This is a genomic window from Vibrio sp. YT-19(2023) (assembly GCF_033337395.1).
Window position 1 is genome coordinate 115,344 of the sequence record NZ_JAWOQN010000003.1, and the last position, 115,343, is coordinate 230,686.

The window sequence follows — 115,343 nt, forward strand, 5'->3', positions numbered from 1 at the left end:
TAACGAATGGCCACATTAGGTAACCGGTATAAAGCATACCAATGACATTGTCGTATTGGTCTTTGATTGGTTGATACGCCGTAATATACCAAGCGTCATACACATAAGCGCGATCAACCCACTGTTCACCCTTCGAAAGTACTTGGTTATACACTTCTGCGCTCACGCGAGTGCCTATGGCGCGCCCTAGCCTATGATCGCTGTCTAAAGGAACGTTGGTGCTCACACGCAAATCATCGAGAAATACCGTCAACGTACCCACAGGGCGAAGGCGGTCATTATCACTTAAGTAAATGAGATCGCGGATTTGATCCACCAGCACTGTGCTGTTGTTAAGGAGCAAACCACCATCAAGAAAGCCGATCAAATCGTTCGCTTGGCTGTATACCGGAATCACGGTTCGACTGACTAACCCACGCGCCTCCCTGTCACCATCAGCAAGAATAGGCACTTCTGCTCGTTTGGCGAGTTCAGGATCGAGGCGTTCGAGTTCTTCTTTATTAAGTACATCAAAAAACGATTCGCGCTTGGTGAGATCCATAAAGCGGAATTTGTTTTCCATGGAATTAACGCGTTGGAAAGAGAGAAAATCTAAAGCATATCTTTTCTTCTGCTCTGTGACCCACTTTTGCAGGTCACCTTGTGGCGTTCCTTGATTAATGCGAATACGGAAATCGTACGAATCGGCAAACGCCCGCACGTAATTGGCTTGCTTTTGCTGTAACAACGTTACACTGTTATTTGCAACACCAAGACGTTCCGAGACATCAAGCAGCGCATTTTGCCACGTGTAATGAATAGACCAATAAATGGTAATGCCGATAAGAGCTAACAATGTGAGGAAAATCGGCGCAGAGGTTAAGAATAACAAGCGATAACGCACCATGGTTTTAAAACGGTGCGTCCATTTTGACAATCCTTTGTGCTGTGGGCCGTTAGTCGGCATATTCCTCACCCTCAGAATCCCATTCTTTGTACTTACGTTCTAAGGTCTTGCGAGCTACGCCCAAGTCACGAGCAGCAGCAGACTTATTGCCTTCATGCAAGTTAACGACTTGTTTAATATGTGCTTTCTCGACTTCTTTTAACGTCCAGCTGTTTGGATAGCCTTCGCCAGTAAATTCTTTGCCTTCTCTAAAGGTTGGTAACTCAGCAGAGTGAGAAACAGTAATCGATACATTAGGCAGTGAATGCCCGCCATTCAGCTCTCGCCAATAGTGTGCAGGTGGTTTGCCAAGCAAGATACAACGCTCAATCAAGTTTTTCAGCTCACGAATGTTTCCCGGCCAATCGTACTCACTCATGGCTTCCATATCCTCGTGAGCCCATTTGGGCGCAGGCATACCGAGCTCGCGCGTCAGCATATTGCTGAAAAATGGCACCAACTCAAATAAGTCGGTTTTGCGCTCTCGCAGCGGACACACTTCAATTTTCAGAACGTTTAAACGGTAATAGAGGTCACTGCGGAAATTACCTTGATTGACCTCTTCTTGCAGGTTTCGGTTGGTTGCCGCTACGATACGGACATCAATACTGATCTCTCTTTCTGAACCGACAGGGCGAATCGTACGCTGCTCTAACACACGTAATAATGATGCCTGCATTGCAAGTGGCATCTCCCCGATTTCGTCAAGAAATAAGGTGCCACCGTTAGCAACACGGAACAAACCTTCACGCGATTTTTTTGCACCGGTAAACGCGCCCGATGTATGACCAAACAACTCACTCTCTAAAAGCTCAGGTGCAATCGCGCCGCAGTTGATTGGCACAAACGGGCCCGTTCGCCCACTCGCCTGGTGGATACCTCGTGCAACTAGTTCTTTACCCGTACCCGACTCACCTTCCACCAAAACAGAAGCGCGTGATGGTGCAAATTGGTTAATAAGTTGCTTAAGCAGACGCGTTTTTTCTGAGCCGCCGATGATCTCTGAGGTATTGTGACGTTGGTAATCGCGTGTCATCGCGTACTGCATGCGTTCGTTCAAACGGCGATCCATACAGCGACTGACCGCTTTTAACATCTGCTCAAGGTTGAATGGTTTGAGGATAAAGTCGGAAGCACCGAGCTGTAGCGCTCGAATGGCAATTTCTAAATCCGCATAACCCGTCATAAAAATCACATCGGCACGTTTGTCATCATCTTCAAACGCTTCTTCCCACTCAATTCCAGAACGCCCTGGCAGATTAATATCCAGTAAGATCAGATCATAATGTCGAGAATTACGCAGTTGTTCTGCTTCTTCGATGCTACCAGCTGTATCGACATGTGAAAAAAGCTTACCCAATGCCTTTTTCAAGATGGCTTGCATGCCTAATTCATCATCGACGACCAGTACGGAAAAGGCGCTATATTGTTGGTTTGTACTAAGATGGGATTGAGTAGACATATTTACCCCAGATGGATTTCGATGGGACAGAGTGTACCAAGTTTAAACAGAGATACCCTACAAAAAGTGCGACATTTTGTACCAACGCAAACTTTTATGCAAATAACCCCATGATTTAGTGCATAAACCAAGCACTTTAAGCTTGTAAAAGGTTGGCATCTTGTTTGCTATAAGGTGGATATGGAGCGCATTTAAGTGATCTCAGGATGTTGATGTTTGCTTATTCCAACACCCTAAGACAACTTGTGTATTACGCTAATCGCTCTCGTCCAAAAAGGCTTCTCCCTAAAACCTGGAGAGATTCCAAAGAATCATTGGAAAGGAACACATAAAAATGAAAAAAATTGCGCTAACTCTGGCTGCAACGTCAATCACGCTTGTAAGTTACTCTGCGTTTTCTGCTCAAGACGGAGAACACGTTCGCCTTGCAACCACAACCAGTACTTACCATTCAGGTTTACTTGATTACCTACTTCCACAATTTGAAAAAGACACGGGCTACAAAGTCGATGTTATTGCTGCAGGTACGGGTAAAGCCTTAAAAATGGGCGAAAACGGTGACGTAGATTTGGTGATGACACATGCACCAAAAGCTGAAGGCGCATTTGTTGAGAAAGGCTACGGCGTTTTACCTCGCAAGCTAATGTACAACGACTTTGTGATTGTAGGCCCGAAAGCTGACCCAGCAACAATCAAAAATGACGAAGGCGTGTTAGATGTATTCAAAGAGATCGCAAACAAAAACGCAACGTTCATCTCTCGCGGCGATGATTCTGGTACGCACAAAAAAGAAATGGGCTTCTGGGCTCAAACTAAAATCGAACCGAACTTTGGTGGCTACCGTAGCGTAGGTCAAGGTATGGGCCCAACTCTAAACATGGCGTCTGAAATGCAAGGCTACACCATGACGGACCGCGGCACATGGCTGGCTTACCAAAACAAATTGGATCTAGAAATTCTGTTCCAAGGCGATGAAAAACTGTTTAACCCGTACCAAGTTATTCTTGTTAACCCTGAGCGTTACCCAACGATCAACTATCAAGGTGCGAAGGCATTCAGTGATTGGTTGGTAAACCCTCGCGGACAGGAACTTATCAATGGTTTCCGCCTAAACGGTAAACAACTGTTTGTTGCGAATGCTGAGAGCAAATAACGCAATATGAATCTTGCTGATACAACACTGGAAGCGCTTCGCTTACTGGTGAATTTTGATGCAGACCTATGGGAGATCGTTGCGGTCTCCTTTAGTGTTTCTATCACGGCAATATCCCTAATGGTATTGCCGGCTATTTTGATGTCCTTTGTACTGGCGTATACCGACTTTCGCGGTAAATGGTTTTTGTTGTCGATCGTAAATACGCTGCAAGCGGTCCCTACCGTGGTGATTGGCCTGTTGCTGTACATGTTGCTGTCGCGTGCTGGCCCTTGGGGAGACTGGCAAATGCTGTTCACTCAGAAGGCAATGATCTTCGGCCAAATGGTGATCTGCTTCCCTGTTTTGGTATCGATGATGCATGGTGCATTACAATCTAGCGACCGTCGTGCAGTGGAAACTGCCATCACGCTGGGCGTCTCCATTCCGCGCTTGGCAGCTACGATGATTTGGGAAACCCGCTTTCCTCTACTTGCGGCTATCATTGCAGGGTTTTCACGTATCGTGACCGAGGTGGGCTGCTCAATGATGGTTGGTGGGAACATTATGGGCGTGACGCGAAATATTCCCACGGCTATCGCAATGGAAAGCAGTAAAGGTGCTTTTGCGCAAGGAGTTGCATTAGGAATTGTATTACTATCTTTAGCGTTGGCTCTAAACTTCTTCTTATCAAGCATGAGAGGCAAAGGCTACCTCAGAACATAGAACATGAAGCAAACAAACGACTCACCATTAACCCCATGTCGAGGCGAATTATGACTATAAAAATCACCGCCGAACAGTTATCCATGCGCTTTAAAGAGCGTGTGCTTTTCCACATCCCTGAGTTAGCCATCGGCCCAAATGATGCCATTTATCTCAAGGGTGACAATGGTGTGGGCAAAACTACCCTACTCAAAATCCTTGCTGGCTTGCTCAAACCCTCTACTGGTGATGTTGTTGCGCCAAAAGATACGTGGCTGAAAAGACTGACGTGTCGCAATGGTCGTGTCGATGTGATTTATCTCCATCAATCCCCTTACCTTTTTGACGGCACTGTATATGAAAACGTAGTCTATGGAGTGAAATATCAACAAGACACGCAAAAAGATAAGCGAGCTCAAGTTATTCACGCGCTGCGCATGGTAGGTTTAGAAACCTTAGCGGACGAACATATTTCCGTGTTGTCCGGCGGTGAAAAACAGCGCGTTGCCATGGCAAGGGCTTGGATCTTAAAGCCGTCGATTTTATTGATGGATGAGCCAAGTGCGTCTTTAGACCAAGAATCCATTGAACGATTGGTGGTGATGGCGAAAGATCTTTTGGATCGTGGTTCCAGTATCGTGGTGACAAGCCATCAGGCCAACGCACTGACCGACTTATGTAAGAAACAGTGGTGGATTAAAGACAAGACTTTGATAGAGTCTCCTCTGTTGTATGTCATACCAAAAGAAACATCCCAAGAGAATGCATATGCTTCAACCAACACAAACTAGTTGGGTCATTTTGGCTGGTGGCCAAGCCAGCCGTATGGGTGGAAAAGATAAAGGTCTGATTGAATTAAATCAGAAGCCACTCATCGAACACGTTATTGAACGTTTATCTCCACAAACTCCACGCATTTTAATTAATGCCAACCGAAACCAAGATACGTACAGCAAATTTGGTTTCGTATTTAGTGATCAATTCAAAGATTTCCCTGGGCCTATGGGCGGTATTCACGCGGGTTTGATGCATGCTGAAACTGACTGGGTCGGATTTGTACCTTGCGATAGCCCACAAATTAACACCGACCTTGTCGAGCGTTTCTGCCAGTTCGTCAAAGAAGACAGCGATATTTTGGTCGCGCATGATGGTGACCATCAGCAACCTGTTTTTACGCTCTACCACAAGCGCGTACTGCCAAAACTCACCGCATTTTTAGAACGTGGCGATCGCAAAATCATTCTGCTCTACAAAGAGTGCAACACCAGTTACGTTGACTTTAGCGACTCACCAAACTGTTTCGTCAACTTGAACACTCCGGAAGAACTGGCGCAATTTGGACAATTAGAATCATGAAACACACGCTAAACATTCCTATTCTTGGTTTTGCGGCTTATTCAGGCACAGGCAAAACCACACTGCTTGAAGCCCTATTGCCAAAGCTAACTGAAGCGGGCCTGCGCATTGGCATGCTAAAACATGCTCATCACAACTTCGATGTCGATAAGCCGGGTAAAGACAGCTACCGTTTACGCAAAGCTGGCGCATCTCAAATGCTGATTGCTTCTCGCAACCGTTTTGCGTTAATGACAGAAACGCCAGAAGCCGAAGCGGAGTTTGAATACCTATTAACACGTTTTGATGAAGACATGCTTGATGTGGTATTGGTCGAAGGCTGCAAAAACATCGCGTTTCCTAAAATCGAATTGCACCGTGAAGAAGTCGGCAAGCCTTGGCTTTATCCAAACGATGAAAACATCATCGCTATCGCTTCAGACGGCGGCGAGTTGGACTCTGAACTGCCACAAATGAACATCAATGATCTTGAAGCGATTGCTCAGTTCGTTATTCAGTATGTTCAAGAAGCGAAAGCACCAAAAAACAAAGAGAAAGAAGCCGCATGTTGCGATACCCTTTCTCCAGCTTTCCTTTCTGTGGTTCAAGGTCAAGAGAAAATCCTTTCTTTGGTGAACACGGTTTCGGAAATAGAAGCATGCAAGATTGAAAATGCTTACGGGCGCGTTCTTGCGGAACATATCGTTTCACCAGTAAATGTGCCGCAATACACCAACTCCGCGATGGACGGTTATGCCATCCGCAGTGATGATGTTAAGCGCGATAGCTACCAAGTGGTTGCTGAAGTGATGGCGGGCCATGCTTACGATAAACCTCTGGACGTTGGTCAAGCGGTGAAGATCATGACTGGCGCACCAACACCACGTAACGGCGACACAGTGGTCATGCGTGAGCAAGCCTCTCAAGAAGGTGACAAGGTCACCTTTAACGGTGCGAATATCAAAGCAGGCCAAAACGTTCGTCAAGCAGGTGAAGATCTCGCTATCGGCAGTGACGTCTTTACCGCAGGCACTCGCCTAGCCTCTCCAGAAATGGGCATGATCGCTTCGCTTGGTTTTGGTGAAGCGAATGTGTTCCGCAAAGTGAAAGTTGCCGTGTTCTCCACCGGTGACGAAGTACAGGCGCCGGGAACAGAGCAAAAAGCGAATTCTATCTACGATTCCAACCGTTTTACCATCATGGGCATGCTTGAAAAGCTCGGCTGCGAAATCTTGGACTTCGGTATTCTGGAAGACAACGAACAGTTAATGATTGAAGCGTTGGAAAACGCATCGGCGCAAGCGGACGTGGTTATGACTTCTGGTGGCGTATCTGTTGGTGATGCGGATTACATCAAACTTGCCTTGGATAAACTTGGTCAAATAGATTTTTGGCGAATCAACATGCGTCCGGGACGTCCATTAGCGTTTGGTCAAATCAACAACAAGCCGTTCTTTGGTCTGCCGGGCAACCCTGTGGCAGTGATGGTTTCATTCATCAACTTTGTTGAGCCTGCACTGCGTAAGATGCAAGGCGAACAAGGCTGGAAGCCTCTGAAAGTGAATGCCATCGCGACTGAGAATCTTCGCTCTCGACAAGGTCGTACCGAGTTTAGCCGTGGCGTCTATGAACTGGATGCAACTGGCCGTTTAACCGTTCGTACAACAGGCAAGCAAGGATCTGGTATTTTGCGTTCAATGAGTGAGGCGAACTGTTTGATCGAAATCTCCCCAGCTATTGATACAGTTAAAGCGGGAGAAAGCGTGACAATTATCCCACTTCAAGGCAGAATCTAGCTCAAACTAGAAATTCAAAGGTCAGCGAGTCTGGCCTTTTTGTTTAATACAGAAACCTTTTCAGAGAGACAGCTATGGCTCGCACCATTCTTTACACTTACAAAGACCAAGACAAAGAACTGACGTTCTCATACCAGCAACACCGCAACATTCAAGAAGCAGTTGCAGAAGCCGAAGGTATCGATATCACTGAGTTCCTAAAGATGGAGCAACAAATCGAAGCAGTGTCTGACACTAAAGCAGTGCGAAACTACCGCGACAACTACTTCAGAAAATTAGGCTTTAGCAAAATCACCCTAGCTCAAAAAGAAAACCTGGGTGTAGGCAAAAAGAACAAATAAGCTTAGCTGCAAACAGAAAACTCACGATTCGTCGTGAGTTTTTTATGCATGCTACTTTTGTTCATGATCCATACCCGAGCATACCGAAATTACTTAGGTATATGAGTTACTTGGGTATACAAGTTACTTCGGTATATAAGTAAAAGCCCCGTTTAACCTTGAAAGTCTAAACGGGGCTTTAAATTTCTTCTTACTTTATATCGAGTAAGGTTTAAGTCATTACTTGATGTTTAAGAACGCAGCGCCGCGTACACCACCTGAATCACCGTGTTTTGCTTTGATGATCTTAGGACACTTAGCCACAGACAATAAGTGTTTAGGGATGCGTTTTGGCATCTCTTCGTAAATCAATTCGAAGTTAGATAAGCCGCCACCAAGTACAACGGTGTGTGGGTCTGTTGCAGTAAACAGGTTTGCAAAGCAGATCGCTAGCAGCTCCATAAAGCGCTCGACGTGCTCTACTGCTTTCTCTTCACCCTCTGCGTGCGCTTTAATAATGTCGATCGCTTTCTTCTCTTCGCCGTAGTAATGCGCGTAAAGAAGCTCGAAACCACGACCAGATAGGTAACTATCTAAACAGCCTTTGTTGCCACAGCCACAGCCAAGTAATGGTGCGTTTTCGCCCAGGTGGAACCATGCGTCGATAGGAAGACGTGTGTGACCCACCTCACCCGCTACGTGGTTGCGGCCAGAGAATACTTTGCCTTCGTAGATAAAGCCGCCACCAAAACCAGTACCAAGGATCAAACCTAGTACAGATGGTTCATCTTGAAGATCTTCGTCCCAGGCTTCAGAAAGCGCGAAACAGTTTGCATCGTTTTCAATTTTTACGCTGCGACCGATTTTAGCTTCTAGATCAGCACGAAGTGGTTTGCCTTTTGCCGCAGGAACGTTAACTGTTAGTACCGTTGCATCATCGGCGTCTTCCATACCTGGTAGGCCAAGACCAATCGTACCTTCACAGCCAAACTCTGTATCGTATTTATTCACCAATTCCGCAATGGTATCAACCAGCAGCTCGTAGTTGTCTGTTGGTGTAGGTACACGTTCCGTCGCTACACGCTCAAGCTTCTCGTTAAATGCACCAAATTCAATTTTAGTGCCACCGACATCAAAGCCGTAATACATGTATTTCTCTCCTAAAAAATGCTTCAAACGACTCTCAAAAATGGCTAGAGTCAAAAGTATAAACTGATGGCATTATCCATATCTGTACGCCTGCAAACCGTGACCGAATGCAGATTTATCCCCTCACCGAAGCCAGTTGAACAACATACCATCAACAAAAGCTCATTCCTTAGAGTCAGCTCTCGGTTTTCATCCACTCTTTGAAACGTTTCAAGTGTGGCTGGTTAGGGTCGCTTTTGACTCGAGTCTTGCTCAGCATGTAAGTTTCTCTGAAGGCTTCAAACCACAATTGAAGGCATTCCGCAGCTTTAGGCTCACCAGCTTGTTTTAAAACTAATGTCGCGACTTCGGCGGTTGAAAGATGCTGATCATTCTCGGAGCGGCGCATGATGTATTCAGACAGAGATTCCGGCTCAATGGAAAGCACAGGCAAAGATTTAAGAAAATCAGAACGACGGAATATCTTTCGTGCCTCACGCCAGCTACCATCAATAAAGATCAGCAACAATTTTTTGTTCTCGACATCTTCTTTTACCAATCGCCCTGGCTCTAGATCTTCAATTAAACGAGAGGGATCATCCACATAGTCTGCAGGAAATACAATCACCGGTTGATAACTGTCATCCTGTAGTAGCGCTAGCATCTCTTCAGACGGTTCTGTTCGGTTCCATTGATACACGTAAGTCTCTTGAATCGTATCAGCGATTAGACGACCGGTATTACTTGGCTTAAACACTTCGTTTTCAGAAACAATCAACATACATGCAATATTGGCCTTGATGTTTGGCTGAAGGTCGCACAAACAGTGTTGCTCAGAAACCTGGCAATATTGGCAACGAACCACTTTACATCCACGCGCGTTGAAAGGCTTGGTTGAGATAGATTGTCGGTACTGATATAAACGGTGGAAAGCGTGAATTCTCATGGTAAGTAATGCCAAGTAAAAAGTAGAGCGCGATTCTACTGATATTATGGCTTCGCCTCAAGATAAGCCCATCAGCAGTGTGTTGAAATAATTTCACTCTTATCTCGGTCATAGATAAAGAAATAAATAAGGGAATGACAGTGACAGAAACGACATTTCAAGAACCCTCATGGCTCAGATTAGGCTTTTTCCTTGGCGTATTATTGCTTTGTGCCATTTGGGAAAACAAATTGCCTAGAAAAACACTGACCGCTTCGCGCAGGTTTCGCTGGGTCAATAACTTGTCATTGGTCGCTTTTAACAGCCTAGTTATTGCTTTAATCATGCCTATCGCCGCCTTTCAAGCTGCGGTCATAGCTCAGGAGCAACAGTGGGGGCTGCTCAATATTCTGTCCCTCCCCGCTTGGTTAAATATTTTTCTAACCGTCATTTTGCTTGATTTCGTCATTTACGCTCAGCATGTTGTCTTTCATCATGTAAAGCCGCTGTGGAAGATTCACCGAATGCATCACGCCGATCTCGACATAGACGTCACTACAGGCGCACGCTTTCATCCCTTCGAAATAATCATTTCAATGGGAGTAAAAATTGCAGCCGTGTTTATCTTAGGTGTTTCACCTATCGGAATTGTGGTATTTGAAATTGTGCTTAATGCGAGCGCGATGTTTAATCACAGTAATGCAAAACTGGCTTTATCCATAGACCAAAAACTGCGAAACGTCATCGTTACACCAGACATGCATCGCGTACACCATTCAGTGATAGTAAAAGAGACCCACTCAAACTTTGGTTTTTTCCTTTCAGTTTGGGACCGCTTTTTTGGGACATACCGAGCTCAGCCTAAGTTGGGTCATGATGATGTTGTTATTGGTGTGCCGGAAATTAGAGACGAAGAAGAGCAAAGATTAGATAAGCTTTTAACGCAGCCCTTTCGCTACAATAAAGAGAAGAAGTAATGGTTGAAAAAATATTGTTGGATGAAGTATGTCAACAAAACGAATAGACCAAGCCTAAACCCCTGTTAAACACTACTTCATCCTCATGATGTGTAAGAACAGATTAGTTTTCTGCTAGCTGACGCTTTTTGTTTAACTGAGTAATACCAACAAATAAACCAACAACACCAAGCACTGCACATGCCAAAGCATTGGTGTTCATTACTTGCTGTGCCTCTATTGAGCTGTATAGAAAAGCAAGGCTGAAGAAAGTGGTGGCAAAGCTCAAACCTGTCAGTACGCTGAAACCAGCAAAACTGGCCAAGTCTTTAAAATCGTTCATAACGAGTCCCTGTTTACAATCCTTAATCGAGTGTTGTGAAAATAATAATTAACGAAATATTTGGCGCGATTGACTATGTTTTCGCGCATTCCATAACCAGATAGATACCCCAAATGAGAACCCTAAAAACAGTGTCTTCATTTGTAGGGCGACGTTGTTATCTAATATTTCTAATGTATAGTGAGCGTGGGAACTAAAGATAACATTGGTTATAAGAATCAATAACATAACGACTAGGCCAGAGCGGCGATGCTTGACCAATAGATACGCTGCTAATAAGTCCAATAGTCCCAAAGCGCTCCAATACATATTCAACCAGCGTGGCGCAAAATCGTGAGGTAAAAAGCCACCAACAATGTTGTCATAAAGATGAACCACTCCGCCAACTGTCATAAAAAGGCATAAGAGAAACACGACGAATTTATCCATTACCGTTTCCTTATCTGAATGAATGAGCAAAGCATATAGAAGTCACTTAAACATTTGTAATCCCATCGCCATTTTTGAGATCGACAGTGCCATTATCAACACGATGAGAACAGTAACGGCTGCTCTACCTTCTTTATTTAGCATAGTGTTTGCTTTGTCATTGTCCCAAATCCGCCAATGCAACGACAGAATCCTCCTTTAAATCACGCCTTGGTTTATCAACTCTCGTACCTTTTCCAGCCCGCGCTGAAACACAGTATGTGCATTCGCGGGAAGGCCGCTCTCGACATCGTGCCAGAAGAACGCGAAATCATGTCCACCATCGTCTTGCGTATGAAACAGCCATGAATTAGCGAGGTCAGCACACTCACACAAAACAAAATGCCATACTTGATTTTGAAAGCCACTGTCCCATGAGCATAAATATCGTGCGGAACGAACATGTGTGATACCAGACTCCTCAGCGAGCTCCCGCTTGGCCGCTATGATGTAACTTTCATCAAACACTTCAACAGTGCCCTTGACGAGCTGAACACCCGCCAACGGATGTTTAAAAAGTAGGATCTCTTGATTTTGATTACGTAGAACGACGGGGCAAACTTTATCGATCACAAAACCACTCCTTCTTATGGCTTTAGCTTTCTCTGGATATAAAAAAATCGCATGAAGCTGCATGATTCATTCCTTTGAATTCTGGCGACATTCTAGTCAACGAGTCCCTCGAACAAAGCATTAACATCACGTTGTGATAACTAAACCCTTTAGAAATGAACGAGATGAGATGTAACTCACTTTTGCAATGCAAATAGGAGCCATTAAATGAGTAGCCGTAACAAAAAAGCAGAACCGAGGTTCTGCTTTTAGTCGGTGGAAACATCTCATTTACTTGGTCTGATGAAGCTCATACTTGTGCAGCATTGCTTGCTGGTGCCCAGCAATTTCCGCCACTTGCTCAGAACTCTCAACCATAGACTCAAGCTGCAGCTTTGTGCGTTCGCCAAGATCAGAAATATGTGTGATGGATTGAGATACATCTGCCGTCGCTCGTTCTTGTTCTTCTGTAGCAACTGAGATTTGCTCAACACGTTCTTGAATGTACTTAACCGCGAGGTTGATATCAGAGAATGTCGATTTCACTTCATTGCTGGACTGTAGCGCGTGGGTCATTTCTTCTCTTGAATCATTGACTGCTTGACGCGAACGCTCTGCGGCAGTAATAAGCTCGCTCATCATTTCTCGGATGTTCGTAGTTTGTTGAGAGGTATCACTTGCAAGTTTGCGAACTTCATCAGCGACAACCGCAAATCCACGCCCTTGCTCACCAGCACGGGCAGCCTCTATTGCCGCGTTGAGAGCAAGTAAGTTGGTGTTGTCCGCGATCCCACTGATCATATCCACCATTTCACGAATCTGTTTAACACGCTGGTCTAGCTCTAACATTGACTGTTCATTTACATCCAAAGAGCTTTCTAATGACTCCAAACGTTCGCGGTTTTGTTCCACGACTTGAACCCCTTTTTCAGTGTGTTGGGTTGCAAGGAGCGAGTCCTGTGAAGATGCATTTGTCACCATTGCTATTTCACGAATAGAGGCTTCAAGCTGCGTTATGGTCGTGATCATACTCGACAACGCTTCATTTTGTGTTGCCAACCCATCACTTGTTTGTTCGGCTGCACTGTGACTTACTTCTGCCGTCTGATAAAGCGTTTCACAATTGCGCGTCACCGTTTGAATGGAGTCATGTGTGGAATCGATTACTTGATTCAACTTTCGTGCTACTTCTTTCAGCTCATAGGGGCCAACTTCTTCTGCCTTGTCACGAAAATCATGTTCGGTAAGTGCTGAAAGACGCGTTAGTACATTCCTTAACCCTCGGTTTGTCCATGACTTGAGACTAAACCAAGTAACCAGAATAATAAAAGAAATCACACACGCCGCAAACACGAGCACAACGCTCACCGATTCAATGGTCTCGTTGACCACCCGCTCCTTTTCATCGATCAACTGACCAGCGGTTTGGGAGATTTGATCAAGTAACCGCATGGTTTCATCCGCAAGCATCGAAGCCTGTTTAAACTCTGAACGTTGCAATTCCCCTTGTTCTAGTTTGGCGAGGATCAAACGCAGCACGCCCTTTTCACTAAAGCCTTGTTTCACCATCTCATATGGTGCGGTTAAGCTTGCATATTCACTTACTTCAGGATGGAAAGATTGGAAGTCTTCATAGGCGAGTTTAATACCTGCTATGCGATTTCGCATTTCTCGGTATTCTTTTTCGGCTTTGTTTAATTCTGAGTGCATCATCATGACTAAGAACGTACTTTCCATTGAGCTTGCAGAAGCAATGAAACGGTTAGCGGCATCGCTCGACTCAGGATTATCAGCACTAAGGAACGAACTGATTCGATTCATTTCCGGGCCGATAGAGCTAAGCCCATAGCGAAAACCACCAACAGCGGCATCAATATCCATTTGAATTTGTATCACCGAAGATTGCTTCAACAAAATGGACTGCGTGATGTTATGTAAACGCGCTAGTTTGGTGTCTAACTCCTCCGAGAGTTGCTGAGCTACACCAGACGCTTTCACAACCAAAGTTGTGCTTTGAGTTGCAAGAGAGTCGATTTGCTCTTTTATGAGAGGCAACTCTTTCGGCTCAGTAATCTGCATACCATGGTTGAGTAGCTTAACCATCTCCAATACATTCCTGGTTAACTTTGCGTTTGCCATCGCGATGGGTAATGCTTTTTGCGACAAGTCTTCAAATTGTTCCTCTACCTGTTCCATTCCTTTGAAACTTGAGACAGAAAGGGCTATAACAAGAGCAATGATAGTTAAAAATGTTGCACTGACAGCCTGAATCAGTGAAAGTGATGTGCGTGAGCGTTTTCGCTTTGCCATAATCAATTTTTATTCTTTCTTAAGGTTGAATCGGTTCTGCAGTGATTCCGTCACATTTGTGAGACAAAACCGTGATTTGCAGCCCATACTATGGATTGGTTATGACACTAATATTTCAGTTGTGAGTCATAGAGATGACAGGTGGTGATTTGCGTCGAGTATATTTTCCTTTGATAGTCAGTGTGCTACTAAGCGCCTGCTCTTCTGGGCCTGAGCCTAGTGAGCAAGCACAGGTGACAACACCTACAAATCAGCTATTGTCGGACAACCCAGACTTGTTCGACTTTTACACAGAGTGGCACGGCACGCCTTATCGCTTAGGCGGGACACAGAAATCTGGAATTGATTGCTCAGCATTTGTACAAAAAGCGTTTGTTGAGGCTTATCAGCTCTCGTTACCAAGGACAACGAGGCAGCAATCAAAGCAAGGTGTGGAGTTAAGTTGGACGGATGCCAAGCAAGGGGATCTAGTGTTTTTTAAAACAAGACGTACAACTTATCATGTCGGAATTTACTTGGGTAACAAGCAGTTCATGCATGCATCGACGTCTAGAGGTGTGATTATTTCAAGAATCGACAACCCATACTGGGCATCTAAGTTTTGGCAAATAAGAAGAGTTACAATGTAACTCTTCTCACTCTTTAACCGGACATTGCTGTAAGTTAAAACAATATCAGTCGTAAGTCGCAACAGCATTATCGAACAGATTTTTGACCAGAGCGATGTATTCATCAAGGAACGTGATCTGTTCATTGGTCGCTTTTTTATGCCATACCCCAGCCAATATCTCACCAAGATCTTCAACAACTGCATCAGCCTCTTTCAACAATTTGAAGCGTACGCTCGAGTGAAGTTCTGGATTTTGCTCAAAAATCGCCATGATGTTTGAAGCCACCATATCGGTGACAACATCTTCGATGCTTTCGGATCCAGTGTCGCCAATTTCGGTCGTAAAAATATCTAGATTTAGAGACAAGTGCTCGATAAGAGCGAGATATCCATCGGTTTCTAAAACCACTGTTTTTCTCCGTTTATTGCAAGCCTTCGAAGCTGAAAGCAGAATAGTTTCAATAGTAAGACATGCCGAGAAAATTTCATTAACTTATTTCATATTAACAAACATTCACGAACCAACTGGATGATTTTCAAACAATTGAGCTTTGCTTCACTGAATTCGGATACAGGGTTTCTTCAAACCTTTTTATATTTCAGCCATTTTCATGCAAACAGGTTTGGTTACGACCATTTTCTTTTGCACGATACAGCGCAGCATCGGCACTCTTTAACCATTGAGTGTGAGTTTCAAAATAAGGCTTATACTCGCAAACACCAATACTTATCGTGTAATTAATCAAAAAATCTTCCACTTTCACGATCTCTTGCTCAATTCTTTTGCGCAAACGCTCTGCGAAATAGCAAGCTTGCTCCTGGTTTGTGTGAGGAAGTAGTACCGTAAACTCTTCACCACCAAAACGACCGCAGATATCACTGCTCCTTGCTGTTTTTCTCAACAATGCAGAGGTTCGACGAATGACTTCGTCCCCTGTCGGGTGACCATAAGTATCATTCACCTTCTTAAAGTGGTCGATATCGAATATTACTAATGAGCATGGTCCGTCGATAACTTTTAAGTGAGCAAACTCATCTTTCAATGATTGCTCCCAATAAGCGCGATTAAATAAACCTGTTAAACCATCTTTGCGACTGATTTCCGACAAATGTTGATTTGTTTCTTTCAAATGAATGCGATTTCTCGCAGTTTCAGAAACATCATTGACTTGAATCGCTATGTGGCTGACCTCTCCTGAGAGCCCAATTAACGGCGTGATCACGATATCTTGATACATAAAATCACTGCTGTTTGAAACCGGAGAAAAATTGTTGAACTTAAAAAGGTACGGTCGGTTTTCCCAGCTAGAAAAAGAACGAGTTTCCAGATCGGCGGCTGCTTTTATCTTGGTTTCTAGCCAAGTTCTTGGCAGCTCTTCAAAATGCTCAAATAAACATTCACCAAGAATTTCTTGTGATAGAACGCCACTGTATGACTGCATAAAACTGTTCCACACACATACTTTATACTCTTGATCCAAAACAATAAGCCCTGAATCCATCGTATCGAGAATTTGTGTGACCCAATGAAAGTCTGCTATGTCCAGCGTGATATCGGACATTAGATTAGCTCCATGATTTCATAGATAATTTCTACGGATGGCTTATCAATTAAAAACAGTACCTCGCACTCGAAATCGAGCGCTTCTGCCATGTAGGTGTATTCGATAGTAAAGAGCTCACCCAACTCGCCTTGCTCTTCACAATAAGGTGTTAAGGTATCCACAATGCCTGGCTGACGAAGTGAGAACTGCTTGTCGAGTTGATCGCCTAACGACGTGAGAAATGACGAAACCAGTAGGTTAGAGATATTCAAGATGATTTCATTATGAGGCGTAAACTCAAGGAGGTAACCTAATTTTTCCCCAATCTGATTGATATCCCTACCACGTAAGCACACCAGTGCCTCCCCGTGAATACCGCCACCGACAAACCTCTGCGCTACCGCAACGGAACTGTCACGCCCAACCACATCAACCAGTGTCATATGAAGCTCGCCGTAGGACAAAGGTCCAACATGAGGAACAGGAAGTTGGATGAATTCATGTAAATGGTCAGCCATAATCGCAGCCCCTTTACCAAGGGCAATGTTCGCAATTTCACGGAATTTGGCTAGTAAGGAAAGCTCTTCGCAACCCTGGTTTTTAGAATCAACCGAATGACTAGGTTTGAACGCATAATGCAGCCCTAATTGTTCGTATAGTGGGAGCACCTGCTCTTCTGTCAGAGGCTTAGCGATAAAAGCTTGAGCACCAAGATCGAGACAGCGCTGTTTTGCCTCTTGTTGAACATCTCCAGAAATAATGACGATTTTGGTCGGGTACTGACTAACAGGTAATGATTCGAGGACCTCAAAACCATCCATTATGGGCATCGTTAAATCGAGAAACAAAATATCGATATTTTGCTCAGCAAGAATATTAAGCGCCTCATAACCATCTTGCGCTTCAATAAGATGCAATGATGTATCTTGTACGATAGAACGCGCAATAAGCTTTCTTGCAACAGCTGAGTCATCACATATCAGTATTTTCATGCCACCAATGGAACTAACGTCAAAAAAATCATAATACCTGTTGTAAACGTTCATCTCCATATGCTAAGCCAACAAATCAGAGGCTTATAAGCGATTTGATTCACATTTATACAAATTGACTACACTAAGAGGAAGGTTTCTTTACTAAGTATGCTCAACATAGCGCCAACTCCCTGCTATTTATCCTAAACTATTGGTGGTCAAATAGATTCGCGAGGTTTTGTATGTGGCAAGCAATATCGCAACAGCTTTCTGATACTTTATTGTTCGATTACCAGATCACGGAAAAAGTAAGGCTGTCTGGTGGGGATATCAGTGAAAGCTACATGATCAATGATGGCGAGCAACGTTATTTTGTGAAAATTAACGATCGCGAGTTTTTGTCTAAATTTGAGGTAGAAGCTGAAAGCCTGCATCTTTTGCGTGAAACATCCACCCTATTTGTACCTGAGGTGGTATTGGTTGGTAAAACCAAAAATGCCTCATTCCTAATTCTTAACTACCTTCCAACGAAACCATTAGAAGATGGTCCCAACAGCTTTAAATTTGGGCAGCAATTAGCTCACCTACACCAGTGGGGCGAGCAGAAAGAGTTTGGTTTTGATACCGACAACTATCTCGGTTCGACTCTACAGCCCAACAAATGGCACAAGAAATGGTGTGTATTCTTTGCTGAGCAACGCATAGGATGGCAATTACAGCTCCTTAAAGAAAAAGGCGTCACCTTGGTTGATATCGATGACTTTATCGACGTCGTAAAACAGCGGCTAGCAAACCATGCTCCGGAACCTTCTTTGTTGCATGGCGATTTATGGAATGGAAATGCGGCACTCACTGCATTCGGTCCTATCTGTTACGATCCTGCATGCTATTGGGGGGACAGGGAGTGTGATATTGCGATGACAGAGCTTTTTGGTGGATTTCAACCAGAATTTTATCAAGGCTACGAATCGGTTATACCACTTTCTTCAAGCTATGAAGAGCGTAAAGATATCTATAACCTTTACCATGTTCTCAACCATTGTAATTTGTTTGGCGGCCATTACTTGGAACAGGCTCAACTGGTTATTAATAAAATCATTTCTTATTAATTTGGAAGCCACTGCATATTTCAAGATGTAAAATCTCGAGGCACATCACTACAGAAAATCACCCTAAGCTCAAGGTTGAGTTTGGGGTCAAGTTTTGTACTTATTTCGACTCAATTAGCAACAACTCGACCTAATATCAAAGGAGACTTAACTTTGGATTGTGCCTATTTTCCTTGTAGGCAAAGTAAGTAAAGGGCTGTACTTCCTTGATGAATAGTGTGTTTAAAAGCCCTGCGAGATTAGGAGTTGTTGTATGAAAAATTATACCGAAAGGTATGTAAAGTGCCCGCATTGCGGACATTCTATCAGCATTACATTAGATGCAAGTAATGGTGACCAAGAATTTTATGATGATTGCCCAGCTTGTTGCCACGCTATCCACCTAAATATGCGAGTGGATGAGCTACAAGACAAGGTCGAACTATTTATCGATGACAATTACGAATAGCAGCTCGAGCATGTGAACATCAGAAATATAAAAACGCTTAAATGAAAAAGGAGCACTCGGCTCCTTTTTCTCATTCTAAAGCTGTTTTGCTGCAAGAACGCGCTCAACAGTATCAACAATTGCTTGAGTCTGAGGATCAAACTCAATATTAACACGCTCCCCTACTTGTCTCACTCCGAAAAGCGTTCGCTGCAAGGTTTCTGGAATTAGGTGTACCGAAAAACGACACGCTTCAACTTCACCAATAGTTAGCGAGCAGCCATCTAAACCAATGTAACCTTTCGCTAATACATATTTCATTGATTCTTGCGGCAGTTGGAACCAAATCGTGCGGTTATTGGGCGTATCGATGATATCGACAATATCTGCCGTTAAACTAATATGACCAGACATGCTATGCCCGCCTATTTCGTCACCAAACTTAGCCGCGCGCTCAATGTTTACGCTATCCCCTTCCACCAGCCGACCTAAATTAGTAAGAGCCAATGTCGCTTGCATTAAATCAAAACTGATAAGGTTGCCTTCGATCTTAGTCACAGTTAGACAACATCCGTTGTGTGCAACGGATGCACCAATTTCTAACCCTTTACAAAGTTCATCGCTTAACTCGACAACGTGCGTTTGAAAGCGTTCTTTTTTATCAATTTTAACGACCTTCGCCGTACCCTGAACTATTCCTGTAAACATTTCTTTTTACCTATTGATTTAATACCAACTGTAGTCGAAGACTAAGCCCTAAACACTGCGCTACAGGTCGGAAATAAAGACCGCAGACGATAAAGCCATGGCTTAATGAACACTGGTTTGTTCTCATGCATGCTTCAACATTACCATGATTCGCTGCTGTTCTCAGTAAAAGCGTATCCTTAGCGTGGAGAGCGTCCAGTCAGTGTTATCGACTATTCGCTACCTAGCTATGGAATATGAACATACAATTGTTTATCATTTGCGCGGAGTTTCTCCGAGGCATTTTTTCACCTTATCGTGACTAAAATCAACCATCAGATCCGTTCACCACATCTTTTGCCCTCGAGTACTCTCATTCTTTCAACTTATTGTTCCGCTCTGGAGTATTTTTCGTGCATCGCTATAAAGAAGAAGCATCAAGTCTTATCAAATTGGCGACCCCGGTATTGATCGCATCTGTCGCTCAAACTGGTATGGGGTTTGTTGATACCGTAATGGCTGGCGGCGTTAGCGCCACCGACATGGCTGCGGTTTCTGTCGCTTCAAGTATTTGGCTACCATCCATTTTGTTTGGGGTGGGTTTATTAATGGCATTGGTCCCTGTTGTCGCACAGTTAAATGGCTCTGGTCGTCGAGTGAAAATCCCGTTTGAAATTCAGCAAGGCGTCGTTTTGGCATTGCTGATCAGTGTGCCGATAATTGCAGTCCTGCTTCAAACCCAGTTTATTCTCGGGCTGATGGATGTTGAAGCACTGATGGCTGAAAAAACGGTGGGATACATTCATGCCGTTATATTAGCAGTACCCGCTTTTTTACTTTTCCAAACGCTTAGAAGCTTTACGGATGGTATGTCATTGACGAAACCGGCAATGGTTATTGGCTTTATCGGTTTGCTGCTCAACATTCCTCTAAACTGGATTTTCGTGTACGGCAAGTTTGGTGCACCTGAATTAGGCGGTGTTGGCTGTGGTGTCGCAACCACGATTGTTTACTGGGTCATGTTTGCCATGCTATTGCTGTATGTGATGACATCAGAGCGATTGAAAAGCATCAACCTATTTGGAGAATGGCATCGCCCACAATGGAAAGCGCAAGTTCGTCTATTCAAGCTCGGCTTTCCTGTTGCAGCAGCGCTGTTTTTTGAAGTGACACTGTTTGCTGTTGTTGCACTGCTCGTTTCACCACTGGGTCCTATCATTGTGGCAGCGCATCAAGTCGCGATTAACTTCTCCTCGTTGGTATTTATGCTACCAATGAGTATTGGTGCAGCAGTAAGCATTCGTGTCGGCCATCGACTTGGTGAAGAAAACGTAGATGGCGCGCGCGTAGCGTCACGAGTCGGCATTATGGTTGGTCTAGCTTTGTCCGTTCTCACAGCGATTTTAACCGTCTTGTCTCGTGAGTGGATCGCCGAGCTTTACACTAGCAACCCAGAGGTAATCACTCTAGCGATGCACCTGCTCGTGTTTGCCGCTGTTTATCAATGTACGGATGCGGTTCAAGTGATCGCAGCTGGTGCATTACGCGGCTATAAAGACATGCGAGCTATCTTCAACCGTACTTTTATTGCTTATTGGATTCTTGGGCTGCCAATTGGTTACGTCCTTGGCCGTACAGACTGGATTGTCGAGCCAATGGGAGCACAAGGCTTCTGGCTTGGTTTTATCATCGGCCTATCTTCAGCGGCCTTTATGTTAGGCGTCAGAATGCGTTGGATGCATCGCCAAGAGCCAGAAGTGCAATTGAACTTTTCAGTTCAATAAAAAGTAAAAAAAGCCAGCATCCGCTGGCTTTTTTGATCGAATAATCACACGGTTGAGTATACTTATAACAAGATTACAAAGCGGTTGATTTTGCTCTCTAGACAACGGATACGAAGTTAGAAAAAAGGATATTTGTGCGGTCTATTTTATTGTTCTTAATCTTGATTCTTAATGGTTGTGATAACTGGTTCAATCCAGAGAACGCCATGTTTGATAAGTATCATCAACGTGTAGCCAATGTATTGGACGTTCCTGCTATTCCAATAACACTACAGTCTACGGTAACGATTCCTGCGAAACGCGTTTTGTTCGAGCCATTGCCAAGGCTATCTATTGGCCTGCTAGAGAGCTATCAATTACGACAGTGCGGACTCTTTAATTTACTTGCCGAGAAAAACTCACAACTTGGCAAGGTGCAGGATGCCTTTCATGATTTTGATTATCAAACTGCCCTTTTAAGAGTCATGAATCGATGTTTATCCGAATTTCCACTTAGCGATGAAGAACGCGCGACATTGGCAGAGCTTTACGCAACCAAGTGGCAACATTTAGACATTCATCTCGACAACTTACTACTCGTAAGTGACGCCATGCAAAAGCAACTAACTGCCTCTGATTGGCTATCTCAAAATACGACGAATGATATTGCACGCATTAACGATGTCTATCGTATTTTCAGCGAAATGTATGATTTACCCCACCGCGCCGTCTCACGTCTACCCGATGTAGAAGTTACGCAATATCAAGAAGAGTTAGAGAAATCTCGTTTACTCGGACGACTTTACTATTCAATGGTAAATACATCCCTTTGGTTAAAAGCGACAACTCAGCTACTTGAGCAGAACCAGAGCAATGTATTGTGCGGGCCGAACAGAGACACCACTCAGTTCCGCTACTTAAGAAATGTCTTTCAATCCATTTACGTTGAAGAAGTGCAACCTTATTTGGCTTATTTAGACAGTACCTATCAACAACTTAATGATGGTGCCACTTTGGTGGAGAACCGTATGCAACTCCATGGTCACCAGTATGGCATAATTGAGGCACATAGGACATTTAGGCAAGAAACCCTAAACCACGTTCAGTTTTGGCAGGGTCTCTTCAAACGATGTGGCGTAACCGTTGGCAACTAGTAAGTGCAGAGCGTTCTATTCCTTCAACCTTTCACGCAAGAATCGAGCAAAACGCGGTTTACCAGTATGTGTAAAACCGTTATATCTAAATGTAATGGTTGAACCAATTTTCGGAGGCTGGCGACGCACTTCATCGGTAAATCCGCTACCGATGTAAAACTCAATGCCATTTGGTAAGCGAACTAACATTGCTCCCATCATACCTAATAAGCGCCCTGTTCCTGGCTTATAACCCACAACTAACGCTTCATCATCTGCGTATCGTTTTAGTTTAAGCAAATCACTACCGCGTCCAGCCTGATAGCGGCTTGATACCTTCCGCAACATCACCCCTTCACCGTCGGATATTGAAATTTTATCCAACTGTGTAAACAGATGAGCTTCATTTTGAATCGCTCGGTGCTCGACATATTTGATATGAGGCTGGTCGACTTCAAGCACTAAATCTTTGATGTTGTAATAACGCTTCCGATAATCACCAGCGGAATATGGCATATCAAAGATCATAAAGTCGATGTGTCGCCAAGCAGACTCTACAGGAGTTTTATCTAATACCGTTTGCTGAACAAGATGGAAGTTACCTCTCCCAGCCCAAAGTTCACCGTCCAACGGATAATCAGGCAAAGGTCCTGTAAACCAGTCTGGGGCGTAGATTCGATTACCATTTCTCGTCACGAGATGTTGCCCAGTCCAATAAGCGCGAACACCATCAAGTTTTTCGCTATACCAATATTCAGACACATCAATGCCATCCTGATAGCTTTGTGCAAGAGAAACTGGTGGTGCGAGAGACGTATCCGCTTGAGGCTGTGAAGACGCTGCCATAACAGCCAGCGCAATTAATGTCATTTTTAATGGCATAAGAAGACCTTGTACAAAAAATCGCCTTTATTGAAACGTAAGTCCTCTCGATGACCTATTTATTACTAGTTATTCTTCGACTCATAACAATCAACATTAGTAATAATTTGCAAAGATAATCATAAACTTTAGACAGGTTTTGCATTTAGTCGTTACACATTATTCTCGTATGGCGGATGGTTCGTCAATCGAGTTGGAATCTAATCATGACGTGCCTCCCCCGGTCTAACGACTTCTTTCGGCTCAAAACCTCTTATAAGCAAACCATTTCTCTGTGCGTTTTTGATTCTCAATTTGAGAATCAGTCCTTTCTCAAATTGAACAATATCATTAACAATATTTAACTATTTGATTTTTAATTAATTTCAAATTGGCACGTTACCTGCTCTATATCCAATTAGAAAAACAAACGGAGACAGAGTCATGGAATTACGCAAACTAGAAATCAATCAAGACAAGTTAGCCATTGAGTTTTTTGGTGACTTAGACGCAAGTGGCTGTCGACAAGCACAACATCACATTGACGAAGTAATTCACAACAATCATCACAAAGAAGTCGAAATTAACCTACAGCACGTCCAATTTCTTGATTCTTCAGGGATTGGTGCCATTGTTTACTTATATAAGCGTCTAGTTGAACGTGAAAGAAGCATGAGTATTGAAAACGTATCAGGCCAACCTTTAGAAATCATGAGCTTGCTTCGTATCAACCATGCCATTCCCGTTAACTCAAAAGGACACTAAAAATACCGGTTTAAACGGAGGTTGGCATGGTAAATCTTTTACGACGATATGCAGTAAGCGGTCTTGTTGTCGGCATGTTTGGTTGTTCGTCGTTTGACTACCCAGAACACGGGAAAGGTGGCTTGGCGGAAAGCTATCAAGATATCTCGATCGAGAATTATCAGTTTTCCCCAGTGATGCCTGACGAGCCTTTAGGTCCAGAACATGGGTTAAGGTTTGATTGGCAACTGACCAAGTTACATCTAGACGCACTAATCCAAGAGGGCGCGCGCTGGTGTTTTCCTGCGGCAGTTGTTCAGGCCCTTGAAAAACAAAATAGAATTGCGCGCGAGTTAGAAGGTGGGCTTTTACTCGACGCTGCTAACGACCTTGTGATTCAGCGTCGACGCTTAAACCAGCTCGAACAACAACTCGACTACGTACTGAGCCAAACCACTTGCACACCGCCCGATGATATTGAAGCTCTACGTAGCGACCTAAACATAGTCTCGGATATCTATGCACTACTTAATATCGACAACCAGTTTGCTGTCGATTCAGCAGAAATCAACCCGAAGTACATGGGACATTTGGCAGAAGCAGCCTACATTTTACGTGACCACCCCAACCTATCTCTTGTAGTAACGGGGCATGCGGATGCAACTGGAACACCCGATTACAACCAGAAACTTGCTCAAGCGCGTGCGGAACAAGTAAAGCGTTACCTAACCGTATTTGGTATCACTTCAGAGAGAGTCACTACCAAATCTGTCGGAGATAACCTGCCACTCTATGAAGGTGAAACATCCGCCGTGCGTTTAACTAATCGTCGAGTAAGCATCGAGGTTATTAGCCCTAATTCAGATAGCGATAGCTCAATAAACCGCAACCCAACGGCAGGAGGCGCGCTATGAACACGATGAAACCATTTATCCTCTTAATGTTGTTGTGTCTGGTCGCGTGGGTACCTTCTTCCATAGCGGATGAGAGCAATACTGTTAAGGTCGGTGATTTAATACAGATTAACTTACCTGGAGAGGCGTCGTTAAACCAAGGGTTTCAGGTTGATCGTCGTGGACGAATTAATTTACCAGAAGTCGGCCCTGTATTAGTGGCCGGCTACAATGAAAAACAACTCCAAGACGTGATTATCGACAGGCTAAAGACCGTGTATCGTGACGTTAACAACGCTCGAGTTTTTATTAAACAGCAACAGTTGTTAGTGTCCGTTCAAGGCTACGTGGTCAAACCCGGTGAATATACCTTACCTTCTGGGTCCAACATTCAAATGTTTGTGTACGAAGCTGGCGGCCTGCGCGCTGGGGCTCAGCTTGGTAAAATGATCGTGAAACGTGGAAATAAAAACATTGAATTTGACTACAAACGCTTCCTTGATACGGGTGACAATAGCCAACTGCCAAAACTAGAATCACTGGATGTCTTATTTGTCCCCGCTTCCCCACTCGTAGGGAATATTGAGCAAGAGTTTGATGCAGCAAAACTCGCGAATTCAGGTGACAGCGCAGATTCCGCTCGTGCAATCAAAGTCTTTGGTGAAGTCAACGCACCTGGCTCGTTCTCATACAAGCCAAACACCACGCTAGTTGATGTCGTAATGCGAGCTGGCGGCGTGACACGATATGCCAGTGTTGAGCAAATTCGCGTGATAACAAACAATAACCCAACCATGTTTAACCTGAAAAAGTACCTTGATACTGGAGACCAAAGCCTACTGCCAGAGATCCTGCCAGGTGCCACCATCTTTGTCCCAAAACAGGAAGAAGAAATCAAAGCAGGTGCAAATGTGGTTTACGTGATGGGTGAAGTCGCCCATCCTGGGGCATACGAAGGCAAGCAAGGCGCTAGCTTCATGGATATCCTCGCCAACGCTGGCGGGCCCACTCGCTACGCAGAATCTCGCCAAATTCGCGTTATAAAAGCCGATGGCAAAGTCATCAAATTCGATCTTACCGCGCATACAGAAGGACTATCTTCAGCCAGACCACCAAATGTTGGACCAGGAGACGCGATTTTCGTACCGGAGAAAACCGATTTCAATGAGAAGTCTTGGTTAAAAGTAGCACCTAGTCGAGCGGTCGCAGTGATGGGAGAAGTTGTTCGCCCTGGACGCATCGAGTGGTCAGACGAAATGGATTTGATTGATCTGCTTGCACACGTTGGAGGCCCAACTCGACGAGCTGATACCACCAAAATTGAAGTCGCCAATAACGGTCAAATGACACAATTTGACTTAGACCAATACATTCTGGATGGCTCACCAACATCAAGCCTACCTCAAGTTTCCGCTGGTACAGTCGTAAGGGTACATGCATTGCCTGACGACCCATCCGATAATAAATCGCAATGGGTAAGCCAAAGCTCTGACGCATCGATATACGTTTTCGGGCAAATCAATGCACCTGGGCGCTATCGTTTCACCGAAGATATGCATTTTCTGGATATTTTGTCTGCCGCCGATGGACCGACAATGGATGCAGATATTCACAACATTCGTGTCACACACCGAGGCCTAGGTTATGCCAAAGTGAGTAAATTGAATTTATCGATGTACTTTGAAACAGGCGATGAGTCAATTCTGCCCCACGTTCGTCCTGGTGATACCATTTACATTCCAGAAAAAAACAAAAACTGGTTAGATCGTTCAAAAGAATCCACGGTACGCGTATTAGGTGAAGTAAGAGACCCAGGGCGGTACGTATTCAATGACAACATGACTGTGCTTGATCTCTTAGCGGAAGCAGGAGGACCAACTGATAATGCCTACCTTGAAAAGATCAGTGTGGTCAATATGTCTTGCTGCCAGGGCCAAGCCCGAACATTTGATTTGGTGAACTTTAGTAAAACAGCCAACATTTATGAGCTGCCAGTCATTCGCGCAGGCGACACGATTTACATTCCCCATAAAGACGAAAGCTTTGTTGAAAAAGCTAGGGCCGGATTAAGAGATATTTTACAAATCACCACAACCATCGTGTTAATAGGAGCGTTGTAATGACTATTCCTGCAACTCACGCTGAGATTGAACAAATTTATCTTCAGAGTGAACAGAAAGGCCACAAAACGATTTGTGTTGTGGGTTGTAAATCTGAAGATGGTGTCACTTCCGTGGCGTCATCTCTTGCAGAGCGCTTGGTTTTAGCAGGCCACAATACTTTGTATGTAGACCTTAACTTATTCAAACCCGCTTATCACACTGTTCACGAATTTGATGATGACGAGAAGGTTGGCCATTTGATCACACGAGAGAATACACATCAAACTTTAGTCGGCCTCCCTGCTCCATCTCTCGCCAGCACTCAGTTAGCGTACCGAGACCCAACAATGCTGAAACGAAACATTGCACAATGGTTAACGCAGTACGAGCGCGTCGTGATAGATACATCACCACTTCTCAGTGTCAACCGAAGCAATATTGCGCCTCAAGTGATTGCTGGCGTATGTGATGCTACTTTGTTAGTAGCGCATTATGGTTCTACGACTGCAACCCAGCTCGAGCAAGCCAAAAAGATACTCGATGCTAGCGATGCGAACTTGATTGGTTCTGTACTGAACATGAAGCACACTCCAAGCCTGAAAGATGAGTTAATCCGCCAAGTTTCCAAGCTGCGTTTCTTACCAAAAAAGTGGAAAGAAAAACTGTCTCAGCAAATTAAAAAAAGCGAACTGTTTATGTTATAGGGAGCGCTATTATGACGATAAATAATACATTGACTATCGAGCAAGAATTAGTGGATGAGCATATTCTTCAGCAAATGATCAAAGATACGTGCGCCGAAATCATCCCTACCTTGATTGATCACTATGTCGAAGAGTCACGCGATCGCATGGAGAAAATAGAGCAAGCATTAAGCACAAAAGACCTTCAAACATTAGAGTTCGAGGTTCACACACTGGGCAGTTCTGCTCTCGCTTTAGGCAATCGAACGCTTTCAAGACAAGCAAGAATGATTGAGAAGTACTGTGTCGAAGGAAAAATACCAAAAGCATTGGAGCTTTGTGAAACACTTCCGCAACTCGCCAATGAATCGTTTGATGCGTTAGAAAAGCGAAAAGCTCAAGGGTTTGAGTAGTATCAGTGTCTTACTCCCTAGCGAAGCATCGCGTTTGATAAAGCGCGATGCCGACACCATCTCAGAAATTTAGGCTCCAAATTCAATCACCCTCGCCAAGCCACACACCTTGAAATTATTTGGGCATAACTTAATCAATTAAAAAGTATGGATTTTTCGCAAATTTCCTACCTTGTGCTAATACTTAAATAACGCTTTTCTCAAATTGAGAATTTTCAGCACTAGAGAGCTATAAACCACTCATAATGCCAAATAGTAGTGCTGACAAAAATCATAAAAAATGAAACAAACTACGTTGGGATGGGACTATGAGACCAAGGGTGTTACTGGTAGAGGACTCTACTTCACTAGCCATACTTTATAAGCAGTATGTGAAAGACGAACCTTATGACATTTTTCATGTCGAGACAGGTCGCGAAGCGATTCAATTTATTGAAAGAAGCAAACCTCAGCTCATCATTCTCGATTTGAAACTGCCCGACATGTCTGGCGAAGACGTGTTGGATTGGATCAACCAGAATGACATTCCTACGTCCGTTATTATTGCTACGGCACACGGCAGCGTCAACTTAGCCGTTAATCTAATTCAAAAAGGTGCGGAAGATTTCTTAGAAAAGCCCATAAACGCTGATCGCCTAAAAACATCAGTCGCATTGCACCTCAAACGCGCCAAATTGGAAGATTTGGTGGAAAATATTCAGTCCAAGTTTGATCGCCACAACTATCACGGATTCATCGGTTCAAGCCTCCCGATGCAGGCGGTATACAAGACCATTGATGCTGTTGCGCCAACTTCTGCCAGTGTGTTTATTGTGGGAGAAAGCGGCACAGGTAAAGAAGTTTGTGCTGAAGCCGTCCACCGCCAGAGCGACCGTAAAGACAAGCCTTTTATTGCAATTAACTGTGGGGCTATTCCACGAGATTTGATGGAAAGTGAGATTTTTGGTCACGTTAAAGGGGCCTTTACTGGAGCAACAACAGATCGAAAAGGTGCGGCGATGCTGGCACATGGTGGTACGCTTTTTCTTGATGAGCTTTGTGAAATGGAACTTGAGATGCAAAAGAAGTTGCTCCGTTTTCTACAAACGGGCACTTACACCCCTCTTGGTGGCACTCGAGAAATGAAAGTAGATGTGAGAATCATTTGTGCCACTAACCGAGATCCATTAACAGAAGTAGAAGAAGGTCGTTTTCGTGAAGACTTATACTACCGTGTGCACGTTATACCTATCGATATGCCCCCATTACGTGAACGAGGAAGTGACATCGTCACGCTTGCCAAGCACTTCTTGACCACTTACGCCAAACAGGACAAAAAGAAATTCTCAACAATCGACAGCGAAGCTCAACATATCATCAAGCATTACGAATGGCCGGGTAATGTAAGGCAACTACAAAACATCATACGTAACATTGTGGTGCTTAATAACGACGAAAAAGTCACGGTGAGCCACCTACCCGCTCAACTTACTAAAAAGTCTAAAGTGACGAAAACAACGACGCCTGCGCATGTTGCTCAAGAGTCAGCAAACATTGCACCAATCACACCACCACCTGTTTATACTGAGGAACCTTCACCTTCTGCGGTCGAACCGTCGATTACCGCAGCGGAGCTGCCTGGTACACCGTCCTCTGCTGCTACCTCACCGTACTTTAACGCTGATGGAACCATTCGTCCTATGTGGCAAGTAGAGCGTGAAGCAATTCAAAACGCAATCGCGTACTGTGATGGCAACGTCCTCAACGCCGCTGTCATGCTGGAGTTAAGCCCATCTACGGTTTACCGAAAAAAACAAGCGTGGGAAGCGGATGAAATTAATCTCGAACAATCTTGATAAACCTGCCATTGGTGAAATTTGGATCTTGCTTGATAGCCGTCTATTCGGCGGCATTGAAAGTCACGTTATCGAGCTAGCTCGGGGATTAATCGCCTTTGGAAACAAAGCTCGAGTTGTGCTAACCACTGAGTATTCGCCAGCCGCTCAGATTGTACAGAAGGCAAAAGAAGCCGCGATCCCTGTGAGTTACTTAAACTATTTGTCTGGCGAGCCCAATAAAGCTTTAAAAATTAAGCACCTAACAAGCGCCGTCGCCAATCACCAACCCTCAGTGGTTCACTCCCATGGTTATAAAGCGTCGATTTTATCGCGCTGCGCCAAACTGCTCACCCGAACGTTTCCTCGTTTGATTTCAACTTATCATGCTGGTGAATCGTCCTCAGGGAAGCTATGGCTATACGATTGGCTTGATAGAAGCTCAGGCAGCCTATCTGACCATTGCTTTGCTGTCAGTCCAAGTATTCAGCGCAAAGTTTTTTGTTCTTCAGAACTGCTGAATAACTTTGTTTCGATTCCCAACAGTCAACTCAACTATCAGGAAATCGCTTTTGTCGGCCGATTGAGTCAGGAAAAAGGCGCCGATCAATTTATTGAGGTAGCGAGGGTCTGTCCAACATTACAGTTTAGTGTGTACGGTGATGGCCCAGAAAAAGAGTCGCTTAATCAAACTGCCCCTTCAAATGTGACTTTCTTCGGCCATCAAACCGATATGGAAGGTGTTTGGGAAAATATCAGCGTACTTATTATCTCTTCTCGTTATGAGGGTCTTCCAATGGCGGCGCTTGAAGCCATGTCGAGAGGCATTGCCGTGATGAGCTTACGTGTAGGTCGTCTTCCAGATATTATCCAAACGGGTAAAAATGGTTTTATCGTCGAAGACATTCCCTCTCTTGCTAAATGTCTTCATGACTGGATGTCGATTGGTGAAGCGCAACAATCACTCATTCGCCATAATGCTCGACAAACCATCATTGATGATTTCTCAGCGCAAAGTGTGATTCCCGTATTGCTACAAAAATATCAAATTGAAACGGATCACTAATCCATATTGGTTCTCAATATGAGAATGATGAGTTCCAAACATAAATATCATATAAGATTCAATCACATAAACTAATGGCATATTTTGGCATCTCTATTGCAGCTCAGCAGTTAACGCAGATTAATGATGAGACAGAGGTGACTTATGACTACGCCAAAACGCATTCTATATGTTCATTATGGTGATAATTGGATTCGCGGCAGTGAAGTGGTGCTTCTGGATCTCATTTCAGGAATCGACCGCAATAAGTTTGAGCCATTCGTATGGTCAAACTGCCAACCATTAATCTATAAGTGCCAATCGCTCGGAATTGAAGCGGAACATTCAGCCTTCAATTTGGTGGGTGGTTGGAGCGCTCCACGCTGGGATATTAGCGGGTGGAATAGCCTTATCAAACAAGGCTCAGATTTGATCGAAAAGCACAGCATCGACTTGGTACACGTCAATAGCGGCGGCCCTTGTCAATGGATGTGTTTGGCTGCTCGCATGAATCATATACCACTTGTCACGCAACTTCATTGCCATTATACATTGCGCGATCGCTTCTCTCTCGGACTTCACCTCTCTCCAAAATTGATTTGCGTTAGCAAAGATGTTGGACGCGAAATTATTCAGGACGGCTACCCACAAAACCAACTTCATGTCGTACACAACGGCGTGTCACTTCAAGGCGTGGATACACCCATCGACATTAAAGATCGCCTCGGAATCCCATCACAGGCCTTTACCTTTCTGTCGGTGGGTTCGCTGATTAAGCGCAAAGGGTTCGACCGCCTTATTCGCGCAATGCGCATGCACAACTACCATCACAACAACCCTCACCTTGTTATTGTTGGTGACGGCGAAGAAAGAGAAGCATTGCAACAGCTTGCATCGGATCTTGGTATCCAAGAACGAGTGCACTTTGTCGGAGAACAACACAATGCCGGAGCGTGGATGTGTGGTAATGCAGACGCTTTTATTAGCGGCGCCTATGAAGAGGCCTTTGGTCTCGTGCTCGGGGAAGCGGCTTTAGCTCAACTGCCTATCGTGGCTCCTAAAACAGGAGGCATTCCTGAGTTGTTCGAGCATAATCACTCTGCATTGCTGTACCAGAACAGTGGAATGGCGAGCCTGTTAAACGCGATTCAACAAGTCATGCAAGACGCGGCATTAAGAAACAAGCTGGCGGAAAACGCGTACCTACATGCTAGCCAGCACTTAACGACGACTGCATCTATCAACGCTATTGAACGGATTTACGAAGGTGAACTTAATAACAACGCCATTACACCAATGCCAATGACTCACTGCATGAAGCCTCTTTCACGCTGGTTGAGCATCAATTGAGGAGCCCGGTCATGAAACGTGTATTGATGTTCGACGCCATCCCAATGCAAGGTGGATCCAAAATCGCGAATGCAGAGCTCCTTAAGCAGTGCGATAAGCTGAACGTGATTGGTTATCTACTCACTACAAATCCAGAGCATTGGGCGTCACTGCTTAGTGATACACCGCGTGTGCAAGTTATAAAAATAAAACCATCACCATTTAACTCGACTCATGGACTGACCTACTGGTTGATGAACGCTTACTACTTTCTCCAACTTCTCTACGCGTGCATGAAGCTGCCAAAAATAGATAGCTTTTTGGGCCTATCTTGCCCAAGTAATGATATGCCTTTGTACTTACTACGATTAATTAGCAAAAAGCCTGTGGTACAGATGGTTCATGGCCCTATTGGACGATCGAGATCTGCTGGCTACTGCTTAGTAAAAGCATCGGCAATTTACTACTTGGCAAACACCCGCGAATCAATGGTAGAAGCATTACAGGCCTACCTCAAAACAGAGAAGCCAGCCACCGAACGCTATTGGTGTGGTTTGAATACATCTACGTTTGTTAATGGATTATCGAAAGATCGCTGGCCAAAACAAGCGAATCCGATTTCAAGCCGCGTTTTCTGGGCAGCTAGCTTACTAAAATGGAAGAACATCGATCTTTTGCTTGATGCTTTAACACTTGATGAGTCGAAAAAGATCAAATCCACCGTGTGTTACATCAAACCTAACGTGGCAGGTGTGGAATATTCAACACCGGACTTCAACACACAAGGTGTTGAATGGCATGAATGTCCAAACAACTTAGATGAATTGCGTTCACAGTGTGGTGTGTTTGTTTCCACCAGTCTCAACGAACCTTTTGGGTTATCTATTTTGGAAGCGCTCGCTGCAGGTATGTGTGTCGTCATTCCACATGATGATAGTTATTGGGACCGCGTGTTAACTCACGGCCGAAATTGTATTAAATACACGCCTAACAATGTGGCTTCGTTACACAACGCAATTCGCCTTTTGAATGAATCGCCGTGGATGAAAGTAACGATGGGTATCGAAGCACTCAATGTTTCTCAACTATACACAGCCGAACGTTGTTATTTGCCAATCGCCCAGCACCTTGCTAGCGAAATTGCTACCAACAATGATTGCACACTCAAGACACCGCGAGACATCAAAGGATATGACCATGTCTAAAGCAATGACCAACATGACGCTATTTGCTATCGCCTTAGTGATCAATAAAAGCATCAGCCTAATCATGCTGCCTGTATTGCCCCACTTTCTCTCACCAGAACAAATGGGCAAGCTTGAGCTTCTAACAACCTTTGGTGTTGTTACGACCTTGTTTGTCAGTTTCGCTTTGCATGAAGCGCTTTATCGATTCGTCGGCGTTGAAAAGGATAAAAATACGCGCACAAGCCTACTAAACCAGCTGTACTCACTTGCTTTACTCATCGCTGGCGTCGTTGCTCTTAGCTTGCTCACTATCATTTTAATCACCCCCATTCCCGCGCCTTTTACGCGAGTCGAATTTGCTATTGTTATGTTTGCCATCGTTCTAGAAGGCAGTATTGCAATCGGCACTGCCTGGTTAAGAACACAAGACGACAAAGCAAGAACACTGCTTAACGTCATGGTCACTACCACCATTTTTCAGGTCATTTTTATCGTCGCGGCGCTGTCTGTTCATCCCCATGTTATTTCTGTTTTGTGGGGGGGCTTGTTGGCTGCTATTACTCAATTTGTTTGGCTGCACATCGTTAACCGTTACAATGTCACCCTTCCTAAGCTGACATTGGCAAAACAATACCTAAACTACTGCCTACCAATGATGATGGCCGGTTTAGTAGCATTTTGTCTCAATGGCGCTGAACGCTGGTTCATTTGTGCCAACACTTCTCTTGCGACGTTAGGGATTTACGCGATAGCGGTAAAATTTGCAGTGGGCATGTGTATTTTAGTGCAGCCATTTGGCATGTGGTGGATGCCACGTCGATTTAACTACTTAGAAGGGCGCAAGAACACTGAAGCAGTGCGCATCACACACTTAGGTATGATTTACATTACAGGTTTGAGTGTAGTGGTTGGCACATTAGCAATGGTGATGATCACCTACTTACTGCCAGAAACCTATCATGAGGCGGTACTATTCAGCTTATTCTTGCTACCTATCGCCATGTTAAAAGAATGGAGTGAGTTGATTAACATCTCCATTTTGTACAAGCGTCGTACTCGCTGGCTACTGGGTATAAATGTCGTCTCTGCGTGCGTTGCGATTGCTTTGCTGTTTGGCTTATCTTCTCTGGGTATTTATGGTGTGTTCATTGCGCTTTATTACGCACAACTGTGTAAGCTGGGCCTGACTTATGTAGTAGGCCAACAATGTATGACGTTGCCTTTTCACCTAAGTCTGATGGTTTTATTACAGATTATATCCGGTGTGGCACTGTTCCTGCTTCACTCTTCACAATCAATAGGCATCGCCATCGCAATTTGCATTTTGACATGCAGTTTGCTGGCAGGGATAGCCACTCGCTACATGAGTAAAGAGACGCTCAATGCGCTCACTCGATACATAGTGAAACGGCGTGGACAGGTGAAGAGATACTCGTTATGAATGAAACCAAGGTGAGAACAAAACAGTCCATCGCAGCACTGACGATCACTGTCGGTATCGGCCTGCTTTGGATTGTTATGCCTCATCCCATTTTGATTGTTGCGTTGTGTTTCGCACCACTCGCGTTACTGTTTGTTCTCAATCAAACGTTTTGGCTTGTCACACTGTTCGTTATTTTTTCATTCTTTCGTATTCACGAAGCCTTTCCTGTTATCTATAACTTCAAGATCCCATTACTGTTATCACTGGGGGCACTCGCCGCACTCGCCTTTCACCTTCTTATAAGCCGCCAGATTACAGCTTTTTGGCACCCTTCATTAAAGTGGCTGTGTATATTTTGGGGTCTGGTGATCATCGGAATAATATTCGCTTCCAGTCGTGATATCGCAATAACGGTGTTCAAAAATACCTATTGGAAAATCATCATTATGACGTTGGCAATCACCTGGCTTATTACTAAACCTTCACAGCTCGCACAGATGTCAAAAGCAATTATTTTCGCCGGACTATTGATTGGCTTAGTGGCATTACAAAACGCAGCGAATGGCATTGATTTAGTCGAAGGAACGCGCGTGTCGATAGGACGATCCATAGGTTCAGTACTTGGCGATCCTAACGATTTGGCACTAGTGCTGATGTTTCCCCTTGCCTTTACCGTTAGTCAATTGATGGAGAAGCATTCCCCCAAGCATCTCAGGCTCTTTGCCCTTATCACCTGTTTGGTTTTGTTCTTTGCGATCATTGAGACGCAGAGCCGCGGTGGGTTACTAGGTTCACTGTCTGTATTTGCCTACTTTGCTTTTAAACACATCAAAAGCAAAACATTAGTCTTGGTACTAGGCGCCATCGCAGCGATCGTACTCTACGCATTCGCTGGTATTTCAGGACGAGAGTCGGGGGGAGCCGCTGAGGATGGTATAGATGCCTCTGCGATGGGGCGACTTTATGCGTGGGAAGCGGCATTTAAAATGGCGCTGCATCACCCGTTGACTGGCGTAGGTCTAGATAACTTTTACTTTAATTACTATTTCTACAGCCCACACTGGGATGGTATCAACCACGCGGTCCATAGTACTTGGTTTGGCGTGTTGGCAGAAACGGGTTTTGTCGGACTCGCGGTGTTCATTACTTTAATTGTGTCATTGATCCGCACCTCTTTGCATTCCATCTCATTGTTGACACCAAAATCAGATTACACCCTCTCTGTTGGAGCAAACGCCGTGTTAAGTGGGCTTATCGGTACCATCGTATCAGGTACGTTTCTGACTCAAGGTTTCACTTGGCCAATTTACATTCTAGCGGCATTAACAGTTGTCGTTAGCCGAATTGTTCAAAGTGACTGTCAAAATGAGAAATCCTAGTTTCAAACATAAACAAAACCCATAACTCACTGTTTTAAAATGGCTAATTCCTTGGCACGCATTGTGATTACTCACTTAATTAGTAATCAAATAACCAAGACTCAAGGAGAGCCACATGACGGACATCGTAGTATTTGGAGAAGATTTTGGTGGGTTACCCTCTTCCACTCAGCATATTGTCAAGCGACTAGCAGCGAACCATCGAATCCTTTGGGTGAACTCCATTGGCCTTCGTCAACCTAAGCTGGATTCTAAAGACATACAGCGTGCGTTAAACAAACTCACTCGTGTATTTCATAACGTAGGCTCACACAAGCCAACATTGGACTCTGAAACAAACCCAAACATTCACATCATCAACTTGCTCACCATTCCTGCCCCTAATTCTGCATTAGCAAGAAAAGTGGCCGCTAAGATGATGAAACACCAACTCAACAAACAATTACAAGCTCTTGGTTTTGATAAGCCTGTATTTTGGACGTCGCTCCCGACTGCTGCCGATGTTTGTGCAGAAATGAACCCACGTGGACTGATTTACTATTGTGGCGATGACTTTAGCGCTTTAGCTGGTGTTGACCACGACACGGTAACAAAGCACGAACGTACTCTTGTTAATGCGGCCAACGTTATCTTTACGGCAAGCGATACGCTCTCCACCAAGTTTCCATCACATAAAACCGTCACTTTGCCTCATGGTGTCAACGTTAGTCTGTTTTCTGAGCCAGCACCGAAGGCCAAAGACTTGCCTGACAACGGCCGCAAAGTACTGGGCTTTTATGGTAGTTTGTCTGAATGGTTAGATTACGACTTAATTGCCCAAGTCGCAGACCAAGCGCCTGACTGGGATCTCGTGTTCATCGGCCCTAACGAGTTCAGTGATAATCCACTTCCACAAAGATGCAACGTATACTACCTGGGCCCGAGAGCGCATCATACTCTGCCACGTTACTCCCAACACTGGGATGCCAGTTGGTTGCCCTTTGTTGATAACGCTCAAATCAAGGCATGTAATCCGCTTAAACTTCTTGAGTACTTGGCAACAGGAACCCCTGTTATCAGCACACCCTTTCCCGCATTAATGCCGTACAAGCATATGCTCCACATAGTTCAAAATGTCGAAGACGTGCGTGCCAGTCTCGATCACCTGATCCCACCCCCAGCAAACTCAAAGCAATATGTTCAACAGCAAAGCTGGGAAGCAAGAGCCAACCAAGTTGAGAAATTAGTGAGGACGCTATGAACGATTTGAGAGAGAACCTTAGTGTATTACTACATGGCGCTTGGCGACGTCGTTACATGATCGTTATCCCTATGCTTGTCTTGCCGGTGCTGGGTTTCATCGTAAGTAAGCTGGTTCCGACGACTTATGTTGCTCACACCAGCATGCTTATTCAAGAGACAGCGAAAATGAACCCGTTCCTTCAAGACCTTGCCGTCTCAACAATGCTTAAAGACCGATTGAGCGCACTCAGTACTCTGCTAAAAAGCCGACACGTTTTGTATTCTGTCGCAAAAGAACAATCGCTGATCAATGACGAGATGAGTGCAAAAGAGCAAGAGTTCATCATAAAAGATCTTGCGTCGCGCCTGTCTGTTCAGCCACTCGGTAAAGACTTCATTCAAATTCAATTGCAAAGTGGTAAATCAGAAGGAATGGAGTCGATGCTGCTCTCTGTCAGAGAGCATTTTGTCGAACAGCTTTTGGCTCCTGAGCGTTCTTCGATTAAAGATTCGAGTCATTTTTTGACTATCCATATCAACAAACGCAGAGAAGAACTAGACAAGGCTGAACAAGCTTTTGCAGAGTATAAAAATACTTACTCAGACGCGACGCCCGAAATGCAAGCTCAAAGCCTTACTCGCCTTGCTAGCCTCAAACAAACGCTAGCCGAAAAGGAGGCGGAGCTTGCTGGTGTTTCACGAAGTCTAGGCAGTTTGGATCAACAACTATCCAAAACGAACCCGGTTATCGGTAAACTGGAAGAGCAAATCATCGACATTCGTAGTGAACTTACCCTGCTTCGCGCTAAATACACAGAGGCGCATAGTTTGGTGCAAGGTAAGTTGCGAGAATTAAACCGGTTGGAGCAGGAACGCTCGGTACTCTTGAACTCTAAACAACCAGAACTAAACAGTGCTCAACTATGGGATATCGCGAGCAATACCACAGTAAACAGTCTTGGCGAAGCACAGCCTCTACTTGTCTCCCAACTACATCAATTACAAATGATGCGCGGACGTTTTGAAGCACTTACGGAAGAAACCAACAGCTTGCGAGACATGATCCAAGAATTAGAGCGAAATGCGCACCAATTTGGGAGCACAGCAACAGAAATCAACCGCTTAGCTCGTGACGTCGCAGTGAAGAGAGAAATGTATGATGAACTCGTCGAACGCTATGAGATGGCCCAACTAACGGGTTCTTTGGGAGAGTTTGAAGAGAATAAGCGCGTAAAAATCATTGATGAACCGTTCACGCCAACGATTCCAACTAACTTACCTAGTTTTGTATTTGTCATTTTAGGATTTATTGGTGGCGCTGGTTTAGGCATTGGATTAGCGACGATACTAGAGTTAGCCGATAACTCTATCCGCTCTAAAAGAGCATTAGAAAAACACCTTGGTGTTCCTGTCATCACCACTTTACCTAACGTAGTGTACGGAAACTAACCGCCATAAGAACTCATTTACAAGCACTCGGTCGGCGAGTGCTTTTCTTTTACTACTGCCTTATACAGCCTCATAGCATGTCCACTAATATGAATCTCAAATTGAGAATAAACATAGAACTTCACACGAGCTGAAATTAACCTATTGTTTTTAAGTGTTTAATTTCTTGGCACGCTGTCTGCAATTCCTAAATAAACAAAGAACTCAACGAGGGTTTGAAAATGGAATTCAGACAAAAACACAATAACACTAAGCACAGCAAAAAAGTGATATTACACGTCGTGCAACACTTAGCTCCTGGCGGTTTAGAAACGCTCGTGCTAGAAATGCTTCGTTTTGCGCCGCCAAACCATTCCGTTTTTGTCGTGAGCTTAGAAGGAAGCAAAGAACATGCACTACAAGGCTGGCAAAAACTGTTGCCCTACCAAGGCCAACTACACTTTCTTAATAAAAGACCTGGATTCAGCGGGAAGACCATCGCTACGCTGACTTCAATGATAAAAAGAATGCGACCAGACGTGGTCCACACCCATCATATCGGCCCACTTCTGTATGGTGGTATTGCTGCACGTTTAGCGCACGTACCTGTAGTGATTCATACCGAGCACGACGCATGGCACCTTAATAACAAAAAATCAGCTCGACTACAGTCCCTTTTACTAACGATGATTCGCCCGCAAGTAGTTGCCGATGCTAACTTTGTCGCCCATCAAATACAGACTAAGTTAAAGTATCGCAAAGTTTGTACTATCCATAACGGGATTGACTGTCAGAAGTTTAAAAGCGGTGACCAAACGGCAACAAGACACTTGTTTGAACTTCCAACCGACAAAATCGTGATTGGCGTCGCCGGGCGTCTAGAAGCAGTTAAAGGCCATAAAGTGCTTATCGAAGCCTTCTCTCATCTTGCGCCAAACACACACCTAGCCATTGCTGGAGATGGTTCTCAGCGAGCTCAATTGGAAGCACAAGTTAGAACGTTAAAACTTGAAGATCGAGTAACCTTTTTAGGTTTGGTGGACGATATGCCCAGCTTTTACCAAAGCCTAGACTTGTTTTGCTTACCATCACTTCAAGAGGGCTTTCCTCTCTCAACCCTCGAGGCTCAAGCATGTGACATTCCTTGCGTCGCGACGGATGTTGGCGGCGTGAAAGAGACGCTCTGTCCGAACAACAGCACACTGGTTGAAGCAAATCGCGTGTTTTCGTTGGCCGAAGCGTTATCACAGCAACTGGAATCATCACACCATTCTCCTCGAACTTTTATTCTCAAACACTTCGATATCAGAGACATGGTGAGTCGCTACTCACGTTTGGCCAAGGAGGCTAGCTATGAATGATTTACTTTGGATTATAGGGTTTGGTTTATCCGCATTTTTGATTGTCTATCATCACGTTGGGTACCCACTGCTCCTTAAGTGGCTTCCTTTAAAACGGCAAGCCGAAACCAAAGCACCATTTGTAGAGCGAGCTTACAAAGCCTCCAAAACAGACAGCCAGCTACCCTCTATTACTGTCATCGTGCCCGCCTACAATGAAGAACAATGGATAGCAGAGAAGATCCGTAACCTTGCGAGCCTAGATTACCCAAGGGATAAGTTAAGAGTAGTGATCGCATGTGATGGCTGCACAGATAACACAGCCGAGATTGCTCAAGCGACAATTCAAGAAGCAATCTGCTCTGATACTCTGTTCATTATTAATGATCACCAAATCAATCGCGGTAAAGTTGCCCTACTCAACGAAGAAATGCGTCATGTTAGCTCGGACATTACCGCACTGAGTGACACGTCGGCATTGATTTCTTGCGATTCTCTGTTGCTAGCTAGTCAGCATTATCAAAATGAGAACGTTGGAGTGGTTAACGCAACATATCAAATAATGAGTACTAATAACCAAGGTGAAGCGTCGTATTGGCGATACCAGTCTCGAGTAAAGCATCAAGAATCCTTGTTAGGTTCAACGATTGGTTCCCACGGTGCGTTTTACACTTTCAGAACTCACTTATTTGAACCACTGGAAGTTAGCACCATTAATGACGACTTTATTCTCCCTATGAGAATCGTTTTGCGAGGCTATAGCGCTATTTACGAGCCAAACATGCTGGCGCTTGAGCTCGAACAAAGCTCAGATGACGCAGATTTCAAACGACGCCTAAGAATTTCAGCAGGTAACATGCAGCAGCTCATGCAATTAAAGAAATTACTGCTACCTCGTTATCGTGGCACTGCCTTTGCATTTCTATCAGGAAAGGTTCTGCGCTTAGCAACACCCTATTTGATGATTGTTTGCTTTATTTGCTCACTACTACTGGCACACAATCCGCTGTTTCAAGTAATGCTGTCCGCACAAGTTGGTATTTATAGCATCGCGCTTATCACTTACTTGATGCCAGCACTTAACACAATTAAACCTTTTAAGCTGATTAGTTACATCGTCATTGGTCATCTCGCCAACTTTATCGGCGGTATGAAGTATTTACTCGGAATGGAAAATGGACGTTGGAAACGCGTCAACCAATAAGGAAAGCATCATGAAAAACTCACGCTATGATTCAAATGTATGCCACGCGAAAAGAACGTTTGATGTACTGGTTGCAATGCTTATTTTGGTCGTCACTGCACCACTTTTCCCATTTATCGCGCTAGCGATCAAAACCACATCGAAAGGCCCAGTGATCTATCGTCAACTGCGTGTTGGGCGCTGTACACCAGAAAAAATGGATCTTTTTCAAATCATGAAGTTTCGCACCATGTATATTGATGCAGAGCAACGCTCTGGCGCAGTATGGGCAACTGAAAATGATCCCCGCATCACGCCAGTAGGACGCTTTTTACGCAAAACGCGTTTAGATGAACTACCTCAACTTTTTAATGTGTTGAGAGGTGAAATGTCGATGATTGGGCCGCGCCCAGAACGCCCAGCTTTCTACCAGAAATTGGAAGATGAAATCCCCTACTTTGTAGAGCGCACATATGGCGTGTTACCGGGTATCACAGGCTTAGCTCAGGTTAACCAAGGCTATGATGCATGCATTGAAGATGTAAGACGCAAAGTTGGGTTTGACCACAGTTACGCACTAAGCTTAGGTTCGTTTTACTCTTGGATTTCAATGGACCTTTCAATCATGAGCAAAACATTCGTTGTGATGATTGACGGACGAGGTCAATAACTTCCGGTTCTGGTAACGGTCACTCTTGCCACTGGCGGCGCATCTTTTCTATCGTCGCTGGTGGCACGTCATGAATGCTTTGATACGCTCCGTGACACACTTTAATTTCCACCTCGATGCGCTTCTTCATGCAGTAGTCCATGTAACGCTTCATCTCCCAATGTCGAACAAACGTATTGCTCACAATCACGACTCTCCCTTTGTTCAACCACTTTCTAGTTTGCTGAAAACACCACTCATGCGCTTGAGGTAATTGAACCGGTTCAAAGTGATAATCACCTTCATCATTTTCAAAATACATGTCAGCTTCAAAATGCTTAGCACCAAGCTCTATTGCCAGTTGTTTTGCTAAGGTTGTTTTACCTGACCCCGGAAGTCCACGAATAAGAATGAGTTTAGCCAGTGACATAATGCAGTTTAATGAGGTGGGAATAAGCCTAAACTGTAACGAAATTATTGGAAAAGAAAAGTAGAAATAAAAAATGCCGAGCACATTAGGCTCGGCATTTAAACTCAATCATGGATCGTGTTGTATTTATTTGTAAGCTGGCAGTTCTGTTCTTAACCCTTTCACCAAACTTACGCACATCAACAGCAGAACAAAAGTAAACGGTAACCCTGTTGCAACAACGCCTGATTGCAATGCTTGCAGGGCTTCTTTACCACCAACCCAAAGCATTACGGCTGCAATTGCACCTTCAATACACGCCCAGAAAATGCGTTGCGGTACTGGTGCATCAATCTTACCACCGGCGGTAATACTATCGATAACCAGCGAGCCAGAGTCTGACGATGTAATAAAGAATACCAGAATCAGCACGATAGAAAGCATTGAAATCACTGAGCTATACGGAAGCGCATCGTAAACATGGAACAGAGTCAATGAAATATCAGTTAGGCCATTTGCACCTAGCTCACCAACTTTATTCACCACTTGGTCAAGCGCGATACCACCAAACACAGACATCCAAATCAAAGTAACAACTGTAGGAATAACGATGACTGCGAATAAGAATTCTCGAACCGTACGACCTTTAGACACACGCGCGATAAACATACCAACAAACGGTGACCAAGATACCCACCAAGCCCAGTAGAATACCGTCCAGCCGTGCATCCAAGTTTCATCTTCACGACCGTGAGGGTTACTCAATGGAATAATATTTTCAATGTAAGCCATTGTTGTGTCGCGTAGCGAGCTCCACGCCGTATCAAACGTGATGAAGGTAATGAAAATAAGCAGCGCAAACGCAACCACCATATTGACGTTACTCAGTAGCTTAACACCACCATCAATACCACGAATCACTGATAGCACCGCGATAAAGGTAACGAAGGTGATCACAATCATTTGTGTACCAATGCCACCTTCTAGACCAAAGACATGATTAATACCACTGGTCGCCTGCTGAGCACCCAGACCTAGCGACGTTGCAAGACCAAATAGCGTCGACAAAACGGCAAGGATATCAATAACGTGACCTAACCAGCCCCATGCACGGTCACCAAAAATTGGATAGAACGCCGCGCGCAATGAAAGTGGTAAACCTTTGTTAAATGCAAAAAACGCTAATGCTAGTGCAACGAGTGCGTAAATACTCCAACCATGCACACCCCAGTGGAACATAGTGGCACCCATCGCGAGGGATTTTGCTTCTTCGGTGTATGGTACTGCGTTCAGTGGCATTCCCCACCAATCAGTGAAATACGCGGTCGGCTCAGCCACACTCCAGAACAGAAGACCAATACCCATACCCGCGGCGAAAAGCATCGACAACCAAGAAACGGTTGAGTGATCCGGCGTTGCTTCTTTGCCTCCTAAGCGGATTTTACCTAGCGGAGAAAAAAGAAGAGCAACGGCGAACAATAAGAAGAAGTTTGTCGACCACATAAAGAACGCATCAAACTGTTCGATAATTCCGTTTTTTAGACCGTTTAATACGTCACGAGCAGTGGTTGGCTCAACAAGAAGAAGTGAAATCAGGCAGAAAACAACGAGCCCCGCACTAATGCCAAAAACCGGGTTATGTATATCGAATCCCCACTTTTGAACGTTATCCTGTCCAACCTGATAATCGGTTGTATCAATACTATATTTTTTAAATGCATTATCCATAAATACAAATTTAACGTGAATTTGAAACGCCCCTCAGGTGAGAAGAACTCCAATACCGCCCTCCATTAATTTGAACTCTAAAGTTTTAAAGCGGGACGAATTTTAGCAGCAATCACATATTTTTGCAAAAAGTCGTGGTTTATTGCATTTTAGGCTCAATTCAAGACAGATGAAGGGGAAATAATATCAACACAAAAATTATGAGGTCTAACGATTGATTTTGTCGTAGGTTGTAGACTAGAAAAGACACAAGAAATACTTAAGTTCATAGCCAGTCACTGCGCAAATAGAGAAGACCTGCGCTGATTTGGTTTCACAATTAACGACGAAACCAAATCAGCAAACCTTTCATCCAGCGAGCGTTATAAGAAATGGAAGGTGATGTTCCCTGTTACGCTGCTAACGGTATCGCTATCGCCTTCAATATCCACGCCAAACGCTTGATAACTCGCGCCCACAGACACATTGTCAAGCAAGAAGTATTCGGCACCAACACCATACATGTAAGAGACGCCATCATCTTTGTCTAAGTTTCTCAGTCCGCCGTCATAATCAACGTTGAATGCATTGATGCCGCCTTTTGCGTAAACGTGTAACGGGCCGAAGTCGATACTAGGTTTCGCCGCTAAATAGAATGAATCAAAATCAGCACTACCCCTGCTGCCACTCAAAGATAAATCCACTTTGCCGTGATTAAAGTAGCCTGCTTCAATGCCAATGAACGGCAAAATACCAGTACCGACATGAATACCGTAGGTTGTATCATTTTCGCTGTCGATATCGGACTGACCAATTTGGCCACCAGCGTAAATCCAAGAGTCAGCCATTGCTGACGTTGAGCACAACGTTAGAGCGAATAACGAGAGTGTTTTTTTCATACTATCCCTTCCTGATCGATTCCTAAGCGAAACATTACGCAAATATGCGCATTTAATCGCCACTATATATTGGAAAGCATAGGCATTTTAAGACTCTAAAAGTGAATAATTTATGTTCAACTTTTGTTTTGTGACTTCCAGACAAAAAAACACCGACATAAAGCCGGTGTGTTTCATATGGTGTTAGAAAGCTTGACGCTTATAGGAAATGTAGTGTTGCGTTAACAGAGAACGTGCTGATATCGTCTTTACCAGCAGTGTAGTTCATGTAGCTAGCCCCAACAGACATCGGGCCAAAAATGAAGTACTCAGCACCCACACCGTACATTAGGTCCAAATCGTCATCGTCTTTGCCGCCTTTCACTTTTTTGTCCCACTGATGGAAACCACCTTTTGCGTACACGTGTAGCGGACCGAAGTCGATGCTTGGCTTAAGTGCTGCGTAGTAAGAAGTTAGCTTAGTGTCTTGACCATTTACGTTGAACTCACCGTGCTGTGTTACACCAGCTTCAACACCAATGATAGGTAGAATGCCTGTACCAACGTGAACAGAGTATGATGTGTCCGTCTCACCTTTGTAGTCAGACTGACCTACTGTTGCACCACCGTAAATCCAAGAATCCGCCATTGCCGCAGAAGATGCGCCAAGTAGCGCCACTGCTAATAGAGTTTTTTTCATCATCTACCTTTACTCTTTATTATTCCCACGTCTGCATAACTCAGTCGTTGGTACTACAAATAAAGGGAGGCGAACTATTGCCTCCCAGAACTAAAAAATAATGCTTATTGAGTTACTAGCAATTAGTGTACCAGCAACTTCTTAAGCGATAATTACAAATCTGACACTATTTTACTGGTTGATTAGCAAGCATCAATCGCGTTTTTGACTCGTTTATCAGAAACAGGATAAGGAGTGCCTAATTGTTGAGCAAAGTAACTCACGCGAAGTTCTTCAATCATCCAACGCACTTCTTTTACATTTTCAGGAATGGCCACACCTTTCGGGATCTTGTTCAGCAACTCTTTATAGTCTTGAGTCACAGATTCAATCTTCAGCATATGTAAACGATCTTTGTTTGGATCGATAGGCAACTTCTCCATACGGCGCTCTATCGCGCGCATGTAGCGAAGAATATCCGGCAAGCGCTTCCAGCCACATTCCGTTGCAAAGCCTTTGAAGATCAAGCCTTCAATTTGTGCTTTGATATCGGACAGAGCAAACGCCATTGTGAAGTCGATCTTGCCTTTTAGCTTCTTATTGATGCTAAACGCCGTGGTCAGAATAGTCTCAACCTGTTGAGCAATCTCTACAACGGTGTCACCCAATTCAGCACGAACGTGTTCTTTCAACGCTTCGAACTTCTCTGGCTCCCAAACTAAACCACCCTGCTCTTCAATAAGCTTATCGACACCGCAGGCAATGCAGTCATCTATCAGATCAAGCACTTTGCCGTAAGGGTTAAAATACAACCCCAACTTCGATTTGTTCGGTAAGTTAGCGTGCAAATATTTAATTGGAGATGGTACATTCAACAAAATCAAACGACGCTGGCCAGCGCGCATTGCGGTGATCTGCTCGTACTCCGTTTCGTAGAGTTTGATTTCAACGCTGTCTTTGGTATCAACAAGCGCCGGATACGCTTTTACATCGTAGCCGCCACGTTTTTGTTGATACACTTTCGGCAATTCTCCAAAACTCCACGTATGCAGACCTTGCTGTTCGATATCGTCATCCGCAACTTTGGAAAGCGTTTCTTGAACTTTGTCTTTCAAACTTTCTTTCAGTTCATGAAGGTCTTTGTTTTCCTTCAGTTTACGATTTCGGTGATCAACCGCACGAAACGTGACTTTCAAGTGCTCAGGTACTTGTTCCAAGTTCCAGTCTTCACGCAGCACTTCTACGCCCGTCATGCGTCGCAACTCTTTCTCCAATGAATCTAACAGCGGAGCTTCCATTGGCGTAACGCGCGCTAAGAATGCATCGGCATAGTTCGGCGCAGGCACAAAGTTCTTACGAATTGTCTTTGGCAACGATTTAATCAAGCTAACCACAAGCTCATGGCGTAAACCTGGGATCTGCCAGTCAAAGCCCGCTGGTTCAACTTGGTTTAAAATCGGCAACGGCAAATGCACTGTGACACCGTCACTATCATCGCCTGGTTCAAATTGGTAACTCAATTTGAGCTTCAAACCATTTTGATGCCAGAAGTTCGGGTAATCCAAATCGGTCACATGGCTAGCATCACCCTTGAATAGCATCTCTTTTTCAAAGTTCAGCAGTTCCGGATTTTCTTTAGATGCCTTTTTCCACCACGTATCGAAATGCTTACCAGACACCACTTCGGTGCCAACGCGTTGGTCATAGAAATCAAACAGCTCATCATCATCCACTAAGATGTCTCGACGACGAGATTTATGCTCAAGCTCTTCCACTTCTTGCAGAAGCTTACGGTTTTGCCTAAAGAACGCGTGTTTGGTTTCCCATTCACCCTCAACCAATGCACTACGAATGAAGATTTCGCGACTTATGGTCGAATCGATACTGCCGTAGTTGACCAAGCGTTTCGGTACGATTGGTACGCCGTAAAGCATGACTTTTTCGTGCGCCATCACCGCAGCGCGTTTCTTCGACCAATGTGGTTCGCTGTAACTGCGTTTAATAAGGTGTTTAGCTAACGGCTCAATCCATTCTGGCTGAATCTTTGCGATGATACGACCCCAAAGTTTTGAGGTTTCCACCAACTCAGCAGACATGATCCACTTAGGCTGTTTCTTGAATAGACCTGATGCAGGGAAGATATGGAAACGAGCATTACGCGCGCCTTGATATTCATTCTTTTCTTGGTCTTTCATGCCGATGTGCGACAGCAAACCAACCAAAATGGCACTGTGTACGCCATGGTAAGAAGCGGGCTCGTCGTTAAGCTTGAACTCCATCTCACGCATCGACTGATGAATTTGGAAGTACACGTCTTGCCACTCGCGAACGCGCAAGTAGTTCAAATAGTCTTGCTTACACTGTTTGCGGAACTGATTGCTAGACAAGGCTTTTTGCTGCTTTTGGGTGTATTCCCACAAATTCACAAATGTCAGGAAGTCCGACTCTTCATGGAAGAAGCGACGATGTTTATCGTCTGAAGATTGTTGTTTGTCGGAAGGACGCTCGCGTGGATCTTGAATCGACAAGGCAGCTGCGATGATCATCACTTCTTTAAGCGCACCATATTTTGGCGCTTCCAATACCATACGCGCCAAGCGCGGATCGATTGGCAAACGCGCTAATTGGCGACCAATGGAAGTCAGGCGCTTTTTCGGGTCTTTTACCTCAGAGTTAATCGCACCAAGCTCTTCCAGCAAACGCACGCCGTCTTGGATGTTACGTTTATCCGGTGCTTCCACAAACGGAAACGCTTGAATATCACCCAAACCAAGTGCCGTCATTTGCAAGATAACCGACGCTAGATTGGTACGTAGGATTTCAGGATCAGTAAACTCTGGGCGTGACTCAAAATCTTCCTCTGAGTACAGACGAATACAAATACCCTCTTCCACACGACCACAACGACCTTTTCGCTGGTTCGCACTCGCCTGAGAAACTGGCTCAATTGGAAGACGCTGAACCTTAGTACGGTAACTGTATCGACTGATACGCGCCGTACCCGGGTCGATAACGTACTTAATGCCCGGAACAGTTAGCGAGGTTTCTGCCACGTTGGTTGCCAGTACAATTCGGCGACCAGTATGAGGTTGGAAAATCTTATTCTGCTCACCTGCCGACAAACGCGCGTAAAGCGGCACAATTTCCGTGCTCTTCAGATTACGTTTGGACAATGCATCTGCGGTATCACGGATTTCACGTTCACCGTTCATGAAAATCAGGATGTCACCTAAACCTTCATCGCACAGTTCGTCTACCGCTTCGAAGATGCCTTCAAGCTGGTCACGATCATTGTCGTCATCACCGCTTAGTGGGCGGTAACGTGTTTCTACTGGGTAAGTACGACCCGATACTTCAATGATTGGTGCATTGTTGAAGTGTTTTGAGAAGCGTTCTGGGTCGATGGTTGCCGACGTGATGATCACTTTCAAATCAGGACGACGTGGCAGCAACTCTTTCAAGTAACCCAAGATGAAATCGATGTTAAGGCTGCGCTCGTGCGCTTCATCGATAATGATGGTGTCGTATTGATTCAAGAAACGGTCATGCTGAATTTCAGCCAACAAGATACCGTCCGTCATCAATTTGATTTGGGTATTTTCAGAGATCTGATCGTTGAATCGAACCTTGTAACCAACAAACTCACCAAGCTTGGTTTCCATCTCTTCGGCAATACGGTTAGCAACCGAACGCGCTGCAAGACGACGAGGCTGAGTATGACCAATCAGACCAAATTTACCGCGACCAAGCTCAGCACAAATTTTTGGTAGCTGAGTGGTTTTACCAGAACCGGTTTCACCCGCGACGATAACCACTTGGTTTTCTTCGATCGCTTTCGCAATATCGTCGCGTTTTTGGCTTACAGGCAGGATTTCTGGGTATTCAATCGTTGGTTTGTAGCTACTACGTTGCTCCACAACCATCATGGATTTGGCGATGTCTAATGCGATTTCGTCGAACACAGCATTACGCGCTGCGTCCTTCTTAATTTTGCTTGCACCAGAGATTCGTTTACTCAAGCGGAAACGGTCGCGCATCATGCACTGATTCAGCGCTTTACGCAGAGATGCAGCACTATTCACTTGAGCCTGAGGTGTTTGAGCTTGTTTCGCTGTCGCTTTTTGCGCACCATTTGACGGTGTCGCTTGCTCTTCAGCTAGATTCTTTTTTGGGGGCTGTGACGAAGTCAAAGCGTTTCCTATTCTTTTCATTACAAAAACTGCGCGGATTGTATCACACAAGATCTGTAACAAGATAACCGAAAGCTCATTCAATTTTTTCGAACATGTTCAGCGAATCGCTAGGCTTTTGAACTCACTTACGTTGCTTATAATGGCTCCCATAGTCGAAAGCACTTATTTAAGGAATAACCATTATGTCTCGTGTACTAGCTCTAAAATCAAGCATCCTTGGCGATTACTCTCAATCAAACAAATTGGTTGAAAACTTCATCAAAAATGTAGACCAAGACAAGCTTACTGTTCGTGATTTGGCTGCAAACCCTCTACCTGTTTTGGACTTCGCCGTTGCGACTGCACTGCGCGCTACGGAAGATCTTTCACAAGAACAGCAAGCGGTGGTCGACTTGTCTGACACCCTTATTGAAGAAGTAAAGGCCGCAGACACTTTGGTTATTGCCGCTCCAATGTACAACTTTACCATCCCGACTCAGCTTAAAAACTGGATTGATTTGATTGCTCGTGCAGGCGTGACATTCAAATACACAGAAAACGGCGTTCAAGGTTTGATTGAAGGTAAAAAGGCGATTGTAATAACGACTCGTGGTGGTATTCATAAAGATTCACCAACTGACAACGTTACGCCATACCTACGCACTGTGCTGGGTTTTGTAGGAATCACTGATGTAGAATTTGTTTACGCAGAAGCGCTAAACATGGGTGAAGATGCGGCTGCAAAAGGCATTTCAGAAGCGCAAAGCCAACTTGCAACAATGGCGTAAGTTAGAATAAACCAGAATACAAAAGGGATTGGTTCGCGCCAATCCCTTTTTGGATCCTGATGCCTTGATCGTATTTATAAGGTCTCTAACATCGTCAAAAACGATTCAATTTCTCCAAGTTGCGTATTGCACCGAGGTAGACTTTTTCTAAAGACCGCTCAGCTTCGCTTATCATATTCTCGATCATCGCATTAAACGCGACATCGCTACGGATTTCTATATTGTCTCCCGCCTTAACGTCAAGAGAGTTGACGTACAACACCAACCATTCATCGCTCTCCAAGTGCCCTTCTCCGTGAATGGCAAAAAAGCGTTTGGCAAATTCAGCGTTGGTACAATTTATCGCTTCAATTTGAAGATTGAATGAGGAGTCGAGACTCATGGTGCTTATGCCATCCGATTCATCAGATGCATCACAAACAGCCTTAACTCTGGCACGATATACGAAATTTCTCGTTGAAATATTCATCATTACTCATAATGGGCGATAAATAAGTCAGTTGCAAATCCGACCTATATGCATCTCGCGATGCGCTAAAACTCGAACTGGATATAAATAGTATTGTAGTTGCTCCCACCTTTAATTCGCCCAAACTGGGAAGCGCTTTCAAAAATCGCCGAGCGGTGATGCAATGAATAGCCCACCCACATATTGTTCCAGCTCTTTTGGTTGAAGAGATCGCCTACATTGACATCAAACGAGAAATCTAGGTAGTTGAGCAACTTGCTTGGTGTATAACCCTTGTCTTCCATTTCTGTGCCTTCAATATAGGTAATGCTATCAATGTATGACACACCTTCCGCTACACCAAATCGCCAAGTCGTAGGCCAATTAACCGTATAATAAGCCTTAATCGCCATGACGTATTCTGTGCTCGCAGACTGAACACTGGACGACCAGTGATGAACCAACCCTGGCGTTAAATAAATATCAAGAGGAAAACCAAACAGCTCATCCGTTAATGGATGCCCATAAAACAATGAAGTAAGTTGATTGTCGTATGGGTCTTTTTCTCTCTCATAGCTAAATATTTCACCGATGTTCGAAGGCGTCGCCCAACCATGCGCAATACGTAGATATGCTTTATTGCTCAGTGTCGGTTTCGGAACTTTGCTTTTATCGTTGAAAAAGCCAAAACCGACAAACACTTCTCCCTGATATCGATCTTCTACAAGCTGACTGTTGTAGGCGTTATCATCTAAGCGAGTAACACTCGTCTCACCCAGTAAATACAAATTTGAAGTTACATGGTAACGCGCTTTAATACCAAGATTGGTGTCAAGTCCAGCTCCAATTCTCTCGCCAGTAATATCCTTAAAGGAATAATATTCACTATTGAAATCAGCGTCTTTGTATCGAATCGTAATCGATGGCTCTAATTCCCAATCCCCAAATACATAATTGGCAGCAAGGCGGTAATTAGAGTGAAACTGGAGTTCGTCGTCCGTCATCAACTCTACTTCTGCGCGCCAATTGTCGTTAATGCTATAACGCACTTGCCCACCGAAATCGACTCTGTCCCCTTCATTAGCATTTTGTAGCGACATGGGAATATCGACAAATCTCAATCGCATGAGTGCGCTCGCACGCCAGTCGGAATCACTCTCGTTATACAAAAAAGCGCCACCTTCAATGCCATTGATATACACATGTTGGTTTTCAAAGAACATCATTGGTACAAATGTACTCACCGTAGAGTCATTATCGGCGGTATAAAACGGAATCGATGCTGTGCGATACATCGCAGCAATCCCCCACGTTTGTTCTTCTGAACCATGCGCAGAAGAAACTGCCGCAGCTAAAGGTAAAGCGAGTGTTGTTAGAATTAATCTCTTCATGAGTTCGAAAAATGTTGGTTGAGAAGCAGGCAAACATCAATGATTTGCCATTAAAAGCTTATGTTCTGCTGATGATAGCCGTTACAATGGCAAATGTTGTCATCCTCGTGACAGTTTGAGTCCCAAGATCATATTAATATTGCACGACTAGGTGAGCTTGTTTGCGAATATTTTACCATCACAACAAGCGCTTAAACTCTAGCTTAGTTCTAAATCAAACATAATGAAGTAAAAAGTGAAAGCATCAGAACTCATCTCTACCTTGAATCATTTACCCGCAGATACAGACCCAGACATTGTGATGGGAGAAGCATGGCTGCCAGAGAGGTTGATAGGGACTCAACGCGATGGTGACATGTTGTTTTTGCACTTTGATAATGCACCAGAAGATGGTCAAGGTGACGAAGAAGGACGTGGCTTCGTCGAACACGAAATCGACCTAATTAGAACTCGGCTTCAGCAAATTTTGGATGAAGACAGTGATAACGCGTCAAAAGCCGATGCGATGCTTGGTTTGTTCCTTATGGGACATGAACTTAGTAGCTCGCAAGTTATCGAAATATTAGAAGAAGAAGCTGACACATAAGGAGCCGTTTTGCCAGCATTGATGAACACGACTGAAATTTCTTCACTTCCTCTTGTCGTTGCAGGTCCGATCCTACGTAAAGTGACCGCAACTGAAATCAATATTTGGCTAGTCACCACCCAACGCTTGGAGGGTATGGTGCAAATTACGGATGAAAATGCCTCCATCCTTTATCAAGCCCCTTTAAGTGAACAAAAAGAACAGCTTCAAATCGGCCTCAATGCGTGGTGTTGCTTACTTAAATTAGAAGGCGAGTTTCCAACCCATCAAGCGTTACGCTATCAAATAAAAACGCAATATGGATTAGTGACGGAACTGCTCCCTCACCTGACTTATGAGCGAGATAATACGCCAAACTTGGGTATTGAGTTCCTCGTTAGTGAAAAAGCGGATTATCTCCTACATGGCTCTTGCCGTAATCCCCATCACTTCAGTGATGATACATTGGTCGCTGCGGATCATAAAATCGCGTCTCAATCCATTGAAGAAAGACCGGATATGCTCATCATGAGTGGTGATCAAATCTATGCAGACCATGTTGCAGGCCCCACTCTCGATGCCATTGAGCAAGTCATAGCTTTATTGGGTTTGCCAGGCGAAGAATTCGATCAAGCTCCGATAAAAAATACCAATGACCTCTACCAACACCCTGCTTGCTATTATGGTCGAGATAAATTGTTGCCCCATTATGTGAGTGATGACAGTTTACTAAGTAAGTTTTTTCCACACCGAGGGACACCAATATTCAGCACCAAAGAGTGTGAGAATCACCTAATAAGCTTTGCTGAGTGCTTTGCAATGTACTTATTGGTTTGGTCTCCGACCTTGTGGAAGCTTGTTCGAACGGATCGTTTATTAGAAAACGAATTTACTGTCGGCGGAGAAGTTCTTGAACCCAAATGGCAGCAGCAATGGCGCGAAGAAAAAAAACAAATTGATAAATTCGTCGTAGGTCTGGACAAGGTTCAACGCTTACTCGCTCACATTCCAACCTATATGATTTTTGATGATCACGATGTCACCGACGATTGGAATCTCACCATAGGCTGGGAACAAGCCGCATACAGCAACACGTTTGCAAAACGCATTATCGGTAATAGCTTGATTGCTTACTGGCTTTGCCAAGGCTGGGGAAATGCGCCAGAAAAATTCAATGATGAATTTATGAGCCTCGCTCAACGCTTTATCGATGAGCGAACCTCGCAAACCCAAGATGCATTTATTCAATATTTGTATCGCTTTGAGAATTGGCACTACACCATTCCTACGACACCAAAAGTTGTCGTGCTAGATACACGAACCAGACGCTGGCGTTCTGAGTCTAAAATGAACAAACCTTCTGGCTTAATGGACTGGGAAGCGATGATTGAGTTCCATCAGGAGCTCGTGCATCAAGACAAGGTTGTTATTGTTTCTGCCGCGCCAATGTTTGGTGTGAAATTTATCGAAGCACTACAACGTGTGGTGACCATGCTTGGTAAACCATTGATGGTTGATGCTGAAAACTGGATGGCTCACCCCGGAAGTGCGAATACTCTTATTAGTATTTTCACACACACAAAGACACCAACTAACTTTGTTATTCTCTCTGGCGACGTGCACTACTCTTTTGCATACGATATTAAGCTCCGCTATCGAAAAAACAGTCCGAATATCTATCAAATCACCTGTAGTGGAATTAAAAATCAGTTCCCTACACAACTGCTCAATATTTGTGATGGCCTAGATAGACTGCTATACAGCCCTCGCTCACCTTTAAACTGGTTCACAAAACGTAAACGACTCAAGATTTACAAACGCGCACCAAGTACGCACAACTTTTATCGCTTGGTTAACCATAGTGCCATTGGTGAGCTACGCCTTGATGATGAAGGCAAACCAAGTCAAATTAGTATTCTGACGAGTGATGGTGACGAAGTTCATTTTCCACCGACACGTGCTGAAAGCTGAGTATCAATCCCAAAATGACTTGCCCTTTGTAAGAGGCAAGTCACCTTGAACTAACTCAGGAGTTTAGTTTTTTTGGGGAGAAAGTGGCCGTTCTTAAATGTCAACGGCGTGCTAAATTTGGTATCGCACCTTGAGATCTTCCGTATTTATTACCATGTTAACCAAATAAACAATAGCTCGGTGTTCATTATGTTTAATTCTCTCACATCATTATTTAAACAACTCATTGATGGCTCTGATTTAAGCCAAACCAACACACTTTCCCCTAACATGGCTATCGCGTGTTTGCTTTGTGAAGTTTCTGGCGCAGACCATAGTGTCGATGATAGAGAACAAGAAACAAAGCGCTCTTTATTGATGAAACTGCTTTCGTTAAATGAAGAAGAATCAAATACTTTGTTAGAGCAAGCGCAACAGAAAATAAAAGATTCCGCTTCGCTGTACGACTTTACCTCTCAACTAAGAGAACTGACTCAAGAAACTCGTTACAACTTAATCAAAAGCATGTGGGAAGTCGCTTACGCAGACGGCGAAATTGACCCGCTAGAAGACGCGGTGATCCGTAAAACAGCAGAGCTACTCTATGTTGATCACAGCGAGTTCATTCGAGCGAAGTTACAGTCTCAGTAAAGTGACGAGATGAGTATATAAGTCGCTGGCTAACTCTAAGCTACCCCTAGAATGACAACAGATATCGCTTCTGTAGCCATAAAAAAACGCGCACTCTGCGCGTTTTTCAATAAGCCAACGACATTGTTATTAAAATACTGGTCAAGGTATGTGTTTAGCTCTTTCCACACTAAACAGACTGCATGACAAAACAACAATGGTTGGATGATTATTTAATTACAAGCTAGCTAGGTTCGAATAACTAAAACATGGTCAAAGCAAGCTTAGCTAAGTTGTATGCATCTACATAGCCAGAGTGTTGACGCCCTTCCCAGTCTATTCCTTTTGCTTCTTGAGCGGCTCGATGGCCTATACGTCTATCTTTAAGACGATTTTGAATACGGTAGAGTGTCGCTAAGTTGATGAACTCTGTGAACGGTGCTTCAATACCTTTTTGCTTACACTCTTCTAGAAGAATGAGGTCATCTCGCCCCCAAGATGCAAAGATTTTGTTGCGACCACCGAAGTTCTTAACCATGGATTTAAGCACTTCTTCTAGTGGGCGTCCTTGTTTTTCAATCTTACGTGGTGTGATGCCCGTTAACTCAGCGCAAAACAGAGACACTTCATCGTGTTCTGGTTTCACGTAGTATTGAGCACGCTTGACTATCTCACCTTTAGACAAATCTATTTCAGCTAACCCCACTTCGATAATTTCACCCGTGCTGCCGACGCCATTTTCGTTCCAGCAACACATTTCTAAATCGAAGCATACAATACGGTTATGGTTCATAGTTTGCCTTGGTTCCTAACATAAAAATTTAAAGCGTGCGATTCTATCGTAACACGGCGTAAAACTCGAATTTGTGCGCCCATTTAATCGCCGATCGACACATTATTACGGCCGTTTTTTTTACTCAAATAGAGTTGACTGTCCATTTTGTGATACAAGCTCTCAGGATCTTCTTCTTTATGGATAACCGCACCGATACTCAACGTACAGATGATTGACGCATCACCATAATCAAAAGCCGTACTTGCCACAACACTCCGTAACTTTTCTAGGTAAGCTTCTAGCACTGCTCTATCAATGACTTTAGAAATAATACAAAACTCGTCACCACCAGCGCGGTAAAACTTATCTCCCGGTTTTAAATTTGCACTGACCAGCTTAGTGACATGTTGCAACGCTTCATCTCCACCTAAATGGCCGTGTTTGTCATTAATCACTTTGAAGTGGTCGATATCAAAACCAACCAAGGCGAAGTTAACACCTTTGTTTATCTGATTAAGCAAGTGATCGTTGAATGCTCGGCGATTCAGTAGTTGAGTTAGAGGGTCTCGCTCTGCCATTCTTTTTAATTCAACGGTTTTGAGCTCCAACATGACCGCTAAGCGCTCTTTTTCTCGAGACTGTAAATTCACAATCCAACTGATCAAAAAGGCGATTACCAATCCGGCTAGCGTCGTGCCCGCTAAAATAGAACGCTCCCAAGCTGAGACTGCGTCAGAAAGCTTAAAGTCAATACGCCATTCACGGTTAGGCAGTTGAATGGTTCGGCTTATAACGGTTCCTCGAATGTTATCCCAGCTAGCACTTTGAAAGAGAACAGGGTCATCTGCTGCGTCGAATCCCAAGTCTTCTACGCGCACCGACATATCGAGCTCCGTCGCGGTTTTCGTAATCAAATCCTCAAAGTAAACCGTACTTCGGATAACGCCGGTCACTACTCCTAATAAATATTTGTTCTCGAAGTCGAACACTGGATGGAACACCAGCAACCCAGTCTTAGGTATGGACTTGTCATAACCATCTTGCAGTAAGCGAACTTTATCCGAGACATTCGCTCGCCCACTTTCGGAAATATCATCCAAGATTAAATCGAAGCGTTTGCGCGAAAAATAGAAACCCAATAGAGAAAGGTTTTCCGGTGTTCTTGGGTAGATATCCGACGCGATAAAAATTGGCTCATTGTGTTCAAAAATGTACCCGTAGGTTTTGGGACCATCTTTAGGAACGGTAAACGGTTGGAAGTTTGGAAATTTTTGACGGGTCTTTAAAATATGTTCATCAAGATCTTCAAATTCGACCTTTTGCATCCATTGAAGTCCAATAAGACTTCGTGAGCTATTAATCACTTGTTCCGCATACATGGGAAACGATGGCCAATAGCTTCGCTCAATCGAATGGAAAAAGTTTGCGCCCGCACCAATGAACTTTAGATCATTCTCGACGTTTGCTTTAAGTGATTCTGCTTGTCGGTCGGCTAAAGTATCAAACGTCGTCTGTGTATACCGTTGCTGCATTGTATAAGCAGCACCAACTACACCAGCAGTGACACATAAAGTCGCCAAAAAAGCTAAAATAGAGTCTGAATGTCGTGTTATAAAGCTCTTATGAGCGGTGCTTTGTGTCATATCGTAATTTTTGATACTTCCGTAAGTTAAACTTCGGGATCTATTGAAATACTGCGTTAGCAATGCACAAACATCAAGCAACAACCTATATTGGGGAGTCTGATCGTCGATTTTTCACGCTGTTCGTACGGTATAGTCACGAATTATTACAGCCTTAAGCCTTGAATATGCTAACATCCGTCATCATTTTAATGTCTAAACTTGGTGCAAGATCGCAAAGACGATTGTTTTAGTGAACAAATATGAGCCAATACTGAGCACCAATAAATCAATAGAAAGAGAAAAAACGTCATGAACATTGATTTGAACCTAATTCCTCAAACGTTCGATATGCTTCACGCTGGCCTAACCGCATCGAGCGTTTTGCTTCTTCTAGTTGCAGTGTCGCGCAAATCAAAAGTGGTCGAGAAAGTGGTAGAAAAACCAGTCGAGAAAATCGTCGAGGTTGAGAAACCAGTTGAGAAGATCGTTGAAGTAGAAAAAGTAGTGGAAGTAGAGAAAGTCGTAGAGCGTGTTGTAGAAGTTGAATCAAAACTTGCAACCGCATCAACGGACTCTGCAATGCAGCTGCTTTCTATCATGCAACAAGAAGCTCGTCTGATTGACTTCCTAAAAGAAGACCTAACGTCATTCTCTGATGAGGAAGTAGGCGCAGCTGCTCGCGTAATCCACACTGGCGGTCAGAAAGTACTGAACGACTACGTGACGCTAGCGCACGTTCGTAACGAAGACGAAGAAACTCGCATTACGGTTGAAGAAGGCTTCAACCCACAAGAAATCCGCCTAACTGGCAACGTAACAGGCAGCGCGCCATTCAACGGCACGCTAGTTCACAAAGGCTGGAAAGCAACATCAATGACGTTGCCTAAACTGGCTGAGAACTACGATGCTTCTGTGATCGCTCCAGCTGAGGTTGAGCTGTAATGGAACACATGAACCAAGAAAACCATTCTCAAGAAGCGTCTGTTGAAACTCAACAGACGCCTAAATTCAGTGTTGGTATCGACTTAGGTACAACACACTGTGTCATGTCTTTTGTTGATACACACAACGAGGACGCTCGCGTTGAAGTGATGCCTATCCCGCAGTTGACTGCGCCGGGCACGGTAGAGACTCGCAGCCAATTAGGATCTTTCCTATACCAGCCGCACGAGCACGAAATGAACCCGCAATCACGCGTTCTTCCGTGGTCGAGCGAGCCAAAAGCTCTGGTTGGTGCAATTGCACGTAACCTAGGTTCGAAAACGCCAATTCGCCTTGTTGCAAGTGCGAAATCTTGGCTTTGCCACGCTGGTGTGAATCGTCGTGATGCCTTCCTACCAGCAGGTAGCCCAGAAGAAGTGGAAAAAGTATCCCCTCTTCGTGCGACAGAGCTTTACCTAGAGCACCTAAAAGATGCTTGGAATCACACGAACCCAAATCACAACCTTGCCGATCAAGACGTAACTATTACAGTTCCTGCTTCTTTTGATCCTGCTGCTCGCGATCTAACTGCAGAAGCAGCACGTAACGTTGGCTTTGTGCACCTAACGCTTCTAGAAGAGCCACAAGCTGCGCTTTACAACTGGATCGATAACAGCAACGACAAATGGCGCGACGAAGTTGAAGTTGGCGACATCGTGCTTGTGGTCGATATCGGTGGTGGTACAACCGACCTTTCTTTGGTTGAAGTAACTGAAGACGACGGCAACCTAACTCTGAACCGCATCGCGGTAGGTGAACACATCCTACTTGGCGGTGACAACATGGACCTTGCACTTGCGTACCGCTTGAAGATGAAGCTAGCGCAAGAAGGCAAAGAGCTACAGCCATGGCAAGTTCAGGCAATGACACACGCATGTCGCGACGCGAAAGAAGCGCTATTGAACGACAGCGAACTTCAGTCAGTGCCAATCGTAGTACCAAGCCGTGGTTCTAAACTGCTTGGCGCAACACTGAAAACAGAACTGACTCAAGAAGAAGTACAACAAACACTGGTTGACGGCTTCTTCCCTCAAGTTGCGATTACTGACCACCCTGTTCAACGTAACCGTGGTGCACTAACGCAAATGGGTCTGCCTTACGCGCAAGATGCGGGTATTACTCGTCACATTGCTGCGTTCTTGTCTAAGCAAGCCAATGCTCTTTCTGCTTCAGGAAATGGCGCAGAAGCAGCAGCTCAAGATTTCAATCCATTCGCTAACATGCCTGGTATGCCAGGTGCGGATGCAGCCCAATCAGCTGACTTCATCAAGCCAACCGCAATCCTATTCAACGGTGGTGTTCTGAAATCGAAACTTCTAGCAACTCGTCTAGAAGACACGATCAACGAATGGCTAATTGAAGCAGATGCTGAAATGGCAAAACGCCTAACAGGTGTGGATCTAGACCTTGCAGTTGCTAGCGGTGCGGCTTACTACGGCTCTGTACGTCGTGGTCAAGGCGTTCGTATCCGTGGTGGTATTGCTTCGGCGTACTACGTGGGTATCGAAAGTGCCATGCCAGCGATTCCGGGCATGGCACCTCCAATGGAAGCACTGTGTGTTGCACCATTTGGTATGGAAGAAGGTTCAAGCGTTGACGTACCAAGCCAAGAGTTTGGTTTGATCATCGGTCAGCCAGTAAACTTCCAATTCTTCGGCTCAACGGTTCGTCGTGATGACCTAGCAGGTACTCACCTAGACTACTGGGCACCAGAAGAGCTTGAAGAGCTACCAGAAATCCAAGTAACGCTGCCTGTATCTGAAGGTCGCCGTGAAGGTGAAGTGGTTCCGGTAACCCTAGCTTCTCGCGTGACAGAGCTTGGTACGCTTTACTTAGAAGCCATTGCCGCTGATAACGGTCAAAAATGGCATGTTGAGTTCGATGTGCGCGAAGACGCGAAAAGCAACTCAAACGAAGAAGAATAAATAGAAAATCAAACGGCATCCAATCGGGTGCCGTTTTTAAATACACGAAGGTTTGTATGGCATCTCCTCGTTTTCTTGTTGGTATTGACCTTGGCACCACAAACACTGTGGTGGCGTATTGTGAAATTACCGACAATCTTGAACAATCCGAAGTATCCCTATTCGACATCGACCAATTGATTGGTCCGGGTGAAGTGGTTCGTAAACCATTACTGCCCTCTTTCCGCTATCACCCTGCGGTTGGTCAAATCTCCCCTTCTGACCTAACACTCCCTTGGGAAAACGAACCTGTATCTGGCGACATTAGTAATGTGATCGTGGGTGAATGGGCTCGTGAATTAGGCGCTAAGGTGGAAGGACGTCAGGTATCCAGTGCTAAAAGCTGGCTATCGCACCAAGCAGTGGATCGTAGCTCAGACATTCTTCCTTGGGCTGGCGCGCAAGACGTAGATAAAGTCTCACCCGTTATTGCCAGCGCAAGCTATCTCAACCACATTCGTCAAGCATGGAACTACCGTCACCCTAGCAACAAGCTAGAAGACCAAGATGTGGTTGTGACCGTTCCAGCATCGTTCGATGAAACCGCTCGTAAACTCACGCTTGAAGCTGCGCAGTTAGCTGGTTTGAAGAAAATCGTCCTGCTCGAAGAGCCACAAGCCGTATGTTACGACTGGTACGCGCGTCACCAGCAAACCGCAGCTGATGAACTTAAAGAATTACCGCTGATTCTGGTGTGTGATGTGGGCGGTGGTACTACCGACTTGAGCTTGATTGAAGCAAGTTTCTCTTCTCAAGATGAACTAGCCCTTGACCGCATTGGCGTTGGCGAACACTTGATGCTGGGTGGTGACAACCTCGACTTAGCATTAGCACACCTTGCAGAGAGCCGCTTCAACCAAAGTAAGAAGCTTACTGCAGCAAGCCTGACTAAGCTGATTCAGCAAACGCGCAAAGCGAAAGAAAACCTACTTTCAGCGAGTGCACCTGAAGAAGTGAAAATCACCATGCTGGGCAGCGGCTCTAAACTTCTTGGCGGAACAAAGAGTATTGGGCTGAGCAAACAAGAAGTGCACCAAATCGCTTTGGATGGCTTCTTCCCGCTTTCTGATTTCAGTGAAGTACCAGACAAACGCCGCAGCGCGGTTGTCGAGTTTGGTCTTCCATACGTTGCTGACCCAGCAGTGAGCAAGCACGTGGCCGAGTTCTTAACTCAGCACCAACAAGTTGCTCGTGCCGCTCTTGGCATTGAAGACGAAAAACAAAATGCAGTTCCAGTCGGTTTGCTACTCAACGGTGGTGTGTTCAACAGTGAACTTGTGACTGAGCGTGTCACTACCCTACTGTCCGATTGGCGCGGCGCTCCGGTTACAGTATTAGATAACCCACATCCAGATTGGTCTGTTGCACTAGGTGCTGTTGCGTTTGGTAAAGCACGTCGTGGGGCACAGCTAAAAATTGGTGGTGGTGCAGCGCGTTCTTACTTCTTGCATCTTCACGAAAAGAACAAGATGGGCAAAGCGCTTTGTTTACTTGCAAAAGGGACAGAAGAAGGACACGAGATACGCTTAAGTGGTCGTCGTTTCTCGCTTACCCTAGGTGAGCCCGTTCGCTTTAACCTGCTGACTTCTACACACGACACCTTAACCAATAACACCGCTATTCAAAACGGCGTGATGGTTGACGTTGACCCCGACTTATTTGCTCCTCTGCCACCTTATATCACCACCCTTGAAGGTGAAGGCGCCGAACTGCAAGCCAACCAGAAAGAGCGCGTAGAAGTGCAACTGGCGTGTCAGTTGACCGAAGTCGGTACGCTTAAGATGGAATGTGTCAGCGCAGAAGATGACAGCAAACGTTGGGAGCTGGAATTCGAAGTTCGTAACAAGCAAACCGATGACAGCGAGCAAGTTAAGCTTCACCCTAAACTGAACGAATGTAAGGAGCTGATCGCTCGTCTTTACAGCGGTAACAAGAAAAGCGCAGAAAGCAAAGAGATCAAAACCTTAGCCAAAGATCTTGAGAAGAAACTTGGCAAACGTGACGAGTGGGATTTCACTACCCTACGTCAACTGTTTGATACCTTTGCACAAGGTCGTAAGCGTCGCCGTCGTTCTGAACAGCACGAGAAAAACTGGCTTCGTTTGGCAGGTTTTGCACTGCGTCCAGGCTTTGGCGATCCAACCGACTCATGGCGCATTGAACAAGTTTGGGGTCTCTACCAGCAAAACATTCAGTTCAAAAACCATCAAGGCTGGACTGACTGGTGGGTATTCTGGCGTCGTATCGCAGGTGGCTTGAGCCAAGAGCAACAAGAGACCATCTTGGCGGACATCGCGAAATACCTACATCCTGGTGCGATGAAAAACCCACAATCCGCCAAAGCGGCACAAGATATGGGTTACGAATCAATGGTGCGCTTATCTGCCTCTCTAGAGCATCTAGAAGTCGAAGACAAGGTTCTATTGGCAACGTGGTTCTTGAGCAAAGCCATCAACCATAACCAGTTTGAACAAGCACACTGGTGGGCAATGGGTCGCTTGGCATCACGTACGCCTTTATATGGCAGTCAGCATAACGTCGTTCCTCGTGAACAAGCGGAACAGTGGTTGCCTAAGCTGTTAGAGCAGAACTGGCAGAAAGAGCCAATGATCGCTTTCGCAGCCGTAATGATTTGTCGTAAGACGGGCGACCGCCTATTCGATATCTCAGACGACTACCGTGAACAGGTACTGGCTAAGTTGAAGCAAAGCAAGGTGCCTGAATCTTGGGTATCATTGGTTGAAGAAGTCAAAGAGCTATCTGAGAGCGAATCGAAGCGTATCTTCGGTGATGCACTACCAAGCGGTCTGACGCTGGTAAATAACTAAGCTCCCAAACTTATAAACGCAACAAAGCCCTTCTCGTGAAGGGCTTTGTTTTATATGATTCTAATAGCTGACGAAAGACGACTCGTTAGTTCATTTCCGTATTGATCACCACATCACGCGTTTCATTATCCATATCACTGATGCCGACCACTGAGATTTCACGGTCAGATAAATTCTCAATCATGCTGTCTTCTAACCCACCGTCCGTCATCCACGCATAGAATTTTTCCGCAATACGATCCGAACCTTCTCCGACAAACGTTAATGTGACCTTCTTCATTTGTGACACTCCATCAATTTACGATTCAGCCACTTAAGCGTAGTATGTTTCACAAATATCGACATAAACTAGGACTAACTTCTTTTATGAGTATCGAAAAATTTGACGCGATTTATCAGCGCGCTGCCGAGCGTAAAGGTGGTGAAGATCAACTTGAAGCGCTTTTGTCTCATCCACTAAGCAAAGAAGAGCTGGCAGCGATTCCGGATGACCGTTGGCTGGCCGCTTTTTCGATGAAAGTATTCCAAAGTGGGATTTCGTGGAGCGTTGTTCGCAACAAGTGGCCGAACTTCGAAGAAGTGTTCTTTGGGTTTAAGATTGAGCCGCTATTGATGCTGTCAGATGAGCAATGGGAAACCAAAGCAACAGATAAACGCATTATTCGCCACCTCACTAAAGTCATGTCGATCCCTGCCAACGCACGTATGATCCACGAAGCAAAAATCGAATACGGCTCGTTTGGCAAAATGGTTGCCGATTGGCCGCAAGAGAAAATCACCGACCTATGGGCATATTTGAAGAAACGCGGTAATCGCCTAGGTGGCAATACCGGTCCTTACACACTTCGCCAAATGGGCGTTGATACCTTTATCTTGTCTAGTGACGTCGAGGCTTACCTGCGCAATTGCAAAATCATTGAAGGTGGCAAAGATACGAAAAAGTCGCTCGATGCCACCAACAAAGCGTTTGTTCAATGGCAGCAAGAAAGTGGTAGAAGCCTGTCTGAGATCAGCCAAATCATTGCGTTCAGCACCGGTGATAATCGCGTTTAATCCAGACTGAACACAAAATAGAAACGGCGCACTAAATATTGTATTTAGTGCGCCGTTTTTATGTTCATTGGTTCAAGTACACATTTACTTTAAAGCCAGTGATTCCCACTCAGTCAGTAGCTGCATAATACGGTGAGAGTCCTCCCATGTTGCACAAGGGTTCTCTAACGAGATACGCCCTGCTTCAACCGCTTGGCGAATATTGCGCACTTGATAGAAGAAAGCGTCCCCAGCTGCCGGAACAGACACTTCACGCTTCGACGTCTCGTAAATTTCCACACTAAACTGGTTTTCTTGCGTTGGTAGCCATGGATTTGAATCTAACGTAATACAACCTTTGCTACCCAGAATGGTGAATTGGTGTTTCAATCCATGATCTTCTGCGGTGTGTACGCTCGCCGTTTGTTGCTCACCGAATTGCATCATCAAACTCGATTCACAGATATTCCCATCGTTACCTCGTCGACCGATCGCCGTCATTGAACGGTTCTCAAAGGTTTGTTCACCCAACATGGTTTTCACCACCAAATGCACCAATGACATTGGGTAACAACCTAAGTTATACAAAGCACCTTTACTGTCTGGATTCACAAACTGCGCGATCGATGCAATGTAAGAAGTATGCATCGAGCGAAGTTCACCAATCTCTCCCGATTTAAGCACCGAAACCAACTCGCTGATCAACGGGTGATGTAAATACATTAAGCCTTCAGCAAAGAATACCTTGTGCTTTTCGACTGCTTTTAGTGCCAACTCGGCTTTTTCCATATCTACCGAGAGTGACTTTTCACACAGGATCGCTTTCCCCTGCTCTGCCGCTTTAACGATAAAGTCATGATGAAGGTGATTTGGCAATGCGATATAAATAATGTCGACTTGCTCATCAGCAATCAACGCATCGTAATCGTTGAACGTATTCTCGATGCCATATTGCTCAGCGAATGCCTGTAAGTTCTGCTCCGAACGCCCAGCAACCGCGTACAGTTCACTCTTGTCATCGCCTTGGATTGCCTCAGCCATGACTCCTGAGATAAAGCTTGTGCCTAAAATACCCCATTTCATGTTCACGTCTCCTATTGAGCTTGGGTTTCGAATGCTTGAACTAACTCTGCCATTTCAGCCGCAATAAACGCTTGTGTATGCGGCATAGCAAAATGCGCTTCAATCGCGGCGCGGTTTTCATATCGCTCCCAAAGAATCACACGTTGTGGAGCTTTAGAATCCTAGGTCGCATTCGCTTGCAAGCACCCCGCTTCGCTTTGCATATCAAGGCGAAATTGTTCAATGGCTTCAACCACTTGTTGTCTTGGCTTATCGGCATTCATTTTCAGTTCGGCGGTAACAAAAATCGTCTCGCTCATGATGGCTCTCTTTCTCCATTCTTAATCATACGCCCACTGTAATTAACCTCATTTGATTGATAAACTCTGCTTTAGTTATTTCTTTATCAACTCTGGGTGTGCAATGGATAAATTAACAAGCATGAAAGTTTTCGCTTACGTGGTCGAACACGGCAGCTTTCGTAATGCAGCACACCACTTTGATATTTCACCGACCATGGTTGGCAAGCACATGAGCTTTCTTGAGCAAAGCTTAGGTACGCAGCTGATTCATCGCACCACGCGCAAACAGTCCTTGACCGAAGCTGGCAGACTCTACTATCAAGAGTGCCACCGCATTATTGAAGACATCACCAACGCAGAGAACCTAATCCAGACGCTGATCAACCGCCCAACTGGAACAGTAAAAGTTAACTGCCCAGTTACCTATGGTAAAAAGGTGATTGCGCCCATCGTGGCTGACTTCTTAGCAGAATTTCCCGAACTGAACGTTGAGTTAATGTTGGATAACAGTTTGATTGACCCATATCGAAGCGAAGCAGACGTGATTATTCGTATTGGTGAGTTGGTCGATTCATCGTTAGTTGCAAGAAAACTCGGGCAATACGACATGACTTACTGCGCCTCACCCTCTTATCTTAAGCTGCATGCCCCTATCCAATCGCTTGATGACCTTGAACATCATCATTGTTTGGGATTTCAGTACCACCAAGGGGAAAGCCAACAGGTGGTGAACATGCCATCTAATACCTTTGGAAACAGCAACACCCGATTAACGTCTAACAATGGCGATGTACTTAAGTTTGCCGCGTTAAAAGGCTCTGGTGTTCTTCTGCAACCAAAGATCTTAGTTGAGCAGGAAATCCAATCTGGTGCCTTGGTAGAAATTCTCCAGCAACATGCTCCCAAGCCAAAACCGATCCACCTGCTTTACCGTTCAAAACAGCTTTCCCTTAAAAACCGTACCTTGGTCGATTTTATTCTTTCTCATGTGAATCCATAACGTCACCCCATAAAGCGGCGACAATTTAACCATTTAATTAACTTTTGTTGTCGATATGACAAATATTATTGCTTGTTAATTGTCTTTATTTTTCATGTTGTTAGTCAGAGACACCCATTAACTAGGCATAATTTATTGATTCACACCAATTGCATTGCTCTGACAAAGTGACTAGGATTGCCGCCTTTCCTGAGTGAACTATCAAAAAATATCGAGAAATTTAATCTAATTTCTCTTCCTGTTCGTGTGCAATCACAACATTTACACTCATTTCAAATTGCATAAGCACATTCCTTTGCTTATGAAAACGACATTGATTTCTCAACGCTTTTAGTCACGTATGTGGCTTTTTGGCTTGAGAGAGATTTTTATTCAAGGTAGGTCACAAGGACGCTACCCCTTGACTGCATTTACTGGAGGATAAGATGCCTAAAGGTCTAATGCTGACTGACTTTGCCATCGCTGGCTTACTATTGATTTTGGCAAAAGTCATTCGCGTTCACGCGCCATTACTACAGCGTATGTACATTCCATCGGCGGTTCTCGCAGGATTATTCGGTCTAATTTTTGGACCAGCCCTGTTAGACGTACTGCCTTGGACCGATACGTTTACCGCTAACGCAAGCCTATTAACTGCTGCACTTTTTTCTGCGTTAGGTCTGGCAACGGATGTTCCATCACCTAAAACCGTCGCACAGCGTGCTGGCTCATTGTGGGCGTTTAACCAAATCGCTTCTGTTTCTCAGTGGTTGTTTGCGGCAATGTTTGGTCTAGTTCTCACAACCTTCTTCTGGCCAGAGATTAATCCCGGCTTTGGTGTGACAATGTCTGCGGGCTTTATGGGTGGTCACGGGTCTGCCTCTGTTGTTGGTGAAATCTTCACGGGGCTTGGCTGGGAAGATGGCTTCACACTTGGCTTAACGTTCGCAACCGTGGGTATTTTCATTTCAATTTCTGTCGGCATGCTCATGCTGCAATTCGCATTGAAGATGGGTTGGATTCGTAGCTTTACGACATTCGATAGCATGGATGAACACGAACGCAAGGGGCTCGTTAAGCCTGATGATCAAGAGCCGGTAATGAAAGACACCATGTCTTCCCTGTCGGTTGATTCTTTTGCGATTCACGCGGCGTTGGTTGTAGTGGTAACAGCTTTCTCGTATGTAGCGGCTAACTACTTATCTTCTTTCCACGATAAGGTACAAATCCCTACGTTCGTAACTGGCTTCCTTGGCGGCATGCTCGTGCGAATCGTCGCGAAACAAACGAAAGCTTCACGCTATCTTTGTGACGGTGCATTCAAACACGCTGCGGGCATCAGTACCGATTATTTGATTATCTTTGGTATCTCAGCCATCAAGATTACCGTCCTAGCCCAGTATTTAATGCCGATGGTAGTGCTTGCAATCGGCGGTATCGCCTTCACACTATGGCTAATCTTCTGGGTTGCCCCACGTATCATGGGAGAAGATTGGTTCGAGAAAGGCATTTTCTCTTGGGGTTGGTTAACCGGTACGGTTGCCATGGGTATTGCGTTGCTTCGTATTGTTGATCCAAAAATGCGTAGCAAGGTGCTTGATGATTACGCCATCGCTTATGTCCCTGGCTCAATCACTGACATCTTCATCATCTCTTTGATGCCAATCGCGATGTATAACGGCATGCACTGGCAAGCGCTTGGTGTAGGATTAGGTTACATCGCAATTGTCTTATTTATTTGGCGATTCATTTTTAAACGTAACAGCAGTGCTCTGACACACGAATCTTAGTCGCTTTACTCGGGAGGATTTTATCCTCTCGAGTTCATTCCTTGGTTTTTCTCAAAATCACTCCCCACCTCGAAAATAAGCAACTTGTTTTATATTTGAGATTTGCAATCCCGATCTCTTATTATCATTCTTTTTTAATACTTGACCTGAAAGTTTCTATATCAGAATAGCCGCCTATTCGTTTCTAAACATGGAGAAAGGCTGTGCGTCGCTCTCAAGGATTTACTCTTATTGAACTCATTGTGTGCATCATCATTCTTGGTATTGTAAGCGTCGTTGCATTTCCTAAATTTCTTGGCTTACAAAAAGATGCCAGAGTGGCGGTTCTATATGGAGCCAGAGAAGCACTCATGACCGCCAACAACTTTGTCTACACCAAAGCAGTGATTCAATCTCAAGAGACAGTAGATGGCGGCATACAATATAACATTGATCTAGATAATGACGGCCATAACGACCTAATTGGTTACTTTGGATTTATCAAAAATGTTATTCCAGCAAAAGAGCTAGCAGGCTTTGATCCGCAACTCACTATTAACACTTGGTATGGGGTAGATAGCCCAGACGAGCCCTACTTCCTTATTGGTTTTGCAAACAAGCCTGTTGGTCCAGAACATATGTGTTATGTCGAAGTTTACTACCCAGAAACTCCTGGTGGCCAAGTGAAATACAAAATACAAACTGACGATTGCTAATTCCCATATAGAGTGGCAGTAACACTTTTACTTTTGGTGTCTTCATCGTTATTGCAAGGTCATGGCTCCAAAACGACAATTAGCAACTATTTCACATAATGTCGTCGCACAGTTAGCTCATAGAGATAAAACCAGTAATTTGCGCCGACACATGGCTATAATTGAAACAATCTATCGTTTTTAAACCCGCCTATAACTTGTGCTTGTAAACTCATCATTTCGCTCAATAATAGTTCTATAACAAATTCAATAATTTAAAGCGAGAGGCGTAATGAGAATATTCTGGCAGCTACGTTGGTATTTCCAACAAAAGTGGAGGCACTATGTCGGATCCATTCTGCTTTTCGCTGTGATATCAGCACTACAGCTTGTTCCGCCCAAAGCAGTTGGCATCATCGTTGATGGCGTCGTAGACAACACTTTAGATACAAATACGCTGATTCTATGGCTCTCAGGGTTAACTGTACTGATCTTTACTATTTATGGGTGTCGCATCTTATGGCGAATTTGGCTTTTCGGCGCAAGCTGGGAGCTCGGGACCATTCTACGTAACCGTCTATATAGGCATTTATCGACACAGCCACCTCGTTTTTTTGAACGTTACAAGACGGGGGATCTGATGGCTCGTGGCACTAATGATGTGCGTAATATCGTTATGACTGCCGGCGAAGGGGTTTTAACCGCCGCAGACTCTTTGATCACTGGTATTGCGGTTTTAATCATTATGGTAACGCAAGTAAGCTGGAAGCTCACCGTAATGGCGCTTCTTCCAATGCCATTTCTTGCCATCATCATCTTCTTTATTGTGCGTATCCTACATCAACGCTTTCGTGTCGCTCAGGAAGCCTTTTCTACCATGTCAGACATGACACAAGAGTCACTTAATGGCGTGCGAATGCTGCGTGCTTTCGGATTAGAAAACCAAGAGCAGCAACGTTTTGAAGAGGTTGTGGATGATACTGGCGAAAAGAACATCGCTGTCGCAAGAGTCGATGCTAGATTTGACCCGGCAATTCAGTTAACCATCGGTCTTTCTTTCCTTCTTAGTGTCGCTGCTGGTGCTTACCTTGTTGATAAAGGTGAGATCACGCTTGGTGATCTGACCGCATTTACGATGTATTTAGGGTTGATGATATGGCCGATGCTGGCATTCGCATTCCTATTTAACATTTTAGAAAGAGGCTCTGCTGCATGGAACCGATTACAAGAGATCTTTGATGAAAAGCCAGCAATTATCAGTGGCAATAAGCCAATAGAAAATAAACCACTTCCGTTGAAAATTGATATCGACGATTTCCATTGGTCTAGTGATTTACCGCCCGCTTTGACGGAAGTAAACATCGAACTGGAACCCGGAAAAATGTTGGGAGTTGCAGGGCCGGTAGGAAGCGGAAAATCGACCCTGTTAACACTACTTTTGCGTCAACATGATTTAGAAAGCGGCTCAATTAAATTCGGTGATGTCGAGATCAAGGATGCCCTACTTCCACAGTGGCGCAACCGTTTTGCTGTCGTTAACCAAAGTCCGTTTCTATTCTCCAAATCTATCTTCGACAATATTGCCTTAGGCAACCCTAATGCAGAGAAAGAAGAAGTCTATAGAGCAGCAAAGTTAGCCTGTATACATGACGATATTGAGAAGTTTCCTGAAGGCTACCAAACAGAAGTTGGTGAAAAAGGCATTACACTCTCCGGCGGGCAAAAACAACGTATTGCGATAGCACGCGCTATGCTGCTGAATGCCCAAGTGTTGGTTTTGGACGATGCACTTTCCGCTGTTGATGGACGGACCGAACATCAAATCCTTAAGAATTTGGAAACACACTACCGTGATCAAGCCCTAATCGTTATTGCACACCGCCTCACCGCATTGGAAGCAGCAGACGAGATCATTGTCTTGAATCACGGCCACATTACTGAACGTGGGCAACATAGCGCTTTATTAGCGCATCAGGGATGGTACGCCGAAATGTTCGAGTACCAAAAACTAGAACAGGCGATGGAGGAATAATGAATGAACCAGACCAGCACGTTTAAACGGTTAATGTCTTACCCATTATCTCAACCAAAGCCAATGATTAAAGGACTCGCCTTGCTGTTTATTGCAGCGTTAGCTAGCGCCGGCGGCCCTTGGTTGATTCAATATTTCATTGATGAGCACATCGCTAAAGGTGACTATTCACAAAATGTTCTGATTTCGCTAGCAGTAGGTTATATCGCTCTTCAGATCGTATCGGCAACATTCCAGTATTTTCAGTCATTGCAATTTAGCATTGTCGCGGCTAACACGATCAAAGCGATTCGTAAGCAAGTATTTTCTGGCGTGATTAAGCAGCCGTTATCTGCGTTTGATTACACGCCTGCTGGAAAATTGGTGTCGCGAATCACCAACGATACGGAATCTTTACAGCAATTTTATGAGCTTTTGATCGCGACCGTGGTGAAAAACGTGGTCATGATTGTCGTAATGCTTGGCGTTATGTTTTTCATGAGTTGGAAGCTCACACTCGTTGTGCTTGTATTGCTGCCGATCGTCATCGGCTTTATGTACTTGTTTAAGCAGCTAAGTACAGAAAGCTACCGAAAGATGCGTGACCTATTGACTGATATAAATGCGAATCTGAGTGAATCCATTCAAGGGATGAGTGTCATTCAATTAATGCAACAAGAAGAGCGTTTTAATAAACAGTTCAACGAGCTAACCGCAGAGCATCTGGTGGCATCTAAACGAGTGATTCGGCTAAACGGCTATCTGCTAAGACCCTTAATGGATTTGCTCGCTGGTCTTGCGTTGCTTTGCTTGGTTGCGATCTTTGGTTTTAATGGTATTGAGTTGATTGGTGTGGGGGTACTGTATGCATTTATCAGTTATCTTGCGCGAGTTACTGAACCACTAATTGAGATGACTCAGCAACTTGCTCTACTTCAGCAGGCGTTAGTATCAAGCGAACGTGTTTTTGAATTGATTGATGCGAAAGAACAAACTTACGGGGGCGATCATCAACCATTAAGGTCAGGTGCTATCGAACTTAAAGACCTCACATTTAGCTACGATGGTAAACAGGACGTCCTAAAAGACATTTCGTTGAAGGCCAACCACCAAGACTTTATCGCGCTTGTCGGGCATACAGGAAGCGGTAAAAGCACCTTAGCGTCACTGTTAATGGGCTTTTATCCAACTCAATGTGGTGAACTGCTCATAGATGGTCGTCCACTTCAGACATTAGGGAAAGACGTACTTCGCAAAGATGTGGCAATGGTTCAACAAGATCCACATATTCTCCCTGCTTCAGTCAGAGAAAACATCTCTCTCAGTCGGGCGGTTGATGACAATCAAATATGGGATGCGTTAGACAAGGTAGGTTTGGCAGAACAAATTCATCGTTACCCTAACGGGCTAGACACGCAGTTAGGTCAAGGCGAAACTAATTTATCTGCGGGTCAGAAACAGCTTTTGGCGTTAGCACGTGTGCTTGTGGTAAAACCTAAGATATTGATATTAGATGAAGCAACCGCAAATATTGACTCAGGAACAGAGGCTTTAATCCAAAAGAGCTTGGCGGTACTCAGACAAGACATGACGCTCGTTGTTATTGCTCATCGGCTGTCAACTATCCTAGATGCAGACCAAATCATTGTTCTTCATCATGGGGAGTTGGTCGAGAAAGGTACACACAAAGCACTCTTAACGCAAAATGGTCGTTATGCTCAAATGTATCAGTTACAGCAAGCAAACCGACACCTACAACAGATTGAAGAAGACACCAAGCAACTCGAAGAAGCGGTGTGATTTTATGCCCGTGCCTTCTTTTTATTTAGTCGGCATGGGCATAATTGGTGTAACTTCAAAATTTAGCCTTGTTAGCTTCCAATTTCTTCATAATGTGAACTAATTTTCTATTTCTTACCTATTATTGACATAACCCCTCGCTATATCACGCAAGGTCGTTGTAAAATCGTACGGTACTTAAGTCTACTGCCTGTGGCATTGGGCTGAATTCCGCTTTCTAATTATGCACATTAATCTCATGACACAAGTCCATGGACAAAGATAAGTTTACTAACATCTATCGCTTGCCTGGTTCGATTCAAATTCGTATCGGTAAATGGCAAAAGACGTTCCGCGGCACCTCTGATTTAGTTTTACATCAGGCGCTAATGGAGCGTAATAAGCAATTTAAGAAGCCAGACTTTTTACCTAAAGGCTGGTGTGTCACTCCTATTGATGAAAACGACATTACCATTACGCATCACGGTAAATATATCCAAACCGTTATGCGCACAATGCTGGACAGAAAGGTCTCATACAAGCGACTGTTCCTATCTCGAATGAGTCTCGAAGATGGTGAAAAAGTGCTCCACAATTACAAGCTGGAGTGGGTAAGAAAACATAACCAGATCGCCAAAAAGTACAATCAAATTAAAAAGAAACAATATATGAACTTTGCAAGAGAAGAAGAGGAAACCCTCTACCCTTCGATTCCAAAGGGTGAGTTTGACAAAACATTATGGAACAAACTTGTCGTATCATCGTTTGGTCCGCAGAAAAAGTACAAAAACCCGCACTTTGTCCGTAAAGCCGATTTCTAAATAAACACCCCTAAAGTTAGGGGTGTTTATTTATACGTTAACTCACCAGTCGTAAGTTAAACTTGCAATAACATTTTGTCGGTCGCCATACCAACAAAAGCCATCACATGTCGCTATGTACTTTTTATCCGCGATGTTTTTAGCTGCGACTTGTAACTTGTAATCGCCGATTCGATAACTGACCGTCGCATCCATTAAGAAATAACTTGGTACTTTTAGTCTCTCTTCATTGTCTCCGTATGACTCACCTGTATAGCGCGCGCCTAAGCCAACAGCAAAGCCATCAAGAGGTCCATCAAAGAAACGATAATGTGCCCAAGCTGATGATACGGTATTCGCCACTTGGGAAGGTGTTTTGCCAACCCATGCCTTATTGATGTCTTCTTTTATCTCTGCATCAACGTACGCAATGTTCCCGATCAATGTTAAGGATGGTGTCACATTAGCTACAGCTTCAAACTCAACGCCGTTATTTTCTATTTTTCCTATTTGCGTTAATTCACTCAAGTAGATACGAGCCAAGTTTTCTTTTGTTGCCCGATACGTTGCAATATTGAAATAACCATCAAATGAATCCGGTTGGTATTTCATACCGATTTCAAATTGATCACCGCTTTCAGGCTTCGCTGGCTTACCATTGCTGTCTTCTTGAATAATTGGATCAAAGTACTGAGAGTAACTAAAGTATGGCGTGAAGCCAGAATCAGAAATATAAGCCGTTCCCACGCTAAACGTCCACTCTCCATTATCGACTTTCGTGCGAGCACCCGTGGTAACATTATGTACTTCATTACTTGTATCGTCGTAACGTGCCCCCAATAACATCGCCCATTTATCGTTGATCAGCATATGATCTTGAAAGTAGACGCCGAGCTGCTGATTATCGATTTTCGTTCTTTGCTTATCGGTTTCGCTCAATGGTTGTAGCGTATTCGGATCGAGTAACATTATGTTATCCGAATAAGTAGGATTAAATACATTAAACCTAGGATCGGGCAAAGCTCCCATTGGTGTGTTTAATAATGCATTACCATTAGCAACGATAGGGTCATTGGCAAAATCTTTACCATCGATACTGATCATTTGAAAATCTATGCCCAACATCAAGTTATGCTCAACACTTCCCCAATTTACTTGGTGCATCAAACGATTATCGATATTAAAAGCATCAGATGACCCATCTTCTGTTGAAGCACCCCGAAGTATGGTTTTGCGTTCATTTGATGGGTCCAAAGCCGGCCCCAACGCAGGCACGTCAGCCGAGTAAACATACGAATACATTTGTCTTAGCTTAACATCCATTTCGCTGTAACGAGCTGCTTGAACAAATGAAGTGGTATCATTAAATGCATGAGAAAACTCATAGCCTAAAGACACCTGCTCACGCTCAAACGTCTCCCAGTTAGGATTGCCTATCGCTAAACTATCACTGATCTTTCCATTTTTGTTTGGCGTTAACGTTCCTTCAACTGGCAAAAATTGCAGATAAGGATCTGAGTCGTCTTTTTGATAGCTCGTTAGAAAGGTAATTTCAGACGTCTCATTAAATTTGTACGTCATCGATGGAGAGAGAAGAATGCGCTCTGCTTCTACCCCACTAATTCTCGTCCCATTTTTTCTCGCTAACCCTTGAAAGCGGAAAGCTAACTGCTCACTCACCTCAGAGTTTACGTCAAGAGAAAGTTGTTTACGGTCTTCAGAACCGTACTCCAAAGATACAAGTCCTGACCCCCCATCAAATTGAGGTCGCTTACTGACAACATTGATAACCCCACCTGGAGGGTTTTGCCCATAAAGAACAGACGCTGCACCACGTAAAACTTCAACCCTCTCTAACGCAAACGGATCTATTTGCCAACTATAGAAGCCAGAAGAATATAAACGGGTACCATCTTGATACAACCCGCTGTTCGCTTGTTTAAAACCACGAATAATAAACCAATCTTGCTTGTTATCTTCGCCGAAATAATTAGTTTGAATGCTTGGTGTGTACTGTAGTGCGTCAGAAATGCTAATAGAGGCACGATCATCCATTTGCTCTCTCGTAACAACAGACACCGCTCTTGGAGTCTCATTGATAGCAATATCAGTTTTCGTCGCTGCCCGACTCTTCGCTCCGAGATAACTAAAATCTGGACCAACTGCACTGTCTTGCTGCTGTCCAATCACAACTATATTTTCATCTTCCTGAGCCAAGACATTTGGCGTTGATACAGCTAATACAACCGCCATCGACGTTGGTGTCAGCATAAACTGCCGAGTCATATTCTCTCCTTTTTGTCGGCAGCCAAACCAACCCTTCATGACTTCAGCGACCGCTGAAAGAAAAGCGAGTTACGGCATCGCCAGTTGTTTCCGTAAAAGACAAACCAGAGGTTTTGCATAAAGCACTCGCATAGGTTACGAATGCCACTACGAGTGCTTATTTGTATAAGTACTTTCTTGGTTGAGGCTTAGCTCATTTCTATAAGCGGCGTAAACCCCACATTAAATACAAACCGCCAATGAGAGACGCCATAAGCCCTGTTGGTATTTCTTGCGGGTAAAGGATCTGTCGTCCCAACCAATCAGCCAACAACATCACCCCTGCCCCCAGTATCGCGGCGCATAACATGTGTTGTGACGCTTTGTTAAAACCAAATAAGCGAGCTAAATGCGGAGCCAACAACCCAACAAAGCTAATCGGGCCAACAACCAATGTCGCACTGACCGTGAGACAAGCAACTAAAAGAAGCAGTATTGCGCGTGAACGATCAACTCGAATTCCAAGTGCTTTAGAGGAAGCGGCACCGACAGGAAGAATATCTAGCCATCTTACGCAGAGAAAACTCAACCCTATAAAGACAAGCGCAGATAAAGACAATGGGAGTAACGTTTCAACCGAGACATAGTAGGTAGACCCAGACAACCAAGCCAATGCTTGATAACTTCTTGGGTCACCAGTGGCTAGAATAAAGCTCTGTATTGCATTCATCAGTGCGGTTATTGCAATACCAGTCAACAAAATACGCTCCGGCTGAAAGCCTGACTTACGGTTTAGCAGCACAATGACTAATACCGTCGCTAATGCGCCTACGAGCCCGCCTAGAGAAAGAGTGAAAATTGACGAACCAAACCCAGTAAACATCGCGATGATCAATCCCATCGCTGTCCCTGAACTGATACCGATCACTTCAGGACTTGCCATTGGGTTTCCACTTAGGCGTTGAATCATGGTTCCAGCAATCGCTAACATTGCCCCCGCAATTGCTGCTGCAAATAATCTAGGTGCGCGCCATTCCAAAAAAATCCAATTTTGGCTAGCAAATAAGTTTGTCCACCCTTCATTTTGCACAGCAACCGTGGCAAAAAGAACAACAGAAATTAACGTGCCGATCAACGCCAATGAGATCGCTTTAGGGTTTAGCTTGTAAACATGTTGACGGTGTCGAGTTAACACTGTTTGAGTATGGCTCTGCGTCTTTTGTGATAAACGAGGTAACAGCCATAACAGTAACGGAGCGCCCAGTGCAGCGGTTGCTGCTCCCGTTGGTATAAAACTCGCCATTAGCCCTGGCAGTTGCTGAATAACCAAATCGGTTAAAGTCAATAACATGGCACCAATCAGCATTGATACCCAAAGCTTATGCTGGATTTTATTGATACCTATCAATCGAGTAATCGCTGGCGCCGCTAACCCGATGAAACCGATGATTCCTACGGCAGAAACCACCCAAGAAGTGATTAACACCGCAAGCCCAAGACAGACAAAACGCAACTTAGCCAGCGAGACACCTAAACTCTTGGCACCTTGCTCGGAGAGTTCCAACAGACTTAACGGCTTTGCAATCACAAATGCAATGATCGTAGCAAGTGCGATTCGAGGGGCAAGATACGAGAAATCTCCCCATCCACTCTGAACAAGCGAACCGGCTCCCCATATCATTAAGCCATTCAGCTTTTCGGTATTCATCATCAGAATAACCGTACTTAATGATGCAAAGTACAGGTTTATCACTAACCCAGAAACAACGACAACCGTTGGAGATAACGCTCGTCGCCATGACAACAGCATCACCAACCCCATCGATATCACACCGCCGATGAGAGCAACCAAATTAGGCGCGATATCCAACATCCAAGGTGCGAATAGCGTAGCTAACATCAAAGCAAAACTTGAACCGCTCGCCACACCAAGTGTCGTGGGTGAAGCGAGAGGGTTACGCAGCACTTGCTGCATCAATACCCCAGCAATCGCTAATCCAGCACCAGATATAATCGTGGTGAAGACTCGAGGCCACCAGCTAAAGTGAAGTAAAACCGAATCTATAAATTGAAAGTTAGGCTCCCATAAACTGCTTAGAGCTAACGAAAATGAGCTTACTTGGTACAATTGGAAAGCACCAATAGAAAAGGTAAATGCCGAAAGTAACACCACAAAGCTTAAAGGCATCGTTTTCATTGTGTTAACTCCTCGACCTTACTCGCCGTAACTAACTCTGCGAAACGGAGGGCTGAAGGCATAGAACCAAAACTCCAAACGGGCGCGACTTGCATGACCTTTTCACCAGATTGTTGAACAACATATTGCCAAAATGGGTCTTGAGAGAGCTGCTCCGCTCCACCGTAAGGTAATGGCTCTACGATAACAATTTGAGCTTTTATGCCAGCTAACTTGTCGATGCCAACTAGGCTAAAGCCCCAGCTATTCGTCTTTTCATTCCATGCATTACTCAGCCCAATCTTTTCGATAGCCTGAGAGTAAAGACTATTTTGACCAAAAACACGTACGTGCTTTGTATCCATAAACTGAATCATTAGTAGTGGCGGCTGGCCTTTATTTATACGCTGTTTTAATAAAGTAAAACGTTTTTCATATTGTTGGATAAGCGCCTCTGCTTCCGCCTCTCTTCCCAGCTCTTCACCAAACCTCCGAGTGAAACTGGTAAGTACCGACCAATCTGTAATCCCGCTTTCATATAAGTCAATGGTGGTAACCGGGGCGATATCAACTAAGTGATGCTTCATTGAGGAGAAGTACGGGGCAATAAAAATACGATCAGGTCTGAGCTCGTAAATGCGCTCTATATTGGGTTGAGTCCTTAACCCTACATCCTTTGTTTGAGGTGGTAACGGTGGTGACTTTACCCAAGCATCGTAATCTTGCCCTTGAGCAACGCCTACAGGTACGACCCCTAAAGCCAACATCGTTTCAGTTTGTGTCCAATCAACCGACATCACCCGAGGTGATGCGTCAGCTAGTGCTTGAAAAGAACTGACCAAAAGCGCACTAAGTGAGAGAGCGAAAGAGAAATGTTTAAGTCGAGTGTTTGTACTGCTCATTATTCCAACCTTTAGCTTGGCATCGCCACCGGATAACCCGCAGGGTGGTCAGAGATCATCATCTCTATCCCATATATGTCCCTCAACTTAGGTTCAGTAAACACCTGTTCAACATTGCCTTGTGCAATCAAATCACCTTGATGTAATGCAACGATGTAGTCGCAAAATCGTGCAGCCAAGTTGATATCGTGTAATACGATAATAACGCCCAAACCCAGTTCTTGACTGAGTTTAGAGATAAGCTTCAACATATCTACTTGATGGCTGATATCTAGCGCAGACAAAGGCTCATCAAGAAGCAAATACTCGGTTTTTTGGGCTAACAGCATAGCTAGCCACACACGTTGACGCTCTCCTCCAGATAACGTGTCCACTAAGCGATCTGCGTATTTTAGTGTGCCTGTCATCGCCATTGCTTCTTCAACAATGTCGTGATCTTTCTTACTCAAACGTCCAAGTAAACCATGCCATGGATAACGACCAAAACCGACTAAATCTCGACCTAAAATACTGTCGGTCACCGGAAGATGCTGAGGCAAGTAAGCAATATGTTGGGCGAATTTTTTCGCTGAGAGATCGTTAATGCTCGTTCCATGCAGAACCACGTCACCAGCTGTGTATTGCTGTTGCTGTGCCAGCAACTTTAACAATGTGGATTTTCCTGAACCATTGTGTCCAACAAGGGCGTATGTTTTTCCGGGTTCAAATGTCACATCAAACGCTTTTAGCAATGACTTGCCTTCAATCTCAAACTGGAGTGCTTTAGCTTCCAACATCCCTACTTCACCTAATAGCCATTTACGAATAACAGTTATTCAAAGCTCTCATTCGTTGATCACGTTTGCCGTTCTTATTCAACAGAACGATTAATAAGGGAGGTTTTATATAACAACAAAGATACAAATGCAAACCGTTGTCATTATCATTACATAAACAAGATCATTGAGAGAATTGCTAAGTGTTAGTGATAATTTGCTCTGCTGAACTTCATTAGTAAATTATAGGCAGGTCAACGAGAGCAGCGGTCTCCCACTGCTCTCGCATAAATTTGAACGAATACTGCAGCGTATGAAGAAATGAAAAATGCCGCAGTGAATACATTAATGACGAGCGTCAGCGCCAAACTCTACTTCTTTATAGATATCGGCCAGCGACTTTTTACCTTGTTTGTCTTTGGCTGAACGCTTTTTCTTAGTTTGATAATGGTATTCTTGCTCCTGAAGTGCTTGTTCGTGCTCTTTTGCTGACTCAACAAACTCAGGATTTGCAAGTGCTTGTTGGCGTAAGCGGTTTACTCTTTCAAGGGTTTCCCACAACATACTTCACCTCCAAACTTATTACTGTATATAAAAACAGTATTGTTTAAATATTCCTCCTCGTCAACATTTCAACTTTGTTACTGCTCTTCACATTAACCCCAAGCCTGTATAGTGCTCGGGATATTTGTGGATGATTTGCTTTATATAACCTTGATGCTCTCGCAGAGCATCAACACATTCTCGAGATAACCACCCCTGATATACCCATTTTTCAAGTTCTAACAATGCGTATGGGATGGACCACGCTTGTCTATACGGATGGTGCGTTGTCATAAAATCAAAGGCATTCGCGGCAGCCGTAATTTGGGCGACTATTGGTATATCATCATTGGTTAAACCATAAGGATAACCAGTGCCATTTAAATTTTCGTACTGATAAATAATCATCTGCAAAAACAAAGTCACACTCGGGTGAACCGGATTTCCGATACGGGCAACTATGTCATCCGCTGAATCGATACAACGCTCAATATGTTGAATCAATATCGCCTCTTGTTCTTGAGAGTAATTTGTTCGGCGGCTAGCAATTTCAACTGGCAGCTGACTATCACCGAGCGCATGGAACTGAGCAAAAATACCAATATCTTCGACCATTTCGTCATTCAGGTGATAACGATCCGCTAACTGCGTTGCGATAATTTGACTGTAGTACTTCATGCGTTTGGTATGCGCGTAATACTCAGGTGAATAGCCTGGCATCATACATTGCATTCGGTTCGCTAGCGTTTCTATCGCATTGACTACTTGAGTTTCTGATTCAACCGCAAATCGAATCATTTCGAAATAAGGTTTAAGACCATTCAGCGCTTCTAAACTAAACGCATCACGTTGAGTGGAGTTCAAAAATACAAAACCAGTAAAAGCTTTATTGTCATAACAAGGAATAGCAGCCGACGACTGATATCCGTGTTTGAGTAAAATTTGAACCCGAGGACAGTGATTAATATCATGAAGGTCTTCGACGATACGAGGAACCGCGTTTTTAGAGGCAATATTGAGGTGGTGGAGTTTACGGAATGCTGATTCGTGATGGGCTAAACACCAAGTGTCGAACTCACTTTCTGCAAATGATTTGAGCACATCTTGGTCTGGGTGATATTTTGCAAATGACACCCTATCAATACATGGCAAGTGCGCCTGCATCCTGCCTTTTAGCGTTTGCAGTTGCTCGTTAAGCGGTTTTGCAAACGGGTAAAAACTCCGGTGCGCCATGCTTCACCTCCACACCAAAGCAGAGAAACAAGAAAAGCTCATTGTGTTGCAAATTCAATGGTATTTTGAGCGGTTTTCTCCACTTAAATTATCGATATACCACAACTTAAGTGTACGAAATAAAAGCACATTTCTACCAATTTTTTCACCGGATATCTTACGGTAATTTGATCCAGATTAAAAAAGCCAACGAGCGAAACTCGTTGGCCTAACAATACTGATTGATTACGATGGACTCAGTAACTAGAAGTTATTCAAAGAACGTTCTAAACAACTAGCCTAGAGCAGGAAGCACACCCAGCGTAATTAACACCTGAGCGAATACGATGCCAGTGCCAGCGATGCCCGTTATCACTAACGCACCTTGACCACCTGCGACGCGGTACTCCCCAGTAAAATCATCCGATTTACGAACCTTGATCACCATAACCAAAGGCAAAAAGATGGCTAAAATCGCTAAGGCAATCGCTGCATAGCCCAAAGCCATAATAAAGCCTTGAGGATAGAAAAGTGCGAAGCCTAGCGGTGGAGTAAACGTCACTAGTGCCGCAATCAAACGATTAGGCTTATCGTTACTTCCTTTGATGGTATCACCCAAAAATTCGAATAGACCCAAACTCACACCAAGGAACGATGTCAACAATGCCAAGTCAGCAAACACACCAACAATGCTACCCAAATTTGATTGGTGTACTGTCTGAGATAGTTGACCAATCAGTGCGCTCAACCCTCCGTTCTCAACAAGCGTACTTTGGCTAACCACACCCAACGTCACGATTTGCCAAAAGATATAAATAACGAGTGGAATCGTCGAACCAATAATAACGGCTTTGCGTAAAGAAGAAGTGTCACCGTCTAAGTAACTCACAATTGCAGGTATACTTCCGTGGAAACCAAACGAAGTAAAGATCACCGGAATCGCCGCTACAACAAGGCCTTGTTCGATTGGCATACTTAACAAGTAAGATTCCGTAACGTTTGGAGCAAGAAAAGAAAGCACCGCAACCATTGCAATGAGCTTCATCGCGAACAGAACTCGGTTTACTTTATCGACCGTACCGGTACCCACTGTCACAACTAAAGTCACAATCAAGGTAAAGATTATCGTTGATGTAGGCCCTGAAATATCGAGGTCAAACCATTGTGCAAGGCGGTCTCCGAACTGAGCACCACCGCCAGCGATATACGCTGCACATAATGAGTAGAAAAGAAACAACATCGCAAAACTTGCCACCCACTTGCCTTTTTGACCTAGGATCTGTTTCGCCAAAGTATGAAGTGTAGCACTACTCTCCGCATGTTGATGAAGCTCAAGCATAAGCAAGGCAGTGAAAGCCATCAGAGCCCATAAACCTAGCATGATGATAATAGAAGTTGAAAAACCAATGCCGGCAGAGGCAAGTGGAAGCGCTAGCATACCAGCGCCTATTGTAGTGCCCGCAATAATTAGCGTACTACCGAATACTTTAGAACGACTCATTGTATATTAATCTTTACACTTTATTAGAAATTATCAGTATTAGATCGGGCAACGGCGGACCGAAACCAACACCATATTTGTATTGCCGTCGATATTGTAGGATCTTTAGCAGAAGATCAAGCAAAGTGTAAGGATAAAAAACCACACATGTAAACTATAACTTACACCTTACTGATATTTAACAATAACTGTGTGCATTCTTCCCTGTTCATGAACTTGGGAACAGGGTAATTCCAGTGCGCCTCTTTCAGAATTAAATCAACAAGCGCATCAGCATCTTCACGTTGAATGAGCGCACTGGTTTGCTCAATATCAATAGTTGAAAACAAGGACTCCAGATTCGCCAAAAAATGCTGAGCACTTGCGTTACCTAACTGCCCCTCGGCCGTCAACTCATCGAGCTTTCTTAGTTGAGGCTCAATCTCTGATAATGAAAAGCGCAGCACAGGCAACAAGGCTAATCCGTTTGCCATACCATGAGGTATTCCATATCTCGCACCGAATGTGTGAGCAAAGGCATGAACATAACCCAAACTCGCTTTGGTAAATGCTAAACCCGCGTAATAGGATGCCATAGCCATTTTATGACGAGCTTCGACATCATCCCCTTGCATCACAGCCCTAGGAAGATATTTAAAAATGAGTTTAATAGCGGCAACCGAATAAGCCATCGTTTCTTGAGTAGCGTTTTTCGATACATAGGCCTCAATAGCGTGGGTTAATGCATCAACGCCAGTATCAGCCGTGATCTTAGGAGGTAAACCAATCATTAAATTCGCATCTAAAGCTGCCATTAGTGGCACCAACTTTGGATCCATTAAAGGGGTTTTAATGTGTGAGGAGGGATCTGACACGACCGCAGCGATAGTAACTTCACTTCCGGTTCCAGCCGTTGTTGGAATAGCAAAAAGCGGCGCTGGCATTCGCCATACCTTCAATAGTCCAGCTAATTTTTTTATTGGCCGTTTATTGGTAACTTTCGCAGCGATGACTTTTGCACAATCCATTGCAGAGCCGCCACCCAAAGCTAATATGCCCTCACAATGAAAACGATGATAAGCCTCTAGACCGCTCTCAACCTGATCATAGGTAGGATCGGGCTTAACTTGCGAGAAAACATCTAACTGTAAATCGAGTTGTGCTGCTGCCTCAAGCACCTTATCTACAATACCGACTTGGACTAACCCTTCGTCGGTAACTAACAAAACGCGTTTAAATCCCAGCTCGGTCATCGATTCTAATAGCTCATTCATCGAACCAGGGCCGGAAAACAAGGTTGGTCTCGGCATAGGAAGGATATGGGCTGCAATTTTTAACCCAGCGGTGTAACTCCGGTATAAACGATGCTTCAACATACGAAATCCTTTTCATTTAGAGCTATCATTCTAGCTACTTTTACTACCTATGCTTACTTTGCAATCACACATTTTCAATAAACTTATCTCACTAAAAGGGCTAGCATCGCTGGGAAACCGTACCATTTTATTATCTTTCCTCAACGACATGAGCTACAGAGAAAATGTTTTCAACGACGCTCTATTGTCATGTAGTTAACAAGCTTCTTTCCCTATTACTCTGTTAGTTACAGAGCGAGCCTCGAAGAAGTCTTCTTATTTTTTGCCTTCAAAAGCAACAATATGAATTCTGTTAATCACACATCAATACCGTGTGTCTCTGGTTGAGCCCGAGCACGATTTACAAAAATAAAAATAAGAATGCGTTACATCATGATTTATTGTCGTTTTCAAATAAGTCAACAAGAGCAACAATAATCTTTCAAAACTTATACTTAGTTCAAATATCTGACTCTTAACCATGAGCTTCAGGTGATATTATTATGCAACTAGGATTATTATCCCGCCCATAATCAAAACTATGTCTAAACGCCCACCTTTTTGGGGTCTATTCGCTGTCGTACCCAATTTTTCCTATCACCTTCTGATTTGGGTTTAGCGTGGGCTAATTAGCAATGTCGGTATAAACCATGAATCATTCTTGCCATTCCCATACGGACATGGGCTTTGAAGTCGATCTGAAACAAGCACTTATCTGGGTTGCTCGAGCACTCGACTATGTAGGTGTTGATGATACGCACCATAGCCACCGTGTCGCTTACATCGCTTACCAATGTGCTCGGGTCATGAACTGGGAACCAGAAAAAGCGGAGTTTTGCTACTTCGCAGGGATGATCCACGATTGTGGGGTCTCCGAAACACAAGAACATAAAATGTTACTTGAGGAGTTGGTGCCACAAGATGTAAAAACACATTGCTTAAGAGGATACCGAAGCCTCAAGCAGTGTCGTTTGTTGCGTCAGTTTGCGACACCTGTTCTTTACCACCATACACATTGGAGTGAACTAAAATATCTTGATTTACCGCCTTTTGAAAAAGAGGTCGCTGCCCTACTCTATTTAGCCGATCGTCTCGATTTTATGCGTTCCAAATACGTCATGAACTGCCACTGTGACATTGTCACACTTCATGAAGAACTAATTGCAGAATGCATCATGGCAAACGCTGGAACTTTGTTTAATCCAGACATGGCTAAGGCAATGGTTAAGCTCGTTATGACCGACGCATTTTGGTTCGCGATGGAGTCTGAAAATATAGAAACCATCGGATTAAACTTTAAAAGCATTGATTGGCTTCAAAAACAGCTCACCATCCAAGATATGAATAGTTTGGGCATGTTTATCGCTCGAATTGTTGACGCAAAAAGCCCATTTACTTATCAACATTCGCAAAAAGTGGCGGAGTTATCTCGGTATCTAGCCATCAAGCTTGGGCTCTGTGAGCACGACCAAGAGATGTTATTTATTGCTGGGTTGGTGCATGATATCGGAAAGTTAAAAACACCAGATGAGATTCTTCATAAAGAAGGCTCTCTTAATAAACAAGAGTATACGCGTATTAAACGCCATACAATTGATACTCAGCTCGCATTACACAAAGTGTTTCCCAACGCTAAAATAGCGGAGTGGGCCTCTAATCATCACGAGCGTTTGGACGGTTCTGGCTATCCTTATCATAAAACAGGAGACGAACTCGATGTACCATCGCGTATTGTCGCGGTTGCCGATGTTTTTCAAGCTCTGTCTCAGGACCGTCCCTACCGAGGACGAATGGCTCAAGCACAAATCGCCGCGATTATGGGCGAGCAAGTCGCTAAACAAGAACTTTGTTCTGACGTCTATGCAGTGCTAGAGCGAAACATGACCGAGTGTTACGAGCTATCAACTAATGTTTAATCGATAAAGGGCGTATCTACGCCCTTTGCTGATTTTATGCTGGTTGCAAACCAATCATTTTGCAATATCAAGTACATTGTCTCGCACACCATTGATTCTGAACCAACCTGCAATGCTGAACCGCTCTGCGTTGGTCGGTAAAACCTCATGCGGGAATTGCTCAGATAAGAATAAAAGTAAGCGTCCTGATTGAGGAGGGATGGTTGCTATCTTATTATCATTTAGATCGTAAACCACCAATTCACCTGCATCCTTTTCCGTCCAAGATTCGTTCATGTAAAAAACGGTTGTCAATCGACGGTTTTCATTGCCCTTAAAACAATCTAGATGCTTTTGGTAGAAATCCCCTTCCTCGTACTTGGCAAAGTGAGCTTCATACTCAAAAAGTCCCAGAAACAAGTGACGGTTCACTTCTTGGCGTATTTCTTCCATCTTATCTAAGTAAGAAGTAACCGCGTGCCCCATATTGGGCGACAACCATTGAATTTTGTCACTTCGAATTGATTCAATACGAGTCACATCGTCATTACGACCAATACGCGCTTTTTTCCAGTTACTTGGAATGCAGTCTCGCAATTGATCCACTTCTAGTTCAGAAAGAAAATCATCCCAGATGTAGTAGCCATGGGTTGCTAACGCATCGATCATTTTATCCATTATTGTCGTTCACTCATATTAGTTGGGCGGTCTATATAAAAAATCTTCAACCCCACAACAAATGCGATTTTTTGTCGAAACGACAACAAAATAAAAAGAGAGTAAAAATAGGTGATGACAAATATAAAAATGCCGCTCATATGAGCGGCAATATCTTTTATTATTGACGAGCTTCTAATCTGGTTGGATGAACTCGCAACGGACTAAGACGTTTAATAGTCGGGCGTTGTTTGTTTTTTAACTGGATATGACAAAGTTCCAGAATTAAGCCGAATGCCATCGCAAAATACACATAACCTTTGTTGATATGAATTTCGAAGCCTTCTGCCATCAATAAACCACCTAACAAAACGAGGAATAACAAAGCAAGTGTCTTAAAACCAGGGTAACACGACACCAGGTTATTGATTTTTTCTGCTGTCATGACCATCACGATAGCAGAAGAAACAATCGCTGCGACCATAAGTGGGACATCACTTGTCAAACCAACGGCGGTTATCACCGAGTCCATCGAGAATACAGCATCCACGGCAACAATCTGCAACAGAACTACCGCTAAACCAGTACGGGCGTGAGTTGAGTGAGCAGACTCGTTGTGATTTAACCAACTCCACAACTCTTTCAGGCTTTTAGCCAAGAGGAATGCACCACCCGCAATCATGATGACGTCTCTTCCGGTAAACGCTTGGTTCGCCAAAGAAAATAGCGGTTGAGTCAATTGCATGATCCAAGAGATTGAAAACACTAAACCAATACGAGCAATAACAGCAAGACCAATACCAAGGTTTCTTGCCAGCTTACGTTGGTGCAGCGGCAGTCTTTCACATAAGACAGAGATAAAAACGACGTTATCAACGCCTAAGACAACTTCAAGCGCAAACAAAGTGGCGAAAATAGCCCAAGCTTCTGGTTGCATAAAAAGTTCTAGCATGAGCATGTCTCCAATAATAAGAAGACATATGGTGAAGGGTTTTGTCGACTAAAGGGGTCGTCCATTAATTATTTATACCTTTGTTACTGAGGGATCATGAGTAAATCACCAAACAATCAACAAAACAATATCTATTTTAATTAACAAGGAACAAGTTTAATTCGTGTACAAATCAATCAACTCCTCCAAACTGATTAAAATTACATAGAAGCTTTAGAATTGAATAAATGAAAGCATTAAAGTCCAACAAAACTAAGATAAATTTCTAGACTTATAAGCACCATCAATCCTTATGCAACCCATTAAATGCATTGAGCTCAAAGAGAAACAGGCGTATTTCCGAGATAAACAATAGTAAAAATTTGTTTCATGCTGATATACTGCCAAAAATCATAAGAAACCATGCTATTTATGGACTACATTGCTCTTTCGCGTATAAGCCTTAAACATCTAACTGTTTTACATATGTTGTTAACCACTCACAGCGTCACACTTGCGGCAGAACGCTTGTGTGTAACACCGTCGAGCGTCAGTAAAACGCTCGGACAGTTGCGCGAAACGCTAAAGGATGACCTTTTTTACCGTGATGGCACTCGCTTAGTGCCGACAGCATTTGCGCTGCATATAGGCCCATCAATCCATGGCATACTCTCCAGTATGAATGGGTTATTACATCAAGGCTCTTTTAACCCGGCTTACTATCAAGGTAGTTTTTCATTAGCAATGCGTGAAAGTTCGTTTGAGCTCTTTGCGCCAGTTCTACAGCACTTGTCCCAACAACTGAGTAACCACGCGCACTTGAATGTCCATGCGAAAGAGGAAATGAGCTTCGATGCATTAGCAAGAGGTCAAGTGGATTTTTTGTTGCTTCCTCACGATCTCAGCCAACCACCCACACAAAATAAAGACTTGGTCTGGAAAACCATTTTGAAAGACGAAATGGTTTGCTTAATGAGAGCATCGAACCCACTCGCTGAGCAACCCTTATCTGTTGAAAGTTACCTTTGTGCAAGACACATCGGTATTCATGATAAAGATCTGTCACAACCTTATTTTGAGCAAAATCTCACCCAAAGGCATTCAAAGCGAAACTTGGCCATGCGTGTAGCCGACTTTGGTTCAGCTGCGGTGATGTGTCAGCACTCGGATTACTTGTTCACATGCTCCAAGCTTTGGGCAAGAGCGGCAATGCAAGCAAAAGGTTTGGTTGAACAAGCTCTTCCATTCGATTACGGGCAAGTAGCCTACAGCCTCGTTTGGAACAAAGCGAGCTTAAACGATCCCGCTTTAAAATGGTTACAGCAACAATTACTCGACGCTTGCGCCATGTTAGATGCCTGTGATGCGTAAGCATAGATAAACAACAGTACTACGTGAGTACTGTCGGCACGGTGATAGGGTTACTCACGTAGCATCGAAGCTCTGATTTTAAGCGTTCGATATCATGATGAGAGCACATATCCCAAGTTAATGCCTCCCCCATTACTCCGTGATGCTGAAAGGCATTTAAACGGATAAGCACCGATTCAGGAAGAGTACTCAAGTAACGTCCAATTGCTACGATTTCTATATCTAAATCACTTTTTTGGGGAATATGCAGTAAGCGGACCTCGTACAATTTTTCGTGTTCAACTAGGTATTGAAGGGTTTTAAATACACGATGATTATCACGCCCAGTTAGCCACTGATGCGTCTCCGTCTGCCACGCTTTCAAATCGATCATTGCGCCATCCAGAAAAGGTAGAATACGCTGCCAACCAGCAACCGCTAAAGAACCGTTACTGTCGATGAAACAAGAGAGGTGCCGTAATTCAGGATCTTGTTTTATCCCTTTAAACAGCTCAATAATGAAAGGAAGTTGTAAGGTAGATTCCCCACCGGATACTGTAACACCACTGATGAAAAAGCGATGCTTGCGTATCAAATCGAGCATTGTTACTACAGAGTAGTCAGTAATTTTTGGATTAGATTGGTTCTGACATATCTCTATACAATGATCGCAGTGGGTGCACTCCTCTTTAAGCCAAACAACGTTGTTGTTTTCGTCGAACTTCAATGCGCCTGCTGAACATTCACTCACACACTCACCACAATGATTACAATGGTTTATCGTGTGAGGATTGTGGCAGTTCAAACACTGATAGTTACAACCCTGTAGAAAGATGACTAGACGAATTCCTGGCCCATCAACACAAGAGAAAGGAAGGATACGAGTGACTTTTGCCAAAAGGCTTCCACTTCGTCTAGACATCTTGTTCTTTCCTAAACCGAACTTATGCCTGCGTGTAAGTCGGTGTTACTTCATGACTCACCACACGTGGTGAGCGTTCTAAAATTTTGGTATTTTTTGCTGCTTCTGCACCTAGAAACGTCGTGTTGGTTCTCGAACCTTCTTCATCATATTTCGCGACGTCTGAAAGTTTGATCATGTAGCCTGTCACGCGAATTAAGTCATTTGAAGTGACATTCGCGGTAAACTCACGATAACCAGCATTTAGTGCCCCTTTACATAAATTGAACATCGCTTCTGGGTTAGATTTCACCGTTTCATCAATCGTCAAAATATCGCTGATACCCGCACGATAATGCTGATGATGCTTCGCCGTTGCTTGTACATAAGTGACAGGGTCTGGCTCTGCACCATAAGGCAGACGTACACCTGGCGTAACATCATGATCTAAGCTAATGCCGCCTTGTGCATGTAAGAGCGCTTTGCCATCTAAACCATATTTCACCGGGGTTGAGTCCACCAGTTTAGCCAGTGTTGCTGAAACATCATGAGCAAAAGTATTTGCTCGATCATTTTTTCCGTATCGCCCTATTTGCCCTTCTTTTTCAAATAGAAGGTTTACCGCTTCGGCCATGCCGTAAACGCCATACATTGGCGCGAAATAGGACTCTTTTATCAACCCTTCTTGCGTCAAAAAGCCTTGAAAGAAGTTCGATTTTTCATGCAAGTGCGTGCTTCTTGCGTTTATGAGCTCGACCATTAATCGATGGTAAGAAGGCAACGCACTGTTTAAGAAGTCGTTACAGTCTGATGCTCGTTTTGCAACTTCTTTTAAATTCATTCGCACCAATGTGTTCGAGCCACCTGCTAATGGAAGCGAGTTGTAGCAACTTACAATACCAAAGCGTGAGCCGTTGTAGGCTTTCGCGTGCATTGGGTAATTGGCAATATGCGGTTTACTGCATTCACAAATGTTCTGTGTCGCTTGACGAAGTAAATCATCAGGTGTAACTGTCTCGTCGTACATAAAGGTGAGATTCGGTGCGATCTGCTTGAGCTCCGCATCTACTTTTAAAACAGTGCGACAAATAATGTTGTCTGTCGGTCCGACATTCACATGCATAAACGCATCTGGCAATGTGCGATCCAGCATGATCCAAAAATGTTTTAACTTTTTGTAAATCTGGCTCTCTGTTAGGTCGCCTATGTAAGGCAACAAGACATCATCTAACTGGCCTAAGTAAACCGGAATGTTCGTTACCGAAGGAACATGATGGTAAATGATGGTCAGCATGTTCAACGCATCATCGAAATCATCAGCCGGAGACAACTCTAAATAGTCTGAGCCTTGCGATAGAAATTTAGCGTAATCAGGCAACACATAGCGAGGTTTAAACGGTGCATGACCTTCAAACATATCGCAGATGATGCCTTCATCCATTGCTTGTCTCAGTGATGAGGATACGGTCATGTAAGGAATGCACGCTTCAGCCTCTAAAGCTAAAAAACTCGACTTCTGTTTTGGAGAAAGACGGACGTCGGTCGCGATATCTAGAAAACGTTGTTGTAGTTTAGAAAGGCTTGTCATCTAAGATATTCCTACAAAGTAACCACAAGCCCACAAGACAAAATACGAGCTCTATCCCTAAAGAGTAACGTGATTTTACTCCTGCTTGGCTGTTGCCACTAATGAAAATAAACAAAACGTCTATTTCCATTCTGGAAATAAGACAAAGCTAAATTAGCGCATTCCAACTTACTATATGGGAAAACCTAACTGCGTACCGAAGTCTGTCTTATTTATCGGTTTGCCGTCGACAACATCACGCCTGCACCAATAAATACTCCACCAGTCAAACGATTGAACAACTTCGCTCTTCCAGCGACAAACAACCAATCGGAGGCTTTTACCCCTAACAATGCATAAAATGTTAGCCAGCTAAGCTCAAAAACCACAAATGTAGACGCGAAAATCGCGTATTGAGACAGTAGCGGTGCGGAAGGTTCTATGAATTGAGGAAACAAAGCGGTGAAAAAGACTATCGCTTTGGGATTACTAGCGCCAACAATGAAACCACTAGTGAACGCGCTAAACGCTGTCGCGGAACTTTGAGTCGTTGCCGTTTTATTAAAATCTGTCTGAGATGAGCGCAACGCTTGAATACCTAACCAGATTAAATAAGCGGCGCCACACCATTTGATAATATTAAAAACTAACTCAGATGAAGCAATGACAACTCCCAGCCCGGTAAATGAGAGCGTAAGGATGATCGTAATCGCAGACAAACTGCCAAGCGCAGTCATGAAAGCAATACGAAACCCACTACTCACTCCTTTACTCAAACACAACAGTGAGCTTGGTCCTGGTGAAGCTGTGAGCACGAGAATGGCAAGAGTGTAAAAAATCCATGTATCTATTTGCATTGGCATCCCTTCCAGCAAAATGAGGTTTATAGCCCATTGTGTAGAACTATTTTATCGCCCGGTTTCTATCCATGAAGCCGAGGTCTTAATAACCATCTTGCATCTAAATAACTTAGAAAAAATTAATAGATCGTTATGCAAATAAAATACGATCTACATGCAAGGATGTAAAGCCTGTTGTATAAGCTTATCTATTTCTCTTAATCATAAAAAGGCTTAGGATCGATCTCTAACGATGAAGGCGCGATCGCTCTTTCAATTTTGTACGCACTCGTTTTTAAATCCACCATCGTGACATCAATGTATCGTTTATACTTGCGGGAGTAGAAACATTTCACTTCTGGCTTTAATGCTTGAGATTCATTTGAAGACCAAACAATACCAACACGCCCATCGTTCAACTCGACAATAGAGCCTACGGGGTACATCCCAATGCAATTAATGAATTTGTAAACTAAGTCTGCGTCTAAATGAAATGGCGTTAGACTCAACAAGATTTTAAACGCTTCGGCAGAACTCATGCCTTTTTTGTAACAGCGATCAGCCGTTAGCGCATCGTAGATATCTACAATACAGCTCATACGGCCGTGAATTGGAATCTCCTCCCCCTTCAAGCCTCTAGGATAACCATTGCCATCTAACTTCTCGTGGTGCATCAAACAAACATCACGGCTTACGTCACTAAGTCCTTTTACGTGAAGGATTATCTCACCTGCGAACACTTGATGTAGCTTCATATGTTCAAATTCTTCAGGCGTTAGCTTCGCTGGCTTGTGCAAGATCTTATCATCGACTTTAATTTTACCTACATCATGAATAATGCCACCTACAGCAAGCTGTTTTAGCGTTGGCTTATCCAAGCCCAAGTACTTACCGAATGACACTAAAAGACAAGCGACATTGACGGAGTGTTCCAATAAGTAAGAGTCTTTTTTTCGGAGTGCAGAGACACACTGCAACGCATCTGAGTCAATCAAAACACTTTCAATGACATCGTCAGCCCAAGCTTCTACTTCATCAACTTCAATGATTTTTCCTTCAAAAGTTTGATTCAATAGTTTCTGCGCCAAATCTTTTGCTTCAGCGATCAGCTTTTTGGCTCGCTTGTGTTGGATGTCTCTCGAACGATAAGTTCGTTGACCCCTCTTAAAATCTGAGTGTTTCTGCTCTCTCGTCTCTTTAGTGGCATCAGTTGATTCATCTACAGGCTTGAAGACACACTGCTGCGAAGATAATGTTTGATCTACCCAAACATACTTTACGCCACTTGTAGCAAGCTTCTTAATGCCTTCAGGGCTAGATATCCGCCCTGCATTGGCTAAATTGACGCGCTTGTTGTGCTCTATCGCGGTAACAAACATACCAACGCCGATATCAGCGAGCGCAATTTTGATTGAATTTTTCGGATCGTACTGCATATAAAGAAGGCTTACTCGATATTAACGTCCGCATTATAAGAGATTTGATTACTTGGCGTGATAATAAATTTGAATTGATTACAATTAATGAGCATCCTGTCAATTAATAATCGGTCGCGCTCATTAAGTCCTTTTTGTTATTATGGTTTTATCCAAGATAACATATATACAAATGACGTTAGAAAACAACACATTGATACCGACACAACTGAAAATAACTTTAGGATAATTATTCATAAATATTTATAGATTGCGGACGGCATCAATAACTGTATTTTATAAATGATTTTTACTGTTGACTATTTTTTATAAATGTCGATGATTAGCCGCCTAATCTTAGTATGTTATTAACCTAGTAGCGCATAAAATGATAGCCAAACAATTTGAACTGACACTTTTGTGATTGTAATGTACGCCAGCAGATCAACTCTATGTTATCAACCCCAACACTCATCTCTGATGCTAAAAGGCTCGAGGAGGAAATATCTTGACCACCATATTTGACCAACAAGTCTCAGATAGTGACCGAGAGTTCCTAAAAATCGTCGAAGAACGATTCATTCATATCTTCGATGTATTTAACGAAGGCCTCTTTTACATGGATGAGTTTGGCACCATGGTATTTTATAACAAGGGCTTTTATGAGCAGCTTGGTATCAACGCTGGTCGAATCAGCTTAGAGCAATGGTTAGACCTTGTTCACCCTCTCGATCGAGAAAGACTCTCCACTCGGGTCGATGCTCACATCATTACCAACAACACGAGGGTCACAACGACCTACCGCGTGCGTAAACCCAATGGACAGTACGTCTGGATTGAAGGCGTAGCCATGACCAAAGAAACAGAACATGGTCATTATATGGTTGGTAGCCACCGTGATATTTCTGAACGCAAGCTGATGGAAAGCTACATTCATCAAGTCGCATTTCATGACAATGCGTCAGGTATGGCTAATCGCGCCCATCTCTTGCTGGATATTGAAGATAGTGCGCGAGCCACTGATTCTTGTGCATCTATCTGTTACATTCAGATAGAAGAGATTAAATCTTACTTAAATCAATATGGCAGCGAGTTGGTCGATGGGTTAGTGGAAAAATTGCTACAAACTCTCAGTCACCTACCTTCTCCAAATAGTTCTGTATATCGCGTACATGATGATGACTTTGCGATTTTGATTCACGATGAATGCTCGGTAGAAACGCTGCAAAGTTACGCCGAAAGTTTAAAGGAAACCTACCACGAGGCAGTGATTGAAGAGGGCCAATACTTAGGAAGTAACATTAGTATTGGTTTGTATCCTTGCATAGATCCAAGTCACTCAGCAGAGGAAATATTACGTAAAGCAGCACGAACTTGTCAGTACGCAAGCGAGCAGAATAAAGACCGTGTTGCGGTTTACAGTGAGAAAACTCAGCATGCCGTAGACCGTTATTTCTTTATTGAACAAGGTCTAAAAAGTGCACTAGAAAAACAGACATTAAGCGTTAAGTTTCAGCCAATTATTGACGCCAAAAGCTCAAAAGTAGTGAGCTTCGAATCTCTGGTTCGCTGGCGTAGCAAAGAGTTTGGCGAAATTTATCCAGACGAATTCATCCCCGTTGCAGAGAACAAAGGTTTGATTGTCGAACTCGGATATCAAGTCTTTGCCAAAGCGTGCGAATTTATCAAAAACTACCGTGAGCGTTACCAAAACCAAGTTCGTGTCAACGTGAATGTTTCTGTACTTCAGTTAATGAACAGTGAATTCCCTGCGCGAATTAAAGCCATGGCGGATGAGGTTGGTGTCGATCCTGAGTCTATTGTTTTGGAACTAACAGAAACGTTTATTTTGGATAATAATCAGACAGCCATTGCCCCTCTGAATACCCTCAGGGAACTAGGATTTGCACTCTCTCTGGATGACTTTGGATCTGGTTACAGTTCATTAAATAGCTTCTTCGACCTCCCGATGACACAAATCAAAATTGATAGGTCGATGGCGTGGAAAACACTAACCAACCGCTCTTCACAAGAATATCTGAAGTTTCTTATCACTATGTGCCAGGAAAATAATATTGAAGTAGTGATTGAAGGAATTGAAGACGCCAAAATGTGTGAATTTTTTACCGAAATGGGCGTCGATTATCTGCAAGGTTATTGGTTCTCTAAGCCACTTTCTGTTGCCAGTGCAAGCCGCTATTCGTTGAGTTAAGCATACTAGAGCAATATTCCGCACGGCCACGTTAAACATGCTGAACTATTCACTATAGATTTCAGACACTAACTGGCCGTGACGAAAACAAGCTTAATGTCCCCCGATTAATGTAGACGTTCAAACACCACACTCTGATCTAAATGTTCGTGATACTGAGTGTAATCTAAGCCCACATCAAAGATATATTGGGTCACCAAGTTTCTAACGCACTCTATTAATTGGCTTGCTTGCCATGGTTTTTCAAAGTAGCGGTCAATGCCTGCGGAGTTGATCGCATTAATCGTATCGGTGTGCGTCGCTTGCCCGGTAAGAAGCACTTTCCTCGTAAAGCCAAAACGACCGTCTTTTGATACATCGGCCAGCAGCTCTACTCCCGTTTTACCTGGCATCACATGATCGGAAATAATCAATGCGATCATCTCGCCTTCTGCATCAAATTCATCCATCAGTTCTAGAGCCTCACCTGCTGATTCGCAGTCTTCGACATTCAACCATTGATTTAACGGCTCTAAATCTTGTAGAACCGCGCTTAGTACCTCTCGTTGGTCATCAACGCAAATTACATTAAGCTTCTCCATGTTCACCCTCTACTGGTAACTTGATTCTAAAAATCGTTTTTTCACTGTCGCTCTTTACCACAATAGAGCCGTTATATCCGGCGATAATGCGCTTCACAATCGACAGACCTAACCCTAAACCAAACGACAATCCCCCCTTTTTAGTGGTGAAGTTTGGCCGGAAAATTTTTCTACGTGTCGCTTCATCAATTTCTGGTCCATTGTTAGCAATCGTGACCAAAATTTTACCCTTACTCTCCCGAGTATGTATTTCGATACCGGGTTTCTCCGTTTCACCAAGTGCATCGCACGCATTCTTTAATATATTTACCCAAACTTGGACGAGTTCGGTTTGAGAACCAATAAAAGCAGGTAAATCCGCAGGGCTAAAACGAACACTCACTCGTCTTAAGTCACTTTGCAATAGAGCCAAGGCGCGATTGATTGAATCATTGATGTTAATCGCTTCATCCAAGTCGATATCCGTGCGCCCCAATTGTTTTACGGATCGCACAATGCCAACGGTATGTTTAGAAGCGATGCGTAAGTCATGGAGATCTCGCCCCATTTGCCAGAAACGTATCGCTTCTTCTGGTCTTTTTAGCCAATGTTCCGAAAGGAAATTATTTGGAACGGCACGTGCAAGATCACGAGCAACCTCCTTGGTTAAACCGTAGTATTTTTCGAAGTGGCGCCCCCGCTTTCTCGCTTCGCTAGAAGAGACTTTCTGCCCTTGCATTAAACCAAAATCAAAAAATTGACTCGCTTCCGGATGAACTTCTTCAAGCAGTTCCATGATAACTGTCTCTAGCCGTTCTGATTTACTGCTTACAACGCCTATCGCATTGTTCAACTCATGAGCAATACCCGCTGCAAGCTGCCCCAACGTTGTCATTTGCTCTGCGGTATGAAGCTTTTGTAGTGCTTTTTCTTTAGCCAATGCCTCTTGCATTGCGCGCCGTTGACGACGAGATAATTCGTTAACCATCACAGGCATAAATTGTGTCGTCAATGGTCCGTATGTCGCCTCTTCCACGGCGGGCGTATCGCGCTGTATCCAAGCCAATTCAACATCGGTTTGAGCAATCACTGTCGAAGAGGCAGTCCACGTACCAGAAAAGAAACTGTGTACGCCAATAAATGCACCTTGAGACGCAGAAAATACCTGAATCGGTTTCTTGTCATCTTCCGCGTAATAGCCCGCCAGTTCTCCCGACAGCACATAGTACAAGCGATCGTTGTAGCCTGCTTGCTCAATAAGCACCGACCCGGATAAAACCGTTAATCGGCGTTCAAGGTGATTAAAGTAGCGTTGTACTAACGCGTCTAACTTCGTTTCGTACATGGGTTATCTAATATGCCCAACAGTATGTAAAATCCACACCATCACAAAGCTGAGTAATACACCAATCACGCCTAGCACGGCACCGATACGAGCCATTTGGCCGCTCTCGACATGCCCTGTTGCATGAGCTAACGCGTTTGGTGGCGTACTGATTGGTAACGACATACCGAGTGAAGCGGCAAATGTCACGACCAAGATCAGAGTAACTTCACCGCCGAGAGGCGTTAACGAAGCCATAGAAGTACCCAGCGCAGCCATAATCGGCATCAGCAAGTTTGCGGTGGCTGTATGCGACATAAAGTTTGCCATTAACAAGCACAAGAAAGCCGCACCAAACAAGACAACGTATGGCGAGAACTGATCAAACGGAATGCTGTGTACCACCAGCTTCGCAAGCCCGGTTTTATCTAGAGCAAGGCCCAGAGCAATACCGCCTGACACCAACCAAAGCACATCCCAAGAGATTTTCTTCAAGTCCTCTTTGTTGATGATGCCCGTCAATGAGAACACTGCGACCGGAATTAATGCTACTGTGTAAGAATTCATTCCATGTGCAGAACCCATCAACCAAAGAATAATCGTGCCGGCAAAGGTGACGTAAACCATTATTGCTTTGGGTGTTTTCAAAAACTTGCTTTTAATGTTCAGATCGATGGTGGTTTGTTCGGCTTTATACAAAAAGCCAATCAGAAACCAGGCTAACGCCATCATCACAATAACGAATGGCACACCAAATACCATCCATTCACCAAACGTAATTAAGTTGTCACCAACCAAATATTTTAGGGCGATGGCATTCGGTGGCGTGCCGATTGGAGTACCAATGCCACCAATGTTGGCTGCAACAGGAATACACAAGGCGAATGCAATTCGACCTGGGTCTTTAGGTCCGAAAACCGCTATCACAGGGGTTAAAATGGACAACATCATCGCTGTTGTTGCGGTGTTTGACATAAACATGGAAAAAACAGCGGTGATCAGCATCAACCCCAGCATAACGAACTTTGGTTTTTGTCCAAATGGTTTGAGTAACACTCGGGCTAAGTTGACATCTAACCTGTACTTTGTCGCCGCCATAGCCAAAAAGAAACCGCCGAGGAAGAGCATGATAATCGGACTAGCGAAGGTCGCCATTATCTCGTTGTATTGTAATAGCTCACCAAAATGTGGCTGCCCTTCTTGCAAACGAAAGAGCACAATACCTTTATTTGATACAAGCAATAGCTCTAGGACAATGATCACAACCGAAGTGGCGTAGATTGGAATTGGCTCGAATACCCAGCAAAGTGCGGCAAGCAAGAAGATTGCAATCACTCTTTGCTGGACGATAGTAATGCCATCAAATGGGAACGCAGAGAGAGGCATCAACCAAACAAGCAATGGTATCAATGTTGGAACAACGTATTTGAGATAAGGGCGCATAGTACTACTTCTCTTCCTGAGATGGTTAGCCAGACACATTTGGCGTTTGGAACGCTATTACCCGCCGCAAAACCAAAACTTTCAGACTGTTTTTAAGCCTTCAGAGACGAAATGCGGTAATGGCGTTCCAGAGAAGATTATGTACACTGTTTTCAAACAAAACGTTGGTGCGAGATCAATGAACTCGTTTTCACATTGGAAAACATTTTATATCTGTGTTCAAGCTCACTATTTAAGTTAAATATACTTTTCCATCATAAAGTTAGTTAAGGTTTCTCCCCTAACCTCAACATGTTGTCGAGACTTAACTGTGAAACCCATTTTCTCGTAAAAAGGTCGGGCGGTAATACTCACTTCAGAATACAGTCGTTTTATCCCCTGTACTTTCGCCTGTGAACAAAGAAAAGACATCAAATCACGACCAACACCTTGTCCTTGGTATTCATGATGGCAAAAGAAATGATCAATCAAACCGTCACCTTGCAAATCACAATAGCCAACGACCTGCCCTTCTATCTCCGCGACGTATGGTTGAATATCGTCCATTTTTCGTTGCCACACATCGAGGTCAAAATCTGATGGTGCCCAAGCGGAAACTTGTGATTCCGTATAATCGCGACGATTAATGATTCGCACAGTATGGTAAAAGAGTGCCCACAGTGTTGGGGCATCCTCGGTGCGATAACAGCGTATTGAGAGCATCAATTTCCTCATTCCTATTCAATAAATACTAAGCATTAACGCAAAGTGATACTAGTGAACTCATCATTTTCAATGCCAATCACTAAAGGCTTCCCAATCTGATCACTGTTCATCAATACGGTAGTATTCAGCTCACGGCTTGATCTGCGTATATTGCTTTTTCTTATGATATGAATATTCACAATATAATCGGAATACTCCTTTGTGATTCCGCCGGAAAATTCTACGTGCTCACTTTCATTGTCTCGGACAACATGAAATTTTCGATTGGCTTGAATATCAGTACTGATGGAGGAATCACCATAGTTCAGCACAACGGACGTTGGTTCGCTATCTTGATTGGCAAAACAGCCAAATGCGAACACGCTTAATGCGAGTATACTTTTTGATTTAAACATTAATTATTCTATTTCTAGTTATTTTTCTGCTATTTGCATGACCAAACAGCACTTGTTCTGTGAGCGCCTATTGTGCCATAGCTGAACGCTGACTCTAAATGCGCAAAAAGATGAACGATGAAAATTCCGCCCAAAACAAGCAAACGTGAGACAAAGTGAGGGTCCCAAACTCACCCAACCAGCAATGACTCACTGTAAATGTCTGTTTTGTAATGCTTTTAATTCATGTAACCGTGTAAGGAATACATACAACCTCTTACTTTTTCATATGCAACTAGACGAATCGTTCGAGAAATACGGCATCGTCTATGCCACATGTTACAAATCGGCTTACCTTATTATTACGTATGAACTGGGGTTATGGCACTAACCTTCCCTCTCTTTTAATAAGGAGAGAATTTCAACAATCAGACTTGCCACGTTTTTATAGCTAAAATCAATAGAGCGTTAACAGCATCGGTTGGTCTAGGAGCAATAAATGAAAGACCCTCTCAACTTTACTCACCTTGTAAAAATTGGGTTCATGTCAATCGCGGTTATGCTGGGTGGATGCACTCAAGGAGATTGGCGTACCGCAAGCAGAGAACCTGCGGGTATCGCACCCGACCCTTCTAATGTTAAGCATGCTGTGATTGAGTTTTACGCCGCAGACGCGTTTGGTTGGCGAGGCTGGTTTGCCGTTCATACATGGTTTGCAATAAAGCCTGAAAATGCGAACGAATATACAGTGTATGAAGTAGTCGGCTGGAGAGTGAATCACGGACAACCCGCTCTATATCAGTACCAAACTGGGACGCCAGATCGATATTGGTATGGTGCAAAACCAGAAAAGCTCCTCTCCATACAAGGTGAAAAGGCCCGCCAGCTTATCCCTAAAATACAAAGTGTGATTAACCAATACCCTTGGGCTGAAGAATATACGCTGTTTCCAGGGCCAAATAGCAATACATTTCCGGCTTGGGTGGGTAAACAAATTCCAGAATTAGAGCTGAACTTGCCGTTTCGCGCAATTGGTAGCGGTTACGCCAGCGATTAACAGCAAAGGTTAGTCACTGGCTCGTTTTATGTTCAGCATAAAGCGCAATATCTATTGTGCGTCGTCACCCAACTCCGTTCTATTTCTTCCATTATGTTTCGCTTTATAAAGTGCATTATCGGCGTCTTTCATTACTGCTTCAATTGGTGTGTCATTGCCTTTCCAGTGAGAAACGCCCAACGAAACCGTGACCTTACCAACCACCTGGAAGTCATGTTGTTCCACGTTGTGTCTAATACGCTCTGCAACATCCATAGCGTGGTTTACGTCTGTTTTTTCCAAAAACATCATAAACTCTTCACCGCCAGAACGACACAGGTGATCATTAGAGCGAGCTTGGTCTTTCATTAACTGCGCAAACTCTCTAAGTAAATTATCACCCACGTCATGGCCATAATTATCGTTTACGCTCTTAAAGTGGTCAATATCCAGCGCCAAAACAGAGAACGCGGTATTTTCCTGCTTAAACAAACCAAGAACTTTATCTAATCCACGTCGATTCAATAATCCAGTCATCGAATCTGTTAATGTATCCAGTTGCAGCTTATCAATGGTTTTTGACACGATACCAAATGCTTTAAGAAAGCTAAGCTTCAAATGTGAGACCTCAAAATACCAAGACTTAACCAGTTTGAGATCATCGATAGAGGATGAATGTTCTTCGACACCTCGCACAGCACCAGCTAACTGCCAAAGTGGTCTAGAAATAAGAAGGGACAAGAACCAAATTAGCAACAAAGTTAATAAACCAATTGGAATCGACTTAAGGAAAACATTCCACATCTGTTCATCTAGCACAGATAACGTCATCGATTTCGGGCGCTGAGCAACAATTCCCCATCCTGATGACTTTACTGGTGCATAACCAGCAAGCATTTCGACGCCGCGAGAGTTAACAATTTCTTTGTTACCGCTCTGCCCCATCGTCACCGCTTTGATTGCCTCATTATCGTCGATTACTTCACCAACTCTCGATTGATCTGGGTGATAAATCAGAGTGTTACTCTCATCGACAACGTAAAGGAAAGAACCATCTTTGTATGCGTGCTGGCTGAGTAACTCTGCGAGAATATTTTCTTTTTCTAGATAAATAGTGCCGCCGATATAACCTAAATATTCATTAGATTGAGAAAATATAGGGTATGAGATGGTTAACAAGTAATTTCCAGCGGGCGATATAAATGGTTCAGTAACAACCGGTGCTTGAGCGTTTAAAGACTGGCGTTTTCTTTCACCCACTAACCTTACACCTTTCACCTGAAGTGTTTCAGGGGATACAGAAATAATAACCCCTTTTGCATTAACGACAACCACAGAGTTAAATGATTTGGTTTGCGTTCTTAATCTCTCAGCCTCTTTATCAAGAAGCTGAGCGTCATGCATCTTGTCTTTTAGCACGTTCGCACTGTATTTTAGCTGCGACATTGAGCTTTCTATGAAAGAGTCTGTCATTTCAGACATTTTTTGGGCGTAAACACGGTTTGATTCTAACGTGTTATTGATGATGAGATCCCTTTGAACACGATAAATCGAGTAGAATGCGTTGATCAAAGTGACAAGCACACTGAACACACATAGGGTGACAATAAGATTTCTAAGATTGAGTTTTTCTTTTCTTCTAAAAGACATTGCCAATGGCCAACTTTGAAGGCTTTCTATATAAATGAGCGTATAGGTTATATGAAATTGATTTTATTTTCAGGTAGTAAGTTGGGATCAATGTTAATATTTGCTCACATTAAAGAACACTTTCTGAGCTAAAAAGAGAATTCAGTAGCACGATAAAGAACCGTGCTACTTTCATATTTGGCGTTTAAGAGGGTTTTGTCTCTGTCATCGTTTTTAATATATCCACAACTAGCTGATGATCATCTAACTGCGGTAAACCCGATACCGTCACAACCCCAACCAAACCAGACCCAGAAAGCCGAATTGGGAACGCGCCACCATGAGCACAGTACTCACGAGCATCGAGATGAGGCTGATTTTCGAAATCACGTTGCTTTTGCTTGTTGTACAGAGAAAGATAGTAAGAGCTGTGGCCATACCTTAATACTGAGTTTCGCTTCCTACGGACCCAATCTACATGATCAGCGCAGGTTCCTGCCATCGCGTATTGAAATAGCGTTTGTCCAAAGCCGTAAACCTCAATAGCAACAGCCGCGCCGCGAGCTTCAGCCTCTTCTTTTAGAGCGAGGCCGATAGACCACGCAATATGGTGATTAAATTCCGCCAACTGAAGTTCATGCTCTTGCAGGGCCACGAGTTCAAGCGTCAAACTCATGGTTTCACCTGAATCGTTTTACCCGTTTTACTGCTTTCCAATGCCATCTCAATCAGAGCGATATTCTGTACTGCTTGAGCGGCAGGAACCGGGTTATCAGTGCCCAAGCGAATGGCGTCTGCCACACCAACAAAGTAAGCTTGGTACGCGCCTCTCTCCGTTTTGATAGTTTGCGCACCGTCTTCGTCGTAACGGACGCCGTATAACGCCTCATCTTCTTCCGACCAAGCATCGTTTTCCGGCAAACGGCCTTCTTTTAAGTAGCCCTCTTGAGGATCTAATCCAAACTTTTCATATTTAGCTTCCGTACCCAATACTTTGTAGCGGAGATTCGGCTCTGGGCTATACAAGTTTGAATGCAAGTGCACAATATGCTCAGGGTAATGAAGTATCAAGTTGTAATAATCAATCGTCGTCGCACCCGGGCGCATCATTCGACATTGTGCGTCTATCGCATCTGGCAAGCCAAACAACACCAATGCTTGATCGAGAAGATGAGGAGCAAGGTCGAATAGAATACCACCACCATCTTGGGCTAGCTCTCGCCAGCGTTGACGAACTTCAGGGCGGTAACGGTCAAAGTGTGACTCGAATAGCTTTATATCACCTAACTTACCTTGTTCGATAAGAGATTTAACCGTGAGAAAATCTCCATCCCAACGTCTATTGTGAAAAACGCTCAGCACCAGACCTTTCTCTTCCGCCAAGGCGATAAGTTCATTACCGTCTTCTATACGAGTAACAAACGGTTTCTCGACGATGACGTGTTTCCCATTGTTCAACGCACGCTTTGCAAGTTCGTAATGTACGTCATTTGGCGCAGTAATGATTACGAGTTCTGCATCACTATCATCGAGTAAAGTATTCGCATCAGAAAACCACTTAGAATCTGGCCAATCATTTTGAACCGCCTCCTGTTGACGAGAGCTTATCGCGCTCAGCGTTAAATTTGGTAGCGCTTTAATGAAGGGTAAATGAAACGTTTTTGCTGAATATCCGTAACCAATCACAGCGGTTTTTACGGGATCGTAAGCCATTCTAAGATTCCTTATTTCGGTGACACAACAATACATTCAATATCATTGTGATCGAGGAGTTGTTGAAAATCTGATTGAGGGGGATGATCGGTAATAATGATGTCGATCTTTGACAAATCACATACGTGGTGGAAATTGTCGCTACCAATTTTTCGGGATTCACAAACGACGATGACCTGCTGAGCTTGAGCAATCATCGCTTGTTTCATTGTAGCTTCTAACAAACTATTTGTTGTCAGCCCTCGGGATGTCAATGCACACACGCCAATGAACGCTTTGTTCACGTGATACTGCTGCATTTGCTGCTCTGCTTGCGCCCCTAAAACTGCTCTGGCATAAGGGTCAAAGTGTCCGCCTAAGAAATGAACGTCCATTGTGTCGTTTGTCTCAGCAGCGGTCAGCACATCAATGCTGTTAGTAACGACGTTGAGCTTGTTTTCTCCACAACGCGCTTTTCCTGCATAGAGTGGGAGCAGAGATAAAATGGTGCTGGTATCAATAACAAGATGGTCGCGCTCATCCAACAACGCTGCGGCAGATTGAGCCAGTCGATGTTTAACGTCACTCACGGGTCGACTCGCGTATGCCTCGGTATGGGAAGAGATCGGCGCAAGCATGACACCACCTCGTATTCTTTGTAACCCAGGTTGCTGACTCAACTTAACTAAGTCTCGACGAGCTGAATCTCGCGAGATACCAAAGTACTCACAAACTTCAGACAACGTTACTTTATTTTGCTGATCCAGCTTCGCTCTGAGCGCTACGAGTCTTTCTTCTTGTGTCATGACTTAAATTCACTTAAGTGGTTTTAAGCAAACTTGCCACAATAATAGAAAAATTACCAACAAAACCACTTACAACCAACTCAATTGACCAAAGGTTAACCAAAGATAAATGAGCAGCAAGGCAAAACTTCCTAGGACGGTACGTTCACTCAAGCCCACATAGTTAGGCGTATGAAGTTTATTTATACCCGTTTAAAACAACTGGCTCATCTAGCCCTAACTTCACTCTATTTCTTTTAATAAGCGCTTTTGGTAGTGGAATAAACCCAGCATTTCGTACCTGTTGTGTATTGTGGTCGGTTGTAAGGAGTTCAAATAGCTTTGATTTTTTGATCTTCTGATTAGTGTCGAATTGTTTATTTATATAAACGTAATAGACCACGGAAAATGGATAGCGAAGAGAATAGATGCAATCTGTGCTCAAAGAGCATGAGTCATCGTTATGATGAACAGAGAGAGCCTTGTAGCTCGACCACTGTTCTGAGTATTTAAAATCGGAGTATCGCATATAAGCTTTGGCTGAAAAGTCGTCGCTTAAAGCCCGTTTCAATCGGTCTTCATCAAGCATTTGAATCGATGATTGACAACCATTAGAGCTCACATCTGGGTTACTTAAACGCATCTCCCCGAAAGCATACGTATTTGCATCACAGCGTTTCAATTCACTAACGGAAACACTATCTACCGTACTCTTTTGACTATTGATTACGACAATAGCGTTTGCCATTAAAAACAAACGTGTAGGCCTGTGGCCTCTTTCTCGTTGAAATCGGGAGATGTTTTCATCTGACCATTTCTTAGATGTGATCGCAATAGAGGCTCCGTCATTTAGCATGTCGTTAAAACCACCAGACTGAGATGCAAGCGCTACATTTACACTTGGCTCATCTATCAATGTTTCTATCGTTTCTAGTATCTCTGGTTCGACAAAAATCGATGTTCGAGCCTCAGAGTCAGCAAATGCCAGCGGTGAAATCAAACATGAAGCTAGAGCAAAGAAAGGCAAGACTTTAATTTTCATAATTCAACTCCAACTTCGAATTAGGTGTCAACTCGCTGTCCGAACTAAATATAGTCCACGCTTGTTCAGTACTTTCAGCTTTCGTGTTTACAACAGCAATTGTGCGCCTTTCCCGTTTTTTTAGTTGTACCGTCAATGCCGTATTCTGATAAAACTCTTGCTCTTCAATTCGATTATCTTGAATGCCGTATCTCACTAGCAATTCTCGTATAGCTGCCGTCCTTTTCTTTGCCAACGCTTTGTTGTATTCGAGTGACGCTTCAGGGCTTGTGTCTCCTATCAGTATGACTTGCGCATTTGGGTTACTCTGAAGCAGTGCTTTCAACTCGCTTAGCGGCATATCATGAGATGGCGTTACCTGATGCTCATCCATCGCAAAGAAAAAGCTGATCAGGTGTGTCTGCGAGTCGTTGACCCAATTCGCACAGCCTTCACTGTCAACAACCACACCTTTTGGCGTATCTGCGCAGTTATCTCGTTGGTTTATCACGCCATCACTATCATTGTCTTTAAGGTCGTTGTACTGGTAAGTGGTCAACGTCGTATTCGGTGATTCAGCACAGCCTGCTAACATGAAAACTAGAAGACTCGTCACTGCGAATTTATCCATTATTGTTCTCCTTCCAGTTCTCTGGATACTCAACTCGCAACGCATAAGTCAGAATCCCCATCGAGTTGAATAAACGGTAAGTGGCAACCAAATGATCGTACTTTGTTCGGGTATAGTTCCGTCTCGCAACAAACGTTTCAACTTTGGCATCTAATACATCTAACAAACTGCGTCGCCCTACATTGAACTGCTGGATGTACCCTAATTCAGTTACTTTCGCCGCATCAACGTTGACTTTTAAATACTCCATTTGCTGTTGAAGCAATGTATGTGCGTCCCATGCTAGCCTTACACCTTCATTCGCATCTAGTTCTGCATTTGCTCGAATAGCCCTCGCCTCCTCAACTCTCCAGGCGGATGACTCCACTCGGGAGTCTGTAGAAAAGCCGTTAAAAAGATCGTAGTTGACCGTCAGCATAACCTTTGCATCTTCGTTAATGCCTTCAATATTATCCACGTTGTCTGTTTTGTTGGCTGACAGCTCAAGCTTGAGCTCTGGGTAGTAATCCCCCTTTTCTCTTTTTACTTCATGTCGAGCCGCCTCTAAATCTTTCATCGCCGACTGTATGGATGGGTGCAACCTAACCGCTTGTTTGAGTGCTTCGTCAAGCTTATTCGGAAGCAATTCCTGCGGGTAAACAGGCTCAACTAAGTTTTGCGGCGCTCGACCAACTAAACGTACAAATCTTGTTCTAGCATCGGAAAGATTGTTTTGGGCGGCAATCAATGAGGACTGTGTTGTCGCGACACGCGAAGAAACTTGCGCTAAGTCGGAGTTGCTGGTTAAACCTTTTTCTTTTTTATCTAGAATGAAACGGTAGATCTCTTGGTGTTCATTTAGGTTTCTTTCTGTCAGTTTCATCAACTCTCGGGCATGTAAAACATCCACATACGCTCTGACAGTATCTAATGCAACATTTTCCGCAGATGCCAATAAGTCCAAGCGTTCAGCTTCAGCCTCGTAAGATAGGCGATCAACATCAGCACTTGTTTTAAATCCATCAAATAACAGTTGGGAGATTCTTACGCCCATCTCCGTTCTTTCTAATGTTCTATCTTCACTGTCGATGTAGTTTCCGTTGTTATATCGAGTACCTTCGTATCCTGCTGCTGCATACAAATTAACCTGAGGAAGAAATGAACCATTTATGGCATTTCGGTCTCGTACCATCGACTCATAGCGAGAATAGCGAGCAAGCAAACTGGGGGAGCTATCGAGAGATAACGTAACTGACTCCTCTAAAGTCAAAGCGTTTGGCGACGATGATACTGCAAACAAGACCAATAACGTTGATTTAAGCCGCATCTTATATCCTTATGTCTATCTTTCTCTGAGCGAATTCTCTTTCGCACGTAATATAGGTTTTAACCAATAATTTAGTACTGTTTTTTCTCCTGTAAGAATGTCTACCACAACCTGCATTCCCGGGATGATCGTAAACTTATCATCAACCTTGAAAGTAACGTTGGCACGGTAGTAGGCATTGCCCTCTTCATTTTGAAGTGCATCGGCGCTTACGTAGGTCACTTCTCCTTCTAGGCCTCCGTAAATGACAAAGTCATAGGCAGACAACTTTACCGTTGCCGGCAGGCCAGGCCTTATGAAGGCGATATTCTGAGGAGAAATTCTCGCTTCAACGATTAACGTGCTATTACGAGGGACTATTTCTAAAATAGGCTCACCCGGCTTAACCACACCTCCGATGGTTCTGACAAAAACATCTTTGATGGTTCCATCGACCGGAGAAAGTAACTGCGTTCGATTCAACTGATCCGCAATCGCCTGACGACTTTCATTGAGCTGCGCTAGTTGCGTCACAACTTCATTGAGCTGCCCTTGTGCCTCTGCCCTAAAAGCAAGCGCAGTACCACGATAATCTGCGATGGATTCAGAATACACAGCCCTTTGCTTTTGGGCAGCAGCTTGTGAACTCGCGATGTCTCCTTTGAGCTTTATAACGTCTCTATTCAGTTTTAATAATTCCACTTCAGCTACCGCGCCACTAGAAACCACCTCTCTCAGCATATCTCGCTCTTTCGAGACAATAACCAGACTGCTTTTTAGTGTTTGAATGGTATTCAAGGTATCTAGATAAGCTTGCGATTGTTGCTCAATTCGCAATTTAGCCTCCTCCAGCTCAGACTCCAGTTGGCTCAACCGCTCAAGATAGTTTGCTTTGGCATTCAGATAGGCAGAGTGGCCGGTCATCGAAATATCAAATGTCTGAGGCTCGATACTCACTTGTTGTTTCCAATCCAGTTGGAGGCTATTCACTTTTACCGTTTCTAATTCAATTTGAAGCCTCTGCTTTCTGGCGAGCAAAGATTCAACTTGTTCAGAGGTCTCCGAATAGGTCGACTTAAACCTTGTATCATCCAGAATGGCGATGGTTTGCCCCTTAGTGACGCTTTCACCAGGCATGACAAGTAACTCCTTTAGAATGCCTCCCTCTAAGCTCTGAATCGTCTGAACAGACAAAGTAGGAACAACCTTTCCTTCGCCGACAACCACTTCGTCTAACCTCGCCCACGAGGCCCAAATAATCACACTCAGCACTAACGCGGCAGACAACCAAATCAACGTTCTCGAACGGTTTGCTAAATGAGCATGACTCCAACGAACTGTGCTCATCATTGACCTCCTTCGCGTACAATTGATACTGCGCGTACTCTGTTCGTCTTCGCGTTAGACTGTTGTTTAGCAAAAATTTCTTGGGGCGCTCCTTCCCTCAAAATTGTGCCTTTATCAAGCACAACAATTCGATCACAAAGCGATAATAAGGAATGTTTATGAGAGCTAATAATCATCGTCGTCGAGTGCGGCAACGATTTAAGAGCATTAAACAACGCATTCTCAGCTGGCTGGTCTAAGGAACTGGTTGGCTCGTCTAAAATTAATGCTGCTGGGTTTCGATAAAAAGCTCTTGAAATCGCTACAGCTTGCCTTTGCCCCCCCGACAAATAACGGCCTCCTTCTCCGACTTGCGTTTCTAGACCATGAGGAAGGCGACTCATGTACTGGTTCAAACCCGATAATTCTATCGCACGGCGTAATCGTTCTTGATCAATAACATGATGTCCTAATACTATGTTTTCCATAATGCTGCCGTATATAAGATGCGAATCTTGGCCAACCCAACCCGTTTTCTCTCTTATCAATTCGGCAGGCCAAAGCTGACTGTCAATGTCATCAAAATAAACGCTACCCTGTAAGGCACTGAGTTGATTGGTAATAATAGAAAGGAGTGTAGACTTTCCTGCTCCTGCACTACCAATAACGCCAACGCGTTCGCCTTGCTTGATAGTAAGATTAATATCTCTCAAACATGGCATATCAACATCTGGGTATTGGAAGCTCACGTTTTCTAAACGTATATTCCCTGTAAATTCGGCAGACGTAATGACCTGGCTGCGTTGCGCCTCCTGAGGTAAAGACATGATAGAATTTAAGCCTTCAACCGCTGTTTTTGTCTGTTGATAGCGAAGTAACAGCATAGCTAACTGGTTAATCGCCCCTGCAGCACGACCGCTAAGCATGACAATAGCAATGAGCCCCCCCATGCTGAGCAATCCCTCAGAAATTCTGTACACGCCTGTTACAAGTAACATTACGGTAATTATCTGCTGGCTAGATTGAATGGAGTAAGCAACGATATTCGAATAGTTTCGCGATTGATTTTGCCAATCAGAAAGCATGGATACCGTTTGCTCCCAACGCTTTTGTGCTTCTCCCGTAGCGTTATTTTGCTTAATCTCTTTTAAAGAGGACAATGAATCAAACAAGTGAGCTTGTCGCTTCATGGATAGTGCAGCACTTTCCGTATGTGATTGTTCTATTTTTGCTTTTACCGCAAAGCCAAGGATCAGCAGGGTAAACATGACGGCAATAGGTATGAACATCATTGCCCCACCTAGCCAACCTATTAAGACTAAAAATAACAACGTAAATGGGAGATCAACTAAGGTCACAAGAGATGCAGAAGTAAAAAAATCGCGAACACTATCAAAATCTTGTAGTTGTCGAGCGAATGCACCGACTGATGCAGGACGGTGTTCAAGTTTCATCCCCATAACTTTAGAAAAAAGTATCGAAGAAAGCTTGTTATCGATGTACTTACCCGCGGTATCAGTGACAACTCCCCTTGCTTTACGCAATAGCCAATCAAAAATAATGATGACGGAGACACCAACGACCAAAACCCATAATGTACTGAAAGCTTGATTAGGCACTACACGATCGTAAACGTTCATAGTGAAAAGCGGAATAACTAGCGCTAGCGTATTGATAAGGAAAGAGGCAATCAAAAGATCTCGATACCACGGAGACATTTCTTTCACTACGGCGAAAAGCCAATGTTCATTATAATCCGCTTGAATAGAACTTATCCGTTTGTCCAGCTCTGGACGCATAGAAACTTGCCATGCTTGAGGCTGGAATTGATTCTGCAGCTCCGCGCTCGTAACGTATTGCGTTTCACCTTGATCTTCACTAAATAACGTGACTTGATAATCGCTGTTATGTCGCTCAGATATAATAGCGGGTTGTAACGTCTTCCTATTGATTACCACCAATGGAAAGCTCAACATTGCGGTGGATTTTAAATCGACTAATGTGAGTTCAAGATCGGCTCGCTCAGCGGCTCTGATGAATAAGTCACTATCCAATCTACCCTCAACAAGAGGTAATCCAGAAAGCACCTTTTTTGTATGGTGTCTAACCTCAAAATAGCGCATCAACCAAGTTAACGATTGCACCCAAGGATCGTTAGTCTGCTCACTTGATGAGGATGAGTGATGCTTCATGACATACCACCTACTAGCAAGTTGTTGTCATCAATCATCTTCTGTAAGACATTTTCTTCGGCTACGCCAGTCGAGTCACCTTTGTAAAGCTGATCAAGAGTGACGCCCTGCATAAGAATCTGTTGTTTTGTCCCCGCCTCTTCTGGTTTTATGTGAAGCGTTACGCCATCATCATTCTCTGTTAAATCGAGCTTATTATCGACTTCTGTTATCGAGCTAGCGGTGATTATAGAGGCAATGTCAATTGTGTCATTATCATCACCAATAGCGGATATTTGGAAATCGTTGATCACATCGTACGAGGGCTTTAACTCGTTACCGAGCCCTGAACTATCAAACTGGAATACATCGCTGCCACTTCCTCCAATAAGCAAATCATTAGCATCTGTCGCAAGTAATGTTTGGTCACCCTCTTCCACTAAGGCAACATTGACTACCTGAGCAGCACCTTCTGCGACAGTAGCACCCAGTGTTGCAATCGGTTTTATCGACAACGTAAAATCACTTGCACCGCTAAACCCGCCAACGATGGAAAGATCAGCGACATCCTCTTGATCAACAGTATAAATGCCGTTCAATCTTTCACCATGACTCAACTCTAGATCTGTTGGTAATCCGCGAATCTCCACACTTCCAAACTCTTCGGGTGCAGGGTTGACTAAATTCATGCTCAACCCTAAAGGAATACTCCCAGACGCTTCAGACACAATAGACTGATAATCGGCCGTTAGTGTTGGCTCATCAGCTTCAGGGGTAACAACAATGGTTAGATCGGTAGTTTGCACATCTCCAAAATCGGTTTCGAGTGTCTCTGACACTATCGCTTGATCAAACGTTCTAACATTGAGAGCAACATCCATCGTTCCAAATGCATCCTTCGGAACGAACTCCAAACCTGACACTTCATTTGCTCGCACTAATACCGTCGCCACGGCATTGCCCGCGTCATCGAAGGTAAAGGATGAGAATTGAGTTCCAATACGAATCCTACCTAAGCCTTCCAATGCAGAGGGTTCAGAGCTTGCTTTGATCAACATCGACACTTCTATATATTCGTTGCTATTTGTTTCAAAACCGCTCGCTAAAAAGTCAATCGAAATGGAATCACCTTCATCTCCAGTGAACGTGTTAGAGGTTGTATTCAACGATACATCATCGCCAATCGGTTTTACGCCGACGTTGAACTGAGAAGTGGTATAGTTATAGTCGTTTGATCCAGACTCTTGGGTAATAGCTTGCAGTGTTAATGAAATATCCCCACTAAAATCTAGTGGCGGTAGAAAGTAAACCTTATCAAGTTGTGCTTGAGTTAGCTGCCACTCCTTGCTCTCACCATCCGTTGAACCGTTATCAGGGAGTAATTCGAACGTCCCATTATTGTCCCAAACCAACACGGCTCCGTCTGGCACTCCTGTCATGACCAAAGACATCGACTCAGAACCATCTTGATCGATTAATGATGCAGATAAGTTTCCTAAATAAATATAATTATCTTCATCACCAACTACGTCTTCTGTTTCCAGAACCGCTTTATCAACCACTGGGGCAACGGTAACGGTAACTTCTGTTGATTTAGTTTGAGTATCTTTCGCACTGTCAGTACTTAAACAACTTCCCGTGACTTCATCAGTAATGTTTGCGTCAACGGAAATAACAAGCTCTCCACTGTAGTTTTCAGGTGGGATTAACTGAATTTCGTTTAGACGCGTAACATCTGTCACTACCCATGTTCCATCACCGTTGTCAATGAGTAGGCTCGTGTCCACGGCAGTAAACCGCGCATTCTCGTCAGACACAGATAAAGAAACCCAATTGACACTTTCAAGGCCAGTCGCTGCGTCACCTTCTCCAGTAATGGACTGCATTGGCCCTTCACTATCGCCCAATACAAGAGCAAGATTCAGGTTGGTTATAGTATCTTCTTGAACCGTAACTTGGCTTGGTGCTATCGCGATATCATCGACAGCAGGAGAGATTTGTACCGTAATGGTCTGAGAGGTTGTTTTCGAGTCACCATCGCATGGGGCCGTTTCTGTCACTTCTAAATTGAAAGTAATGCAACCAGCAAAGTCCTCATCCACGCCAGTAAGCGTCAAGGAAGACAATCCAGCGCTAGAAATTGAATAACCTAACAGATTGCCCGCATTATCATAAGCAGGTATCACACCTTCGCCAGTAAGCTCGACTCCTTCAGGTAAAGAATCTGCGGCGACAAAGAAGGAAACTAAGTTACCATCACTACTCGCTACATCAGGGTTTAAAAACGCCCCAATTGAGACATCTTCACCTTCTTTACCTACAATATCCCCACTCTGAACGCTTCCTGGTTCACCAGGATCAGCACACTGGTCTCCATCTCCTTCATGGC

Annotated in this window: 99 protein-coding genes and 1 pseudogene (2 of these 100 cut by a window edge); 46 read left to right on the top strand and 54 right to left on the bottom strand. The window is 44.0% G+C overall.

From position 1 onward, the window contains the following. Positions 1-946, bottom strand: the 5' portion of a protein-coding gene (locus R7E78_RS03705) for a cache domain-containing protein (protein ID WP_318057650.1). 1,094 nt of this gene lie to the left of the window's left edge; the window shows 946 of its 2,040 coding nt (coding positions 1-946); the start codon lies at positions 944-946; the stop codon falls past the left edge of the window. Further along, positions 936-2,387, bottom strand: coding sequence for a sigma-54-dependent transcriptional regulator (locus R7E78_RS03710; protein WP_064353911.1), 1,452 nt, complete (start codon positions 2,385-2,387; stop codon positions 936-938). Before R7E78_RS03710 ends, R7E78_RS03705 begins: the two co-directional genes overlap by 11 nt. 334 nt (positions 2,388-2,721) lie before the next feature. Here R7E78_RS03710 and R7E78_RS03715 point away from each other — a divergent pair, with 334 nt between their 5' ends. The 6 genes from R7E78_RS03715 (at position 2,722) to R7E78_RS03740 (ending at position 7,696) form a co-directional block, all read left to right on the top strand. Next, positions 2,722-3,540 carry a substrate-binding domain-containing protein gene (locus R7E78_RS03715; protein WP_005389522.1) on the top strand — a complete coding sequence of 273 codons (819 nt, stop codon included), beginning with the start codon at positions 2,722-2,724 and terminating at the stop codon, positions 3,538-3,540. Positions 3,541-3,546: 6 nt separating this feature from the next. Continuing rightward, positions 3,547-4,245 carry an ABC transporter permease gene (locus tag R7E78_RS03720; protein WP_318057651.1) on the top strand — a complete coding sequence of 233 codons (699 nt, stop codon included), beginning with the start codon at positions 3,547-3,549 and terminating at the stop codon, positions 4,243-4,245. Positions 4,246-4,295: 50 nt separating this feature from the next. Further along, the gene (locus tag R7E78_RS03725; protein ID WP_017820675.1) at positions 4,296-5,015 is read left to right on the top strand and encodes an energy-coupling factor ABC transporter ATP-binding protein; all 720 of its coding nucleotides are present in this window, start codon (positions 4,296-4,298) and stop codon (positions 5,013-5,015) included. Then, positions 4,993-5,580, top strand: a complete 588-nt coding sequence (gene mobA, locus R7E78_RS03730; protein WP_318057652.1) for a molybdenum cofactor guanylyltransferase MobA — start codon at positions 4,993-4,995, stop codon at positions 5,578-5,580. Before R7E78_RS03725 ends, mobA begins: the two co-directional genes overlap by 23 nt. Further along, on the top strand, positions 5,577-7,355 hold the full coding sequence (locus R7E78_RS03735; protein WP_318057653.1) for a bifunctional molybdopterin-guanine dinucleotide biosynthesis adaptor protein MobB/molybdopterin molybdotransferase MoeA: 1,779 nt from the start codon (positions 5,577-5,579) through the stop codon (positions 7,353-7,355). The genes mobA and R7E78_RS03735 overlap by 4 nt, the downstream gene beginning before the upstream one ends. Positions 7,356-7,429: 74 nt before the next feature. Beyond that, on the top strand, positions 7,430-7,696 hold the full coding sequence (locus tag R7E78_RS03740; RefSeq protein WP_005377584.1) for a DUF2960 domain-containing protein: 267 nt from the start codon (positions 7,430-7,432) through the stop codon (positions 7,694-7,696). A gap of 219 nt (positions 7,697-7,915) precedes the next feature. Here the strand turns inward: R7E78_RS03740 and nagK are convergent, their stop codons facing one another. Further along, positions 7,916-8,824: an N-acetylglucosamine kinase gene (nagK, locus tag R7E78_RS03745; RefSeq protein ID WP_005377586.1), complete on the bottom strand. Its 909-nt coding sequence runs from the start codon at positions 8,822-8,824 to the stop codon at positions 7,916-7,918. Positions 8,825-8,999: 175 nt separating this feature from the next. Continuing rightward, the gene (locus R7E78_RS03750; protein WP_054730066.1) at positions 9,000-9,749 is read right to left on the bottom strand and encodes a tRNA-uridine aminocarboxypropyltransferase; all 750 of its coding nucleotides are present in this window, start codon (positions 9,747-9,749) and stop codon (positions 9,000-9,002) included. 140 nt (positions 9,750-9,889) lie between these two features. On the opposite strand from R7E78_RS03750, the gene R7E78_RS03755 reads away from it, so the two are divergent. Beyond that, a complete protein-coding gene (locus R7E78_RS03755; protein WP_031781345.1) occupies positions 9,890-10,705 on the top strand; it encodes a sterol desaturase family protein in 816 nt (271 codons plus the stop codon). A gap of 103 nt (positions 10,706-10,808) precedes the next feature. On the opposite strand, the gene R7E78_RS03760 is transcribed toward R7E78_RS03755, so the two are convergent. The 4 genes from R7E78_RS03760 to R7E78_RS03775 all read right to left on the bottom strand — a co-directional run bounded on the left by R7E78_RS03760 (position 10,809) and on the right by R7E78_RS03775 (position 14,357). Continuing rightward, entirely contained in the window at positions 10,809-11,027 is a 219-nt protein-coding gene (locus R7E78_RS03760) for a hypothetical protein (RefSeq protein ID WP_005389537.1), read from the bottom strand. Positions 11,028-11,075: 48 nt separating this feature from the next. Next, positions 11,076-11,456, bottom strand: a complete 381-nt coding sequence (locus tag R7E78_RS03765; RefSeq protein ID WP_318057654.1) for a hypothetical protein — start codon at positions 11,454-11,456, stop codon at positions 11,076-11,078. Positions 11,457-11,654: 198 nt separating this feature from the next. After that, positions 11,655-12,068, bottom strand: coding sequence for an NUDIX hydrolase (locus R7E78_RS03770; RefSeq protein ID WP_053307087.1), 414 nt, complete (start codon positions 12,066-12,068; stop codon positions 11,655-11,657). 270 nt (positions 12,069-12,338) lie between these two features. Then, the gene (locus tag R7E78_RS03775; RefSeq protein ID WP_318057655.1) at positions 12,339-14,357 is read right to left on the bottom strand and encodes a methyl-accepting chemotaxis protein; all 2,019 of its coding nucleotides are present in this window, start codon (positions 14,355-14,357) and stop codon (positions 12,339-12,341) included. A gap of 134 nt (positions 14,358-14,491) precedes the next feature. Here R7E78_RS03775 and R7E78_RS03780 point away from each other — a divergent pair, with 134 nt between their 5' ends. After that, a complete protein-coding gene (locus tag R7E78_RS03780) occupies positions 14,492-14,986 on the top strand; it encodes an NlpC/P60 family protein (protein ID WP_258649981.1) in 495 nt (164 codons plus the stop codon). A 45-nt stretch (positions 14,987-15,031) separates the two neighbouring features. Here the strand turns inward: R7E78_RS03780 and R7E78_RS03785 are convergent, their stop codons facing one another. The 3 genes from R7E78_RS03785 to R7E78_RS03795 form a co-directional block, all read right to left on the bottom strand. Continuing rightward, the gene (locus R7E78_RS03785; protein ID WP_005377620.1) at positions 15,032-15,376 is read right to left on the bottom strand and encodes a DUF3802 family protein; all 345 of its coding nucleotides are present in this window, start codon (positions 15,374-15,376) and stop codon (positions 15,032-15,034) included. Positions 15,377-15,566: 190 nt separating this feature from the next. Continuing rightward, a complete protein-coding gene (locus R7E78_RS03790; protein WP_017634922.1) occupies positions 15,567-16,529 on the bottom strand; it encodes a GGDEF domain-containing protein in 963 nt (320 codons plus the stop codon). Beyond that, a complete protein-coding gene (locus tag R7E78_RS03795) occupies positions 16,529-17,503 on the bottom strand; it encodes a response regulator (protein ID WP_021033872.1) in 975 nt (324 codons plus the stop codon). The genes R7E78_RS03790 and R7E78_RS03795 overlap by 1 nt, the downstream gene beginning before the upstream one ends. Before the next feature lie 224 nt (positions 17,504-17,727). Between R7E78_RS03795 and R7E78_RS03800 the strand changes: the two genes are divergently transcribed. Both R7E78_RS03800 and R7E78_RS03805 read left to right on the top strand, forming a co-directional pair. Next, on the top strand, positions 17,728-18,594 hold the full coding sequence (locus R7E78_RS03800) for a fructosamine kinase family protein (protein WP_047102259.1): 867 nt from the start codon (positions 17,728-17,730) through the stop codon (positions 18,592-18,594). 253 nt (positions 18,595-18,847) lie between these two features. Next, positions 18,848-19,042, top strand: a complete 195-nt coding sequence (locus tag R7E78_RS03805; RefSeq protein ID WP_047102257.1) for a CPXCG motif-containing cysteine-rich protein — start codon at positions 18,848-18,850, stop codon at positions 19,040-19,042. A gap of 75 nt (positions 19,043-19,117) precedes the next feature. On the opposite strand, the gene R7E78_RS03810 is transcribed toward R7E78_RS03805, so the two are convergent. Next, positions 19,118-19,729, bottom strand: coding sequence for a riboflavin synthase (locus tag R7E78_RS03810; RefSeq protein WP_005377625.1), 612 nt, complete (start codon positions 19,727-19,729; stop codon positions 19,118-19,120). 392 nt (positions 19,730-20,121) lie between these two features. Here R7E78_RS03810 and R7E78_RS03815 point away from each other — a divergent pair, with 392 nt between their 5' ends. Continuing rightward, the gene (locus R7E78_RS03815) at positions 20,122-21,492 is read left to right on the top strand and encodes an MATE family efflux transporter (protein ID WP_005377626.1); all 1,371 of its coding nucleotides are present in this window, start codon (positions 20,122-20,124) and stop codon (positions 21,490-21,492) included. Between the two features lie 134 nt (positions 21,493-21,626). Then, a complete protein-coding gene (locus tag R7E78_RS03820; RefSeq protein ID WP_047102254.1) occupies positions 21,627-22,625 on the top strand; it encodes a DUF3080 domain-containing protein in 999 nt (332 codons plus the stop codon). 15 nt (positions 22,626-22,640) lie between these two features. Here R7E78_RS03820 and R7E78_RS03825 read toward each other — a convergent pair whose 3' ends face one another. Then, positions 22,641-23,486, bottom strand: coding sequence for a DNA ligase (locus R7E78_RS03825; RefSeq protein ID WP_017634928.1), 846 nt, complete (start codon positions 23,484-23,486; stop codon positions 22,641-22,643). Positions 23,487-23,909: 423 nt separating this feature from the next. Between R7E78_RS03825 and R7E78_RS03830 the strand changes: the two genes are divergently transcribed. The 16 genes from R7E78_RS03830 (at position 23,910) to R7E78_RS03905 (ending at position 42,319) form a co-directional block, all read left to right on the top strand. Next, complete coding sequence (locus R7E78_RS03830) at positions 23,910-24,230, top strand: STAS domain-containing protein (protein ID WP_017634929.1); 321 nt, start codon at positions 23,910-23,912, stop codon at positions 24,228-24,230. Between the two features lie 26 nt (positions 24,231-24,256). Beyond that, complete coding sequence (locus R7E78_RS03835; protein WP_033905260.1) at positions 24,257-25,123, top strand: OmpA family protein; 867 nt, start codon at positions 24,257-24,259, stop codon at positions 25,121-25,123. Then, the gene (locus R7E78_RS03840; protein ID WP_318057656.1) at positions 25,120-27,222 is read left to right on the top strand and encodes an SLBB domain-containing protein; all 2,103 of its coding nucleotides are present in this window, start codon (positions 25,120-25,122) and stop codon (positions 27,220-27,222) included. The genes R7E78_RS03835 and R7E78_RS03840 overlap by 4 nt, the downstream gene beginning before the upstream one ends. Further along, entirely contained in the window at positions 27,222-27,908 is a 687-nt protein-coding gene (locus R7E78_RS03845) for an AAA family ATPase (protein ID WP_054730238.1), read from the top strand. The genes R7E78_RS03840 and R7E78_RS03845 overlap by 1 nt, the downstream gene beginning before the upstream one ends. Before the next feature lie 11 nt (positions 27,909-27,919). Further along, positions 27,920-28,300 carry an Hpt domain-containing protein gene (locus tag R7E78_RS03850; protein ID WP_005377636.1) on the top strand — a complete coding sequence of 127 codons (381 nt, stop codon included), beginning with the start codon at positions 27,920-27,922 and terminating at the stop codon, positions 28,298-28,300. Between the two features lie 308 nt (positions 28,301-28,608). Then, positions 28,609-30,135, top strand: a complete 1,527-nt coding sequence (locus tag R7E78_RS03855) for a sigma-54 dependent transcriptional regulator (protein ID WP_318057657.1) — start codon at positions 28,609-28,611, stop codon at positions 30,133-30,135. Then, on the top strand, positions 30,110-31,180 hold the full coding sequence (locus tag R7E78_RS03860; protein ID WP_318057658.1) for a glycosyltransferase family 4 protein: 1,071 nt from the start codon (positions 30,110-30,112) through the stop codon (positions 31,178-31,180). Before R7E78_RS03855 ends, R7E78_RS03860 begins: the two co-directional genes overlap by 26 nt. Before the next feature lie 144 nt (positions 31,181-31,324). Continuing rightward, positions 31,325-32,509, top strand: a complete 1,185-nt coding sequence (locus R7E78_RS03865; RefSeq protein WP_238844438.1) for a glycosyltransferase — start codon at positions 31,325-31,327, stop codon at positions 32,507-32,509. Between the two features lie 11 nt (positions 32,510-32,520). Beyond that, on the top strand, positions 32,521-33,693 hold the full coding sequence (locus R7E78_RS03870; RefSeq protein ID WP_318057659.1) for a glycosyltransferase: 1,173 nt from the start codon (positions 32,521-32,523) through the stop codon (positions 33,691-33,693). Then, positions 33,686-35,116 (top strand): lipopolysaccharide biosynthesis protein, encoded by a 1,431-nt coding sequence (locus tag R7E78_RS03875; RefSeq protein WP_318057660.1) that lies wholly within the window; start codon positions 33,686-33,688, stop codon positions 35,114-35,116. Before R7E78_RS03870 ends, R7E78_RS03875 begins: the two co-directional genes overlap by 8 nt. Next, positions 35,113-36,477 (top strand): O-antigen ligase family protein, encoded by a 1,365-nt coding sequence (locus R7E78_RS03880; protein WP_175413444.1) that lies wholly within the window; start codon positions 35,113-35,115, stop codon positions 36,475-36,477. Before R7E78_RS03875 ends, R7E78_RS03880 begins: the two co-directional genes overlap by 4 nt. Before the next feature lie 115 nt (positions 36,478-36,592). Next, positions 36,593-37,717, top strand: a complete 1,125-nt coding sequence (locus R7E78_RS03885) for a glycosyltransferase (protein ID WP_318057661.1) — start codon at positions 36,593-36,595, stop codon at positions 37,715-37,717. Beyond that, positions 37,714-39,147, top strand: coding sequence for a GumC family protein (locus tag R7E78_RS03890; RefSeq protein ID WP_005377649.1), 1,434 nt, complete (start codon positions 37,714-37,716; stop codon positions 39,145-39,147). The genes R7E78_RS03885 and R7E78_RS03890 overlap by 4 nt, the downstream gene beginning before the upstream one ends. 221 nt (positions 39,148-39,368) lie before the next feature. Further along, a complete protein-coding gene (locus R7E78_RS03895) occupies positions 39,369-40,487 on the top strand; it encodes a glycosyltransferase (protein ID WP_318057662.1) in 1,119 nt (372 codons plus the stop codon). Further along, complete coding sequence (locus R7E78_RS03900) at positions 40,480-41,670, top strand: glycosyltransferase family 2 protein (RefSeq protein WP_318057663.1); 1,191 nt, start codon at positions 40,480-40,482, stop codon at positions 41,668-41,670. Before R7E78_RS03895 ends, R7E78_RS03900 begins: the two co-directional genes overlap by 8 nt. A gap of 10 nt (positions 41,671-41,680) precedes the next feature. After that, the gene (locus tag R7E78_RS03905) at positions 41,681-42,319 is read left to right on the top strand and encodes a sugar transferase (RefSeq protein ID WP_005377654.1); all 639 of its coding nucleotides are present in this window, start codon (positions 41,681-41,683) and stop codon (positions 42,317-42,319) included. 19 nt (positions 42,320-42,338) lie between these two features. Here R7E78_RS03905 and R7E78_RS03910 read toward each other — a convergent pair whose 3' ends face one another. The 5 genes from R7E78_RS03910 to hrpA all read right to left on the bottom strand — a co-directional run bounded on the left by R7E78_RS03910 (position 42,339) and on the right by hrpA (position 50,161). Further along, a complete protein-coding gene (locus tag R7E78_RS03910; protein WP_005377656.1) occupies positions 42,339-42,728 on the bottom strand; it encodes an ATP-binding protein in 390 nt (129 codons plus the stop codon). 126 nt (positions 42,729-42,854) lie between these two features. Then, positions 42,855-44,435: a BCCT family transporter gene (locus R7E78_RS03915; protein ID WP_005377659.1), complete on the bottom strand. Its 1,581-nt coding sequence runs from the start codon at positions 44,433-44,435 to the stop codon at positions 42,855-42,857. A 362-nt stretch (positions 44,436-44,797) separates the two neighbouring features. Then, on the bottom strand, positions 44,798-45,313 hold the full coding sequence (locus R7E78_RS03920) for an outer membrane beta-barrel protein (RefSeq protein WP_005377661.1): 516 nt from the start codon (positions 45,311-45,313) through the stop codon (positions 44,798-44,800). 199 nt (positions 45,314-45,512) lie between these two features. After that, on the bottom strand, positions 45,513-45,992 hold the full coding sequence (locus R7E78_RS03925) for an outer membrane beta-barrel protein (protein WP_021033871.1): 480 nt from the start codon (positions 45,990-45,992) through the stop codon (positions 45,513-45,515). Between the two features lie 182 nt (positions 45,993-46,174). Further along, a complete protein-coding gene (hrpA, locus tag R7E78_RS03930; protein ID WP_318057664.1) occupies positions 46,175-50,161 on the bottom strand; it encodes an ATP-dependent RNA helicase HrpA in 3,987 nt (1,328 codons plus the stop codon). 185 nt (positions 50,162-50,346) lie between these two features. Here hrpA and R7E78_RS03935 point away from each other — a divergent pair, with 185 nt between their 5' ends. Further along, a complete protein-coding gene (locus R7E78_RS03935; protein WP_054574130.1) occupies positions 50,347-50,931 on the top strand; it encodes an FMN-dependent NADH-azoreductase in 585 nt (194 codons plus the stop codon). Positions 50,932-51,025: 94 nt separating this feature from the next. On the opposite strand, the gene R7E78_RS03940 is transcribed toward R7E78_RS03935, so the two are convergent. Continuing rightward, entirely contained in the window at positions 51,026-51,403 is a 378-nt protein-coding gene (locus R7E78_RS03940) for a hypothetical protein (RefSeq protein ID WP_318057665.1), read from the bottom strand. Positions 51,404-51,465: 62 nt separating this feature from the next. Next, entirely contained in the window at positions 51,466-52,770 is a 1,305-nt protein-coding gene (locus tag R7E78_RS03945) for a MipA/OmpV family protein (protein ID WP_318057666.1), read from the bottom strand. Between the two features lie 235 nt (positions 52,771-53,005). Here R7E78_RS03945 and R7E78_RS03950 point away from each other — a divergent pair, with 235 nt between their 5' ends. From R7E78_RS03950 to R7E78_RS03960, 3 genes are all read left to right on the top strand, one after another. After that, entirely contained in the window at positions 53,006-53,356 is a 351-nt protein-coding gene (locus R7E78_RS03950) for a hypothetical protein (RefSeq protein ID WP_213962564.1), read from the top strand. A 9-nt stretch (positions 53,357-53,365) separates the two neighbouring features. Further along, positions 53,366-55,306, top strand: coding sequence for an alkaline phosphatase D family protein (locus R7E78_RS03955; RefSeq protein ID WP_318057667.1), 1,941 nt, complete (start codon positions 53,366-53,368; stop codon positions 55,304-55,306). A gap of 189 nt (positions 55,307-55,495) precedes the next feature. Continuing rightward, complete coding sequence (locus R7E78_RS03960) at positions 55,496-55,936, top strand: TerB family tellurite resistance protein (RefSeq protein ID WP_017820644.1); 441 nt, start codon at positions 55,496-55,498, stop codon at positions 55,934-55,936. Between the two features lie 241 nt (positions 55,937-56,177). Here the strand turns inward: R7E78_RS03960 and R7E78_RS03965 are convergent, their stop codons facing one another. Beyond that, positions 56,178-56,708, bottom strand: a complete 531-nt coding sequence (locus R7E78_RS03965; protein ID WP_033905248.1) for a 3'-5' exonuclease — start codon at positions 56,706-56,708, stop codon at positions 56,178-56,180. A gap of 83 nt (positions 56,709-56,791) precedes the next feature. After that, positions 56,792-58,333 (bottom strand): sensor domain-containing diguanylate cyclase, encoded by a 1,542-nt coding sequence (locus R7E78_RS03970; protein WP_318057668.1) that lies wholly within the window; start codon positions 58,331-58,333, stop codon positions 56,792-56,794. A 291-nt stretch (positions 58,334-58,624) separates the two neighbouring features. Here R7E78_RS03970 and R7E78_RS03975 point away from each other — a divergent pair, with 291 nt between their 5' ends. Genes R7E78_RS03975 through R7E78_RS03985 form a run of 3 tightly spaced genes read left to right on the top strand, consistent with a single transcriptional unit; the run spans position 58,625 to position 64,088 of the window. Further along, a complete protein-coding gene (locus R7E78_RS03975; RefSeq protein WP_017634945.1) occupies positions 58,625-59,257 on the top strand; it encodes a DUF2760 domain-containing protein in 633 nt (210 codons plus the stop codon). Next, the gene (locus R7E78_RS03980) at positions 59,257-61,221 is read left to right on the top strand and encodes an Hsp70 family protein (protein ID WP_005442693.1); all 1,965 of its coding nucleotides are present in this window, start codon (positions 59,257-59,259) and stop codon (positions 61,219-61,221) included. Before R7E78_RS03975 ends, R7E78_RS03980 begins: the two co-directional genes overlap by 1 nt. 56 nt (positions 61,222-61,277) lie before the next feature. Beyond that, entirely contained in the window at positions 61,278-64,088 is a 2,811-nt protein-coding gene (locus R7E78_RS03985) for an Hsp70 family protein (protein ID WP_318057669.1), read from the top strand. An 85-nt stretch (positions 64,089-64,173) separates the two neighbouring features. Here the strand turns inward: R7E78_RS03985 and R7E78_RS03990 are convergent, their stop codons facing one another. Next, a complete protein-coding gene (locus R7E78_RS03990; RefSeq protein ID WP_005377692.1) occupies positions 64,174-64,368 on the bottom strand; it encodes a hypothetical protein in 195 nt (64 codons plus the stop codon). An 86-nt stretch (positions 64,369-64,454) separates the two neighbouring features. Here R7E78_RS03990 and R7E78_RS03995 point away from each other — a divergent pair, with 86 nt between their 5' ends. Beyond that, the gene (locus R7E78_RS03995) at positions 64,455-65,141 is read left to right on the top strand and encodes a DNA-3-methyladenine glycosylase I (protein WP_054823495.1); all 687 of its coding nucleotides are present in this window, start codon (positions 64,455-64,457) and stop codon (positions 65,139-65,141) included. 84 nt (positions 65,142-65,225) lie between these two features. On the opposite strand, the gene R7E78_RS04000 is transcribed toward R7E78_RS03995, so the two are convergent. Both R7E78_RS04000 and R7E78_RS04005 read right to left on the bottom strand, forming a co-directional pair. After that, positions 65,226-66,203 (bottom strand): Gfo/Idh/MocA family oxidoreductase, encoded by a 978-nt coding sequence (locus tag R7E78_RS04000; protein ID WP_318057670.1) that lies wholly within the window; start codon positions 66,201-66,203, stop codon positions 65,226-65,228. A gap of 11 nt (positions 66,204-66,214) precedes the next feature. Beyond that, positions 66,215-66,502: pseudogene (locus tag R7E78_RS04005) on the bottom strand (putative quinol monooxygenase). A gap of 103 nt (positions 66,503-66,605) precedes the next feature. Between R7E78_RS04005 and R7E78_RS04010 the strand changes: the two are divergent. The 6 genes from R7E78_RS04010 (at position 66,606) to R7E78_RS04035 (ending at position 74,538) form a co-directional block, all read left to right on the top strand. Further along, the gene (locus R7E78_RS04010) at positions 66,606-67,484 is read left to right on the top strand and encodes a LysR family transcriptional regulator (RefSeq protein WP_182039594.1); all 879 of its coding nucleotides are present in this window, start codon (positions 66,606-66,608) and stop codon (positions 67,482-67,484) included. Between the two features lie 425 nt (positions 67,485-67,909). Then, entirely contained in the window at positions 67,910-69,253 is a 1,344-nt protein-coding gene (locus R7E78_RS04015) for a sodium/glutamate symporter (protein ID WP_318057671.1), read from the top strand. A gap of 203 nt (positions 69,254-69,456) precedes the next feature. Continuing rightward, positions 69,457-69,948, top strand: a complete 492-nt coding sequence (locus tag R7E78_RS04020; protein ID WP_005377704.1) for a type II secretion system protein — start codon at positions 69,457-69,459, stop codon at positions 69,946-69,948. Positions 69,949-70,219: 271 nt separating this feature from the next. Continuing rightward, positions 70,220-71,959 (top strand): ABC transporter transmembrane domain-containing protein, encoded by a 1,740-nt coding sequence (locus tag R7E78_RS04025; RefSeq protein ID WP_318057672.1) that lies wholly within the window; start codon positions 70,220-70,222, stop codon positions 71,957-71,959. A 3-nt stretch (positions 71,960-71,962) separates the two neighbouring features. Next, complete coding sequence (locus R7E78_RS04030; protein ID WP_053307070.1) at positions 71,963-73,738, top strand: ABC transporter transmembrane domain-containing protein; 1,776 nt, start codon at positions 71,963-71,965, stop codon at positions 73,736-73,738. A gap of 251 nt (positions 73,739-73,989) precedes the next feature. After that, positions 73,990-74,538 carry a hypothetical protein gene (locus tag R7E78_RS04035; RefSeq protein WP_005377712.1) on the top strand — a complete coding sequence of 183 codons (549 nt, stop codon included), beginning with the start codon at positions 73,990-73,992 and terminating at the stop codon, positions 74,536-74,538. A gap of 42 nt (positions 74,539-74,580) precedes the next feature. Here R7E78_RS04035 and R7E78_RS04040 read toward each other — a convergent pair whose 3' ends face one another. The 8 genes from R7E78_RS04040 to R7E78_RS04075 form a co-directional block, all read right to left on the bottom strand. After that, on the bottom strand, positions 74,581-76,803 hold the full coding sequence (locus R7E78_RS04040; RefSeq protein WP_158173868.1) for a TonB-dependent siderophore receptor: 2,223 nt from the start codon (positions 76,801-76,803) through the stop codon (positions 74,581-74,583). A 199-nt stretch (positions 76,804-77,002) separates the two neighbouring features. Next, positions 77,003-78,979: a Fe(3+)-hydroxamate ABC transporter permease FhuB gene (gene fhuB / locus R7E78_RS04045; protein ID WP_258479889.1), complete on the bottom strand. Its 1,977-nt coding sequence runs from the start codon at positions 78,977-78,979 to the stop codon at positions 77,003-77,005. Further along, entirely contained in the window at positions 78,976-79,860 is an 885-nt protein-coding gene (locus tag R7E78_RS04050; RefSeq protein ID WP_047102208.1) for an iron-siderophore ABC transporter substrate-binding protein, read from the bottom strand. The genes fhuB and R7E78_RS04050 overlap by 4 nt, the downstream gene beginning before the upstream one ends. An 11-nt stretch (positions 79,861-79,871) precedes the next feature. Beyond that, the gene (locus R7E78_RS04055) at positions 79,872-80,636 is read right to left on the bottom strand and encodes an ABC transporter ATP-binding protein (RefSeq protein ID WP_005389081.1); all 765 of its coding nucleotides are present in this window, start codon (positions 80,634-80,636) and stop codon (positions 79,872-79,874) included. Positions 80,637-80,960: 324 nt separating this feature from the next. Further along, a complete protein-coding gene (locus R7E78_RS04060) occupies positions 80,961-81,179 on the bottom strand; it encodes a hypothetical protein (protein WP_005377723.1) in 219 nt (72 codons plus the stop codon). Positions 81,180-81,266: 87 nt separating this feature from the next. Further along, positions 81,267-82,391 carry an HD-GYP domain-containing protein gene (locus R7E78_RS04065; protein ID WP_115385952.1) on the bottom strand — a complete coding sequence of 375 codons (1,125 nt, stop codon included), beginning with the start codon at positions 82,389-82,391 and terminating at the stop codon, positions 81,267-81,269. A 274-nt stretch (positions 82,392-82,665) separates the two neighbouring features. After that, positions 82,666-83,871, bottom strand: a complete 1,206-nt coding sequence (locus R7E78_RS04070) for an aromatic amino acid transport family protein (RefSeq protein WP_054701450.1) — start codon at positions 83,869-83,871, stop codon at positions 82,666-82,668. Between the two features lie 161 nt (positions 83,872-84,032). Further along, entirely contained in the window at positions 84,033-85,226 is a 1,194-nt protein-coding gene (locus R7E78_RS04075; protein ID WP_017634023.1) for an iron-containing alcohol dehydrogenase, read from the bottom strand. 629 nt (positions 85,227-85,855) lie between these two features. Here R7E78_RS04075 and R7E78_RS04080 point away from each other — a divergent pair. Next, on the top strand, positions 85,856-87,121 hold the full coding sequence (locus tag R7E78_RS04080) for an HD domain-containing phosphohydrolase (protein ID WP_213893821.1): 1,266 nt from the start codon (positions 85,856-85,858) through the stop codon (positions 87,119-87,121). A gap of 54 nt (positions 87,122-87,175) precedes the next feature. Here R7E78_RS04080 and R7E78_RS04085 read toward each other — a convergent pair whose 3' ends face one another. Both R7E78_RS04085 and R7E78_RS04090 read right to left on the bottom strand, forming a co-directional pair. Then, positions 87,176-87,778 (bottom strand): 2OG-Fe(II) oxygenase, encoded by a 603-nt coding sequence (locus R7E78_RS04085; protein ID WP_213866549.1) that lies wholly within the window; start codon positions 87,776-87,778, stop codon positions 87,176-87,178. 160 nt (positions 87,779-87,938) lie between these two features. Continuing rightward, on the bottom strand, positions 87,939-88,709 hold the full coding sequence (locus R7E78_RS04090) for a TerC family protein (protein WP_005377734.1): 771 nt from the start codon (positions 88,707-88,709) through the stop codon (positions 87,939-87,941). A 411-nt stretch (positions 88,710-89,120) separates the two neighbouring features. Between R7E78_RS04090 and R7E78_RS04095 the strand changes: the two genes are divergently transcribed. Further along, on the top strand, positions 89,121-90,059 hold the full coding sequence (locus tag R7E78_RS04095) for a LysR family transcriptional regulator (protein WP_005377737.1): 939 nt from the start codon (positions 89,121-89,123) through the stop codon (positions 90,057-90,059). A gap of 19 nt (positions 90,060-90,078) precedes the next feature. Here the strand turns inward: R7E78_RS04095 and R7E78_RS04100 are convergent, their stop codons facing one another. The 4 genes from R7E78_RS04100 to R7E78_RS04115 all read right to left on the bottom strand — a co-directional run bounded on the left by R7E78_RS04100 (position 90,079) and on the right by R7E78_RS04115 (position 94,781). Next, the gene (locus R7E78_RS04100) at positions 90,079-90,960 is read right to left on the bottom strand and encodes a YjjW family glycine radical enzyme activase (RefSeq protein WP_318057673.1); all 882 of its coding nucleotides are present in this window, start codon (positions 90,958-90,960) and stop codon (positions 90,079-90,081) included. Positions 90,961-90,982: 22 nt separating this feature from the next. Then, the gene (locus tag R7E78_RS04105; RefSeq protein WP_318057674.1) at positions 90,983-92,527 is read right to left on the bottom strand and encodes a YjjI family glycine radical enzyme; all 1,545 of its coding nucleotides are present in this window, start codon (positions 92,525-92,527) and stop codon (positions 90,983-90,985) included. 212 nt (positions 92,528-92,739) lie between these two features. Next, positions 92,740-93,363 (bottom strand): LysE family translocator, encoded by a 624-nt coding sequence (locus R7E78_RS04110; RefSeq protein ID WP_025766704.1) that lies wholly within the window; start codon positions 93,361-93,363, stop codon positions 92,740-92,742. Between the two features lie 200 nt (positions 93,364-93,563). Next, entirely contained in the window at positions 93,564-94,781 is a 1,218-nt protein-coding gene (locus R7E78_RS04115) for an HD-GYP domain-containing protein (RefSeq protein ID WP_025766705.1), read from the bottom strand. A 487-nt stretch (positions 94,782-95,268) separates the two neighbouring features. Between R7E78_RS04115 and R7E78_RS04120 the strand changes: the two genes are divergently transcribed. Next, the gene (locus tag R7E78_RS04120; RefSeq protein ID WP_318057675.1) at positions 95,269-96,972 is read left to right on the top strand and encodes a putative bifunctional diguanylate cyclase/phosphodiesterase; all 1,704 of its coding nucleotides are present in this window, start codon (positions 95,269-95,271) and stop codon (positions 96,970-96,972) included. A 107-nt stretch (positions 96,973-97,079) separates the two neighbouring features. Here the strand turns inward: R7E78_RS04120 and R7E78_RS04125 are convergent, their stop codons facing one another. From R7E78_RS04125 to R7E78_RS04145, 5 genes are all read right to left on the bottom strand, one after another. Beyond that, positions 97,080-97,553, bottom strand: coding sequence for a response regulator (locus R7E78_RS04125; RefSeq protein ID WP_213880467.1), 474 nt, complete (start codon positions 97,551-97,553; stop codon positions 97,080-97,082). Then, entirely contained in the window at positions 97,540-98,877 is a 1,338-nt protein-coding gene (locus R7E78_RS04130; RefSeq protein WP_005389108.1) for an ATP-binding protein, read from the bottom strand. Before R7E78_RS04130 ends, R7E78_RS04125 begins: the two co-directional genes overlap by 14 nt. A gap of 3 nt (positions 98,878-98,880) precedes the next feature. Further along, positions 98,881-100,299: an SLC13 family permease gene (locus R7E78_RS04135; protein ID WP_318057676.1), complete on the bottom strand. Its 1,419-nt coding sequence runs from the start codon at positions 100,297-100,299 to the stop codon at positions 98,881-98,883. Positions 100,300-100,536: 237 nt separating this feature from the next. Continuing rightward, positions 100,537-101,001: a GNAT family N-acetyltransferase gene (locus R7E78_RS04140; protein ID WP_005377747.1), complete on the bottom strand. Its 465-nt coding sequence runs from the start codon at positions 100,999-101,001 to the stop codon at positions 100,537-100,539. A gap of 35 nt (positions 101,002-101,036) precedes the next feature. Next, on the bottom strand, positions 101,037-101,399 hold the full coding sequence (locus R7E78_RS04145) for a hypothetical protein (protein ID WP_053350584.1): 363 nt from the start codon (positions 101,397-101,399) through the stop codon (positions 101,037-101,039). 478 nt (positions 101,400-101,877) lie between these two features. Between R7E78_RS04145 and R7E78_RS04150 the strand changes: the two genes are divergently transcribed. Next, positions 101,878-102,435 carry a DUF3750 domain-containing protein gene (locus tag R7E78_RS04150; RefSeq protein WP_262635335.1) on the top strand — a complete coding sequence of 186 codons (558 nt, stop codon included), beginning with the start codon at positions 101,878-101,880 and terminating at the stop codon, positions 102,433-102,435. A gap of 51 nt (positions 102,436-102,486) precedes the next feature. On the opposite strand, the gene R7E78_RS04155 is transcribed toward R7E78_RS04150, so the two are convergent. The 10 genes from R7E78_RS04155 to R7E78_RS04200 form a co-directional block, all read right to left on the bottom strand. Further along, a complete protein-coding gene (locus tag R7E78_RS04155; RefSeq protein ID WP_005389121.1) occupies positions 102,487-104,064 on the bottom strand; it encodes a sensor domain-containing diguanylate cyclase in 1,578 nt (525 codons plus the stop codon). Positions 104,065-104,248: 184 nt separating this feature from the next. Continuing rightward, on the bottom strand, positions 104,249-104,719 hold the full coding sequence (locus tag R7E78_RS04160; protein ID WP_053306491.1) for a heme-degrading domain-containing protein: 471 nt from the start codon (positions 104,717-104,719) through the stop codon (positions 104,249-104,251). Next, the gene (locus R7E78_RS04165; RefSeq protein ID WP_213901118.1) at positions 104,716-105,756 is read right to left on the bottom strand and encodes an oxidoreductase; all 1,041 of its coding nucleotides are present in this window, start codon (positions 105,754-105,756) and stop codon (positions 104,716-104,718) included. The genes R7E78_RS04160 and R7E78_RS04165 overlap by 4 nt, the downstream gene beginning before the upstream one ends. 11 nt (positions 105,757-105,767) lie before the next feature. Next, positions 105,768-106,541, bottom strand: coding sequence for a DeoR/GlpR family DNA-binding transcription regulator (locus tag R7E78_RS04170; protein WP_318057677.1), 774 nt, complete (start codon positions 106,539-106,541; stop codon positions 105,768-105,770). Between the two features lie 178 nt (positions 106,542-106,719). Continuing rightward, on the bottom strand, positions 106,720-107,562 hold the full coding sequence (locus R7E78_RS04175) for a hypothetical protein (RefSeq protein ID WP_005390219.1): 843 nt from the start codon (positions 107,560-107,562) through the stop codon (positions 106,720-106,722). Beyond that, positions 107,552-108,172, bottom strand: a complete 621-nt coding sequence (locus tag R7E78_RS04180; protein ID WP_262635332.1) for an OmpA family protein — start codon at positions 108,170-108,172, stop codon at positions 107,552-107,554. The genes R7E78_RS04175 and R7E78_RS04180 overlap by 11 nt, the downstream gene beginning before the upstream one ends. Continuing rightward, the gene (locus R7E78_RS04185; RefSeq protein ID WP_033905223.1) at positions 108,165-109,478 is read right to left on the bottom strand and encodes a TolC family outer membrane protein; all 1,314 of its coding nucleotides are present in this window, start codon (positions 109,476-109,478) and stop codon (positions 108,165-108,167) included. Before R7E78_RS04185 ends, R7E78_RS04180 begins: the two co-directional genes overlap by 8 nt. Positions 109,479-109,493: 15 nt before the next feature. After that, the gene (locus R7E78_RS04190) at positions 109,494-110,807 is read right to left on the bottom strand and encodes an HlyD family type I secretion periplasmic adaptor subunit (RefSeq protein ID WP_262635331.1); all 1,314 of its coding nucleotides are present in this window, start codon (positions 110,805-110,807) and stop codon (positions 109,494-109,496) included. Then, complete coding sequence (locus R7E78_RS04195; RefSeq protein ID WP_318057678.1) at positions 110,804-112,975, bottom strand: type I secretion system permease/ATPase; 2,172 nt, start codon at positions 112,973-112,975, stop codon at positions 110,804-110,806. The genes R7E78_RS04190 and R7E78_RS04195 overlap by 4 nt, the downstream gene beginning before the upstream one ends. Further along, positions 112,972-115,343 carry the 3' portion of a hypothetical protein gene (locus tag R7E78_RS04200; RefSeq protein WP_318057679.1) on the bottom strand. It continues 820 nt past the right edge of the window, so 2,372 of the gene's 3,192 nt are visible here — the last part of the coding sequence; its start codon lies off the right edge, out of view; its stop codon occupies positions 112,972-112,974. The genes R7E78_RS04195 and R7E78_RS04200 overlap by 4 nt, the downstream gene beginning before the upstream one ends.

Excerpts from the sequence above, each read along its gene's own strand:
- R7E78_RS04010 (WP_182039594.1), top strand. The coding sequence starts at position 66,606 with ATGGATAAATTAACAAGCATGAAAGTTTTCGCTTACGTGGTCGAACAC.
- R7E78_RS03995 (WP_054823495.1), top strand. The coding sequence starts at position 64,455 with ATGAGTATCGAAAAATTTGACGCGATTTATCAGCGCGCTGCCGAGCGT.
- R7E78_RS03945 (WP_318057666.1), bottom strand. The coding sequence starts at position 52,770 with ATGAAGAGATTAATTCTAACAACACTCGCTTTACCTTTAGCTGCGGCA.
- R7E78_RS04175 (WP_005390219.1), bottom strand. The coding sequence starts at position 107,562 with ATGAAAATTAAAGTCTTGCCTTTCTTTGCTCTAGCTTCATGTTTGATT.
- R7E78_RS04060 (WP_005377723.1), bottom strand. The coding sequence starts at position 81,179 with ATGTTGTGGGAAACCCTTGAAAGAGTAAACCGCTTACGCCAACAAGCA.
- R7E78_RS03780 (WP_258649981.1), top strand. The coding sequence starts at position 14,492 with ATGACAGGTGGTGATTTGCGTCGAGTATATTTTCCTTTGATAGTCAGT.
- R7E78_RS04145 (WP_053350584.1), bottom strand. The coding sequence starts at position 101,399 with ATGTTTAAATCAAAAAGTATACTCGCATTAAGCGTGTTCGCATTTGGC.
- R7E78_RS03980 (WP_005442693.1), top strand. The coding sequence starts at position 59,257 with ATGGAACACATGAACCAAGAAAACCATTCTCAAGAAGCGTCTGTTGAA.
- R7E78_RS04160 (WP_053306491.1), bottom strand. The coding sequence starts at position 104,719 with ATGAGTTTGACGCTTGAACTCGTGGCCCTGCAAGAGCATGAACTTCAG.
- R7E78_RS03765 (WP_318057654.1), bottom strand. The coding sequence starts at position 11,456 with ATGGATAAATTCGTCGTGTTTCTCTTATGCCTTTTTATGACAGTTGGC.
- R7E78_RS03875 (WP_318057660.1), top strand. The coding sequence starts at position 33,686 with ATGTCTAAAGCAATGACCAACATGACGCTATTTGCTATCGCCTTAGTG.
- fhuB (WP_258479889.1), bottom strand. The coding sequence starts at position 78,979 with ATGAAAACGATGCCTTTAAGCTTTGTGGTGTTACTTTCGGCATTTACC.
- R7E78_RS03990 (WP_005377692.1), bottom strand. The coding sequence starts at position 64,368 with ATGAAGAAGGTCACATTAACGTTTGTCGGAGAAGGTTCGGATCGTATT.
- R7E78_RS04125 (WP_213880467.1), bottom strand. The coding sequence starts at position 97,553 with ATGGAGAAGCTTAATGTAATTTGCGTTGATGACCAACGAGAGGTACTA.
- R7E78_RS04050 (WP_047102208.1), bottom strand. The coding sequence starts at position 79,860 with ATGAGCAGTACAAACACTCGACTTAAACATTTCTCTTTCGCTCTCTCA.
- R7E78_RS03895 (WP_318057662.1), top strand. The coding sequence starts at position 39,369 with ATGGAATTCAGACAAAAACACAATAACACTAAGCACAGCAAAAAAGTG.
- R7E78_RS03735 (WP_318057653.1), top strand. The coding sequence starts at position 5,577 with ATGAAACACACGCTAAACATTCCTATTCTTGGTTTTGCGGCTTATTCA.
- R7E78_RS03830 (WP_017634929.1), top strand. The coding sequence starts at position 23,910 with ATGGAATTACGCAAACTAGAAATCAATCAAGACAAGTTAGCCATTGAG.
- R7E78_RS04170 (WP_318057677.1), bottom strand. The coding sequence starts at position 106,541 with ATGACACAAGAAGAAAGACTCGTAGCGCTCAGAGCGAAGCTGGATCAG.
- R7E78_RS03865 (WP_238844438.1), top strand. The coding sequence starts at position 31,325 with ATGACTACGCCAAAACGCATTCTATATGTTCATTATGGTGATAATTGG.
- R7E78_RS03725 (WP_017820675.1), top strand. The coding sequence starts at position 4,296 with ATGACTATAAAAATCACCGCCGAACAGTTATCCATGCGCTTTAAAGAG.
- R7E78_RS04015 (WP_318057671.1), top strand. The coding sequence starts at position 67,910 with ATGCCTAAAGGTCTAATGCTGACTGACTTTGCCATCGCTGGCTTACTA.
- R7E78_RS04185 (WP_033905223.1), bottom strand. The coding sequence starts at position 109,478 with ATGCGGCTTAAATCAACGTTATTGGTCTTGTTTGCAGTATCATCGTCG.
- R7E78_RS03760 (WP_005389537.1), bottom strand. The coding sequence starts at position 11,027 with ATGAACGATTTTAAAGACTTGGCCAGTTTTGCTGGTTTCAGCGTACTG.
- R7E78_RS03795 (WP_021033872.1), bottom strand. The coding sequence starts at position 17,503 with ATGAAAATACTGATATGTGATGACTCAGCTGTTGCAAGAAAGCTTATT.
- R7E78_RS03860 (WP_318057658.1), top strand. The coding sequence starts at position 30,110 with ATGAAATTAATCTCGAACAATCTTGATAAACCTGCCATTGGTGAAATT.
- R7E78_RS04035 (WP_005377712.1), top strand. The coding sequence starts at position 73,990 with ATGGACAAAGATAAGTTTACTAACATCTATCGCTTGCCTGGTTCGATT.
- R7E78_RS04040 (WP_158173868.1), bottom strand. The coding sequence starts at position 76,803 with ATGACTCGGCAGTTTATGCTGACACCAACGTCGATGGCGGTTGTATTA.
- R7E78_RS04100 (WP_318057673.1), bottom strand. The coding sequence starts at position 90,960 with ATGTCTAGACGAAGTGGAAGCCTTTTGGCAAAAGTCACTCGTATCCTT.
- R7E78_RS03960 (WP_017820644.1), top strand. The coding sequence starts at position 55,496 with ATGTTTAATTCTCTCACATCATTATTTAAACAACTCATTGATGGCTCT.
- R7E78_RS03985 (WP_318057669.1), top strand. The coding sequence starts at position 61,278 with ATGGCATCTCCTCGTTTTCTTGTTGGTATTGACCTTGGCACCACAAAC.
- R7E78_RS03775 (WP_318057655.1), bottom strand. The coding sequence starts at position 14,357 with ATGGCAAAGCGAAAACGCTCACGCACATCACTTTCACTGATTCAGGCT.
- R7E78_RS03915 (WP_005377659.1), bottom strand. The coding sequence starts at position 44,435 with ATGGATAATGCATTTAAAAAATATAGTATTGATACAACCGATTATCAG.
- R7E78_RS04090 (WP_005377734.1), bottom strand. The coding sequence starts at position 88,709 with ATGCTAGAACTTTTTATGCAACCAGAAGCTTGGGCTATTTTCGCCACT.
- R7E78_RS03935 (WP_054574130.1), top strand. The coding sequence starts at position 50,347 with ATGTCTCGTGTACTAGCTCTAAAATCAAGCATCCTTGGCGATTACTCT.
- nagK (WP_005377586.1), bottom strand. The coding sequence starts at position 8,824 with ATGTATTACGGCTTTGATGTCGGTGGCACTAAAATTGAATTTGGTGCA.
- R7E78_RS03965 (WP_033905248.1), bottom strand. The coding sequence starts at position 56,708 with ATGAACCATAACCGTATTGTATGCTTCGATTTAGAAATGTGTTGCTGG.
- R7E78_RS03710 (WP_064353911.1), bottom strand. The coding sequence starts at position 2,387 with ATGTCTACTCAATCCCATCTTAGTACAAACCAACAATATAGCGCCTTT.
- R7E78_RS04155 (WP_005389121.1), bottom strand. The coding sequence starts at position 104,064 with ATGTCTTTTAGAAGAAAAGAAAAACTCAATCTTAGAAATCTTATTGTC.
- R7E78_RS03905 (WP_005377654.1), top strand. The coding sequence starts at position 41,681 with ATGAAAAACTCACGCTATGATTCAAATGTATGCCACGCGAAAAGAACG.
- R7E78_RS04055 (WP_005389081.1), bottom strand. The coding sequence starts at position 80,636 with ATGTTGGAAGCTAAAGCACTCCAGTTTGAGATTGAAGGCAAGTCATTG.
- R7E78_RS03925 (WP_021033871.1), bottom strand. The coding sequence starts at position 45,992 with ATGAAAAAAACTCTATTAGCAGTGGCGCTACTTGGCGCATCTTCTGCG.
- R7E78_RS03850 (WP_005377636.1), top strand. The coding sequence starts at position 27,920 with ATGACGATAAATAATACATTGACTATCGAGCAAGAATTAGTGGATGAG.
- R7E78_RS03825 (WP_017634928.1), bottom strand. The coding sequence starts at position 23,486 with ATGCCATTAAAAATGACATTAATTGCGCTGGCTGTTATGGCAGCGTCT.
- R7E78_RS04030 (WP_053307070.1), top strand. The coding sequence starts at position 71,963 with ATGAACCAGACCAGCACGTTTAAACGGTTAATGTCTTACCCATTATCT.
- R7E78_RS03885 (WP_318057661.1), top strand. The coding sequence starts at position 36,593 with ATGACGGACATCGTAGTATTTGGAGAAGATTTTGGTGGGTTACCCTCT.
- R7E78_RS04180 (WP_262635332.1), bottom strand. The coding sequence starts at position 108,172 with ATGGATAAATTCGCAGTGACGAGTCTTCTAGTTTTCATGTTAGCAGGC.
- R7E78_RS03900 (WP_318057663.1), top strand. The coding sequence starts at position 40,480 with ATGAATGATTTACTTTGGATTATAGGGTTTGGTTTATCCGCATTTTTG.
- R7E78_RS03920 (WP_005377661.1), bottom strand. The coding sequence starts at position 45,313 with ATGAAAAAAACACTCTCGTTATTCGCTCTAACGTTGTGCTCAACGTCA.
- R7E78_RS04070 (WP_054701450.1), bottom strand. The coding sequence starts at position 83,871 with ATGAGTCGTTCTAAAGTATTCGGTAGTACGCTAATTATTGCGGGCACT.
- R7E78_RS04130 (WP_005389108.1), bottom strand. The coding sequence starts at position 98,877 with ATGTACGAAACGAAGTTAGACGCGTTAGTACAACGCTACTTTAATCAC.
- R7E78_RS04105 (WP_318057674.1), bottom strand. The coding sequence starts at position 92,527 with ATGACAAGCCTTTCTAAACTACAACAACGTTTTCTAGATATCGCGACC.
- R7E78_RS04115 (WP_025766705.1), bottom strand. The coding sequence starts at position 94,781 with ATGCAGTACGATCCGAAAAATTCAATCAAAATTGCGCTCGCTGATATC.
- R7E78_RS03910 (WP_005377656.1), bottom strand. The coding sequence starts at position 42,728 with ATGTCACTGGCTAAACTCATTCTTATTCGTGGACTTCCGGGGTCAGGT.
- R7E78_RS04140 (WP_005377747.1), bottom strand. The coding sequence starts at position 101,001 with ATGCTCTCAATACGCTGTTATCGCACCGAGGATGCCCCAACACTGTGG.
- R7E78_RS04000 (WP_318057670.1), bottom strand. The coding sequence starts at position 66,203 with ATGAAATGGGGTATTTTAGGCACAAGCTTTATCTCAGGAGTCATGGCT.
- R7E78_RS04135 (WP_318057676.1), bottom strand. The coding sequence starts at position 100,299 with ATGCGCCCTTATCTCAAATACGTTGTTCCAACATTGATACCATTGCTT.
- R7E78_RS03835 (WP_033905260.1), top strand. The coding sequence starts at position 24,257 with ATGGTAAATCTTTTACGACGATATGCAGTAAGCGGTCTTGTTGTCGGC.
- R7E78_RS04150 (WP_262635335.1), top strand. The coding sequence starts at position 101,878 with ATGAAAGACCCTCTCAACTTTACTCACCTTGTAAAAATTGGGTTCATG.
- R7E78_RS03715 (WP_005389522.1), top strand. The coding sequence starts at position 2,722 with ATGAAAAAAATTGCGCTAACTCTGGCTGCAACGTCAATCACGCTTGTA.
- R7E78_RS03890 (WP_005377649.1), top strand. The coding sequence starts at position 37,714 with ATGAACGATTTGAGAGAGAACCTTAGTGTATTACTACATGGCGCTTGG.
- mobA (WP_318057652.1), top strand. The coding sequence starts at position 4,993 with ATGCTTCAACCAACACAAACTAGTTGGGTCATTTTGGCTGGTGGCCAA.
- R7E78_RS04080 (WP_213893821.1), top strand. The coding sequence starts at position 85,856 with ATGAATCATTCTTGCCATTCCCATACGGACATGGGCTTTGAAGTCGAT.
- R7E78_RS03810 (WP_005377625.1), bottom strand. The coding sequence starts at position 19,729 with ATGTTTACAGGAATAGTTCAGGGTACGGCGAAGGTCGTTAAAATTGAT.
- R7E78_RS03740 (WP_005377584.1), top strand. The coding sequence starts at position 7,430 with ATGGCTCGCACCATTCTTTACACTTACAAAGACCAAGACAAAGAACTG.
- R7E78_RS04095 (WP_005377737.1), top strand. The coding sequence starts at position 89,121 with ATGGACTACATTGCTCTTTCGCGTATAAGCCTTAAACATCTAACTGTT.
- R7E78_RS04110 (WP_025766704.1), bottom strand. The coding sequence starts at position 93,363 with ATGCAAATAGATACATGGATTTTTTACACTCTTGCCATTCTCGTGCTC.
- R7E78_RS03800 (WP_047102259.1), top strand. The coding sequence starts at position 17,728 with ATGTGGCAAGCAATATCGCAACAGCTTTCTGATACTTTATTGTTCGAT.
- R7E78_RS03970 (WP_318057668.1), bottom strand. The coding sequence starts at position 58,333 with ATGACACAAAGCACCGCTCATAAGAGCTTTATAACACGACATTCAGAC.
- R7E78_RS03805 (WP_047102257.1), top strand. The coding sequence starts at position 18,848 with ATGAAAAATTATACCGAAAGGTATGTAAAGTGCCCGCATTGCGGACAT.
- R7E78_RS03790 (WP_017634922.1), bottom strand. The coding sequence starts at position 16,529 with ATGTCCGATATCACGCTGGACATAGCAGACTTTCATTGGGTCACACAA.
- R7E78_RS03845 (WP_054730238.1), top strand. The coding sequence starts at position 27,222 with ATGACTATTCCTGCAACTCACGCTGAGATTGAACAAATTTATCTTCAG.
- R7E78_RS03975 (WP_017634945.1), top strand. The coding sequence starts at position 58,625 with ATGAACATTGATTTGAACCTAATTCCTCAAACGTTCGATATGCTTCAC.
- R7E78_RS04195 (WP_318057678.1), bottom strand. The coding sequence starts at position 112,975 with ATGAAGCATCACTCATCCTCATCAAGTGAGCAGACTAACGATCCTTGG.
- R7E78_RS03750 (WP_054730066.1), bottom strand. The coding sequence starts at position 9,749 with ATGAGAATTCACGCTTTCCACCGTTTATATCAGTACCGACAATCTATC.
- R7E78_RS04075 (WP_017634023.1), bottom strand. The coding sequence starts at position 85,226 with ATGTTGAAGCATCGTTTATACCGGAGTTACACCGCTGGGTTAAAAATT.
- R7E78_RS03840 (WP_318057656.1), top strand. The coding sequence starts at position 25,120 with ATGAACACGATGAAACCATTTATCCTCTTAATGTTGTTGTGTCTGGTC.
- R7E78_RS04065 (WP_115385952.1), bottom strand. The coding sequence starts at position 82,391 with ATGGCGCACCGGAGTTTTTACCCGTTTGCAAAACCGCTTAACGAGCAA.
- R7E78_RS04165 (WP_213901118.1), bottom strand. The coding sequence starts at position 105,756 with ATGGCTTACGATCCCGTAAAAACCGCTGTGATTGGTTACGGATATTCA.
- R7E78_RS04025 (WP_318057672.1), top strand. The coding sequence starts at position 70,220 with ATGAGAATATTCTGGCAGCTACGTTGGTATTTCCAACAAAAGTGGAGG.
- R7E78_RS03940 (WP_318057665.1), bottom strand. The coding sequence starts at position 51,403 with ATGATGAATATTTCAACGAGAAATTTCGTATATCGTGCCAGAGTTAAG.
- R7E78_RS03855 (WP_318057657.1), top strand. The coding sequence starts at position 28,609 with ATGAGACCAAGGGTGTTACTGGTAGAGGACTCTACTTCACTAGCCATA.
- R7E78_RS04190 (WP_262635331.1), bottom strand. The coding sequence starts at position 110,807 with ATGATGAGCACAGTTCGTTGGAGTCATGCTCATTTAGCAAACCGTTCG.
- R7E78_RS04085 (WP_213866549.1), bottom strand. The coding sequence starts at position 87,778 with ATGGATAAAATGATCGATGCGTTAGCAACCCATGGCTACTACATCTGG.
- R7E78_RS03720 (WP_318057651.1), top strand. The coding sequence starts at position 3,547 with ATGAATCTTGCTGATACAACACTGGAAGCGCTTCGCTTACTGGTGAAT.
- R7E78_RS03870 (WP_318057659.1), top strand. The coding sequence starts at position 32,521 with ATGAAACGTGTATTGATGTTCGACGCCATCCCAATGCAAGGTGGATCC.
- R7E78_RS03880 (WP_175413444.1), top strand. The coding sequence starts at position 35,113 with ATGAATGAAACCAAGGTGAGAACAAAACAGTCCATCGCAGCACTGACG.